At 38.0% G+C, this 114,767-nt stretch carries 90 protein-coding genes and 2 tRNA genes; 42 read left to right on the forward strand and 50 right to left on the reverse strand.

Annotated elements, in window-relative coordinates; all coding sequences use genetic code 11:
- The 4 genes from ACLU24_RS01405 to ACLU24_RS01420 form a co-directional block, all read right to left on the reverse strand.
- Positions 1-564 (reverse strand): zinc-ribbon domain-containing protein (locus tag ACLU24_RS01405; protein ID WP_412609784.1); only part of this gene is annotated, 564 nt, incomplete at its 3' end.
- A 111-nt stretch (positions 565-675) separates the two neighbouring features.
- The gene (locus ACLU24_RS01410; RefSeq protein ID WP_412609786.1) at positions 676-1,512 is read right to left on the reverse strand and encodes a hypothetical protein; all 837 of its coding nucleotides are present in this window, start codon (positions 1,510-1,512) and stop codon (positions 676-678) included.
- A gap of 18 nt (positions 1,513-1,530) precedes the next feature.
- Entirely contained in the window at positions 1,531-2,226 is a 696-nt protein-coding gene (locus tag ACLU24_RS01415) for an ABC transporter ATP-binding protein (RefSeq protein ID WP_412609788.1), read from the reverse strand.
- Positions 2,226-2,591, reverse strand: coding sequence for a GntR family transcriptional regulator (locus ACLU24_RS01420; RefSeq protein WP_412609790.1), 366 nt, complete (start codon positions 2,589-2,591; stop codon positions 2,226-2,228). The genes ACLU24_RS01415 and ACLU24_RS01420 overlap by 1 nt, the downstream gene beginning before the upstream one ends.
- Before the next feature lie 401 nt (positions 2,592-2,992).
- Here ACLU24_RS01420 and ACLU24_RS01425 point away from each other — a divergent pair, with 401 nt between their 5' ends.
- From ACLU24_RS01425 to ACLU24_RS01435, 3 genes are all read left to right on the forward strand, one after another.
- The gene (locus tag ACLU24_RS01425) at positions 2,993-5,380 is read left to right on the forward strand and encodes an ATP-dependent helicase (RefSeq protein WP_412609792.1); all 2,388 of its coding nucleotides are present in this window, start codon (positions 2,993-2,995) and stop codon (positions 5,378-5,380) included.
- A 245-nt stretch (positions 5,381-5,625) separates the two neighbouring features.
- Positions 5,626-6,519 (forward strand): zinc dependent phospholipase C family protein, encoded by an 894-nt coding sequence (locus ACLU24_RS01430; RefSeq protein WP_412609794.1) that lies wholly within the window; start codon positions 5,626-5,628, stop codon positions 6,517-6,519.
- Positions 6,520-6,935: 416 nt separating this feature from the next.
- Entirely contained in the window at positions 6,936-7,781 is an 846-nt protein-coding gene (locus ACLU24_RS01435) for a DNA-3-methyladenine glycosylase family protein (RefSeq protein WP_412609796.1), read from the forward strand.
- A gap of 338 nt (positions 7,782-8,119) precedes the next feature.
- Here ACLU24_RS01435 and ACLU24_RS01440 read toward each other — a convergent pair whose 3' ends face one another.
- From ACLU24_RS01440 to ACLU24_RS01485, 10 genes are all read right to left on the reverse strand, one after another.
- A complete protein-coding gene (locus tag ACLU24_RS01440) occupies positions 8,120-8,617 on the reverse strand; it encodes a GNAT family N-acetyltransferase (RefSeq protein ID WP_412609798.1) in 498 nt (165 codons plus the stop codon).
- A gap of 26 nt (positions 8,618-8,643) precedes the next feature.
- Positions 8,644-10,677, reverse strand: coding sequence for an ATP-dependent DNA helicase RecG (recG, locus tag ACLU24_RS01445; RefSeq protein ID WP_412609800.1), 2,034 nt, complete (start codon positions 10,675-10,677; stop codon positions 8,644-8,646).
- Positions 10,678-11,445: 768 nt separating this feature from the next.
- Positions 11,446-12,156, reverse strand: a complete 711-nt coding sequence (locus tag ACLU24_RS01450) for a DUF6320 domain-containing protein (RefSeq protein WP_412609802.1) — start codon at positions 12,154-12,156, stop codon at positions 11,446-11,448.
- A 17-nt stretch (positions 12,157-12,173) separates the two neighbouring features.
- Positions 12,174-13,463 carry a hypothetical protein gene (locus ACLU24_RS01455; RefSeq protein WP_412609804.1) on the reverse strand — a complete coding sequence of 430 codons (1,290 nt, stop codon included), beginning with the start codon at positions 13,461-13,463 and terminating at the stop codon, positions 12,174-12,176.
- A 3-nt stretch (positions 13,464-13,466) separates the two neighbouring features.
- A complete protein-coding gene (locus tag ACLU24_RS01460) occupies positions 13,467-14,345 on the reverse strand; it encodes an alpha/beta hydrolase (RefSeq protein ID WP_412609806.1) in 879 nt (292 codons plus the stop codon).
- A 162-nt stretch (positions 14,346-14,507) separates the two neighbouring features.
- A complete protein-coding gene (locus tag ACLU24_RS01465) occupies positions 14,508-16,166 on the reverse strand; it encodes a DUF7088 domain-containing protein (protein ID WP_412609808.1) in 1,659 nt (552 codons plus the stop codon).
- Between the two features lie 38 nt (positions 16,167-16,204).
- On the reverse strand, positions 16,205-16,909 hold the full coding sequence (locus tag ACLU24_RS01470) for an ABC transporter permease (protein ID WP_412609810.1): 705 nt from the start codon (positions 16,907-16,909) through the stop codon (positions 16,205-16,207).
- The gene (locus ACLU24_RS01475) at positions 16,909-17,850 is read right to left on the reverse strand and encodes an ABC transporter ATP-binding protein (RefSeq protein WP_412609812.1); all 942 of its coding nucleotides are present in this window, start codon (positions 17,848-17,850) and stop codon (positions 16,909-16,911) included. The genes ACLU24_RS01470 and ACLU24_RS01475 overlap by 1 nt, the downstream gene beginning before the upstream one ends.
- Before the next feature lie 222 nt (positions 17,851-18,072).
- A complete protein-coding gene (locus tag ACLU24_RS01480; RefSeq protein WP_412609814.1) occupies positions 18,073-18,912 on the reverse strand; it encodes a carbon-nitrogen hydrolase family protein in 840 nt (279 codons plus the stop codon).
- Positions 18,913-19,025: 113 nt separating this feature from the next.
- Positions 19,026-19,784 (reverse strand): exodeoxyribonuclease III, encoded by a 759-nt coding sequence (locus ACLU24_RS01485; RefSeq protein WP_412609816.1) that lies wholly within the window; start codon positions 19,782-19,784, stop codon positions 19,026-19,028.
- Between the two features lie 262 nt (positions 19,785-20,046).
- On the opposite strand from ACLU24_RS01485, the gene ACLU24_RS01490 reads away from it, so the two are divergent.
- Positions 20,047-21,642, forward strand: a complete 1,596-nt coding sequence (locus ACLU24_RS01490; RefSeq protein WP_412609818.1) for a leucine-rich repeat protein — start codon at positions 20,047-20,049, stop codon at positions 21,640-21,642.
- On the opposite strand, the gene ACLU24_RS01495 is transcribed toward ACLU24_RS01490, so the two are convergent.
- Positions 21,639-22,136, reverse strand: coding sequence for a DNA-deoxyinosine glycosylase (locus ACLU24_RS01495; protein ID WP_412609820.1), 498 nt, complete (start codon positions 22,134-22,136; stop codon positions 21,639-21,641). The genes ACLU24_RS01490 and ACLU24_RS01495 overlap by 4 nt on opposite strands.
- A gap of 116 nt (positions 22,137-22,252) precedes the next feature.
- Between ACLU24_RS01495 and ACLU24_RS01500 the strand changes: the two genes are divergently transcribed.
- From ACLU24_RS01500 to ACLU24_RS01555, 12 genes are all read left to right on the forward strand, one after another.
- Positions 22,253-23,281: an asparaginase domain-containing protein gene (locus tag ACLU24_RS01500; protein ID WP_412609822.1), complete on the forward strand. Its 1,029-nt coding sequence runs from the start codon at positions 22,253-22,255 to the stop codon at positions 23,279-23,281.
- A 323-nt stretch (positions 23,282-23,604) separates the two neighbouring features.
- Positions 23,605-23,681 (forward strand) — tRNA-Met (locus ACLU24_RS01505).
- A gap of 5 nt (positions 23,682-23,686) precedes the next feature.
- Positions 23,687-23,761 (forward strand) — tRNA-Glu (locus ACLU24_RS01510).
- 185 nt (positions 23,762-23,946) lie between these two features.
- Positions 23,947-24,453: a hypothetical protein gene (locus tag ACLU24_RS01515; protein WP_412609824.1), complete on the forward strand. Its 507-nt coding sequence runs from the start codon at positions 23,947-23,949 to the stop codon at positions 24,451-24,453.
- A 15-nt stretch (positions 24,454-24,468) separates the two neighbouring features.
- Entirely contained in the window at positions 24,469-27,450 is a 2,982-nt protein-coding gene (gene secA / locus ACLU24_RS01520; RefSeq protein WP_412609826.1) for a preprotein translocase subunit SecA, read from the forward strand.
- A 494-nt stretch (positions 27,451-27,944) separates the two neighbouring features.
- Positions 27,945-28,553 carry an aminoacyl-tRNA hydrolase gene (gene pth, locus ACLU24_RS01525; protein ID WP_412609828.1) on the forward strand — a complete coding sequence of 203 codons (609 nt, stop codon included), beginning with the start codon at positions 27,945-27,947 and terminating at the stop codon, positions 28,551-28,553.
- A 32-nt stretch (positions 28,554-28,585) separates the two neighbouring features.
- Positions 28,586-29,059 (forward strand): GIY-YIG nuclease family protein, encoded by a 474-nt coding sequence (locus ACLU24_RS01530; RefSeq protein WP_412609830.1) that lies wholly within the window; start codon positions 28,586-28,588, stop codon positions 29,057-29,059.
- On the forward strand, positions 29,056-32,517 hold the full coding sequence (gene mfd, locus ACLU24_RS01535; RefSeq protein ID WP_412609832.1) for a transcription-repair coupling factor: 3,462 nt from the start codon (positions 29,056-29,058) through the stop codon (positions 32,515-32,517). Before ACLU24_RS01530 ends, mfd begins: the two co-directional genes overlap by 4 nt.
- 49 nt (positions 32,518-32,566) lie before the next feature.
- Positions 32,567-33,028 carry a PH domain-containing protein gene (locus ACLU24_RS01540; protein WP_412609834.1) on the forward strand — a complete coding sequence of 154 codons (462 nt, stop codon included), beginning with the start codon at positions 32,567-32,569 and terminating at the stop codon, positions 33,026-33,028.
- Positions 33,009-34,448, forward strand: a complete 1,440-nt coding sequence (locus ACLU24_RS01545; protein WP_412609836.1) for a PH domain-containing protein — start codon at positions 33,009-33,011, stop codon at positions 34,446-34,448. Before ACLU24_RS01540 ends, ACLU24_RS01545 begins: the two co-directional genes overlap by 20 nt.
- Before the next feature lie 186 nt (positions 34,449-34,634).
- Positions 34,635-35,327 (forward strand): 5'-methylthioadenosine/adenosylhomocysteine nucleosidase, encoded by a 693-nt coding sequence (locus ACLU24_RS01550; RefSeq protein WP_412609838.1) that lies wholly within the window; start codon positions 34,635-34,637, stop codon positions 35,325-35,327.
- A 79-nt stretch (positions 35,328-35,406) separates the two neighbouring features.
- The gene (locus ACLU24_RS01555) at positions 35,407-35,964 is read left to right on the forward strand and encodes a hypothetical protein (RefSeq protein ID WP_412609840.1); all 558 of its coding nucleotides are present in this window, start codon (positions 35,407-35,409) and stop codon (positions 35,962-35,964) included.
- A 145-nt stretch (positions 35,965-36,109) separates the two neighbouring features.
- Here ACLU24_RS01555 and ACLU24_RS01560 read toward each other — a convergent pair whose 3' ends face one another.
- The 11 genes from ACLU24_RS01560 to ACLU24_RS01610 form a co-directional block, all read right to left on the reverse strand.
- Positions 36,110-36,328, reverse strand: coding sequence for a helix-turn-helix transcriptional regulator (locus tag ACLU24_RS01560; RefSeq protein WP_022265400.1), 219 nt, complete (start codon positions 36,326-36,328; stop codon positions 36,110-36,112).
- Positions 36,328-36,633 carry a DUF6442 family protein gene (locus ACLU24_RS01565; RefSeq protein WP_412609841.1) on the reverse strand — a complete coding sequence of 102 codons (306 nt, stop codon included), beginning with the start codon at positions 36,631-36,633 and terminating at the stop codon, positions 36,328-36,330. Before ACLU24_RS01565 ends, ACLU24_RS01560 begins: the two co-directional genes overlap by 1 nt.
- 714 nt (positions 36,634-37,347) lie before the next feature.
- A complete protein-coding gene (locus ACLU24_RS01570; RefSeq protein WP_412609843.1) occupies positions 37,348-38,721 on the reverse strand; it encodes a UDP-N-acetylmuramoyl-tripeptide--D-alanyl-D-alanine ligase in 1,374 nt (457 codons plus the stop codon).
- 14 nt (positions 38,722-38,735) lie between these two features.
- Positions 38,736-40,208: a UDP-N-acetylmuramoyl-L-alanyl-D-glutamate--2,6-diaminopimelate ligase gene (locus ACLU24_RS01575; protein ID WP_412609845.1), complete on the reverse strand. Its 1,473-nt coding sequence runs from the start codon at positions 40,206-40,208 to the stop codon at positions 38,736-38,738.
- Between the two features lie 168 nt (positions 40,209-40,376).
- A complete protein-coding gene (locus ACLU24_RS01580; RefSeq protein ID WP_412609847.1) occupies positions 40,377-41,618 on the reverse strand; it encodes a type II secretion system F family protein in 1,242 nt (413 codons plus the stop codon).
- 24 nt (positions 41,619-41,642) lie between these two features.
- Positions 41,643-42,692, reverse strand: coding sequence for a type IV pilus twitching motility protein PilT (locus ACLU24_RS01585; protein WP_412609849.1), 1,050 nt, complete (start codon positions 42,690-42,692; stop codon positions 41,643-41,645).
- A 75-nt stretch (positions 42,693-42,767) separates the two neighbouring features.
- The gene (locus ACLU24_RS01590; RefSeq protein ID WP_412609851.1) at positions 42,768-44,468 is read right to left on the reverse strand and encodes a GspE/PulE family protein; all 1,701 of its coding nucleotides are present in this window, start codon (positions 44,466-44,468) and stop codon (positions 42,768-42,770) included.
- Between the two features lie 36 nt (positions 44,469-44,504).
- Positions 44,505-45,389 (reverse strand): prepilin peptidase, encoded by an 885-nt coding sequence (locus ACLU24_RS01595; protein WP_412609853.1) that lies wholly within the window; start codon positions 45,387-45,389, stop codon positions 44,505-44,507.
- A 27-nt stretch (positions 45,390-45,416) separates the two neighbouring features.
- A complete protein-coding gene (locus ACLU24_RS01600; RefSeq protein ID WP_412609855.1) occupies positions 45,417-46,208 on the reverse strand; it encodes a hypothetical protein in 792 nt (263 codons plus the stop codon).
- A complete protein-coding gene (locus ACLU24_RS01605; RefSeq protein ID WP_412609857.1) occupies positions 46,208-47,995 on the reverse strand; it encodes a hypothetical protein in 1,788 nt (595 codons plus the stop codon). Before ACLU24_RS01605 ends, ACLU24_RS01600 begins: the two co-directional genes overlap by 1 nt.
- A gap of 464 nt (positions 47,996-48,459) precedes the next feature.
- Complete coding sequence (locus ACLU24_RS01610; RefSeq protein WP_412609859.1) at positions 48,460-48,966, reverse strand: hypothetical protein; 507 nt, start codon at positions 48,964-48,966, stop codon at positions 48,460-48,462.
- 227 nt (positions 48,967-49,193) lie between these two features.
- Between ACLU24_RS01610 and ACLU24_RS01615 the strand changes: the two genes are divergently transcribed.
- The 4 genes from ACLU24_RS01615 (at position 49,194) to ACLU24_RS01630 (ending at position 54,040) form a co-directional block, all read left to right on the forward strand.
- Positions 49,194-49,859 carry a CpXC domain-containing protein gene (locus tag ACLU24_RS01615; RefSeq protein WP_412609861.1) on the forward strand — a complete coding sequence of 222 codons (666 nt, stop codon included), beginning with the start codon at positions 49,194-49,196 and terminating at the stop codon, positions 49,857-49,859.
- Between the two features lie 275 nt (positions 49,860-50,134).
- On the forward strand, positions 50,135-51,094 hold the full coding sequence (locus ACLU24_RS01620) for a calcium/sodium antiporter (RefSeq protein ID WP_412609863.1): 960 nt from the start codon (positions 50,135-50,137) through the stop codon (positions 51,092-51,094).
- Between the two features lie 628 nt (positions 51,095-51,722).
- On the forward strand, positions 51,723-53,027 hold the full coding sequence (locus ACLU24_RS01625) for an MATE family efflux transporter (protein ID WP_412609865.1): 1,305 nt from the start codon (positions 51,723-51,725) through the stop codon (positions 53,025-53,027).
- A 251-nt stretch (positions 53,028-53,278) separates the two neighbouring features.
- Complete coding sequence (locus tag ACLU24_RS01630; RefSeq protein WP_412609867.1) at positions 53,279-54,040, forward strand: peptidoglycan DD-metalloendopeptidase family protein; 762 nt, start codon at positions 53,279-53,281, stop codon at positions 54,038-54,040.
- A 437-nt stretch (positions 54,041-54,477) separates the two neighbouring features.
- Here ACLU24_RS01630 and ACLU24_RS01635 read toward each other — a convergent pair whose 3' ends face one another.
- The 6 genes from ACLU24_RS01635 to ACLU24_RS01660 all read right to left on the reverse strand — a co-directional run bounded on the left by ACLU24_RS01635 (position 54,478) and on the right by ACLU24_RS01660 (position 63,857).
- Positions 54,478-60,393: a hypothetical protein gene (locus ACLU24_RS01635; protein WP_412609869.1), complete on the reverse strand. Its 5,916-nt coding sequence runs from the start codon at positions 60,391-60,393 to the stop codon at positions 54,478-54,480.
- Positions 60,394-60,437: 44 nt separating this feature from the next.
- Positions 60,438-61,073 carry a type II secretion system protein gene (locus ACLU24_RS01640; RefSeq protein ID WP_412609871.1) on the reverse strand — a complete coding sequence of 212 codons (636 nt, stop codon included), beginning with the start codon at positions 61,071-61,073 and terminating at the stop codon, positions 60,438-60,440.
- Positions 61,074-61,094: 21 nt separating this feature from the next.
- Positions 61,095-61,613 carry a type II secretion system protein gene (locus ACLU24_RS01645; RefSeq protein WP_412609873.1) on the reverse strand — a complete coding sequence of 173 codons (519 nt, stop codon included), beginning with the start codon at positions 61,611-61,613 and terminating at the stop codon, positions 61,095-61,097.
- Between the two features lie 308 nt (positions 61,614-61,921).
- Entirely contained in the window at positions 61,922-62,443 is a 522-nt protein-coding gene (locus ACLU24_RS01650) for a prepilin-type N-terminal cleavage/methylation domain-containing protein (protein ID WP_412609875.1), read from the reverse strand.
- A 191-nt stretch (positions 62,444-62,634) separates the two neighbouring features.
- A complete protein-coding gene (locus tag ACLU24_RS01655; RefSeq protein WP_412609877.1) occupies positions 62,635-63,162 on the reverse strand; it encodes a prepilin-type N-terminal cleavage/methylation domain-containing protein in 528 nt (175 codons plus the stop codon).
- A gap of 173 nt (positions 63,163-63,335) precedes the next feature.
- Entirely contained in the window at positions 63,336-63,857 is a 522-nt protein-coding gene (locus ACLU24_RS01660) for a prepilin-type N-terminal cleavage/methylation domain-containing protein (protein ID WP_412609879.1), read from the reverse strand.
- Between the two features lie 940 nt (positions 63,858-64,797).
- Between ACLU24_RS01660 and ACLU24_RS01665 the strand changes: the two genes are divergently transcribed.
- Both ACLU24_RS01665 and ACLU24_RS01670 read left to right on the forward strand, forming a co-directional pair.
- Positions 64,798-66,294, forward strand: coding sequence for a L,D-transpeptidase family protein (locus ACLU24_RS01665; RefSeq protein WP_412609881.1), 1,497 nt, complete (start codon positions 64,798-64,800; stop codon positions 66,292-66,294).
- 96 nt (positions 66,295-66,390) lie between these two features.
- Positions 66,391-67,491: a TraB/GumN family protein gene (locus ACLU24_RS01670; protein ID WP_412609883.1), complete on the forward strand. Its 1,101-nt coding sequence runs from the start codon at positions 66,391-66,393 to the stop codon at positions 67,489-67,491.
- Positions 67,492-68,022: 531 nt separating this feature from the next.
- On the opposite strand, the gene fabV is transcribed toward ACLU24_RS01670, so the two are convergent.
- The 3 genes from fabV to dusB form a co-directional block, all read right to left on the reverse strand.
- Complete coding sequence (fabV, locus tag ACLU24_RS01675) at positions 68,023-69,201, reverse strand: enoyl-ACP reductase FabV (protein WP_412609885.1); 1,179 nt, start codon at positions 69,199-69,201, stop codon at positions 68,023-68,025.
- Positions 69,202-69,229: 28 nt separating this feature from the next.
- Positions 69,230-70,036 carry a Cof-type HAD-IIB family hydrolase gene (locus ACLU24_RS01680; protein WP_412609887.1) on the reverse strand — a complete coding sequence of 269 codons (807 nt, stop codon included), beginning with the start codon at positions 70,034-70,036 and terminating at the stop codon, positions 69,230-69,232.
- Positions 70,037-70,515: 479 nt separating this feature from the next.
- A complete protein-coding gene (dusB, locus tag ACLU24_RS01685; protein WP_412609889.1) occupies positions 70,516-71,490 on the reverse strand; it encodes a tRNA dihydrouridine synthase DusB in 975 nt (324 codons plus the stop codon).
- Positions 71,491-71,955: 465 nt separating this feature from the next.
- Here dusB and ACLU24_RS01690 point away from each other — a divergent pair, with 465 nt between their 5' ends.
- From ACLU24_RS01690 to ACLU24_RS01700, 3 genes are all read left to right on the forward strand, one after another.
- Positions 71,956-73,152, forward strand: coding sequence for an aminotransferase-like domain-containing protein (locus tag ACLU24_RS01690; protein WP_412609891.1), 1,197 nt, complete (start codon positions 71,956-71,958; stop codon positions 73,150-73,152).
- Positions 73,153-73,431: 279 nt separating this feature from the next.
- Positions 73,432-74,457, forward strand: coding sequence for a tryptophan--tRNA ligase (gene trpS, locus ACLU24_RS01695; protein WP_412609893.1), 1,026 nt, complete (start codon positions 73,432-73,434; stop codon positions 74,455-74,457).
- A 25-nt stretch (positions 74,458-74,482) separates the two neighbouring features.
- Positions 74,483-75,394 (forward strand): diacylglycerol/lipid kinase family protein, encoded by a 912-nt coding sequence (locus tag ACLU24_RS01700; RefSeq protein ID WP_412609895.1) that lies wholly within the window; start codon positions 74,483-74,485, stop codon positions 75,392-75,394.
- A gap of 495 nt (positions 75,395-75,889) precedes the next feature.
- Here the strand turns inward: ACLU24_RS01700 and ACLU24_RS01705 are convergent, their stop codons facing one another.
- Entirely contained in the window at positions 75,890-77,656 is a 1,767-nt protein-coding gene (locus ACLU24_RS01705; RefSeq protein WP_412609897.1) for a phosphoenolpyruvate carboxykinase (GTP), read from the reverse strand.
- A gap of 208 nt (positions 77,657-77,864) precedes the next feature.
- On the reverse strand, positions 77,865-79,646 hold the full coding sequence (gene aspS, locus ACLU24_RS01710; RefSeq protein WP_412609899.1) for an aspartate--tRNA ligase: 1,782 nt from the start codon (positions 79,644-79,646) through the stop codon (positions 77,865-77,867).
- A 1,147-nt stretch (positions 79,647-80,793) separates the two neighbouring features.
- Here aspS and ACLU24_RS01715 point away from each other — a divergent pair.
- Together ACLU24_RS01715 and ACLU24_RS01720 are read left to right on the forward strand one after the other, a co-directional pair.
- Entirely contained in the window at positions 80,794-81,645 is an 852-nt protein-coding gene (locus ACLU24_RS01715) for a DegV family protein (RefSeq protein ID WP_412609901.1), read from the forward strand.
- 394 nt (positions 81,646-82,039) lie between these two features.
- The gene (locus ACLU24_RS01720) at positions 82,040-83,200 is read left to right on the forward strand and encodes a hypothetical protein (protein ID WP_412609903.1); all 1,161 of its coding nucleotides are present in this window, start codon (positions 82,040-82,042) and stop codon (positions 83,198-83,200) included.
- A 1,502-nt stretch (positions 83,201-84,702) separates the two neighbouring features.
- On the opposite strand, the gene gyrA is transcribed toward ACLU24_RS01720, so the two are convergent.
- From gyrA to gyrB, 6 genes are all read right to left on the reverse strand, one after another.
- Positions 84,703-87,177, reverse strand: coding sequence for a DNA gyrase subunit A (gyrA, locus tag ACLU24_RS01725; protein ID WP_412609905.1), 2,475 nt, complete (start codon positions 87,175-87,177; stop codon positions 84,703-84,705).
- A 105-nt stretch (positions 87,178-87,282) separates the two neighbouring features.
- Complete coding sequence (locus ACLU24_RS01730) at positions 87,283-87,840, reverse strand: YcxB family protein (protein ID WP_412609907.1); 558 nt, start codon at positions 87,838-87,840, stop codon at positions 87,283-87,285.
- A gap of 6 nt (positions 87,841-87,846) precedes the next feature.
- Positions 87,847-88,413, reverse strand: coding sequence for a YcxB family protein (locus tag ACLU24_RS01735; protein ID WP_412609909.1), 567 nt, complete (start codon positions 88,411-88,413; stop codon positions 87,847-87,849).
- A 423-nt stretch (positions 88,414-88,836) separates the two neighbouring features.
- A complete protein-coding gene (locus ACLU24_RS01740; RefSeq protein WP_412609911.1) occupies positions 88,837-89,250 on the reverse strand; it encodes an acyl-CoA thioesterase in 414 nt (137 codons plus the stop codon).
- Positions 89,251-89,312: 62 nt separating this feature from the next.
- Positions 89,313-90,017 (reverse strand): hypothetical protein, encoded by a 705-nt coding sequence (locus ACLU24_RS01745; protein ID WP_412609913.1) that lies wholly within the window; start codon positions 90,015-90,017, stop codon positions 89,313-89,315.
- 192 nt (positions 90,018-90,209) lie between these two features.
- Complete coding sequence (gyrB, locus tag ACLU24_RS01750; protein WP_412609915.1) at positions 90,210-92,147, reverse strand: DNA topoisomerase (ATP-hydrolyzing) subunit B; 1,938 nt, start codon at positions 92,145-92,147, stop codon at positions 90,210-90,212.
- A gap of 321 nt (positions 92,148-92,468) precedes the next feature.
- Between gyrB and ACLU24_RS01755 the strand changes: the two genes are divergently transcribed.
- Positions 92,469-92,696 carry a hypothetical protein gene (locus ACLU24_RS01755; protein WP_412609917.1) on the forward strand — a complete coding sequence of 76 codons (228 nt, stop codon included), beginning with the start codon at positions 92,469-92,471 and terminating at the stop codon, positions 92,694-92,696.
- Positions 92,697-92,818: 122 nt separating this feature from the next.
- Here the strand turns inward: ACLU24_RS01755 and ACLU24_RS01760 are convergent, their stop codons facing one another.
- From ACLU24_RS01760 to dnaA, 6 genes are all read right to left on the reverse strand, one after another.
- Entirely contained in the window at positions 92,819-93,436 is a 618-nt protein-coding gene (locus ACLU24_RS01760) for a TFIIB-type zinc ribbon-containing protein (protein ID WP_412609919.1), read from the reverse strand.
- Between the two features lie 66 nt (positions 93,437-93,502).
- Positions 93,503-93,766, reverse strand: a complete 264-nt coding sequence (gene remB, locus ACLU24_RS01765) for an extracellular matrix regulator RemB (protein ID WP_412609921.1) — start codon at positions 93,764-93,766, stop codon at positions 93,503-93,505.
- An 8-nt stretch (positions 93,767-93,774) separates the two neighbouring features.
- The gene (recF, locus tag ACLU24_RS01770; RefSeq protein WP_412609923.1) at positions 93,775-94,893 is read right to left on the reverse strand and encodes a DNA replication/repair protein RecF; all 1,119 of its coding nucleotides are present in this window, start codon (positions 94,891-94,893) and stop codon (positions 93,775-93,777) included.
- A 446-nt stretch (positions 94,894-95,339) separates the two neighbouring features.
- Positions 95,340-95,552 (reverse strand): RNA-binding S4 domain-containing protein, encoded by a 213-nt coding sequence (locus tag ACLU24_RS01775; RefSeq protein WP_412609925.1) that lies wholly within the window; start codon positions 95,550-95,552, stop codon positions 95,340-95,342.
- The gene (gene dnaN / locus ACLU24_RS01780; protein WP_412609927.1) at positions 95,542-96,648 is read right to left on the reverse strand and encodes a DNA polymerase III subunit beta; all 1,107 of its coding nucleotides are present in this window, start codon (positions 96,646-96,648) and stop codon (positions 95,542-95,544) included. The genes ACLU24_RS01775 and dnaN overlap by 11 nt, the downstream gene beginning before the upstream one ends.
- A 489-nt stretch (positions 96,649-97,137) precedes the next feature.
- Positions 97,138-98,451, reverse strand: a complete 1,314-nt coding sequence (dnaA, locus tag ACLU24_RS01785; RefSeq protein WP_412609929.1) for a chromosomal replication initiator protein DnaA — start codon at positions 98,449-98,451, stop codon at positions 97,138-97,140.
- A 1,080-nt stretch (positions 98,452-99,531) separates the two neighbouring features.
- Here dnaA and rpmH point away from each other — a divergent pair.
- The 14 genes from rpmH (at position 99,532) to guaB (ending at position 114,140) form a co-directional block, all read left to right on the forward strand.
- The gene (rpmH, locus tag ACLU24_RS01790) at positions 99,532-99,666 is read left to right on the forward strand and encodes a 50S ribosomal protein L34 (protein WP_022263888.1); all 135 of its coding nucleotides are present in this window, start codon (positions 99,532-99,534) and stop codon (positions 99,664-99,666) included.
- Between the two features lie 125 nt (positions 99,667-99,791).
- Positions 99,792-100,127, forward strand: a complete 336-nt coding sequence (gene rnpA / locus ACLU24_RS01795) for a ribonuclease P protein component (protein WP_412609931.1) — start codon at positions 99,792-99,794, stop codon at positions 100,125-100,127.
- Positions 100,124-100,402 carry a membrane protein insertion efficiency factor YidD gene (yidD, locus tag ACLU24_RS01800; RefSeq protein WP_412609933.1) on the forward strand — a complete coding sequence of 93 codons (279 nt, stop codon included), beginning with the start codon at positions 100,124-100,126 and terminating at the stop codon, positions 100,400-100,402. The genes rnpA and yidD overlap by 4 nt, the downstream gene beginning before the upstream one ends.
- 26 nt (positions 100,403-100,428) lie before the next feature.
- Complete coding sequence (locus tag ACLU24_RS01805; RefSeq protein ID WP_412609935.1) at positions 100,429-101,511, forward strand: YidC/Oxa1 family membrane protein insertase; 1,083 nt, start codon at positions 100,429-100,431, stop codon at positions 101,509-101,511.
- Between the two features lie 19 nt (positions 101,512-101,530).
- Positions 101,531-102,379: an RNA-binding cell elongation regulator Jag/EloR gene (gene jag / locus ACLU24_RS01810; RefSeq protein ID WP_412609937.1), complete on the forward strand. Its 849-nt coding sequence runs from the start codon at positions 101,531-101,533 to the stop codon at positions 102,377-102,379.
- A gap of 475 nt (positions 102,380-102,854) precedes the next feature.
- The gene (gene mnmE / locus ACLU24_RS01815) at positions 102,855-104,222 is read left to right on the forward strand and encodes a tRNA uridine-5-carboxymethylaminomethyl(34) synthesis GTPase MnmE (protein WP_412609939.1); all 1,368 of its coding nucleotides are present in this window, start codon (positions 102,855-102,857) and stop codon (positions 104,220-104,222) included.
- A 1-nt stretch (position 104,223) separates the two neighbouring features.
- Positions 104,224-104,754: a hypothetical protein gene (locus tag ACLU24_RS01820; RefSeq protein ID WP_412609941.1), complete on the forward strand. Its 531-nt coding sequence runs from the start codon at positions 104,224-104,226 to the stop codon at positions 104,752-104,754.
- Between the two features lie 21 nt (positions 104,755-104,775).
- Positions 104,776-106,668: a tRNA uridine-5-carboxymethylaminomethyl(34) synthesis enzyme MnmG gene (gene mnmG / locus ACLU24_RS01825; protein WP_412609943.1), complete on the forward strand. Its 1,893-nt coding sequence runs from the start codon at positions 104,776-104,778 to the stop codon at positions 106,666-106,668.
- Positions 106,665-107,381 (forward strand): 16S rRNA (guanine(527)-N(7))-methyltransferase RsmG, encoded by a 717-nt coding sequence (rsmG, locus tag ACLU24_RS01830; protein WP_412609945.1) that lies wholly within the window; start codon positions 106,665-106,667, stop codon positions 107,379-107,381. The genes mnmG and rsmG overlap by 4 nt, the downstream gene beginning before the upstream one ends.
- A gap of 397 nt (positions 107,382-107,778) precedes the next feature.
- Positions 107,779-108,654 (forward strand): ParB/RepB/Spo0J family partition protein, encoded by an 876-nt coding sequence (locus ACLU24_RS01835; protein WP_412609947.1) that lies wholly within the window; start codon positions 107,779-107,781, stop codon positions 108,652-108,654.
- 371 nt (positions 108,655-109,025) lie between these two features.
- Positions 109,026-109,790: a ParA family protein gene (locus ACLU24_RS01840; RefSeq protein ID WP_412609949.1), complete on the forward strand. Its 765-nt coding sequence runs from the start codon at positions 109,026-109,028 to the stop codon at positions 109,788-109,790.
- Positions 109,791-109,808: 18 nt separating this feature from the next.
- Positions 109,809-110,672, forward strand: coding sequence for a ParB/RepB/Spo0J family partition protein (locus ACLU24_RS01845; RefSeq protein ID WP_412609951.1), 864 nt, complete (start codon positions 109,809-109,811; stop codon positions 110,670-110,672).
- Positions 110,673-110,725: 53 nt separating this feature from the next.
- Positions 110,726-112,012 carry a serine--tRNA ligase gene (gene serS, locus ACLU24_RS01850; protein ID WP_412609953.1) on the forward strand — a complete coding sequence of 429 codons (1,287 nt, stop codon included), beginning with the start codon at positions 110,726-110,728 and terminating at the stop codon, positions 112,010-112,012.
- A gap of 649 nt (positions 112,013-112,661) precedes the next feature.
- Positions 112,662-114,140 (forward strand): IMP dehydrogenase, encoded by a 1,479-nt coding sequence (gene guaB / locus ACLU24_RS01855; protein WP_412609955.1) that lies wholly within the window; start codon positions 112,662-112,664, stop codon positions 114,138-114,140.
- Positions 114,141-114,313: 173 nt separating this feature from the next.
- Here the strand turns inward: guaB and ACLU24_RS01860 are convergent, their stop codons facing one another.
- On the reverse strand, positions 114,314-114,454 hold the full coding sequence (locus ACLU24_RS01860; protein ID WP_412609957.1) for a hypothetical protein: 141 nt from the start codon (positions 114,452-114,454) through the stop codon (positions 114,314-114,316).
- Positions 114,455-114,767: the final 313 nt, after the last annotated feature.

Raw genomic sequence — 114,767 nt, forward strand, 5'->3', positions numbered from 1 at the left:
ATACGGATTGGTTTGTTGAGTTGATTGTTGTGATTGTGCATACGGATTGGTTTGTTGAGTTGATTGTTGTGATTGTGCATACGGATTGGTTTGTCGAACTGGTTGTTGTGATTGTGCATACGGATTGGTTTGTTGAGTTGGCTGTTGTGGTCTTGCATATGGATTAGTCTGTTGAGTTGGCTGTTGTGATCTTGCATACGGATTGGTTTGTTGAGTTGGTTGTTGTGATTGTGCATACGGATTGGTTTGTTGAGCTGGTTGTTGTGGTTTTGCATATGGATTGGTTTGTTGAGTTGGTTGTTGTGATTGTACATATGGATTAGCCTGTTGAGCTGGTTGTTGTGGTCTCACATATGTATTGGTTTGTTGAGCTGGCTGTTGTGGTCTTGCATATGGATTAGTCTGTTGAGCTGGTTGTTGTGGTCTCACATATGGATTAGCCTGTTGAGCTGGTTGTTGTGGCTGGTCAAGTACAATTTTAGCACCACATTGGCTACAAAAGTTTTTGCCAGCAACTAACGGTGAACCACACTGCGGGCAAAAGCATGGATTATTATTTTCCATAAAAATTCCTCCTTTAAAGTAAGCAAATCTGTCATATTAAATTTAATCTTATAATATCATAACATTGCAGAAAATTCAATAATTCATATAAAATATCCTTATTAAAAACTATCAACAGATATTCAAATGTTTGCGTAAAATTTTTCTTACAATAAAATATTCAACAACAGTAATCGTTATAAGAAAAATTAAATCAATTATAACCTGTTCAGAAACTAAAGACGGTACTATTAAACTATTCCATGCTTCGGCAAATGTTGCAGTGTCATAAGTTTCAGATATTGTTTCCGTCTGCGGAATAAAGTTATGTGTTATAATCCTTATAACTAAAATATCAAGAGTATTTGTTATTATAACTAAGCCTATATAAAACAAAACAGAAAGCATAAGTCTATATTTCTTGAATAAAGACGCAAGAGAGATTGCGCAATATATAGCCATAATTTCTGCAAGAGTAGATATAGTCATATCTAAAAGCATAATAAATATCACTTTTCCTCCGTCAAAATTGAGGCTAGAAAAGAACTCTTTAAAATATGGAAAATTTATCGTAATGCCACCAACGTTGCTATTAAATATCATCAAAAATATTCCTATAACAACTACCACAGACATAACTATGCTCCAAAGAAATGCACATAGAAACTCGCTAATTATTATATAATCGGTTTTAACAGGCAAAGTAAAAAGTAAATACCCTTCATCACTTGAAGTATTTCGATAAAATCTCCATACTATTACAATAGCAGTAGCGACAAATATAGTCATAGCAGAAAGCATAAAAATAAGAAATCCTATATCTGAAATAAAATATAGAGGGGAATTTTTATCAACCTGAAGTTCTATAGATATTCTTGAAATTGCTGTAATTGCTATAAAAGCAATATATATTGGAACTAAAATCTTTGAAGTAGCCTTTATCTCATACTTAAAAAGCCTTCCCAACATTTGTATTCCTCCCAAAAACTAACATTTATAAGTTTCTCTGAAAATTTCATCAACAGATTTTTCCCGCTTTTCCCTTAAATCTTCAACGGCAGAATTAAGCTCTATTTTACCATTATTAAGGAAAATAACATCATCAAGGATTTTTTCAACATCAGCTATATGGTGGGTAGTAATAATTACACTACTATCTTCGCTATAATTTGAAATAATGGTTTTAAGTATGTAATCTCTTGCGGCCGGGTCAACTCCGCCAATAGGCTCATCAAGAAGATAAAGCTTTGCATCTCGGCTCATAACTAAAATAAGATTTAGCTTTTCTTTAGTTCCCTTTGACATAGTTTTAATTCTATCATTAACCCCTATATTAAGAAGTTCAAGCATTTCCATTGCTTTTTTCATATCAAAATCCCTGTAAAAATCAGAAAAAAACGCTAAAACATCGTGAACCTTCATCCAATTTGCAAAGTATGGTCTATCCGGTAAAAATGAAACTATCGCCTTGGTTTCTATACCTATTTTTTTACCATCGATAGATATATCTCCGCTTGTTGCTGTAAGTAAACCTGCAAGAAGCTTGATGAGCGTGGTTTTTCCACTACCGTTAGGGCCCAAAAGCCCAATTATTTTGCCCGAATCAACACTTATGCTTATATTATCTATTACATTTTTTGTATGATATTTTTTTATCAGGTTTTTTATTTCAAGAATAGGCATTATTTATCCTCCATAGCTTTTTTCAGAAGTTTGACTGCCTCGTCAAAGGAATATCCGAGGTTTTCTACATTTTCAAGATAAATTCTTGCATTTTCCCCTGCTATATCCTCTCGAATTTCCTGAATTAGTTTAGTATCATCTGTGACAAATCTGCCACTTGTTCCTTTAGCGTAAAGCAAACCCTTTTTCTCAAGCTCCACAAGGGCTTTTTGCATAGTATTGGGATTTACTCCAACCTGCGCGGCAAGCTCACGAACAGACGGGATATTTCCGCCCGGCTTGTAAACTCCGGAAACAACATCAAACTGAATTTTCTCCACAAGCTGTAAATATACAGGCCTATCAGATTTAATCTCCCAATCCATTCAACTCACCTCCAAATAATACCATTTTAATACAATTATAACATATATATCTATTTTTATCAAGCATAAATCCATATACATAACACTATCAGCACGGCAATACTAGGATAGATTTTGCATCGAGCTATAGTTTATACATATTGAAAAAAATCATTTGTTAATACTTGGGTAAACACAGCTTTTTCCTATATCATAATTGTCTTAAAGAAGTTTTTAGCTAATCGGTAGAACCTAATGAAATAGACCGTTCGGCTACGGTAGTTACTGCAACCGCGGCAACCAGCTACCGTCACAAATATCTGCAGATAGTCACCTAATGCAATTTTGCGTCTTCGCCGTGGGTCAGCACCCACACTTGAATAAATTTTTGAAATGAGGTATTATGTAAGGGTAGAATATTGATGAAATTAGAGGGAATGAATCAGATGTCTTTGAATAGTAATGAAATTATTGAACTTAGAAAAAGAATTATTGAAAATGAATTTGCTCATATGAACGATATGCAAAAAAAAGCTGTCCTTAGCGTTAGCGGTCAGCTTTTAATTCTCGCCGGCGCCGGAAGTGGAAAAACTACCGTTGTTGTAAACCGTATCGCTAATATTCTTCGCTTTGGTGAAGCATATGAAAGCGATAAACTCTATGACGATTATTCCGATGAGGAATGTTCAGAAATTATCTCCGCCGCAAGAGGCGAAACAACTATATCCGATGAACTTGCCGCAAAGCTTTCAGTCGACAGAGTTCAGCCTTGGAGAATACTCGCTATTACATTTACTAATAAAGCCGCTAATGAGCTTAAAGAGCGTATCTGTAATAAAGTTGGTGAGGTCGGCTCTGACATTTGGGCGTCAACCTTCCATTCTTGCTGTTCAAGAATACTCCGCAGATATGGCGACCTTATTGGCTACACTTCACATTTTACAGTTTATGATACAGAAGATACTAAAAAACTTATTAAAGACTGTATGAAGGCATTGGAAATTGATGATAAAACTTTGCCTGTAAGAAGTGTTCAATTCTATATTTCTCGTGCAAAGGATTCTGTTGAAACTTCTGACGACTTTAAACGCAAAGCCGGTGAGGACAGCAAGCTTATCTCTATTGCCGCTATCTACGAAATGTATCAGAAACGCCTTAAAGCCGCAAACGCAATGGATTTTGACGATATTATACTTAACACAGTCCAACTTTTTAAACAATACCCTGAGGTTCTTGAAAAATATCAGGAACAGTTTAAGTATATTATGGTTGACGAATATCAGGATACAAACAAGCTTCAATACAACCTTGTAAGACTTCTCACAGGTGAAAACGGCAATCTTTGTGTTTTCGGTGATGATGACCAGAGTATATATAAATTCAGAGGAGCTACTATTGAAAATATTCTCAATTTTGAGGATAATTATCCAAATGCAAAGGTTATCAGACTTGAACAAAATTACCGCTCTACAAAGACCATTCTTTCTGCAGCAAACGGCGTTATAGAAAATAACGAACAGCGCAAAGGTAAAACCCTTTGGACAGAAAATGACCAAGGTGAACCTGTTCATATATTCACTGCCTTTGATGAACAGGGCGAGGCATCATATATCGCAAGAACTATTACAGATAAGGTTTCTAAGGGAGCCAAATTCTCTGATTTTGCCATTCTCTACCGAATGAACTCTCAATCACAAAATATAGAAAGAGCCTTCACAAGAATGGCTGTTCCTTATAGAGTTATTGGTGGACACCGTTTCTTTGACCGCATGGAAATTCGTGATATGATAGCTTACCTCGCGGTAATCTGCAACCACAACGATAATGTTCGTTTAAAGCGTATTGTCAATGTTCCTAAGAGAGCTATTGGTGAAAGCAGTATTACTCGTGTTGAAAATATCGCAGGCAATCTTGGCGAAAGTATCTTTCACATAATGAATACAAGCGATGAATTTTCGATACTTTCAAGAGTTTCACCAAGCTTGCTTGAATTCTGTAATTTGATAAACAAACTTACAAAAAAACTTGATGATGGCGAATCCATAGCTAATGTGTATGATTGCCTTATCAATAGCATAGGATATAAGGAATACCTCAGAAAAACAAGTGACCACGCAGATTCAGCTATCGAAAATATCGAAGAACTTAAATCAAGCATTATGCAATATGAGGAAGAAAACGACGAAGATGCGAGCCTTCAGGGCTTTCTTGAAGAAGTTGCCTTGCTCACTGATATAGATAATTATAATTCTGAAGCCGATAGTGTAGTTATGATGACGCTCCATTCCGCAAAGGGCCTTGAATTTCCATATGTATTTATTCCCGGTATGGAAGACGGTATATTCCCAGGCTACCACGCAACACTCTCTGAGGAAGATTTACAGGAGGAACGCCGTCTTGCTTATGTCGGTATTACTCGTGCAAAGAAGGAAATCTATCTTGTAAATGCCGAATCAAGAATGGTATTTGGCAAGACCTCAAGAAACCGCCCTTCACGCTTTATCGCTGAAATTCCTACAGAATTTGTAAAATCTGAGCGCGTTGAGCATGCAAGAACTTCTATATCCGCCGCAAAGAAAAATCGTCCTAAGCCTACATATGATGTGGAACGCACTATCACACCGACAAGTGCTAAATCAAGCGGTGCAACATTCAAAGTTGGCGACAGAATCAACCACAAGATTTTTGGTCTCGGACTTATCGTTTCTGCAACAAAGACAGCCAATGATATGCTTTTAGAAGTTTCTTTTGAAAAAGTAGGCACAAAAAAACTAATGGCAAACTTCCTTGCAAACAGTTTAAAGAAATAATAAACAGGCAAGCACTGCACTTTTGATTTAAATGTTGATCAGCTCATCTGCAATTTATTAATAACAAACGGAATCAAGGAACGGATTTTGTCCGTCTCTTAGTAAGTAAAAGATGTTAAGGTCGTTGCCCTTAACACCATGAGGGACGAAGCCCCTCAACCCTGCGAGCCTTTGAAAAGGTTCGAGTGAAACTTTTATCTGTCTTAGGGAATTTTATTAGCTAATCTTACAGGGGGAGAAATTTAATGCCAGCTGTTGTTTCACATTATATTATGTCCGAAAAGCTGATTGATGATATACATGAATTTTATCCATCATTAAAACTTAACCGAACCGCTTTTATTTGGGGTGGAAATGGCCCTGATTTTTTCTTCTGTCACAGAATTATGCCTTGGCAAAAGGGAAAAAGCTATAACAAAATCGGTACGCTTATGCACAAAATGCCTGCTGAAAATATTCTCGGCTACCTTGTTGCATACGCAAAAAATCACGAAAGCGATACAGCCTTGAGCTATGCCCTCGGATTTATCTCTCATTATGCTTTCGATAGTACCGCCCACCCATATATACTATGTCGTGCATCAGAGCTTGCAAAATCTAAAACAGGTATGCACGAATCGACCTGTCACAATGATATAGAAGCAAATCTTGATGTTCTTCTATACGAACATTTCTATAATAAACCGCTGACCGCTATTAACCTAAAAACTCTTTCTCCACTGGATTCCAATGTTATGACAGTCATTGCAGATATGATGCATAGTTTAATGGTAATGTATTCCTTACCGACTATGACAAAGCGTGAAATCATAACTGCTCAACACGATTGGCATAATGGTCTTGCATTACTTAACGATAAAACGCATTTTAAAAGAAAGGCTCTTTCTATTGGTGAAAAAGCTGTGAAACTTCCACCGGTACTTTCATCTCTTGTAAGACCATCAAACAAAGAAATTGAGTATGATTACGCAAATTTATCTCATAAAGAATGGCGTTCGCCGTTTAATCCCGATGAAATAAGAACAGATAGCTTTTATGATTTATTCGACAAAGCACATCTACGCTCAATAGAGTTAATATCTACTGCTATGCGTGGAGAATCTCTCAGAGAGCTTGTACATGGAATTCCATTTGGATAAGAAATTTAATCGATAATTTACTATAAAACAGCTAAAAGTTTCGCTCAATCCTTTGCAAAGTGTTGGGCGAAACTTTTTATTTCTATCGAACTGATATTAATTTAATATCAATTATTAATTTTTATAAAAACATCATCAAGCGAAATAGGCTCATAACCTATCCTTTAAACATTAAAAATCCAGCATAAAATCAATTCCTTATCCATCTCACTCATATCTTCAAAAGGTCTGTTTTCATAATGGAGAATGTTTTTATTTCAAAAATGTGTATTGGCAATTAAGTCTTTGACATAAAATTGCCTCCAAAGTTTTCAACCATTTGTGCTCAACTTGTTGAAAACTTTCTGAAATAAAACTACTCAAAATTGAAAAAATATTATATAATTAAAAAAACAAAAAAAATAAGGAGAATAACTATGGAATATAAAATCACCAATCGCGGTGCAGAAATATATAATCTATCATCTCTCGACCTCGCAGAAACCTTTGATTGTGGACAGTGTTTCCGTTGGGAGACCTTACCTTGCGATGAAACAGACGGTATTCAAAAATTTTCTGCTGTTGTTCGTGGCAGATATACAACCGTATATAAAGATAATGATATATTTATTATAGAAAATTGTACCGAAGATGAACTTAAAAATATTTTTATTGATTATTTCGACCTCAATCTCGATTATGATGCTGTCAGAAACAATCTTGTCAAAAAACTTCCTATCTTAAAAGATGCCGCAAAAAATGCTCCGGGTATCCGTATCCTTGCACAAGAGCCATGGGAGGCTCTTTGCTCCTTTATAATCTCTCAAAATAACAACATTCCGAGAATAAAAGGCATTATCTCAAGGCTTTGCGAAACTTTCGGTAAAAAATGTGGTGAAAGCTACACCTTTCCATCAGCCGAAACTCTTGCTGTCCTTGAACCCGATGACCTCCAAGATCTCCGAGCAGGCTTTCGTTCAGGATATATAATTGATGGTGCAAGAAAAGTCGCAAGCGGGGAGGTTGACCTTGAAGCACTTAGAAATATGCCAATAGAAACAGCACGAGAGAAATTGATGACAATTCGTGGAGTAGGTCCAAAGGTTGCCGAGTGTACGCTTTTATACGGACTACACCGATTAGAGGCATTTCCGATAGATACTTGGATTAAAAAAGCTATGTCCACACTTTATGAAGGCTTAAAGCCAGAAGATTTCGGCGAATATGCGGGCATAGCACAGCAATATATTTTTGTTCAAATGCGTACGGCAAGCCACCGCTAAACTAAAGCACTTCCCCCAAGACAATTAAAAGTTTTGCTCAAGCTTTTTCAAAAGCTTGCAGTTTCCAAAGGCAGAGCCTTTGGTCGCTCTCCGCAGAGAGCGAAACACCTTTGGGCGAAGCCCAACATTCTTTACTCCTCAAGCGGTGGACTTCGTCCACCGCTTAATTTTCTCTTGTTAGCAACATTAGTCAAAAAGGGCGGACTCCGTCCGCCCTTAGAATGCAAAGAATGTTAAGGGCGTTGTCCTTAAAACCCACAAGGGACTCCGTCCCTTGACTCTGCAAGCCTTTAAAAAGGCTTGACCTAAACTTTGAGTGTCTTAGGGAAGTGTATTAACTAAATTTTTTCTGGTAATATCAATTCATAATTATCTATATCTTGAAACTTTCCTTTCTTATAGCCGACCTCGTGTATCGTTCCGCAAAAATCAAAGCCAAATTTCTTATGAAGCTTTTTACTTGCCTCATTTCCGCTTGTTATAACAGAAACTATCGTATGTATAGTATCGTCATTCTTTGCAATCTCAAGAATATTTTTCATAAGTTCTGTTGCAACTCCACGATTTCTATATTCGTGACCAACGTATACCGAAAATTCAACCGTTGAACTATAAGCCTCTTTTTCACGATATTCTGACAAAGAGGCATAACCCATAACTGCATCATCTTCAGCTACGATTATAGGGTGGTGGTTGGTGTGCTTATTAAACCACACCGTCCATTCTTCAAGAGTTTTTGGCTGTATATCTAAAGTTGCGACTCCATTTATAACCTCATAGTTATATATTTCAAGCATTTTTTCAACATCGTTTATATCAGCTTTTCTGATTTTCATATTATCACCTTTATAAAAAATAAATCTTAATTCAGCGTACCGCCAACGCTTGAAAACAATCTCTTAACCTCAAAAGCAAGCGGTCTGTGCTGTTTTTCGGAAAGCGTCGGATCATCTGCAATAATCATTTCAGCAGCTTCTTTCGCATCATTTATCGAAACCATACTCGAAAGCCCTGCTATTTTCAAATCAGGTAATCCATGCTGTCTTGAACCAAAGAAATCGCCCGGTCCACGCATACGCAAATCCTCGTCCGCAAGCTTAAAACCATCATTGGTTTTACACATAATCTTCAAGCGCTCAAGAGTTCCTTCGTTCTGTGCATCAGAAACAAGTATACAATGGCTTTTCACCGTTCCACGACCAACCCTGCCTCTAAGCTGATGTAACTGAGAAAGCCCGAATCTCTCAGCATTTTCAATCATCATAATAACAGCATTAGGCACATCGACGCCGACCTCGATTACTGTCGTTGATACAAGAACATCAATATTACCATTCTTGAAATCCGTCATAATCTCATCTTTTTTTGAGGCTTTCATTTTACCATGCAAAACGGCAATTCTGCAAGAACCTAAAGCGGTATCTTTCAGCCTTTCGGCATATTCCTCAACACTTGCCATATTAGTATCATTTTCCTCAACAAGCGGACAAACAATATAGCATTGATTGCCATTGTCGATATGCTTTTTCATAAAATTCAAGGCACGAGGTCTTATCGTTGAATCTATTAAATATGTAGAAATTTTCTGTCTGCCGGGCGGAAGTTCATCAAGAATGGATAAATCCAAATCGCCGAAAATCATAAGTGCAAGTGTCCTCGGAATAGGCGTTGCCGACATAACAAGCAAATGCGGACTTTCTCCTTTTTCGAGAAGTTCGGCTCTTTGTGCAACTCCAAAGCGATGCTGTTCGTCTGTTATAATAAGTCCAAGCCGATTAAATTCCACACCCTTTGAAAATAAAGCATGAGTTCCGACGGCTATATCAACTTCACCACTTTTCAACGCTGAATACACTGCTCTTTTTTTAGCTGCTGTGAGCGAGCCTGTAAGTAGTGCTATATTTATTCCGCTATTTTCAAAAAGCTGGCAAAGCGAATTATAATGCTGTGTTGCAAGAAGTTCTGTCGGAGCCATAAAAGCACATTGCAGTCCGTTTTTTACCGCTGTATAGCAACAAGCCGCACCGACAGCCGTTTTTCCTGAACCAACATCTCCCTGAACCAATCTGGTCATAGGTTTGTCAGTTTTCATATCGGATATACATTCCGAAATAGCTCTTTTTTGTGCTGATGTCGGCAAAAAACTCAATAGCTTATAAAAATCCTCCGTAAAATCCTGTGTAATTTTATGAGGGGTTTCTTTTTTTACGGAATTTTTTCTAAAAACCATTCCAAGCTGAAGTACAAGAAGTTCTTCAAATGTAAGTCGTTTTTTAGCGGTTTCGAGAGCCTTTATATCCGCCGGAAAATGTATATTTCTTATTGCAAAATCAAGCGAACAAAGCCCAAATTTCTCTCTTATATTTTCCGGAATAGGGTCGTTTGTTTTTTCGGGCAAACGCTTTAAGGCCTCACGCATAGCGACTTCTATTTTGCGTGAAGTCAGCGTACCGGTTTGTTTATATATCGGGTGAATTATCGCATCGCTTTCTGTCGATAAAACAATAGGCGAGGCCATCTCAAAATTATTTATATTTTTTTTAAATACGCCATAAAATAAGAATTCTCCACCGTACTTTAATTTATCATACATATACTGTTGATTAAAAAAAGTAATTGTCATCTGACTTTCGTTATCACTGGCAGTAATCTTATAAATAATCATACCGCCACGAACTCTTACAGGCGGATTGTTTCCTACAATACGAGCCTTTATACAGACAGTTTCGCCGGATTGAGCCTCAGAAATAGAAACGGGATTACTCAAATCCTCATATGTTCTCGGATACATTCTTATAAGGTCGCCTACAGAATGGACACCAAGCCTTTCATAAAGTGTGGCTGTTTTAGGTCCGATTTTTGGCAAATCTGTAATTTTCATACTAAAAAGTGACATATTTTCTACCCCCGTTTCCACACAAGACTCTAATGAAATAATCACCAATAAACTCCCACTTAGCTAACAAACTTCCCCAAGACACCTAAAAGTTTTGCTCAAGCTTTTTCAAAAGCTTGCAGGGTTGAGGGACGGAGTCCCTCATGGGTTTTAAGGGCAACGCCCTTAACATTCTTTGCTCCTAAAGCGGTGGACTTCGTCCACCGCTTAATTTCCTTCGTTATCAACATTAGTAATTAAAGTGCGAACAAAGTTCGCACTTAGAAAGAAAGACAGGTTAAGGGCTTCGCCCTTAAAACCCACCAAAGGCTCCGCCTTTGGAAACCGCAAGCCTTTAAAAAGGCTTGACCTAAACTTTAAGTGTCTAAGGATAGTTTGTTAGCTAAGCGGTAGTTTCTCCAACCGCGTCAACAAACTTACCTTGCGAGTGTCGAGCGAGGCTCGCCGAGCGATTCCGCGTCTTGAGAACGGAGGCACTCCGCCTAAACTTTAAGTATCTTAAGGCAGTGCATTAGCTAATTATTAATTTAGTTATATCACATTTTATATAGTCAGTGCAACCGAAAAAAGTCATAAAACAAAAAAGCCTGTGGTTTATACCATAGGCTTTTTGAAGGGGTGTATTTTAGCAGCATAATGCCGAAGTAATCTAACATTAAGAAACAAAAGTTTCTGCTTGAATTTTCATAAACCAAGAATAAAACTCTTTTATTCTTCTTAATGTCTAAGATTATATTATCCCAACCTTAATTTTAACTTAAATTTCCATTAAATATGCATCTTTTTTCTGATTATAGCTTTCAACTTAGCCAATCTTGAAACTACCAATAACAATATCGTTACCGCAGTACAAGCAATTACAACCGGCAAAGACCAATAAGCTGTAATCCCCTTACCTAAAAATAGATTTGTAAAAATATCAATCGCCACTGTAAATAACCCAAGCATAAAAATTGATAAAGCAATTATAGTTATAGGTCTTAGGTGAAAAACCTTGCACAATATCAATATAATCATAAGCATAATCATAAGTAAACATACTATCGGCAAAGAAAGAGCGTCGAACCAATCTGTCTTTGTCGGTGCAATTCTATTCACTAAGTATAGGAATAATAGTATTGAAAAAAAGTCCAGCCACGCACATTTTATTATTACATCATGACGCATAATTATAGGCGGAACTATCAATATCCAACCAAGCACTATCCCAAAAATCGCATAGAGCGACCACGAGATATTTCCAGTTACAAGGTAATCACATAGCGGACATACCAAAAGTGGAACTAATAACACCACAGAAATCAATAAAGCGGTTGTATGCTTAATTTTTCTTTCAACTATAAATTCACTTTTCGGCGGATATGGTGGCAAATCTATTTTTTTGTTGTCGATATTCGGATTTATCACAGGCGTTGAGCAGAGCGGACAACGCTTTTCATTTGAATTAAGCTCTACTCCGCAGTTTACGCAATAAGACATTCAAAAGCTCCCTTTCCTCAATTATTTATAGGATAAAAATTGCTCTCAATCTTAACATGAACACCCATTTTTACCAATTCCGTAAAAAATCTGCGTTCAACATCTTTTTCTACAATTCCACTGCTCCACGAAATGCAAAGCTTATCTCCAAAGCTTGCCGCAGCAACACTCGGCATATCACGCTTAAAGCGACCAAAAACAAAATCAAAACGGTCTATATATTTTCCCATTTCATCAGGAACCTTTACCATACCAAGATTTGAAAAAGTAGAAGAAACCAGATTTTCGCCATACATATTAAAAGCAATTCTCATAACAACATTTTTTATACAAAGAGGAACAATTCTTGTTATAGGGTTCATTTCATCGCTAAGATTTTTACACATAATCGCATTGAGATACTTTTCTTTGTTATTTACTCTCATAAAATGGTGAACATCTTCAATAATTTCCTCAAGAGTAAATTCTCCATATCTTGGCTCTATTCCGGGATTTATATATAATGCAAAATTTCTTAAAGTTTTGCTCGGATAAATTTTTCTGAGATTTATCGGAACGCTAATTTTCACAGGCTTTTCAATATGACATTTACTTTCGCTTTGACACTGCATAAATGAATAAATCATAAGTGCCGTTATAAATTCAGTCACAGTAACCTTATAAGATTTAGAAATAGAGTGTATATGGCTTGCAGACATAACCCCGGTAACAATATTTATATCATGCGGTTTTAGCTTAGTTCCCTTAAAATGATAGCCTTTTAGTTCCTGACGGCTTTTAACCGCCTTAAATCTCGCATAACGCTTAAATGCGTCCTCCATTTCCTCCTTATCAGGCTTAGAAGTAATATCAATAATGCCATTCTCTGCAGGAATCTTTTCGCCATATTTAAGCGTAATATATCGTGCAGTAAGCGTTTTGAGGATATTCATAGCACCTGTACCGTCCGCAAGTACATGAAAAATCTCAAGTGCAATTCTATTTTCATAAACACGGATACGGCAGGGCTTTTCTCGATTGCGTTTTCCGCCGAATCTCGCACAAGGATTTCGCACATCTTCGGTTGCTTTTACACTCTCACCGCTATCCTCTAAGTAATACCAAAAGAATCCCCTGTGTAAGTTCAATCTAAGGCTAACAAGTCTTTCCGCCGTATCAGCAAGAGCCTTTTCAAGAATTTTCATATCAACTTTTTCTTTTAAGGTTACAGAAACTCTGAAATTTCCGGACCATTTCTGAGTTCTTACAGCAGGATATATTTTGGCGGCGTTATCCAAGCGATACCACGCTTTTCTTGTGTCAGCCATAAGCTACACCTTTCTTTTAATAAATTCGTCAATCGCAGTAATTGCCTTATCTGATTCATCAATCTGCCAGATATGAAAGACGTGCCACATCTTCGGATAAATCTCTATATCAACATCAACTCCGCCATCTTTCATAGCATTATAAAGAAGCTTTGAGTCATCAAGCAAAACCTCGTCGCTGCCGGCCTGAATAAGTGTTGGCGGAAATTTATCATCATAGCTTGCAAAGGCAGGGGATATATAGGGATTAAGCGGCGAATCATCTCCGACATATGAATCCGCAAGCCTTTTCAAATATTTCCCACGCAATAATGGGTCTTTATCTTCATTGAGGAAATATGTCTGACCGGTTGCAGTCAGGTCGCTCCAAGGTGAAATAGTCACAAGGCACTTAGGGGTTTCCTTTCCCTCCGCAATAAGCCTAAGAATATTAGAAACCGCTAAGCCTCCGCCTGCCGATTCCCCAAAGGCAATAATATTTCCTGGGGAATATCCTTGCCCGAGAACATATTCATAAGCTTCCTTTGCGTCGTCAAATGCGGCAGGGAAAGGATATTCCGGAGCAAGACGATATTCAAACGAAAAAACTCGTATTCCCGTCTTTTTTGCGATTGGTGCAACCAATGCCCTTGATGAAACCAAATCTCCCATACCATAGCCACCGCCGTGCGTATAGAAAATCACCTTTTCAGGGTCTTCTTCAGGCGGTATTACCCATTCCGCTTTATATGGGAAATCCTCTATCTCATCATATATTACATCAGAAGGCAGTGATTTTAGCGTGAAAAATGTCGTTTGATACGACCTTTGATTCATCAATGGTATTCGATTAACTATCGGTTGAGCTGTTTTCAAAAAATTTTTTATAAAATCGCTTTTCATTAGCAATTTCTCCCATATATTAAAATCTGCTTTTAAACAATATTATAAATCCACTTGCCTTATTTTGTCTATATTTCTTTTTTATATTTTTATGCAATTCTGTAATAAATTTACAAATAATATAAAATTACCCGATCCATATCGGTTCGGGTAATCGAAAGTTTATTTATTTCTTCTCTTTACAAATACTATCAAACCTGCGCATATAACCGCTATCGGCAAACCAACATAGCAAACCAAACCAATAACCGATGCCAAACTATTATCTATCTGAACATCATATTGTGTAAGCTCTTTTGCCTCAACCGCTATCTCTTGATCTACTCTGCCACAAGCCTCGCCCAACATAGTAAGTATATATTTCTGGTCGCTATATGTTGAAGCAAGAATTGTCTTTTCAAACATTGTTGATGAACCAAATACAAAGATTGTTGAAAGCTTATCACTACTCTTTTTGTCATCGGCAAAAACTCCGTTTATACCATAACCGGCAGTAACTATATTTCCCTTTGCATTACCTGTAAAGTCATAGGAATCATCTGCGTCACTTGGACAAACTCCCGATTTTGAAGAATATTGAAGCAAGGATTGTGTTTCCATATCAGCATCAAGCACAACAGGTCTTGCATATGAAGAAATAACAGGTGCGGAATTATCGTCAAATTTTGAAGTAAATGCATTGCTTCCCATATAGCAAAGTATTCCGTCATACATATTTTTACCATATACCGAACTGCTCTCAAGCTCATATGCAAGTCCGTCACCAACTGTAATTCCCCAATCTGAAAGAACCTCATCAAGATTTGGCGTTTTATAAGTCTTTGAGCTTGGAATATATAGCATATTCTTGCCATATTCTTTGCTATTCTCAAGGTATGTGCGGATTTTCTTTGCAGCTGTCTTTGAGAAATCCTTTTCAGGTGTAAGAACTATAAGCATCTTAGCGTCTTTCGGGATATCCTCTTGTTCAAGCTTTACGCTGACAAGCTCATAGTTATTCTGCTCAAGAACATTCTTAAAGTATGTGAAATCCTCTGTTGAATTATCTTCAACAATCGCAAGCTTTGTGCTTTCTGTACTTGTTACAGCAAGAATAGCGCCGTCAAAAGCCTCCTCAGCCTTTGATGAGGCAATGTAGCTGTATGTACTGTAATAGCTCTTAACATTAAAAATATCGTACTGGTCGAGTACACGATACTTATCTCCACAAGAAATAACAATATTATCTGCACTAAGAGTTTCTTGTGGATACTTATTTTCAAGATTCGGATTATCTACGATGCTGACATATTCCGCAGAAATCTTACTGTTATATTTGCCATATTCCTCAGCAATAGCCATAACCTGTGCATAATATGTATTCGAGCTTGCCTTTGAGCGATAAGATTGCTTATCGTCAAGGAAAGTAATCTTCAAATCTTTCTTGACATTCTGTGCAAGCTTTATTGAAGTTTCCGAAAGCTCAAATGCACCTGTGCTTGTAAGGTCTATACTCATTCCCGGCAACTTATCCGACATAAGCGAAACAACAACATTCAGCAAAATAGTCACAACAAGTACAACTGCGGTTATCACCAATGCACCAATAGTATGATTAAATCTCGCCTTAGACATCTTTTGTCTTGGTGCTTTCGGGGATTTAATCTTTTTATCCTTTGAAGATTTTTTCTTCTTTGGCTTTTTTTCATCACTATCTGCCTTATCGGTCGTAGCCTTCTCGTTAAACTCGCTATTTATTTCAATTTCTTCTGTTTCAGAATTTTCTGCCTCGATAACTTCTTCTTCGGCAGAAAGTTCTTTTTTATTTTCATCATTGTTCATAAATATTCATCACCTTTCTGAGTTTTGTACGGATTCAATCAGCTCCAACGGCGTTTGTCAATGACTCTTATTGTCAGGAACAGGAATAATGCCGTAACGCTCAGATAGAATATCACATCTGCAAAATTGATAAGACCAAGTGCAAAATTGTTATATCTTGTTCGGAATGAGAACGCAAGAAGTAGATTTTTGAGGAAATCGTTTGAAACTGTTGAAGCAAAGGAATCTAGAATATTTATGACAAACTCAATCGCAAAGGTAACAAGCGCCGCAACAGCTTGGCTTTCTGTGAGAGATGAAACAAATATACCGATTGATATAAGTGAACTTCCGAGAAGAAGAAGTCCGAGAATATTTCCGAATATAACTCCTACCGAAGGCGTTGCTATAAAAGCAAGAATTATCTCAAAAACAATAAATATCAATAAGCATATTGCAAACATTGCTATTGCAGAAAGATATTTGCCTATAACTATTCTTGTTATGCTTATCGGCGAAGTAAGCAAGGCTTGGTCGGTTTTCTGCTTTCTTTCCTCACTGAAAAGCTTCATTGTGAAAAGCGGTATAACAAACATTATAACCAAAAACATAGATTGAAAAACATAATACATATCAGATGTCTTTGTATATAAGCAAGTCGTATAGAAATATAATCCGCTGAAAAAGAAAAATACAGCCATAGTTATGTAGCCTATTGCGGAATTAAAATACGAGGTAAAATCCCTTTTGAATATTGCTCCCATTATTTATCTCCTCCCTCGCCCTGCGTAAGCTTGATAAATATATCTTCCAGTGAATACTCGTCTCTATGAAGCATAAGGATCGGCATCGATTGTGTTGCCATAGTTTTAAATAATGCTCTGCGAATGTCTACTCCCTCTTTACATTCTATCATATATTCTCCACAGCCACGCTCTGGCTCACCGGTTTTTCTGACATTCAATACGCCCGAAACATTGCGTATGGCAGAAATAACCCCCTGTTCTCTGCCTTCAATAACGGCTACAATCTTGTTATCAGCCGCTCTCGAGGTCATAGAGTCTTTCATATCGTCAGCAACTATCTTGCCTTTGTTAATAACGACAATTCTATCGCAGGTTGCCTGAACCTCCGATAAAACATGAGATGACAAAATAATTGTATGCTTTTTGCCAAGCTTGCGAATAAGGTTTCTCATTTCGATAATCTGATTCGGGTCAAGACCAACAGTCGGTTCATCAAGTATCAGCACAGGTGGATTTCCCAATAAAGCCTGAGCAAAACCAACACGCTGACGATAACCTTTAGAAAGATGCTTAATAAGTCTGTCGCTAACCTTATCAACGCCAACAAGCTTAGAAACCTCTAAGATATGTTCTTTCTTTGGCAAGGTTAATTTTTTTATATCGAACATAAATTTAAGATAGCTTTCAACCGTCATATCGCCATAAACAGGCGGAATCTCCGGCAAATATCCAATCTTAGATTTAGCCTTCTGCGGTTCTTCAAGAATATCAATACCATCAATAAGAACTGTTCCGTCTGTTGCGGATATGTAGCCTGTAATTATATTCATAGTAGTAGATTTTCCTGCGCCGTTCGGTCCGAGAAAGCCTAAAATTTCGCCGTCCTTAACCGAGAAAGTAACTCCGTCAAGAGCCGTCTGCCTCCCATAATTTTTAACCAGATTTTTTACTTCAATCATATATAATACGCTCCTTAGCTTTATCAGCAAAATGCCCTGCGCCTTAACCAAAGAAATTTTTAAAAAGTCCCTTTAAAAGCCTAAAAATTTTTTGTTGTTATATCCTATAGGTATCATCCGGAAAAGACATGAGAATGCATTTTTCTGCATTATATCAAACAAATATTAAAATTAAAAAAACTATTTTAAAAAACTCATTAATTAATATAAAACAATCGCTTATTATCTTATGAAAGGTTCTGAAATATCCGTATCCAACAGTTTTCCATATGCCTTAACTTTTCTGAATGTATTTCCAAGCATTTCTCGGTTTCGGTATTCTCTTAGCTTTTCAATATCAAAATCCGCAAAATACAAACTGCTTGTTTTATCATCTGCCAAAAGTATTGTGTTGTCAACGCACATTCCATTTTCGTCCCAACATATCGGAGAATACGCGCACGAATTTCCGCAATTATCCCCGGGCGGATTTGACATTACAATTCCTACCATATTTTCATATGCTCTTGTATAAAGTGCTTTAAGGCGAGGAAGCATTGAAGCGCAGTCATTTGGAACAAGTATCAGTTCTGCTCCTTTTAGCATTAAAATCCTTGCACTTTCAGGATATTCTCTGTCATAACATATCATAATGCCTATTTTAACCCCGTCAAATTCGCATACATTAAATTCTTCCCCGCTTTCAAGACATCTTTCGTCTGCAAAATCGCAGGTATGAACCTTATCATATCTCATAATGATTTTTCCCTGTTTGTCAATAACAAGGGCTGTATTTCGCGCTTTTTCATTTCCCTTAAAAAATGCCGTTGCAACTACTCCGATTTTAAGCTCCATTGCTTTGTCACGTATTCTTTTTATATGTATACTATCTTCGTCAATGACTTCTGAATTTAATATAGGCATAGAATAACCCGTAATAAAGCACTCCGGCAACAATAATATATCTGCTTGATTGTCCTTTGCCTGCTCCATTTCTTGAATGATTCTCGTTGTATTTTTCTCAAAATCTCCTACAGCAGCACATTCCTGTAATATTGCAACTCTGAATATAGATTTAGACATATGCCCTCCGTTTCAACTATTTCTGCTTTTCTAAATATTCAATAGGTACTTCTTTTGTCAGCCAAATTCCGTTTTTCGACAAATAAAAATCATATCGCCTTTCCGGCATTCCGTTAAATATCAATTTCCAAAGTAACGGGGCAGTGGTCGCTTCCAAGAACTTCTGTCAGAATATTTGCAGAAGTGATATTCTGCTTAATTCGGTCTGATACTATGAAATAATCGATACGCCAACCTACATTATTCTGTCTTGCCCTCGCTCTGTATGACCACCAACTGTATATACCCGTTTCATCGGGGTGTAAGTATCTGAAAGTATCTATAAAGCCCGCACCAAGAAGCTCACCGATTTTTTCTCGTTCTTCATCAGAAAAACCGGCATTTCCACGATTTGTCTTAGGATTTTTAAGGTCTATTTCGTTATGTGCGACATTCATATCACCACAGAGAATGACAGGCTTTTTCTTATCAAGTTCAATAAGATACTTACGCAAATCGTCTTCCCAACGCATACGGTAATCAATTCGTTTCAAGCCGTCTTGTGAATTTGGCACATATGCATTTATAAGGTAAAAATTTTCATATTCAAGGGTTATCATTCTACCCTCGTGGGAATGTTCCTCTATATCCATACCGTTATATGTTACAGAAAGAGGCTTATGTTTCGCAAATATTGCTGTTCCCGAATAGCCTTTTTTCTCAGCACTGCACCAAAATTGCTCATAGCCATCAAGCTCAATAGTAGCCTGTCCTAACTGCATTTTAGTTTCCTGTATACATATAAAATCTGGATTCTCAGCAAGAACCGAATCAATAAAACCCTTGCCAAGACAAGCCCTTATACCATTTACATTCCATGATAAAAATTTCATATTTTGCTCCCATCGTTTGATAGTTTCACTTAGAAAAATATATAAAATTCTTCTAACGAGATAAGTGTTTTTAATTATTTTCGATTATTATTTCATTTTACCATACACTCACACACAATATCAAGTAAAATATAGACCATTTACATAACATTCAAAAGTCCTTACCTATATAATCTAAAATTTTATAATATATCAGTTGTATAGCTTTATTTAGTATGATATAATTAAAATTAATTAAAATATGTGAAAGTAGTGTTTTTATATGAAACAAACTCCCAATAATAATTTTATGACTTCAGAAATGCTTGAATTTGAGGATATATATAACAAAACTAATAACGCTATTTTCTTTTTAGCTAATCTTATATGCCCAAACTCTGAATTAGCTAATAAGCTATACTTTTCAATTTACAATAAAATCTATATGTCAATTCCATTGCCAAAAGACGATGAACAAACAAATGAGCTTTTAGATAGGATAATCATTAAACAAAGTGTGATTATTCTTACATCATATAGTGATGCACCTATATTTGACAATAAAGAAGATTTAGCAAATAAATTTGATGAACAAATGGAAAACTATGATAAAATTCCACTCGATGTTGTCAGTGAATATGCTAAACCTGAATTTACTTCTAAAATCATTGGCATTTTTAAGCGATTACCAGATAGTGCAAGATTATGTTTAACATTATCATACTATAGAGATGTGCCATTAGAACGTATGGCAAAGTATATGGGTATCCCCTTAGCTTGTATTAAACACATAATCTGCCAGGCAAATAGCGATATAGAGCTACAAATGGAAAAAGAAACAGGTGAAAAAAGTTATCCTACACCTTCATTTTTGCCTATGATTTTCCGGCGTGCCGAGCAGCTAAGCCATAAGAAAAATCCCCCACCAAGTCTTGTCGAAACTTGCACAAACGCCTTAAATCTCAAAGAGCATAGAATTGAAAAAGAAAATATAGAAGAATTTTATACTGATAAACATACTCTTGATATTTTAAAAAAGAAACCTGTCGAATTAGATATTGAAACCACTAAAAAGGCTGGTATCGTAGCGGCAATCATTGTTGGAATTATAATAATCATCGTACTGATTTTTTCATTTGTACCAAACATAATTGGCAATATTTCATCCGATAGTTCTTCTCCACAAGTATACGAATCAGGAAAGGAAAGGGTTCTGCACGATAGATACCAAGACCCTGCCACAGGTGAATATACAGAATTTTCATTAAAATTTCTATGGGGTGGAGATTATGAATATAGCGTCACAAAAGACGGCTACGAATTGGTTCTTTTGGAAGGTCCTAGTATGATTGAAAATAGTGCCTTTTGTAATTGTAAAGATTTGGCAAGTATTAAATTGCCCAAAAGCATAAAAAGCATCGGAGAAGATGCTTTTGAAAGCTGCGATAACTTAAAAAACATAGATATTCCAAGTAGTGTAACAGAAATCGGTGACACTGCCTTTGGAAGTTGCGAGAATTTACAATCTATAAATCTTCCCGATGGTCTTTTAACAATAGGAGAGGGAGCATTTGAATATTGCCAAAGTCTAACACAAATCACTATTCCAAAATATGTACAAAGTATAAAATCAAATACTTTTCGTGAGTGTTGGAGTCTTACGCATTTTACACTTTTATCAAGCTTCAAAACCTTTGATTTTAACATTTTGGGGAATCATACACCTATCAAACGAATAGACCTACCAGATACTATATGTTCTTTAGGGTCTTACGATTCATTCATAAACGATGTCGATTTTTATTGCCGACAAGGCTCAAAAACAGAAGAAACCCTAAGATTCCATAAAACTCCAAATATATATTATATTACAGATTAACCCAAGAAATCCTTAATAACACTATATTCTTCAACAAGTCTTTCAAGTGTAAACCGACAATTAGCCGGACTTGTTGATGGCAAAGAGATAGCTGAAATTTTAGTTTTCGGCTCACATAACTTCTGATAAATCGAAAAAGCTTTTTTTCCTGTTGTGAAAATAGCCTTTATATTACAGTTTTCGAGAATAGACGATAAATCATTTGGTACAGGATTCTTAATTGAGCTATCCTCTGCACCTTTGATTTCGCAAGACGCCAAAACATCCCAAAGAGCGATTCTGTGCTTTAATAAAAGTTCAGTTCGCTCTTTATTATTTTCAGGAAGTTTTTCACCAAAAATAGCTGATAAAACTTGCCAAAATCTATTCTGTGGATGTCCGTAATAAAAATTATTTTCTCTTGATTTCGGCGAAGGCATTGTGCCAAGAATCAAAACAGCCGAATTTTCATCAAAAATCGGTTTTAAAGGGTGTGTAATAATCTTATTTTCCATAACTTTACCTGCTTTATAATTGATGTTTTTTCTTTCGGGTGGTATACTATTATAAATAAATTAACTAATAAATTTTTATTAAGGCATATTATATATATCGACAGGAGGGCAGTGAAATGGCTAAAATTCTGATAGTTCTTACCGGCGGCACGATTGGCAGTATAAGTGACGGAAAAATCATTGATGTTGATGAAAAAGCTTCTTTGTTACTTATAGATAAATACTGCAAAAAATATGGAAAAGAGGACGATTTCACCCTCGTTCAGCCCTTAAATATCGCAAGTGAAAACCTTGAACTTACGCATTGGGAAACTATGATAAATTTCATTCTCGAATATAATATTAACGGTTTCGATGGAATTATCATAACCCACGGAAGCGATACTCTTTCATATTCCTCTGCAATACTTTCAATGTGCCTTTGCCATTTGCCCATTCCTATAGTACTCACTGCCTCTAATTATACCGTTCTTGACGAAAGAAGCAATGCTTTAAATAATTTTCATTCAGCAGTTTCTATGATTAAATGCTTTTCAAGGGGCGTTTTTACTGCTTTCGGCGATAAAATCGGCAAAAGTCGAGTATTTCTGCCAACAAGAATATTAGAGGCTGACGGCTTAACAGATACTTTTCAAAGCTTTGGTGGTAAAGAACTTGGCTTTATGAACGATGAGAAATTCGAATTCACAAAGCTTTCAATAAATCCCACTAAAACCGAAATAGAAGAACCTCGCAAACCTATTTTAAATGGAAAATTAAGCCTTAATAAAAAAATTATTTTTATCAGACCTTACCCCGGACTTAATTTCAGCAATATTGTAATAAGCGAAGATACGGGAGCGGTTTTGCTTATGACATATCATTCAAGTACGGCTCGTACTGCGGGAAATGGAAGTGTGCTAACACTGATTGAAAATTGCCGTAAGTGTGGTATTGATGTATATTGCACACCATGTAAAAATAAAAACGAGCATTATAAATCGAGTACTGAACTTATAAAAGCCGGTTGTATGCCAATTTATAGTACATCTCCCGAAAGCTCATATGCAAAACTTCTTTTGGCTTGTAATACTGATGTCAGCTTGCTTAATCGCAATATTTATTTTGAGGTAGTGTGCAGCCGCACAGAACAATACGCGAAATAGCTCGATAAGTCTCGCTCTAACCTTTTCTACACCAGCTTTGCTGGTGAAAGCTGCTCGCAGTTTCCAAAGGCAGAATCTTTGGTCACCGTCCGCAGACAGCGAAACACTTTATGCTTCTTAAAGCGCAAAAATGTTTTTCGTAGGGAACCCTCGCAGGAGGCTCTGTAGATGCAACTCATAGTGAAGATGCGGAGGCACGCCGCCTCAATTTCTATAATACTCCTTATTTCAAAAAAATTATTCAATTTTTTTGAAATAATACTTGACAAACTCTTTCTGCCGTTGTATAATGAACAAGCTGATTATTCAACAGCAGTAAATATGGCGGTATAGCTCAGTTGGCTAGAGCATTCGGTTCATACCCGAAGTGTCGTAGGTTCAAGTCCCACTACCGCTACCAGATATGGCCCGGTGGTCAAGCGGTTAAGACACCGCCCTTTCACGGCGGTAACACGGGTTCGATTCCCGTCCGGGTCACCACACCTCAAAGTGAACAATTAGATTTAATCTAATTGTTCACTTTTTATTTTGTAAATCACAAAATTTTCTTGCACTATTTATTCAAATAAGATATAATTATTTGTGGTATGCAAAAATACTATAAATCCGTAAACTTTTTAAAATTAAGTCAACGGATTTAAACACACTAAATTCGGAGGATTAACATGAAAAAGATATTACCAATTATTCTCTGTGCCGCAATCGTATTTTCAGTTTCAGGCTGTGTAAGCAGAGGCACTCAGCTTACTGCTCTTCCAACTGATAATATTCCTAAGGCGGATTCTGTCAAGGTAAAGGACTACGACGATAATCTTGACGGACTTGAGAAATATCTCAAGAAAAGAGCTTTCCTGCCAGATATGGACGGAACAGAAATGTCATATGATATGATTGGTGCAAAAGCCGGTCATAGATACATTTTCACTTTTAATAACTCTCAGGTAACAGCAGAATTTTATGAATACGACCTTAAAAATCTCAATGATGAAGCTAAGAAAACAATCGAAAGCGTAAAGAAAGACGGTAAATTTGAACTTCTCGGAATGACCACAGAAGCTACTCTTTCCGATAACGGAAAATACCTCATGGTTTATACCGATAATTCGGGCGAAGATCTTAACAAAACAAGAAAATCAGATGTTCTCAAGGCTTTCAAAGAGTATAAGAAATAATTATGAGGTGATATAATGAGCTTTCTAAAATCTTTTTTCGGAAATTACAGTAAGCGTGAGCTTAAAAGAATTAACCCTATCGTTGATAAAATCCTTTCTTTAGAGGATACATATAAAAAGATGACTGATGCAGAACTTCGTGAGCAGTCAGAAAAATTCAGAGAAAGACTTAAAAACGGCGAAACTACCGACGATATTCTTCCTGAGGCATTCGCTGTCTGTCGTGAAGCTGGCGACCGTGTTCTCGGTATGCGTCACTTCCCTGTACAGCTTATCGGTGGTATCGTTCTTCATCAGGGAAGAATCAGTGAAATGAAAACCGGTGAAGGTAAAACTCTTGTTGCTACACTTCCTGCATACCTCAACGGTCTTACAGGCGAAGGCGTTCATATCGTTACAGTTAACGACTACCTCGCAAGGCGTGACTCTGAGTGGATGGGTAAGCTTTATCGTTTCCTCGGACTCACAGTCGGTCTTATCACACACGATGCTTCTAATGATGAACGCCGCAAAGCTTATGCCGCTGATATTACATACGGCACAAATAACGAACTTGGTTTCGACTATCTTCGTGATAATATGGTTGTCTATAAAAACCAGAAGGTTCAGCGTGGCCACGCTTTCGCTATCGTCGATGAAGTTGACTCCATTCTTATAGATGAAGCAAGAACTCCTCTTATCATTTCAGGTCCTGGCGATAAGTCAACAGATATGTATGAGAGAGCCGATAAGCTTGCTAAAAAGCTCACAAGCAAGAAGTTCGTTGAAATCGACAACAAAGAAGATAATGATGAACTCTATAAAGAAGAGGGCATAGACTATATCGTTGACGAAAAAGCTAAAACTGCTACTCTTACACCACTCGGCGTTAAAAAAGCTGAGGAATATTTTGGTATCGAAAACCTCACCGACCCTGAAAATGTTGTATATCAGCACCATATAAATCAGGCTATCAAAGCTCATGGTATTATGCGTAAGGATATTGACTATGTTGTCAAGGACGGAGAAGTTATCATCGTTGATGAAAGCACAGGCCGTCTTATGTATGGCAGACGATACAACGAAGGCTTGCATCAGGCTATCGAGGCTAAAGAAGGCGTTAAGGTTGAGCGTGAAAGCAAGACTCTTGCTACAGTTACATTCCAGAACTACTTCCGTATGTATAAAAAGCTCTCCGGTATGACCGGTACTGCTATGACAGAAGAAACAGAATTTCAGGAAATCTACAAGCTTGATGTTGTAGAAATTCCTACAAACAAGCCCGTTCAGAGAATCGACCTCCCTGACGCTATCTTCAAGACAGAACAGGGCAAATTTGAAACTCTCATAAATGATATTATGGAAGCTCATGAAAACGGTCAGCCTGTTCTTGTGGGTACAATTTCTATCGAAAAATCTGAGGTTCTTAGTGCATTGCTCAAGAAAAAGGGTATCAAGCACAATGTCCTCAACGCTAAATATCACGAAAAAGAAGCTGAAATCATCGCACAGGCCGGTAAACTTGGCGCCGTTACAATCGCAACAAATATGGCTGGTCGTGGTACTGATATTATCCTTGGCGGTAACGCCGAATACCTCGCAAAATCTGAAATGCGTAAGATGAAGATTCCTGAGGAACTTATTGTCGAAGCAACAGGTTTTGCAGAAACTGATAATGAAGATATCAACAAAGCTCGTGAAACATTCAGAACCCTTGAAGCTAAATACAAAAAAGAAACAGACGCCGAGGCTGAAAAAGTCAGAGAGGCCGGCGGTCTGTTCATTATGGGTACAGCTCGTCACGAATCACGCCGTATTGATAACCAGCTCCGTGGTCGTGCAGGTCGTCAGGGCGATAAGGGTGCAAGCCGTTTCTATCTCTCAGCCGATGACGAACTTCTCCGTATCTTTGCAGGCGACAGACTCACAAAGATTATGGAAACTATGAAAGTACCTGATAACGAACCTATCGAGAATAAACTCCTCACAAATGCTATTCAGAGCGCTCAGGAAAAGGTCGAATCCAGAAACTTTGCTATCCGTAAAAATGTTCTCCAGTTTGACGATGTTATGAACCGTCAGCGTGAGATTATCTACGGTCAGCGTGACCAAGTTCTCGACGGCGAAAATCTTCGTGAAACTATTCTTAAAATGGTTACTGATGTTATCACAGACGCTGTCAACCTTTATCTCTCAGGCGATGATAAAGAACATTGGAACCTTGACGGTCTTAGAGAGCATTTAAGAGGTTGGTTCCTCGATGAAGATAAAGAAAAAGAATTCCTTGAGTTTAATGATGAAGAATTTGAATCTCTCGAGAAAGAATACCTCAGAAATAAGCTTGTAGAATACGGTCAAACACTTTATGAAGAAAACGAAACCCTCATTCCGGAGGAAACCATGCGTGAGATTGAGCGTGTTTACCTCCTCAAGAATGTTGACCGCTACTGGATGGACCACATCGACGCTATGGAAGAACTCAAGCGCGGTATCCGCCTTAGAGCATATGGACAGCATGACCCTGTTGTTGAATATAGAATCGAAGGTTTCGATATGTTCGACGCTATGATTGCATCTATCCGTGAAGATACTGTCAAGATGCTTCTTGTTATCCCAAGAAAAATTCACGAAAAAACAGAAGAGCAGAAAAGACTTCGCGAACTCGCTCTCAAGCGTGCAGCAGAGGGTCGTGCAAGAGCTGCGGCATCTGCACAAGCTGCGGCAATGGCTGCAAAAGCTGAATCCGATGAGCTTTCTGCCGTGAATGAAGACGACAGCGAACCAATGTCCGCTGACCTTGCGGTTGAGGTTGAAACTACTGAAAAAGATGTTCAAAATATCGCTGAAAAGTATACACATCGCGAGCAGGTTGCAGAGCCTACTATGACTAATGCTGATGATTCTGACGGTCGTTCAAAGACTGTTGTCAAGAGTGCAAAGCAGAGAATCGGCAGAAATGACCCATGCCCATGCGGAAGCGGTAAGAAATATAAGAAATGCTGCGGTAAAGACGAATAAGCGGCGAGCCGCGAGCCGCCTCTCCCAAGACACCTAAAAGTTTCGCTCGAGCCTTTTCAAAGGCTCGCGGATTCCAAAGGCAGAGCCTTTGGTGGGTTTTAAGGGCGAAGCCCTTAACCTGTCTTGCCTTCTAAGGGCGGACAAAGTCCGCCCTTAATGACTAATGTTGCTAACAAAAAAATCCAATCGGTGGACTATGTCCACCGATTAGGGAGTAAAGAATGTTAAGTGCGTTGCCCTTAAAACCCACGAGGGACTCCGTCCCTCGACCCTGCAAGCCTTTAAAAAGGCTTGAGCGAAATTTTTGTCTTTCTAAGATAAGTGCAAAATCAGTATAAATAAGCTGAATTTCAGCCAAAATACTTAATATGAAACATATACTTAATTCTTGAATAATTTCCACCGAACCAACCTGATTAAAAAATCGGGTTGGTTTTGGTGCTTATAAAGATAATGTTAAGGATACTAACCTTAGCTTTAGGAGTTGTATTATTATGTTATTCTCAAAGAAAAATTCTACTGAAAATACAGGCAGCATAGAATATATTATCGTCGGACTTGGAAACCCTGGTTCTCAATATGAAAATACTCGTCATAATGCTGGTTTTATCACCCTCGATACAATAGCAAAGAAAAACGATATCAAGGTGGACAGACTAAAATTCAAATCACTTTGCGGAACAGGCACAATCGGCGGAAAGCGTGTTCTCCTTATGAAACCGTCAACCTTTATGAATCTTAGCGGTCAAGCCGTCACAGAGGCTATGGCTTTTTATAAAATTCCGCCTGAGCATACTATTGTTATATTTGACGATATTTCCCTTGAACCGGGTAAACTCCGTATCCGCAGAAAAGGCAGTGACGGCGGTCATAATGGCATTAAAAATATAATCTATCTTTCAGGAAGCGACAAATTTCCGAGAATTAAAGTCGGCGTAGGTGCAAAGCCAAATCCACACTGGGAATTAGCCGACTGGGTACTTTCAAAATTCACTGAAAGTGAAATGAAATCCCTGACCGAGGCTGCCGAAAATGCCGCACAAAGCGTTGAATATATGGTAAATGAACAGATTGACAAGGCAATGAATCTCTTTAATTCATAAAATAAAATTAATATAAAGGACGAGCAATAAATATGACAAATAAAAATCACTCTTTAAAATTGATACAGCAAAATATGAAAACAAAAATTTTTGTTGATGAAAAAATTAAAGATCCAAGAAATCCTATTAGAGGTGTTTATGGGATTTTTATACAGGACGATAATAAAAATAGTGAATGTGCATATATAGGTCGCTCAGATAATATATATGGCAGAATATTCGATTCAAATGGTCATATATCTATGCTTAAAAACCAAAATCACTATGCCTCAAAATTAAATGATTCAATGGACTATGATAATAAAACAATCTACATTAAAATTTTACAAGAAGTTCCATTTATATTTGATAATTACTATAAAGATGTACATCGTTTAGCTTTTGCTGAATACTATTGGATTTCTTTTTATCAAGGAATTAACCAATGTTTAGAACAATTACCCGAAGGAAAAAATATATCGGAAGATGACTGGATCAAAAAACATAACCAAAGGGTACAAAAATGAAATTTTTAGATAATGTATTTTATAAAATTCCAGAATACAGAGAGCTTTCAAGAGCTGTCGATTTATCCCGTCTGCCTGCTTGCGTGACGGGACTTTCGACTGTCCATAAATCACACCTTATATACTCTCTTTGTCGTGAAAAGCAGACTCCCGCTCTTGTAATTGCCGCTGATGAACAAGAGGCTCAAAGCTTTTGTGCAGATATTTCCGCTATAGGACTTAAAGCACTCTATTATCCAGCAAGAGATTTCATTTTCTATGATATGGCTGGACGCTCGCACGAATACGAACATCAACGCATACACGCTCTTTTTGCCTTGCAAAATAAACTGTGTGATGTAATAGTTGCTTGTATTGACGGTTTATTGCAATATACCATTCCAAGTAAAAGTCTTAAGGCTGCGACTATATCCGCACATATCGGCGATGAAATTCCGCTCGATAAAATTGTGCTTTCACTTGTAAACGCAGGCTATGAACGCACCGAACAGGTCGAAGGAACAGGACAATTTGCCGTCAGAGGCGGTATTCTTGATTTCTTTCTTACAACAGAAACAAGACCTATGCGTGTAGAATTCTGGGGAGATGAAATCGACAACATTTCCTATTTCGACCCCGAAACCCAAAGAAGAACCACAGAAACCTGCGATTCATTCATAATCACCCCATCAACGGAAATCCTTATCAACGATAAAGAAAAGCTCATAGAAGCAATTACCAAAAAAGCCTCCTCACTTCGTGGTAAAACTTCCGCAATAGCAAAGGAAAAGCTTTTAAACGAATGTGATATTCTCAGAGATACAGGCAATCTTCCTTGCATTGACAAGTTCTATTCGCTGATTTATCCTAAGAGTGAAACACTATTTGATTATATCGACAATGATATGCTTGTTTTTGTTTCAGAACAAGTCAATCTTCGTGAACGAATGAAATCCGTTATGTGGCAGTGGCACGAGGATATTAAAGACTACTTTTCGGACGGAACTCTCTGCAAAGGGCTCGATACATTCTCGCTTGATTATCAAGATTACCTCGATAATATTCAACACCGCAATACTATCCTTTTAGACAATTTTGCAAGGGGAACTTCCGACTTAACACTTCGAGAACTTTTCAATATGAGCGTCAAGCGTCTTTCCATATGGAGTGGTTCTGTTTCAATACTTTGTGACGATTTAGACGCTATGCTTGCTCAAGGCTATACAGTTGTCGTACTATGCGGAACAGAAAAAGCCGCAAAAAACCTTTGCGATGATTTAAAATCTCACGATAAAAATGCCGTTTTTATAGCAAATGATTCTACTCTCGGAGAAAATAAGCTCTATGTTGCGGCTGGTAGTCTTTCGGCTGGCTTTGAATATCCTGCGGCTAAATTTGCCCTGATAACACATGGTCAAGTCAGCATAGCAACAAAGAAACGCCGCAAAAAGCATACAAACGGTCAAAGAATTTCAAGTATTACCGACCTTTCAATCGGTGACTATGTAGTTCATTCCATACATGGAATAGGCATTTTTGACGGCATACACAAGATAGAAACCCAAGGTGTAACCAAAGATTACATCAAGATAAAATACGCAAAACAAGATGTTCTATATGTTCCCGTAACACAGCTTGACCTTGTCGCAAAATATATCGGTCCTCGTGAGGATAGCACCGTAAAACTCCATAAGCTCGGCGGCACAGAGTGGCAAAAGACTAAAACAAAAGTACGTACAGCCGTTAAGGATATTGCACACGAGCTTATAAAGCTTTATAGTGAGCGTATGAAAGCACAAGGTCACGCATTTCCAAAGGATACCGAGTGGCAAAAGGATTTTGAGGCTCGTTTTGAATACGAAGAAACCCCAGACCAGCTCCGCTGTATTGAAGAAATCAAAGAAGATATGGAAAGAACCGTTCCTATGGAAAGACTTCTCTGCGGAGATGTCGGTTTCGGCAAAACGGAAGTCGCACTTCGTGCCGCCTTTAAATGCGTAACGGATTCAAAGCAGTGTGCCTTGCTTGTCCCTACGACAATTCTTGCTTGGCAGCACTACCAAACAATTCTCCGCAGATTTGAAGGTTTTCCTGTAAATATCGAATTACTCTCAAGATTCCGAACCGCCAAAGAGCAGAAAGAAATCATTAAAAAGCTCAAAAACGGTGATATTGATATAATTGTCGGAACGCACCGACTTCTTGGCAAGGATGTTGAGTTTCGAGATTTAGGCTTAGTCATAATTGATGAGGAACAGCGTTTCGGCGTCGCCCAAAAAGAAAAATTTAAGGAAATGCGTAAGAATATTGATGTTCTCACACTTTCCGCTACACCTATTCCAAGAACACTTAATATGGCTATGTCGGGTATTCGTGATATGTCCGTTTTAGAGGAAGCCCCGCAAGACAGACACCCTGTTCAGACCTATGTCCTCGAACAAGATAACGGTGTTATAAACGAGGCAATTCGCCGAGAATTACGCCGAGGCGGTCAGGTATTTGTACTTCATAATTCCGTTGAAACTATATCTCAAAGAGCCGCCAAGATTCAGCTTGATATTCCCGAAGCAAAGGTCGGTTTCGGACACGGCAAAATGAACGAAAACGAGCTTTCCGAAATCTGGCGAAAAATGCTCGAAGGCGAAATAAATGTCCTTGTCTGCACAACGATTATCGAAACAGGCGTTGACCTGCCTAACGCCAATACTCTCATAATTGAAAATGCTGATAGAATGGGACTTTCCCAGCTACACCAGATTCGTGGACGAGTCGGCAGAAGCTCCCGCCGTGCATATGCCTACCTCACCTTTACAAGAAACAAAGTCCTAAGCGAAATCGCCCAAAAGCGACTTTCAGCTATTCGTGAATTTACAGAATTTGGCTCAGGCTTCAAGATTGCTATGCGTGACCTCGAACTCCGAGGAGCAGGAAATATCCTCGGTGCTCAACAGCACGGTCATATGGAAGATGTCGGATACGATATGTATTTAAGATTGCTCGGTGATGCCGTCAGCGAAGAAAAGGGTGAAGAAAATCCCGATAGAGATATAGACTGCCTTGTTGATATACACATCGAGGCACATATTCCGGAAGATTATATCGAAAATCTCAGCCATAGACTTGAGATTTATCGCAGAATTTCCGAAATCCGCACAGAAGAAGATTTAAGCGATGTCACAGACGAATTGATAGACCGTTTCGGCGACCCGCCTAAATCCGTACTCGGACTTCTCACGATTGCGCTTGTCAGAAGTAAAGCAGAAAGTTCAGGAATTTATGAGATTAAACAGCGTGACGGCTATGCTATGATGTTTGTAAGAAATATAAAGACGCCTGCGGTTGCAGATATTATAAGCAGAATGAAGAGCAGAGCAACGCTAAGTGCGACAAATAAACCGTATATAGCTATTAAAATGCAACCAAATGAAAAGATTCTGGATTTATTATGTACTACCTTAGATATTAAAGGAATAGGATAAAAATTTTACTATCCACACTATTAAGCATAGATTTTTTAAGGTGATTATTATGGAAAAACAAAAACCTTCTAAAAATTCAATCCTCGTTTGGCGTATACGAGCCACTCTTATTTTATTCGGCACCGCGTTTATTCTCGGCGCTTTATTCGTGTTTTTCCCAATAATATCATCTATTATCGCTACTCTTATAATAATAGCATATATCCTGGCTATAACTATTTATTGCCCAAAGCTCTATAAGCATACAAATTTTTATTTAGTCGGAAAAAACCTTACCATAGAGCAAGGTTTTTTTATCAAGCGTAAATGTACGCTTAGTCCCGAGCGTATTCAATATATTATAACTTTGAGCGGACCCATTCAGCGAAGCTTGGGCGTCTGTTCGCTGTCATTTATGACGGCAGGTTCTGCTCAGACCCTGCAAAATATCACCCCCGAGGACGCGCTAAAAATCAAATCAGCTCTCGACCCTTCAAAAAAGGAGGTGCGTGGTGAAAGAAAGAAGCCTTAAAAAACAACATCCTTTCGCTATGCTGTCAAAATTGACAGGCTCGGCACTACTCCTTTTGTTACCTGTTATACAGCAGCTATTATACAGACCGCAGAACGCAATCGAAATAATCGGTTCTATGGGTATTTCTGCACTTTATGCCATAGGCGTTATAACCGGTGCATTTATTTTCTATAATACCTGTCGATATAAAAGAGTGGCAAACGGTATATATCTTGAGCGTGGAGTTTTGATAAAGCGAAAGTTTACCGTTCCGTTTGAAAATGTTTCAACCATAACTGTCGATAGAAATATTTTTGCAAATATTTTTAATGCGGCGAGAATAAGTATAGATACACCCGCAGGTTTCAGCAAAAAGCGAGATATTTCCCTTTATATGCGTAGAAGTAAAGCTCGTTTTATAATAATTAAAATGCTCGATGGCTTAAAAACAAGCTATGTATATCTCGCAGGAAATTTTCGTATGGTGCTTATGTCAGCCCTTTGGTCAAACCCAATGACGGGCTTACTTTTGCTTGCACCGCTTATCCAAAAGACAGGTAATATTCTCGGCAAAGAATTTAATAGTATAGTAATTAAATCTGTCGATTTCCGAACAAATCTTGTTTCAGTCGGCATTACTCCGGCGGCGGCAACTATCGCAAATATTCTTGTGCTTGGCTGGGCAGTTGCTATGCTTTTCCAATTTTTCAGATACGCAAGATTTTCCTCAAAGCGTATCGGCGATTATATTGCCATAACAAGAGGAATCGGAGTTAAAAACGAACGCTATACAAAAATTCACGAGATTTCGGCTCTTACTATAAGTAGTACACTTTCTATGGCGATGCTCAAGCTGAGAAGTGCGGGAATTTTCGCCGTAGGCTCCGGCAAAGATAAGGGCGATAAAAGCCTTATTGCAATAGCCGCTAACGACCGAGAACTTGCTTCCGCAATTAAGGGCATAGTCGGCTTTGACACTCGCTATAAAAGACGCCTACGCCCCGAAAAAAGTCGGCTTTTCTCATATATTATGGTTCCGCTTATTGCTATGGCAACAGTTTTTGCAGCTGTAAGTCTGCTTATATTTGTACCGTTGCTTGACGATTTGTATTTTACCGCACTATTAATATCTCTCGCTCCGCTTGCGTGGTGGATAGCTTTTAGAGTTTATGCGTTTTATAATTCCTCAATCGGCTATAATAAAACCTGTGCAATGTTCTGTGGATATAGAAAGCTTTCACTCGTTGAATATGTAATCCCATATCAGCACATACAGTTCGTTGAAATCAGGCAAAATCTTTTTCAACAACATTCAGGCTTTTGCAATGTCAGAGTCTATCTCTATTATGAAGAAAAAGCGATTCATACAGTTAAACACTTGAGATTAGCCGATGCCGAAGAAATCGTCAAACAAATCGAAAAAAGAATCAGTAGCTAACAAACTCCCCCTAGACTGCCAAAAGCTTTGCGGCGAGACGCCGCAGCCAAGACGCGTAATCGCTTGGCTTTGCCTCGCTCGTAGCAAATATAGGAAGTTTTGTCCACGCGGAGGGCTAAACTACCGATTAGTTAATGCACTTCTTTATGGCAGTTAAAAAATGTTTTTAAGAAAGGAAGTCTAAAAATGATAGGAATAATAGGTGCTATGGATATTGAAGTAGAGGGACTCATCTCTGCTATGAGCGATAAAGAAGAAAAAAAAATCAGTGGAATAGTCTTTCATTCAGGAAAAATCGGTAACAAAGAATGTGTCGTTGCTAAGTGTGGTATAGGCAAGGTCAATGCCGCTGTCTGCACTCAAACAATGATTCTTGAATATCAGCCTGAATGTATCATAAATACAGGTATCGGCGGTGCTACATCTCTCGAAACCAAAATCGGCGATGTCGTAATCGCCACAGAAGTAGTTCAGCACGATATGGATACAACCGCCCTCGGCGATGCTCCGGCAACGCTTTTTCTCCACAACGGTGAATACGATAAAATCCCTTGTAATAAAGCCCTTTCAGAAAAAATTATTTCCGCTTGTGAAAGCTGTGGCATAGAGCCAAAGCTCGGCATTACCGCAACAGGTGATAGATTCATCGCAGGAAACAACGAACGCATTAAGCTTAATAAAAACTTTGGTGCAATCGTTTGTGAGATGGAAGGCGGAAGTATCGGACAGGTTTGCTTTATAAACGATATCCCATTCACCATTTTGCGTTCAATTTCAGACAGTATGAGTAACGAAGACGATAGCGTTGAATATATGACCTTCTGTAAAAGCTCGGCTCAAAAATCTGTCGCCGTACTCAAAAAATTCCTTACAGAGTAATAAATTTCCAATTTTATATTTACATATCAAAAATCTATGTTAAAATAAGATAAATAATATATTGGGGAGTTGCTCATAAATGAAGAAAATGCCTGTACTTGTTCTATTGGCGCTTATAATAATTCTTTTCCCGTTTATTATGCTTATCATACAAATGGGTAATAATAGCGAGCTTATGAATAGCAAAAATAATATTATAGAAAACTACTCCAAATATGAAGAAAAACTGAAAGAGAATGGCTATAAAACGAAATTAGTTACTGAAAATGGGGAAAAATATCTTATTGTTTATGAAGACCATGTTACCTATAAATTTAATAAATTAAATTCCTGTACTGCCGAATTCAGCAATAAAGATGTTGCCTCACAAAAATACACTTGCAAAATGTATGTAAAAAATATAGGTGAAAGTACGGTAAATGTCACTCTAAATGAAACATATCAAAACACAGAAATTGATTTTTCCTGTAACTATTCATCAAATGGCTTTGATACTATAATCGCCGATACACCAAACTATGATAGAAATGATAGAGAGATTAAAGAGATGATTGAGGGAGATTATAAATTATCGGCTGTTTATGCTCAAATGAAAAATATAAATACCGACCTTAAAAATATATCAAAAGAAAAATAATCCAAATAACCTGTCCAATAAAATCTATAGGGCAGGTTATTTTATGTTAATCAGAATAAAAAAGAAACAAAAATCCGACTGCTCATAATGAACAGCCGGATTTTTGTTTTAGGAGAAAATTATGATTAAGTTAGGAGTAAGCAAATTATTCATCAAGATTAAAGAAAAAAAGTTCTTCAAATCTTTTGTCAAGTGCGATACAAAGAAGTAAAGCAAGCTTTGCACTCGGGCAAAACTGATTGTTTTCTATTGAGCTTATAGTTTGTCGAGAAACACCGACCATATCTGCAAGCTCACCTTGAGATATTTTTTTTTCTGCACGGGCAACTCTAAGTTTGTTTTGAAGTTCCAACGGTTTACTCATTACTCAAACACCACAAACGCAATAATACAAGCCACCGCAATAACCAAAGTTGCAAATGCGGCAATCAGATATTTCGTTTTCCTTAAATCCTTATATTGATAAAAGAAAGTAGTTGAGAGGTATGCAGTCATAATCGCACCAAACTCAAAAAATTTTTCGCCATGAAAGGCTTTGTAAACGCTAAATACCAAGCAAAGAACAGCCACAACAACCGCACCGAATCCGAATGAACGGCTATAAACGGTTTGTTCTCGTTCATCGAGACCATCTTTTTTGTTTTTAGCAAGTATTTCTTGTTTATTCATACTCAAGAACCGCCTTAAACAACTTTATTCAGCCCATCTCTCTTGGCTGACTATATATTACCACAGCTCTGGCAATTTGTCAAGTACCCTTGGCAAAATTTCTTCCAAACTTGTCAGTGGCGAGCCGCCACAGCCAAGACACGGAATCGCTCGGTATGAGTATGGGAAATTTGTTGACGCGGATAAAGTAACTACCGTAGCCGAACGGGCTATGCCGTTCGGCTCTACCAACTAGCTAACAGACTTTCCCAAGATAATTAAAAGTTTTGCTCAAGGCGGATCCTTTGGTGAGTTTTAAGGGTGAAACCCTTAACTTCTCTCGTAAATGTCGAGGTTTTGCAACGCAAAACCGATTCCGCGTCTTGACAGCGGCGGCACGCCCTTTCGGTAGTACATCGGTAGTTTCCTCGACAGCATAAATAATCTTATCTCGCAAATACCAAACCATTCCACATTTTATCGTTTAACCAAAAAAGCCAAGCTTATGCACACAATAAGTGTATATAAACTTGACTTAACTAAATAATCTTGCTATAATTAAATCATAGATACACAGTTCGTGATGATTCGTGGTTTAATTCTTAACTACATTTGCAGTGATTAAGTTCCTAAAAGTGTGAAAGGCATAAGTTAGCGTTGCCAGTTAAGATTTTATCACAAACAAGGTTTTGAGGTGATAATTTCTACTTCCACTATGACAAAATTTAATATAGCTTATTTTGACTTATCAGTAATAACCGCCTTAGAAATTTCTTCGGTGTGCATAGAACGAGAACCCTTAACAAGAATAGCACAACCATCAACAATTTGTGTTTTCAAGTAAGATAGGGCAGAGGCATTATCCGTAAAACACCTTGCAATAACATTCTTATTCTTGCTCAAAGCACCTTTGGCTATGTTTTCTGCAAGATTTCCTATACAGATTACGCAATCAATGCCAATTTCGCCAAGATGTTCACCAACAGAAAAATGCTCGCTTTCGGCATAGTCACCCAGTTCAAGCATATTCGCAAGAACGGCAATTCTCTTAGTTGCATCAATGGATTTCAAAACATCAAGCGATACCTTCATAGCGTCAGGACTTGCATTATAGCTATCATCAATCAATGTACAGCCATCAAGCTTATGAATCTGCTGACGCATAGGAGCATTTTTATAGGTAAGAAGTCCAGCTTTAATAAGCTCGGTAGAAAGTCCGCAAGCCTTAGCTACTGCAAAAGCGGCAAGAGCATTTTTAACATTATGCTCACCAAGGGTAGGTATTTCTATTTCTTCGGTTTCATTCTTACTTACAAGAGTAAATATGGTATTCATACCATTAACACGAATATTTTCAGCACGATAATCGCAATTCTTGTCAAAACCGAATGTAACTGTCTTAAAATCCTGTTTTCCATAAAGAGTAATAAGAAGCTTATCATCACCATTCAAGAAAAGTACGCTATCCTTAGTGAAATTACCTGTTATCTTAAATTTTTCGGACATAATATTTTCTCTTGAACCGAGATTTTCAATATGAGCTGTGCCTATATTAGTCATAACTGCCATAGAAGGCTTAGCGATTGCACAGAGTCTTTCCATCTCGCCAAATTCGCTCATACCCATTTCGATAACAGCAGTTTCATTTTCAGGCATAATATCGAGCATAGTAAGCGGAAGACCTATCTGGCTATTTCTGTTGCCCTTAGTCTTAAAAACATTTGAGCCTTGAGAAAGTGCAGCAGCAATCATTTCCTTTGTACTTGTCTTACCGACACTGCCTGTAACTCCGATAATTTTTATATTAAACTTTGAACGATAATATGCACCAAGAGCCTGAAGTGCAGTAAGAGTATTTTTGACCTTAATGTAAGGCTTTTCGGCTTTTTCTGGAGCATCATATTCTGTAAAAGTCGCCGAACAGATTTTCAGGCAATCGTCTATAAACTTATGTGCATCGACCTTTTCGCCACGAATCGGCACAAAAAGTGTTCCGTTTTTAACTTCTCTGCTATCGCAAGCAACACTTGTGATTTCTGTATCAGGATTTCCACAAAGCAGAGTTCCACCGACTGCTTTGGCAATTTCTGAAACTTTTAACGGTATCATAATTTATCCTCCAATTATTTCTCAGCCAATATAGAAGCGATAACTTCACGCTCATCATAGTGCGTTTTCTTACCGTTCTTATCCTGATAATTTTCGTGGCCCTTACCTGCAAGAACTATAATATCTCCGTCCTGAGCATTTTCGATACAATAACGGATAGCGTCTGTTCTATCAGGAATGACGACATATTTGCCTTCTGTTTTATTGATACCAACCTTTATATCCTCGATGATATCCATAACATTTTCAAAACGGGAATTATCTTCGGTTATGACGGATAAATCTGAAAGTCTGCCCGAAATTTCGCCCATTTCGTAACGGCGGTCACGAGGTCTGTTTCCGCCCGCACCGAAAAGTGTAATCAAGCGGTTCGGGTGATATTCACGCAAGATAGTTAATAGACTTTCCATACTGAGAGCATTATGAGCATAGTCTATAAGCAAGGTATAGTGTCCCGGAACAGGCACAGGCTCAACCCTGCCCTTAACCTTAACAGTATTCAAACCCTCCTTGATAGCATCAAGGGAAACAAGATGACGACAAACAGATATTGCCGCAAGGGCATTATAAGCCATAAATTTGCCCGGAATATCGACATCAAGCTCAGTATTCAATACCCCACTAATAGTGAAATGCACTCCAAGATAGCCAGCCTTTGAGATAAGTCTATCATCAGAACCGATAAGCTCCGCATTCTTCGAGAAACCAAAGGTTTCAATCTTGCAAGATGAATGTTCTATTATGTACTGAGCCTTTGCATCATCTATATTTATCATACCAACCTTGCATTGCTTGAATAAGAGTGCCTTGCAATCGAGGTATTCCTGCATATCTTTATGCTCAGCACCGCCAATATGGTCGTGTGAAAAATTAGTAAAGATTGCATAGTCAAAGATAAAACCGTCTGTTCTGTGCCATTTCAAGCCAAGTGAACTTGCCTCCATAACAACGCACTTACAGCCCGCATTAATCATCTTACGCATTGCTCGTTGAATCTCATAGGATTCAGGCGTTGTATTGGCTGTTTCTTCAACCTTTCCGTCAATAACGATTCCAAGAGTACCTATAATGCCTGTTTTCAAGCCACCTGCTGTGAGAATATTTGCAACCATAGATGCAGTAGTAGTCTTGCCCTTAGTACCGGTAATGCCGATTGTAGTAAGTTCATTGGCTGGATTACCGAAATATACCGCTGAAACCAAAGCAAGAGCTTCTCTTGTATCCTTAACTCTGATTACAAGTGCATTTTTAACCTCTACATCTTCGCAAACAAGCACCGCAATAGCACCACCATCAACGGCAGCCTGTGCGAATTTATGCCCGTCAAAAGATGAACCACTGAGGCAGACAAAGAGGCAATCTTTTTGCACCTTACGAGAATCATATATTACATCTGAAATATCGGTATCAAGAATTTTTTCGTTGTCTATATCTGTGTTTTCTGAAAGAGTATAATTTAAATCCTTTATAAGCTCTTTTAATTTCATAAAATCAACCCCTTATAATTCTTATTAAAAGAATAGTAGAATATTCCTTTCTCATTTTACCACAACCTTAAAGCAAGTTCTACTATTTTATATAAATTTAATTAAACACAAAAAGACGGCCACCTTCGTGACCGTCTTTAATAGGACTAATTATAAGATTTAAGCCGTTTAGCTTTGTGATGTACCAATAACATCGTACATACCAAACATTGGAAGAATAATAGAAACAACAAGGAAACCAACAATAACACCTATGACAACTGTCATAATCGGCGTCATCATATCTGTAAGTCTTTGTGTAGATTCTTCTGTTTGTGATTCAAAAAGTTCTGCCATCTTATAGAGAGAATCACCAAGCATACCTGATTCTTCACCAACTCGAATCATAGAAACGAGAATTGCATCGAATACCGGGTGCTTTTTCATAGCCTCATTGATTGGCACACCTATCTGAACATCATTGATAACATCTGTTATTCTTGCTCTGACAAAGAGGTTAGAAACAGTATCTCTTGAAAGAGCCATGGCTCTATGAATAGGAATACCTGCATCTGTAAGGGTCGACATAAGTCGGCAGAAACGAGCAAGAGAAGATTGTCTGATGATAGGACCGATAAGCGGTATCTTCATCTGGAACTGTGCAAACTTCATTGCAAATTCCGCACTGTTCTTCTTCAGCAGGATAAATGCTACCGTAATAGCAAGAACGATAAGGAGGAGCAGCCACCAATATCCGATAAGGAAGTCTGAGAAACCCATAACAACCTTTGTAAGACCAGGTAGGTCGGCACCAAAGCTATCGTAAACACCTGTAAATGTTGGCAAAACAAAACAGCAAAGAACGATAACAACTACAATTATAAGCACAATAAGGAAGATAGGGTACATAAATGCACTTTTGAGTTTACCTTTAAGTGCTATATCCTTCTTTGTGATAAGCGCACACTGTTCAAAAGCTGTATCAAGACGACCGTTTGCCTCACCAGCCTCTACGATACTTACTATGATTGATGGGAAAGATTTAAACTTTCTCATAGACTGTGACATGGTAATACCGTTATAGAGATCCTGGTTCATTTCGGTCATAATTTTCTTCATGGTCTTATCTTTTTCGGTGGTAATCATAATCTCCATAGCAAGAGAAAGGTTGATACCAGCCTTCATCATAAGAGCCATCTGGTTAAGGAACATCAGGAGTTTCTTTGGCTTAATCTTTTGCTTATGATAATCGCCGCCGATTTCCATCTGCATAATACTTGTAGGTGCATCGGAGTTAGGAGCTTCTACGAGTTCCTGAACAACGAGTCCCTTATTTCTTAAAGAATTAAGAGCCTCATTTTCTGTTGGTGCATCTAAAAATCCTGTTTTCTTTTGATTTTTCTGATTTATCGCCGTATATTTATATTTCAATTTAATTCACCGCCCCTTAGGAAATCAGGTTATAAGTTGGTCAGTTTCGCCGATGTCGAAGCTCCAAGCCTTAGCTGTCTGGGCAGTGATAATACCTTGGTTGAGAAGTCCTTCGATACTCTTCTTCATGGTAATCATACCAGTTTGTGTACCAAGCTGAATAGCCTGGTCGATATTGGCTGTCTTATTCTCACGAATAAGGTTACTGATAGCCTTTGTAACGAACATCATCTCGAATGCGGCAACACGACCTCCTGTTGCTCGAGGAAGAAGTCTCTGAGAAATAACAGCTTTAAGAGATGTTGAAAGCTGAACTCTAATCTGCTGCTGTTGGTCGGCAGGGAAGATATCTATAAGTCTATCTATTGTCTTAGCAGCGCCCTCTGTATGAACTGTTGAGAAAACCAAGTGTCCTGTTTCAACGGCTGTCATAGCTGTTGACATTGTTTCTCTATCACGAAGCTCTCCGAGGAGGATAATATCAGGGTCTTCACGCATCGCAGCTCTAAGAGCATTTGCATAAGATTGGCAATCGAGTCCGATTTCTCTCTGGTTGATGATGCAATGCTTAGGAGTATGTATAAATTCAACCGGGTCTTCGATTGTGATAATATGACGGCTCTTGTTCTTATTTATTTCGTTAAGCAAAGCCGCAAGAGTAGTAGATTTACCGGAACCGGTAGGTCCGCAAAGGAGAACCAAACCAGCGTTAAGTTCGAGTGTTTTTCTGATAGCCTTTGGCATATGGAAAGTACTCAATTCAGGAACAACACTATTGATAACACGAAGAACAATAGATGTTCCGCATCTCTGGTGGAAAGCATTTGCTCTGAAACGACCGCAATCGCCGATTTCAACGGCGGCGTCGGCTTCACCGACTGTCATAAAGGTATTGAACTTATCCGCCATAAGCAAAGCTTTGATAACTGCAGTAACCTCGCCCTCTGTAAGAGCAGGGTCGTCTGTAAAGATTACATTACCATGAAGTCTGTATGCCGGGTGGTTACCGGAGGCAAGGTGAATATCAGAAGCACCCTTCTCAACGGCCATTTTAACGAGATTATAAAAATCCATCTTTAAATATCGCCCCTATCGTTATTATTTATTTGCGCTTTAAGCATTTTATGAAAATGCAAAAATCTTTTAATATTAGTCATTAGAGATAGTAACATCTATAAATACTTCATAAGAGGTTACTCCCTGAAGCACGAGTCGGCGTACATTCTCTGTCATAGGAATCATACCGTCCTCTATAGCTACATCTCTAAGTTCATCTGAGCTTATGTTCTTAGTAACCGCACGCTTAACAACATGAGTAAAGAGCATAATCTCATGAACAGCAATTCTTCCTTTATAGCCTTTTTTATTACATTTTTCACAGCCGCAGGGCTTATAAAGTGTAATATCCTCATCAAGCGGAAGATTGAGCGACAAACGCTCCTCATGGCTCGGTGAATACGGCTGCTTACAATCTTTGCAAAGCCTTAAAACAAGCTTTTGAGCTATAATGCCAAGTACCGCAGATGAAACCATATACGGTTCTATTCCCATATCTACAAGACGGGCAACCGAGCTTGGTGCGTCGTATGTATGAAGTGTAGAGAGAACCAAGTGACCTGTAATAGCCGCAGAAACCGCAATATTGGCAGTTTCACCATCACGAATCTCACCGATCATAATAACATCAGGGTCCTGACGAAGAATAGATCTAAGAGCTGCCGCAAAGGTTAGACCTGCTTTTTCATTGATATTAACCTGTGTAATACCCGGAACAATCATTTCAACCGGATTTTCAACGGTAATAATATTGATTTCATCTCTCATAATTGCACGGAGTCCGGTATAAAGCGTGGTTGATTTACCGGAACCAGTAGCACCTGTAACAAGGATAATACCTCTATGGCTTGAAATAAGGTGATCAAATTTTTTAAGGTTCTCTGGCAGGAAGCCTATATTTTCTTTTTTAAGCTCCATACCGAGAGAAGTGGTAATACGCATAACTATCTTTTCGCCAAACATAGACGGAAGAACTGAAATACGGAGGTCAATTTCCATACCGCCGATTTTATAGTTAATACGACCATCCTGTGGAATACGCTTTTCGGCGATATTCATATTACCTATAAATTTTATACGGCTCGTAACTGAAGGTATAAGCTCAGGAGCTGTTTCCATATAAATTTGGCAGTTACCATCTATACGGAAGCGTATTCTCATACATTTTTCCATAGGCTCAATATGAATATCACTGGCCTTTTGATAAACAGCTTCTTCCATCATATTATTAACAAAACGAATAATAGGCTGGTCGTTTCCTGTAGCTTCTGCCTTTGCAGCTTCTTCTGCCTCTTCTTTGGTTTTATCGCTCATCTGCTGAGAAGCAACGAACTCCTTAGCATCATCATAAGCCTTTTGCGAGGCATAAACCTCACGGAATTTGTTTGTAATTTTAGTTGGTTCGGCAATAACAGGCTTAATCTTTAGCTTTGTATAAATTGCAATATCATTAAATGCCTTATAGTTAAGCGGGTCTGCGACTGCAATAGTCAGAAATCTTCCCTCAAGTGAAATCGGCAAAACCATATATTGCTGAGCAAGGTTTTCTGGAATAAGGTTTGCCATTTGTTCCGGATCAATCTGTACTGTATCAAGGTCAAGATACGGTATAAGCAACTGCTTTTCGAGAGCCTTACAAACTTGCTGCTCTGTAACTATACCATCCTCTACGAGAATATCTGCTATACGCTTTTTAGAGGTTTTTTGTTTCTCAAGAACTGCTTCGAGCTGTTCTTCAGTTATTGCACCTGAATTTATAAGGATTTGACCTATTTTTAGATTGCTTGCCCTCATCAATTACACTCCTTAAAAGTTGAGAAAAGTAGCTTTTTACTTAAACAAGGCTAAGTACATACTTACGGCATTATTTATCAAATCGAAGAAACAAATATAAATAATAGTTCCAATAGCAATATACGGACCAAAGGCAAGGTAAGAACCTTTTGTATCTTGCTCTGATATTTCAGAGGTTTCTGATGTATCAGCTTCTGAAAGTTCTATATCATCGTCATCTTCTTCATCATCAGAAATTTCTTCTGAACTTTCATCAGACTCAGAATTCAATCTTTGTATAATAAGAGTAACAATAAAACCGATGCTTGCGATTATAAGCGAAATAAATATAGTGTATATTGTACCTGGAAAACCTGTAAGGATTCCGATTGCGGCAAAAAGCTTTACATCACCAAAGCCCACACCTTCTCTTTTATAAATCAGCACGCCAAGGGCATTTATCAGAAGCATTGCTCCGCCTCCGATTGCTGCTCCTGCAAGCGGTTGCCACCATTCTGAGCTGAATATATTATAGCCTCGTATTCTGTCATATATTATCACTGCAAGAAATACAACAGCCAAAGCTACTGTGAACTGGTCCGGAATTATCGTATATTTAAAATCGGAAATTGTAATCATAAGTAATATGACTATAGAAAATCCCAAAGCAGCAAACAGTATATCGTAGCCCTTATTAAACTGCAATCGACAAAGCATAAGGCAAATTGCAGCAATTATTGAAAGTATAATTCCCGAACCCTTAAACGATACTCGCCTTCCAAGTAATTCCTCAGACGGTTCTTCATCATAGTCACAATACCATTTGGCAGGAAATTTATTAAAAAGAAAATACGCTATAAATATCAGTAAAAAACCTATTGGCAAGCAGGCGGCAAGCCATATAAGTCCGCCTGTTGTACCAAGGTAAGCCAAAGATTCCATAATTTTTTAATCCCTTTTGCCTATAAATTATGCAGCTGATGATGCTGATGATGCATCTGATGTTGTTGCTACAACTTTTCCTTCTGCTGCATTAGAAGCTTCTTCAACCGCTTTTCTAATTGCATCAGGTGTTTGATCTGTTGGGAGGAAGTAATAGAGCATCAATGTAATGGAAACCTGATATTTGCCTGAGAAATAGAGAGTATTAAGGTCACCATTTACTTTATCGTTGCTTTCGCTGCTTTCATCCTTATTTGATTTAGAATCTTCTGAATTATCAACATCCTCTGCTGCGGTAGGCTTATCTTCCTTTGCTAAAGCTGAGAGACTTACATTTCCAATATAGTATGCGCCCTCAGACTGTGCCTCAAAATAATCGAGAACCGTTCCTATCTGAGTTTCATCGAGTGAATTAAATACGATAGAAATATTTGTTGAATAAAGAGGCTCACCACTTGATGACTGTCTGCCCTTACTATCAATTGTCTGTTCTGAAACGCTATATGTAGTAGGCATAACCTTTGATGCGTTAATCATATCCATAATATCTTGCGGAGATTTTGTTGCATTAATAAAAAGGTCTTTACTATCCTTTTCATATTGTGCCTTCATACTGCTTACTCTGGCCGCAAGATTTTCTCTATCTGCATAAGCATCTTGATAAATCTTAAGTTGAGAAGCATCTGCCTGGTGTTGCTTTTCAAGTTCAGGTTGCTTACTCATAAAAGGAAGCTGAACCAAAAAGAAAAATATCAATGCTACTACGACTATAAGTGCAATAACAATAATATATTTTGGGAAAGAATTTTTAGATTCCATTATTTGCTCGCCTCCTCAGTTGTGCTGGTAACTTGTGTTTTATCTGTTGTATCTGTTTTATCGGTTTTATCCGTTGTTGGATTTTCCGAAACTGTTTCTTTATTATTTTCTTCTTTATCTTTCTCTTCCTTTGCCTTTTTGATAGTATCGGCAGAAACAGATATACTCAAAGTATTAGTAACATTGCCACTTTCAGCACGAGTAGATGTCATATTAGCGCTAAGGTCGAAGTAATTTTGCTGGTCTTTGATATAATCTCTTAGCTTAACATACTGCTCAAAATCATTTGTAATAATACTAGCACTGATTGAATTGCTTGAATTACTTACATTCACATTCTGCAAAGCGCCAAGCTTCTGATGGGAAAAATCAAAGACATGGTCAAGTATATCTCCAACATGTACTACTGTTGTAGGAAGAAGATCTTTATCTGTCTGAAGATTACTCAGCTTTTGCTGATAATCGCTTTCATCTTTAAGAAGGTTCTTTGTTTCTGTAAGAATAGGGTCGTTCAAAGCATTCTGGTCATTGTTGTATCTTATATTAAGGAACATCCACCAGCCGCCGACAACAAGCATCCAAAGACCTACTGCTATTGCAGCACCTGCTGCAATCTTGCCACCAAGAGTTGAATTTTTCTGGAGGTGTGCCATTCCTGATTCACCGCCGAGGAAATTGCCCTCACCGGTTCTCATATCAAGGATAGCATTGAGCGTTACATAGCAACAAGCGCTATAACCTTTATCATTAGCAACCTCCGTTACCTGAGGCGGTACTATACCCTGTGTATAGATTGTTGAAACATTTTCAATAGGAGCTGTAAGACCGATAGAACGGCAATAATTAGAAAGATTTGAAAGCTTTGAAAGGCTGTCACAAATAACAATTTGGTCGATATCAACCTTTTGGGTAGAGATAACCATTCTGAGAGTTCTGAGAACCTCTCCGGCAGCATTATCGAGCATACCCATAGTTTGCTTTCTTGTATTTGGGTCATTGCAACGGTCACATACGCCAAGACCGTTTTCACGAATAAGGTCGATAGCTCCGAGAGGGCTTATACCAAACTCAAGAGAAATCATTTCAGCGATATCTTCAAGCACGCTTGAGAAAGACTGCTGGAAGATAGGAGCGCCGTTATGTAGAATTACAAGACGAGTTGCAACAAAATCAATACTGATGAGAGCTACTGTCTTTGTTGCGGAGTTCATTTGTTCCTTACCTGCATGAATAAGAGCTGTGATAGGAGGAATAATCTTGACTACATGAATTCCTTCCTTTTCAAACTCTACCTTAATATCTGCTATAGTTTTGGAACTCATAGCAAAGAGAGCTGCCTGAAGATCTTCTGATTTCTTTGCCCTGCCAAACTGATAACCATACTCTGAATGAATAATGGTATACTGGGCAATATCTCCGTGAAGAATCTTCTCAGCCTCTACACGAGCATATGCCGGAAGCATTTTTTCTTTAGCGGCAGGGTGAGTATACTCTGTGCTGACAACATTATCCTCGTCCTCTATACAAACGAAAACATCGCCAAGGTTAAGACCTATACTCTGCGCACATCTCTTTACGAATTGTGCGAGCTCGTCCGATTTTTGCATCGGATGATCCTTTAATGAATCCTTAAGTTCAAAGATTTGCGGAGCACCAAAGATTGTAGGAGTTGGCACATTGTTTTTCTTAGCCGAAATCTGAATTGTAGATTCAGGCTTGTCATATTCCGCAGGAGTAAGAATAAGAAGGCTTCTTGACACCTGCATGACAGTTGCAGTTGTTTTCATAAATACACCACGCTTTTCGTTATTTGGTTTTTATGTTTAAGGGGTTTTCCCGTTAGGGCATAATAATACAAAAACGCCAATGGTTCTAATGGGTTTTACCTATTAGAGTGGTGTTTTTGTTTCGTTTTGAACTATTTTGTGCATAATATATTAAAAAGCACAAAAATTATTCTCTATCTAAAAAATAGTTTATATAAACAGTATATATTTTCCTATTAAAAATGTCAAGCACGAACGCATAGCAAATTACACAAAATTTCATATTATAGATAAGTTATTTTATTATAGAGAAATATCTATGAATTTACCGGAAGTCATTACTTAACGGAAATATATTTTTCACAACAAAAGGCCTTTTTCTCAAGTTGAAAATTGGCCGAAAAATGGGAATGCCAATAAGCATTCCCAAAACCAATATAAAATTGCATAAATTAAAGATAAATTTTTAAATCGAATAAGAATAATTATTCATCGACATCATCTGTTTTAACATTCAAATCATCTGCATCAGATTTTTCTGATTCTGCCTTGACATCTTCTGCAGTTTCTTTGATTTCAAGAGGAGAACTTATATCTTCTGCGTTATCTGCACAGCATATAGTAATATCGCCCTCGTCCTCTTCTGAAGAATCAACAATAACCGGTTCTTCTTCGGCGGCAGGCTCTTCTGTTTTATTTGTTTCAGGAATACCATACATAATTACATATTCAAGTCTATCCTGAGCTTTTTTAAGCCTTTCCTGAGCTACATCAATAACCTTACAAAGTCTTTGAACCTCGGCACTCTCCGGGTCTCCCTTTAGGTCTTTATAAAAATGTTTTCCTAAAGCACTATATGCACGATTTAGGGTTTCTGTTTCGCTCTTGATGACAAACTTTAAACGATTTGTATACGCAATATATCTGTTTTTCTCTACAACAGTATCTATCGCCTGGGTGATTCCTGAACCAATAGTATTTAAAAAATTCATATCTATACCTCCAATTTAAATTCATATGGGTTTATTAAAATAATTATACTATAAATTTTCCAAAATTAACAGTATTATTTGCATATTTTAAAAAAAATTTATAATTTTAGGTGATTTTTCGTAATTTAAGCATTTATAAATATCAAATTTTTTTAAAAATAAGTGCAAATCGTGTTTTTATATGTTATACTGTGAAAAGAATAATTTTAATTTGGGAGTGACTTTTGATGTCAGAGAAGGTTAAACGCAACATAACTTGCCCTAAATGCGGTAATGTTAAAGAAACTACTCTTCTTTGCAGTGTGAACGCATCATCTTTTAATGAGGCTCACAAGCAAATTTTTGACGATACATTCTTTGAATGGACTTGCGAGAAATGTGGCGAAACTCGTCAGCTTCTTCACCCTTTACTTTATAATGATATTAAAAACCGCACGATGATTTATTACATTCCGAATGTTGACCGCCGTCAGCTTGTTGACGACAGGCTCGAAACGGAATTTCCTGAGCTTGCTGATGTTAAAAAACGCGTCGTGCCAACTGTTAATGCTCTAAAGGAAAAACTCTATATCTTTGACCTCGGACTTAACGATATGGCAGTTGAACTTACTAAACTCGCTGTTGCGGAACTTGTTACAAAAAGTCAGAAACTTAATGTATCTGAAGGATATCTTTCATCTTATGACGAGGAGGCAAACTCTATCGGGTTTGAATTCTTTGTAGGAGAGGCAGGCAAGCCATTTCTACAAAGCACAAGAATAGAAGTTTATAAGCGTTCGCTCGAAATTGTTGAAACATATTTTGCAGATGAGGATAACAGGCAGGGTTTCTTGGCTATTGACAGACGATGGGCAAAAGAGGCTCTCGGACAATATCGCAAGCTTAAAAAATAATTATAAATTTGGTTAATATATTTAGCAATACTACAAATTATATAAACTATATAAAAAAGTTGAACATAGTCGAAAAATGTGATATAATCAATATGTCAAGAGGGAGTAATCAATACTGCTAAGTATAGTATTTATCGTCAGTACGGCACATAGCGTTGCCCGGTAATACTTTAAATGATGAGACTCAGGGACGGTTTATTTGCCGATCCCTGAGTCTTTTAATTTTGCTATTATTTAAGCTCTCTTAAAATGTAATCAGAAGGGATTTGGGAAAAATGAATTGGAACATGGTTTGGCAGATTGTTCTGCTGATAATCGGCTTTGCGATGCTGATTAAGGGCGCTGACTGGTTTGTTGACGGTGCGGCAGGAATTGCCGACAAACTGCATATTCCACAGCTTATCATCGGACTTACAATCGTTGCTATGGGCACGAGTGCTCCTGAAGCGGCTATAAGTATTTCGGCATCTGTGCAGGGAAGTGCGGATATTGCTGTCGGAAATATTATTGGAAGTAATATACTCAATGTACTTATAATCCTTGGAATAACATCTATTATTACTCCGCTCGCTGTACAAAAATCTACTGTGAAATATGAAATTCCATTCGTTATAATCATAAGTATTATATTTGGTCTGATTGGTCTTTTTGATAATACTATTGGATTTATTGACGGTATCTTGCTTTGGGTACTCTTTATCGCTTATATTGCTTATCTATTTATTATGACAAAAAAGGGAAAAATTCAAGCTGATGAATCAGACGATGAAAATAATGACAAAAAGCCTAAAAAGGTATGGCAGCTTATTCTTTTTGGAATAATAGGTATTATCTTAGTAGTTTTGGGAAGCAACATTACTGTTAATGCCGCAACAGAAATTGCAACTATGTTTGGCATGAGCGAGAGATTTATCGGTCTTACTATCGTTGCCCTTGGTACTTCCTTACCTGAGCTTGTTACAAGTGTTACTGCGGCTCTCAAGAAAAATGCTGATATTGCTATCGGAAACATTGTAGGAAGTAATATTTTTAACATTCTTTTCGTTATAGGTACTTCTGCTCTGATTACACCTGTTGCTTATCAAAATCAATTTCTTGTAGACAGCATATTCTGCGTTGCAACTGCTATGCTTCTTTTACTCTTAGTTCTGAATAAGGATAAAAAGTTAAAGCGTTGGGGCGGAATAATTATGTTAATCTGCTATGCTGGATATTTTGTATACCTTATAAGATAAGTCTTGACCTTATATTTTAAATTTGATATAATCTAAGCAAACAAAACTAAATAATTGCTTACCGCCGGGTAAGCTGAAATAACGCTGTGCCATATATCGTTAGGCCTATGAAGATATATGTGGTGTCGGCGTTTTATTTTGTTTTAAAGCGGCTTGACAGCAAGCTGCCGCCTCCAAGACACGAAATATTTCGGCTTTGCCTCGTTCGTGGATTTGGGAAGTTTGTTGACGCGGTTAAAGAAAATGCCGATTAGTTGGCAGATTTTTTCAAGATACTTAAAACCCACCAAAGGCAGAGCCTTTGGTGGGTTTTAAGGGCAACGCCCTTAACATCTCTTGCCCCTTGATTTTCTTTGGCTATCACCAGTAGTTAAACAGGGAAACCCCTGTAAGGGTTACCTACGAAAAACATTCCAGTGGAATGTTTTTCTACCCTCCTGCGCTTTGTGGAGCATAAAGTGTTTCGCTCTCTGCGGAGAGCGACAAGGGCGTCGCCCTTGACCTATAAGCCTTTGAAAAGGCTCAAGCGGAACTTTTGGCTGTCTGGGGGAAGTTTGTTAGCTAACATCCGGGCGAACAAAATTCGCACCTACATTTAATTTATTTTAGGGAAATAAGGAATTTGATTATGGTTAAGACAAATTTGGGAGAATTTTTTAAATATACCTCGCTGAATATTTTAGGTATGATAGGTCTTTCGTGCTATATTCTTGCAGATACTTTCTTCGTTGCAAACGGCATAGGAAGTGACGGACTCGCAGCTCTTAATATTGCAATTCCTGTTTTTAGCCTTATTCAAGGCACCGGTCTTATGCTTGGAATAGGCGGTGCTACGAAATATTCAATAGCAAAAAATCAGGGCTTAAAGGAAGAAAGCAACAAGGCTTTTACACATTCTTTATGTCTTGGGGCAATATTTGCGATTACTTATATGCTTATGGGTATTTTCCTTTCTGCACCTATTGCTACACTTTTAGGGGCAAACAATGATACCTTTGAAATGTGCAAAATCTACTTACAGGTTCTTATGCTATTTTCGCCTGCATTTATCGCTAATAACATAATCTTAGCCTTTGTGAGAAATGATGGCGCTCCTCAGCTTTCTATGGCGGCTATGATTTCCGGAAGTATCTTCAACATTATATTTGATTATGTATTCATTTATCCTATGGGAATGGGTATCTTTGGTGCGGCTCTTGCAACAGGCTTTTCACCTGCGGTAAGTCTGCTTATACTCTCCGGATTTTTCATTAAAAAGCGTAACAACTTCAAGCCTATTAAATGCAAATTTTCGCTTAAATTTGGTTTGAAGATAATGTCTGTTGGCGTACCATCGCTTGTAACAGAGATTTCATCGGGAATAGTAATTTTTGTGTTTAACATCATTATGCTTCAGCTACTTGGAAATATAGGAGTGGCTGCATACGGAATTATCGCTAACATTTCGATTGTCGTAATTTCTATTTTTACGGGTATATCTCAGGGTATTCAGCCACTTATAAGCAAATATTATGGTCTTAATGACAAGAAAACTACAAATATTACTTTGAGATATGCTCTTATTACTTCTATAATTATTTCTATTGTAGTTTATGGCTGTCTATTTTTATTTTCAAATCCGATTGTATCAGCTTTTAACAGCGAAAATAATTCTTATTTGCAAGCTGCTGCAATAAATGGTTTGGAAATTTACTTTACAGGTATACTTTTTGCGGGACTTAACATAATTCTTGCGACATATTTCGCTGCAACGGACAATGCCCGACCGGCAGGTACTATTTCTATTTTGCGTGGATTTATTGTTATATTGCCGCTTGCTATCATTTTAGCAAATATTTTTGGCATAAACGGTCTTTGGATTTCATTTCCGCTTGCCGAATTGATAGTTAGCATAGTATCGTTTATCATTCTTTCTATACAACGAAAGAAATAATGCTTTTAAAAATTTTATTATGAAAGATATTCTCTGGAATATTTAAGAGAAGCTTGTTGATACAGTTTGCTCATACACTTAGTCTGTCAGCTGATTGGTAGTTACTCCGACCGCGGCAATATAAGTTAATTTAGAATATCGAGTGAGGCTTACTGAACGATTCCGCCTTGAGCGAAACTTTTGGATGTCTTAGGGGAAGTTTGTATATTCTTCGATTTTATGTCAAAACTAAAATCGGAGGTGCAATTAAGATGAAATTTAATGCTAAAGAAAAAAATAATAATCCAAAGAAAAACGCTGGCTTTTATATCGCTCTTGCCCTTTGTATAACTGCAATCGGAGGTGCGGCATGGACAACATACAGCAGCGTTTTAGATTATCAGACTCCTAAAGAAGAAAGTTCCATTCAAACTGAAAGTTCAAAACCTCAGGATAAACCTACTGACAAAACTGTAAGCGGTTTGGAATACTCAAAGCCTGAATCTAAGACTGAAAGCTCTGAAAAAACAGCTAATGCCATTCTTGAAAGTAGCATTGAAAGCTCGGAATCATCCATTGAAGAAAGTTCAAATGAATCTTCTGAGGTGAGTCCTAAAGAACAAAATGAGTTTGTAAAACCAATAGAAGGAAAGGTTATTAAAGGATATAGTCCTGAAAATCCTGTCTACTCGAAAACGATGGGGGATTGGCGTGTTCATGAGGGAATAGACATTGCTGCTGATGACGGCGAAAAGGTTCGTGCATATTCTGATGGCATTGTTAAAAAGGTGTATAATGATGAACTTTTAGGTTATAGCGTGGAAATTGAGCATAAAAACGGTATAACTATGATATATAGCGGCCTTAGTCCAACTGTACTTGTTAAAGAAGGGGAAAATGTTTCTTGTGGCGATTATATAGGAGCTGTCTTTACTATTCCAAGTGAAATTATGGACGAAGTTCATCTTCATCTTACTACTAAAAAGGACGGAAAACTTATAGATGCACAATCTATTTTAGAGCAGAATCATTGAGCACATTAAAACTAAAGTGTACAGTTTATAGAAATAAGCCTAAATTATCCATTATAACTACTATAATATCTTGCATAAAATTTTCGCAAAGCCAACAAAATTATTTGTAAGCCGCCAAAAATGTTTTTAATTTGTTCATAATTAGTCGATAATTTATTTATACTTTCTATGATTTTATGTGATATTATATTAATAAAGGGGAGAGTTGGTTACTCAGAACCAACTCATTTAGAGTAGTTTAGAACATTTGAGTATACCTCGTTTGAAGCAAAGAGCATAACAAATTCGGTTTAATTTGCCGTATTTGTTATGCTCTTTGTTATTGGTTTATTCCAATATAAAAATTGACTTATACATTATAAAAAACAAAAAAATTCCTGAACCCATTACGAGTTCAGGAATTTTTTGTTTCTGAATATTCAGAATAAATGAGCTAATTAGTTAATTCTATAAACCGGATTAGTAAGATACTTACTGTCACCACCGGTGCCAATTGAACCACTATCAACGCTCTTGAAATTTTTAGACCAATTTGAATCGAAAAGATTGTATTCTTCTGCCTTTACAGATTCATATGTACCCTGAGAAATAACAAAGCTTACCTTAGCGCCTGTGCTATCCTTATATACAACATTAACATCAGTAAGGAAAGTAATTTTTACCTTGCCCGGTATTCCGGTTGTATTATTCTTTAGAATAAACTTAGGTGATATTGTGTTACCACCGTAAACTGTAGCCGTGGAAGCAAATACGTATTCACTTGCATTCATAGATGTATTATTCTCTACATTAAGTGTACTTGTGCTTAACCAACGGAATACAAGCTTATCCATTGCTTTATAATTTCCATTAAGAGTTCCTGATGATGCTGCAAAGTTAATACTTGAGGTCGCAGTATATATTACGCCAGGATGTTGATTTATTTTTCCGTTTGTCGTCCAACCAGCGGTATCTGAATAAGGTGCATTTTTAACATAACCCTGATTTGCTTCATCTTCAAAATAAGCTTTTGCAACATCAGAATAAAGGTTTACCTTTTGAGAATTAGCTTTACTAATATCACTATCATATGTTTGATACTTTTTCATATCTATGAGATATGCACCCGGAAGAATCTTATAGTTTTTCTCTGCGCCACCATTTTTATATGTTACAGTTGTTTCATAAGTAAAGTAAACTATAAAACTGGAGGCTGTCGCTTTATCACCTATCAAAGCTTTATATTTAGGATCGGAAGGAGCAACATTTGGTTGCTTATAATTTTTAATTGAGTAAACAAAGTAGTTTTCTGGGGTATTTGCAACCCAAGCCTTCGAACCTGATTCGCTATTATCGCAAACCCATACCGAGCCACTCTTTATAGTATCTTTAGTAGCACTTCTTTCTCCGGTTGTTCCAAAATAGAAGACAACATCTTTGATTTCATTACCGTTTGGTACATTTACATATATCATCAAGTAACCGTCTCTATTTCTTGATGTAACAGGAACATTACGCTCTATGCCTAAATTATCCTTATAATTTAACCAGACATTGCTATTCCAGCCCTTTGTATCATCAAGGATAAGTATTGCACTATCATCTGTATTAGGTGTAAGCTGATCCTCTAAGGTTTCAAGTTCCTCTGCAAGGGTGATAAGCCTTGACAACGACGCACTACCGCTTCCATATTCATTTACTGCCTCAACCATCTTACTATAGAGAGCATTGAGGCTGTCTTGCGCATAGCTTACGCCTGTTGTGTTGCTTGCCTGCTCAGGGAACCAAATGCTATGTCCGCTGGAATCCTTGGTTATATACATTCTTGCATTAGAAACTGCATTATAAAGATTCTTATATGCTGTTGTCCATTGTGCAAGTGTATTAGCATCATTTTGCTGAGAAGTAGGATTTGCTGATTCTGAAGGTGAATAGTTACCAAGCATACTGAGAAGTTTATTTGGCTTATATGAATTTGTTACCTCATGAGATGATGAATTGTAATCATATATAAACCAACCATTAGCAACCGATGATGCACTTGTAATTTCTCTCTGAAGTGCTTTATATGCCGGAACATATGTAATCCAAGCCGGTGTGCCGCCCTTACCTGCGGAATAATCATAGAGGATTGCATCTCCGCCCTGAAGCTTAGTCATAGGGAGAATCTGTGTATTATCGCCTGATGTAAATTGTAAGAATGGCATATTATTAGGAACATCTATATAATATCTGCCATCATACTTCTGTGAAAGAGTTGCAACTTTCTTTTCAGTTCCCCACATAGTAACTTTCATACCACCGTGGGAAGAAGTCCATGATGAATTTTCTGTTACATAAATTCTTGTGGTTTTAGTTGTAACATTATCATCAGGGTTTGTTGTAGCAATGGAAACATTCTTAAACTTACCGCTATCCATATCTCCATTATCAAGAGAAACCCATACATCGCCCCATACCTGATGAACTTGCTTTGTCCAAACATTCTTCTGACTATTTGTATTCATAAGGCCCTTAATCTGGAATGTATAGAGGTCTGAACTACCTGCAGGAATCTTATATTCATACCAGTCGTAGTAGATTGAATAGTCTGTCTTACCTACACGACCATTACCATAGTCATTACCATTGAATACACCACCAAATGGTCTTGAACTTGAAAGCGGATTATTATATGCGTCTGTTCTACCACTACGTGTATCAGGAACATTAGTAAAGAATCTCTTTTTGCCACCAACAAAAGCCATTGCTTTATTACTGCATGAAGAATCAAAGCTAACATCTGCTGTACTAATGCTTACAGCAGAAGCAGTATAAGATGACATAACCCAGCTTGAACCGGAAGCATTAATTTGCTGTGCTGTAAAATATTTATTCTTTGATGGGTCAACTGCAAGTCTTACAATAGATGTCTTAGTTGAGTTGGCATCATAAACCTCAATTGCATTAGTATTTCTTGTATCTATGGTGATATAATAATTATCTCCATCGTCAGTCATAAGGATACGGTTTGTCTGTTTATTAAGTTCTTTATTGGAAGCATCATACTGATAGAGGTTTGCATAAAGCTCATTGAGCCAACTGGAAGCAGGTTTTTTGAAATAAACCGTAATTATAGGATTAGATGGAATATAACTATCTACATACACGCCACCTGTAATGTTACTAAGATTTTTGATAGACATATTCTGTATATCAAAAGAACTATTCATGCTTATATTTTGGATATCTGTATGAGGAGCAAGCCTTTCAAGATCTGAAAGAGATTTTGAATCGATACTTGTAAGTGGATTTGACTTATTCATAAATCTTATAACATGAGGTTCTTTTGTAATATTTATAGGCTGTGTTATGCTTTGACCATTACTGATATGGAATGTAGAACCTGAATCAAAACCAATTCTCTTGACATAATAATGTGCGGTAGCGTCTTTTGTCAACATTGGGTCTGAAGTTGCAGAAGCTGTATTAAGGCTTGAGTTTCTTGAACCCTTAACATAAGCATACTGATTTCCAGTACCACCCAATGCTGTTGATGTAACATCAGTGGAAGAATATATTGTAGTGATTTTTGCAGCTGACGCTTTATATGCTCTCAAATCTATCGAGCTATCTCTAACCTCATAATTTGAACCAATCAGGAACAGATTATTATCTAACTGGTCACCTACTGAAATATCAACAGTCTGATCAGCCTGATTTCCTATACCGCATATAATAATAACACTTGTATACTTTTGCTCGAGGTCATAATAATAATATTTTGAAATAGGGTCTTTTTTGAGTTTAAATGCTGACTTGGCATGCTCGTCTGTACTTCTAAGTGTATCGAAGCTAATATTCTGATGATTATTACCGCCGGCACCTTCCCAAGCATAGATATAATAATTACTACCATTAGAGCCAAGGCCGTTTTGGTTTATATCAAACCATACTCTCTTTTTACCTGATTCAACTTCAGGGATAGTAGTATCACTTGGTATATAAGCGAGTTCGTTAATTGCACTATTGAGATTTGCTAAATATTCATCAATCTCCGACTGATTCAATATTGTAGTATCAAGTTTATCATTAATAACTGTGATAACATTTTGGAGATTGCTTAATGTTCCCGAAACGAGGATATTTCTATCTCTTGCAATTATTTCATTAGCTTCTTGCAGTCTGTTATCAAGTGCTGTAGTATCACCTACATTTTGCACTCTTATTGCTATTTTATTAAGGTCTTGTGTAGCCTTTTGAATAGCAGTCTTATTTCTTGAATTGCTATTATATAGATTTTCTGCAGTTTGAATAGCTTGCTTAAGCTGTTCTATAAGCTTAGAACCAGGATTATTATCTCTGACAGTTCTACCATTTACAATAGCATTATTAAGATTAGTTCTATAACCTTCTATTTTCTCAAGATCATTGATTTTATTATCAATGTCTGTTGCTTTGCTATCAAGAATTTCTTGACGGACAGATGTTTTATCTCTATTAAATGCCTCTATAAAGGTTCTAGCCTGTGACATAACTATCTTAAGGGCTTCAAAACTTTCTTCTGTGTATTCATTTTCTTGATAGGTGTTAGCTCTATCATATGCCTGCTGAAGTTTAGTTATATCTGCCTCTTTTAACTTAAGATTATTCTTAGCATCAGCAATCTTAGTTACTTCATCATTATATACATTATTAGATTGAAGTGTTGTTCTATTATATACTTTCTTTGCATCATTAACAACTTGTATAAAAGAACCCCAGCTTGTAGCATCATAATCAAGCTGATATAATTGGTCTGCATCTGCAATAGCGTTTTTAAGTGCAATTTTTGCTGCCGAACTATTATGAGTTTCTACCTTATAAGATATTGATGGATTACCTGCTTGTTTTCTGTTATTAACCTTAGCATAAACGGTAATATAATCCTGATCGCCCATATGTATAGCGGCTGCCTCTTCTGTCATAAAGGTATTACCTGTATACTGATTTTGAATAATATGTCCACCTGAATCAACTGCTGGCTCCAAAACAATATAAGCTGAGTTGCCCATAATGGAATTTGAACTACCACTATTGACAGAAGCAATATTAACACTATTTTTCATCTTAGGAGAGGTAATCTGAACGGAAGCGTTATGACTACTTGATATTGTTTCACATCTTACACTCCACCAACCATAGCCGCTGTATTTTGCAGCATAAGAATTACCATCTACTTTAACTGTTGGATTTAAGCTTTCATCATTTATAGTGCTATTTTCATCTCGCATCTTAAAATAATAAACTGTTTGAGGAGCATTTGCATAGGCGACTATTCTACTTTCAAGATTTACTTTACCATCCCAATTTTGGTCATTATAATATGCAAATGTATCAAGTATTTCTACATATATATTTCTATCATTTTCATCAAAATACCAAATATTTAAAAGCTCCGGTGTCTGTGTACCATCCAGTTTTTTACCTATATCTTTACCCTGTCTTGAGATAATCATATTGAACCATGGTACCATACCCTTAGTACCACCGGCTTTGCTTGGAGAAAATGTATGTGAGAACCAATCGTTACCCTCAGAATCCATCTTAGTAGCAGGACCATCAAAGCCAGCACCAGGCGGACTCCAAAGACCTGCCGGACGAAGTTCATTACTATCTGATTTATCTCCAAGATTTTTACCGGAATGTTCAACCTTATTAGCTTGTTGAGGTGTAAGGTCTGTTACACTCTTAATCTTGCTCCAATCTGTAACACCTATATCGTTTCTTTTATAATATGACCAAGTATAGATAGCCGGAACAAAGTAATCAGTTGCATTTGGATTTTGCTTAACATGGATAGTGACATCATCACTATAGAATCTATTAGTCGTATTGGCAGGGGCAGTTGAAATTTTACGACCCATATTGCCGCCTCGTGAACCTATATCATATGTAACAGAAAGTGTGGTTGACTCTTCGTGGCCACCAAGCATATCTGCAGACTTTGCATAAGCTGTCATTGTAAGCTTTGCATCTTGATTATCATAGATAACATGAACATAGGTTTTATAGCTATTGATGTTTTGGGCATTATTCGGTGAAATAACCTTTGCACCTGATTCTGTTGTACCTCCAACATCATTCATAGCTATGTATTCTTCAAATTTATTGGTTTTGCCTGAAATAGCAGTTGTAGGGAAATCTCCCTCTTCATAGTATTTTGCTGAATAATCAAGTGCAGATTTTGCATTCAGATAAGCCTGTCTTAAATCTACATCGCCAGATGTTTTTTGTGTACTTGACACTGCAATACTTAAAATCGCAGTTGCGATAATTATTATAAAGCAAGACACAACTACGGCAACAGGAAGTGCAAAACCACGCTTATTGTTTCCGTGCATTCGGTTTGACATTAAATTATCTCCTCTCTTTATTAAAAGCTTTTATTAAGTATTTATTATGCCATTCTAAATGAAATGCAAATTGGATTTGTTGTAGCAGAACTTGAGGTGGTATTTGACAAATCATAACTCTTTGTGAAATCTGCTCCGCTATAATTATTTAAAACAACCGAACCGGTATATACATATTCCTGAGCCTCGCCATAATCATTTTTCATTGTTATGGTATATTGAGAATATTTTTTCTTTTCTGTACCGACCGAACTACTTGAAGTACTTGAACTGGAACTATCAAGCAAAACTACTTTATGTTCAAATTTTTCAATATATTTGCAATAAATTATGCTTGCAGATTTATTTTCCGGAAGACCTATTAAAAAATCAACTGTTTTTTTATTGGGGTCTATTACCATATAATAATAATTCTCTTGATAGTTAAAATTTTTCGGATTATAGGAGGCTTCTTCTTTAATTTCAGAAGCCGTACTAACAATTCTTGAATACTGCTTATCTATATTTGTTGCTTCTTGCTTACATATATCCATATCGCTGCTTGCTGTATATCTTCCGAGAGATGTTGCAATAACACTAACTAACATAGTTGAACAAATACCAAGTATTGCAATAACGACTACAAGCTCTACAAGGGTAAACCCACGCTTGCTATATCTCATTTTTCTTATGCGCTGCATAGTTTGCCTTCCTTTCTGTTTTTATTTATACATTGATGTAGCAGTTACGGTTATAAAGCTATTTTTTTCACTGCTACCTGAACAAGCAGTAGCTACATAAACTTTATATCCATTAAATTGCTTATTTAAAGCACCGTCTTTAGCTACTTCAACATTTGACATCTTTGTTACTGCAACCTGTATATCATTTGTTCCATTAGTTGCCTGGGGAAAATTGTTATCAATCTGATTGAGTACTCCATTTTTATAAAATGAAACTGATGGGCTTTGTTTTTGTACCATACTTTTTATCTCAGCGTCTTTATCGGTTATATTATCATTATTTAATATATCGTTTATACCCGAAACTATTTTATCAGCTACACCTTTTGCCTGCATAGAAGCTTGCTCTACATTCTTATTTTTGACTACTGACATATAGCCATGAACGATACCGCTCATTGCAGAGGCGAAAACTATGGAGATAAGTGTAATTGCCACAACAAGCTCAACAAGTGTCATACCTTTCTTAGTTTTTCGTAACCGTTTAAATTTTTTCATTATTGAATACACACCTTTCGGAGCTTTTTAAATTTACATAGAGTAACTCATTTTTATAGAATTATACTTATTACTATTATACTACAACTTCAAGGCGAATCAAGAATAATTCGCTACAATCTTTAACAAAAATTATCGTCTTTCTTTGTAAAAAATTACCACTATACCCAAACAACACACTCCATTTTTATTTATGTATATATATTTAAAAACAATAATAGTAATTTAGTATAGTAAAAATTATAGTTTTTTACAAATAAAAAGCTCTATTGAAACTACAATAGAGCTTTTTTATTTAATTAAAGTATTTAATAAAGATAGCCTAAGGTTAGAGTATCAGTAGTTTTTACAAATTTACAGCCAGCGGAATCAGGAAAATTACCATCTTCAGAATAATATATAGTTCCTACACTATATTTAGTTGAATCTGAAGTATGATTGCAATAATAAAAATTATCGCAGTTTATAGATTTCAAACCATTATATAATTTAACATTTGCTATTGTAACATTATCCGCAGCAGCAATTCTATCATTAAGGCTGGCACTTTTAGGTTCTGCATAAGTTACATCTGAACCATCAGCATTTTTAGAATCAGTATTATTTATTGTTCCAAGCCTAACTTCTGAATACATAATTTTACATTTTTCATTTAACATTCTTGCTTGCTCATCACCGGAAGCATCTGTTGCTGACGCCATAATCCCCATAAACAATGGCACTGCAATAGCCGCAACAATTGCAAGGATTGCAATAACAACAACCAACTCAACAAGTGTAAAAGCCTTCTTAGAATTTTTTACAGTATATTTCTTCAATGTGTTCACCATTTTCTCCTTAAAATAATATAAATTCTGTAGATATAAATAATTTTAAATATATTTTTCAAATATAGTATAGTATATAAATTATTGAATTGTCAATTAGTAATATTTATAAATTATATGTATTTTTATAGTGTAGTTTATACACAAATTTTGAAATACGAAATTTTAATATAAACTGAGCTTTAGAAAATATATTAATAGGAAAGAATTGCATTAATTTTTTCTGTTCCAGTTGTTAAAACATTAATGGCTGAACCATTCGCCGTAGCAGTAATGGTATGACCCTCGCCATCAACCGCAGCTACAACCGAACCACCGGCATAACCAAAATCTTTACCTATAATGCTTGAGCTAAGTCTATCCCAGATTCCTGCATATTGCATAGCCTGTTGAACAGTAGCATGTCTATTGGCATAAGCCGCTCTTTCACCATTGCTTGAATTTTCTGATGGAAAAGAAGCGCCTGCAACTGACGCTACATTTGAAGGGAGATTGCTTTGATAAATTGTGCCATTAACAATACCTGAATGGAAAGTTTTAACTGCACTATCAATACTTGCTGCATCTGTTTCCACCTTAGATTCAGTAGCACTATTGGTAATACCTATAACTGCCGGAATAGCAATAGCCGCAATTACAGCAAGTATTGCTATAACGACTACAAGTTCTACAAGTGTAAATGCTTTTTTAGAATTTCGCACAAATCTTGCGGTTAATTTCATAGTTAACACCTCCATCCATAAAGACAGTATATATTTAAGTATAGATTAAAGGCAATAACTTGTCAATCGGTGTATTAGTAGAAATATATAATATTTTTTATTTAAATATTACAAATAAAAATTTGGACAAAACAAAAGCCCAGCCGAAGCTGAGCTTTTGAGTTAATTTTTAATTAGTGATGAACAATTGTGCCAAGTGTTATTGTACCACTATTAATTCTTGTGATTGTAGAACCACCAGCTGTTGAACTAAGTACAGAACCGTTACCATCAACTGCTGCTACAACTGAACCATCAGCATAACCGAAGTCGCCGCCTGTAACCTTGCTGCTAAGTCTATCCCAAATGCCATCCCATCTCATAGCTTCTTCAAGTTTAGCTGTATTATTAGCATAAGCTGTTCTTGCACCATTTGCTGCATTTGCTGCAGGAACAGAATAAGAAGCGATTGAAGAAGGTTTATTAGAAGCATTTACAGTACCAGCTGTGATAGCTGCCTGATAGTTCTTAACTGCTTGGTCGATGCTTGCTGCATCTGTCTGAGTTGAAGACTGGGAAGCACTATTGATGATACCAATAACTGCCGGAATTGCGATAGCTGCGAGAACTGCGAGAATTGCGATAACAACAACGAGTTCAACGAGTGTGAAACCTTTCTTAGACTTCTTTGCGAGTAGTTTCTGTTGGAGTGTCATTTTACATTACCTCTTTCTTAAAATAAAATTTTTCTTATGAGACGAGGTTCTTGAAGGGGGTGAACCGTTCATCTCTGTTGTGTCTATATATTAACTCATTATGAACGGAATGTCAACACTTTTTCTAAAGTTTTTTTTGATTTATTCGTAAAACAAGTTGGCAATTTTTTGTGCAGTTTTCACAATCAAAGTGTATTGCTCAATTTTCACAGGGATTTTTGCTAAATAAACTTTTAAGATATGAATTTTAACTTGTGCAACTTTGCCTATAAAATTGTCATAAATTTGATTGATAATAAGTGTGTTTTTATTCTTTGTAGGAATTTCATTTGACAAATATGCGAATTTGTAAACAAGTTCACAATTTATTCATAAATTTTTATTCTATATAGTACGATTATAGGTTACTATTTTTCTGTTTATATTATAAGTGGAACATAAGTATTGTTGAAAACTGAATTTTATTATTTTTATCAATTCTAAAATTTTATTTTATTCTCTTTTTGTTTAAAAAGAGAACAGCTACAAAAATGTTTAACATAAACTTACTTTTGCTGTATAATATAGGTATAGAGTATAGCTAATCCTTTAATTAGAATCATATTAAATAACCGTCCTGTGATAAGCAGGGCGGTTATTTCCTTTTATTATGTAAATCAACTATCTAAACATAGCAGAAAACTTTATTATGAATTTCTTTCTCCTTGTTTCATATATAATATATGTAAAGCATTAGTTACACTAATAACAATATTCTTCATTTTTGAAATAACTATTAAAAAATAATAACGACAACTTAAACAAATCAAATCGACATAAATTAAAAAATCAAAAGTAAATTGCTGAAATCTATAACTTTTGCAAATATATAACAAAAATCCCTTGCATAAAAAAATCTTACGATATAAAATATGCTTACATTCTCAAAGGAGGAATGAAAATGAACTTTTCAAATAAATCTATAGCAAAAAAAATTCTTGGAATATTACTCTCGTCTACTGTTATATGCTCTGCTATGTACGGTTGTTCGGGCGGAAGCTCGAACGATGAATCTTCGGCTAAAGAAACCGTTGCATCAGCAGTAAGCAAACCAAATACTTCTTCTAAATTAGAATCTTCTAAACCAACCCAAAGTAAACCACAGTCTTCTGCTGAGGAATCTTCTGAAGCTTCTAAAACAGAAACAAGTGTTGGAGACATTGAAACAGTTGGAGATTTTAAAGCTGAAGCAACCGGAACTAATTCTATAAATCTCAGTTGGTCACAGATTTCCGGCATAAACGGCTACGAAATTTATCGCAAAGATGATTCTGCAGGAGCAGACTATGATAAAATTATGATTATAAAGGATTCTTCAACGAATTTTTATAATGATAATCAGATTGTTGCGGGTACTCGCTACTATTATCAGATAAGACCATACATCTATGCAAACGATAAATATTACTATGGCGAATTTTCGGCAACAAACACCTTTACTCATATTGACGATGTTTCGGAAATAACTGTTACTGCAAGAACTTCAAGCAGTATAGCAATTTCCTGGGAAAGAATCACAAATGCCACAGCCTACACAATCTATCGCAAGGACAACAATGACGGTAACTATACTTCTATTGCAACTATTACTGACTGGGAAAACTCAGCTTATACAGACACAGGTCTTACGGTTGGCAAAACCTACTATTATAAAGTAGAAGCATTTGTAAGTTTTGGCGGCGAAAGCTATTATAGCAATCCTTCCGAAATAAGCACATATACACCACCTGAAAAACCATCTTTCACTGCGTCTTATGATGAAAAAACAGAAAAAATCAAGGTAAGTTGGAAGGCTATTAATGGGGCAGAGGGGTATAGTGTTCAAATCTCTGATGATGAAGATGGAGATTATGATAGCTATGATGTTTCTGACAAGCTTGAATTTGAGCTTAAGGTTAAGAAAAACAAAATGTACTATATTAAGGTATATGCTTATTGTATCATTGACGGCGAAAAGAAATTCAGTAGCTACGAGATGAAATCTCTTGAATGTGGTGAGGTTCCTAAAGTCCACGGATATGATGTGGGAGATACATATATTGAAATAAGCCTCGATAAACAGCATATGTGGTATTATAAAAACGGTGAGCTTATAGTTTCAACTGATGTTGTAACAGGCTATAAAAACGCTCACGATACACCGACCGGTCTTTACTATATTATAAACAAGGCTTCGCCTGCCGAACTCGTTGGAGAAACTTGGGATGTTTGGGTTAATTTCTGGCTTGGCGTAACTTATGACGGCGTTGGTATTCACGATTCCACATGGAGAACCGGCGGTTACGGCGGAAACATCTATACATATGACGGCTCTCACGGTTGTATCAACACTCCGTACGATGCAGTTAAGAAAATCTATGATAATTGCAAAGAAAATACTCCTGTTGTAATTTATTAATATATTATAAATAATATTCTTTTTTACTTGACAACCAGCGGCGATTGTACTAAACTTATAGTACAATCGCCGCTTTTAATATTGGAGGTATAAAGTATGAAAATTAAAAAACTCGCATCAGCAGTTTTATCCGCTATCTTAGGAACGATTATTGTATTTTCGGGCTGCTCTAATGGCGGCTCTGTAAATGATAATTCGAGCAAAACAGAAAGTTCAGCACCAACTTCTGTTGCTGAATCTAAAACGGAATCAAGCCAAACTTCTAAGGCGGAATCAAGCACTGTATCTAAAACAGAATCTCAAAGTTCTAAAAATGAATCTTCTAAAAATACTGAACCTGACGCAGATTATACGCCAGCTATGTGGAAGGTTACTAAAGGCGACAAGGAAATGTATCTCTTTGGTTCAATCCACGCTACACAGGACGGTGCAGAAAATCTGCCGGACTATGTACAGAAAGCCTTTGATGAATGTGACTATCTAGCTATGGAGCTTGACACAGACAGTATGATGAATGACTTAGGACAAGCTTTACAACTTACACAAAAGCTTATGTATACTGATGGCACAACTATTAAAGACCATATTTCTGAGGAAACTTATAACGCTGCTGTAAAATATCTTACTGAAAAGGGCTTATATATGTCATATTATGATAACTTTAAGCCTATGATGTGGATTTCATTACTTGAAAATGCAATGTATAATGGCTCAGGTATTGATATTACAAAATCTATGGAAAGTATTATGACCTCAAAAGCTAAAAAGGCTAACAAAGAAATCTTAGAGGTTGAAAATATGGATATTCAGCTTGGCGTATTTGATAATCTCTCAGATAAACTTGTAGATGTTATGATTTTGAGCTATACACAAGCAGATCCAACCGAACAGGCAAAGTCAAGCAATAAATTATATGAGCAGTGGAAACACGGGGAAGCCATCAAAGATACAGATGAAGATGAAATTCCTGATGAATACAAAGAAGACTATGAAAAATACAGCAAAGCTATGCTCACAGACAGAAACAAGGGTATGGCTGACAAAGCTGAGGAATATATGAATGACGGCAAAAAAGTATTCTTTATGGTTGGCGCAGCTCATATGTATGGTGATAACGGAATTGTTCAGCTTTTGACAGATAGGGGATATACAGTAGAGAGAGTATCTAAGACGGAGAATCTTAGTAAGGCTGCATAATTTCTCAGAAGTTTAGTTTAGAATTACAAATTTCGTCGTTCGGCAGTTCATTGGTAATTTCTTAATCCGCGGCAGTTAACTTGCCTTATCAATGTCGAAGTTTTGCAACGCAAAACTGATTTCGCGACTTGGGAGCGGCGACTCGCCGCAAAGTTTTGCTCAAACTTTTTCAAAAGCTTGCAGGGTCGAGAGACGGAGTCCCTCGTAGGTTTTAAGGGTGAAACCCTCAACATTTCATTCTTCTCAAGCGGTGGACTATGTCCACCGCTTAATTTTTTGTTATCAATAAACTTATTAATGGTCGAACACAGTTCGCCCATTAATTTGTACTTAAAAACTTTAACATCTCTTGCTTACTTATGTTGCTCACGAAAGAAAAAAGCGGCGGATAAAATCCGCCGCTCAAAGAGCAAAGAATGTTAAGGGCTTTGCCCTTAAAACCCACCAAAGGCTCCGCCTTTGGAATCCGCAAGCCTTTAAAAAGGCTTGACCTAAACTTTAAGTGTCTTAGTGGAGGTTTATTAGCTAATATTAGTCTATGCTATCAATCTTTACCTCTACATCTGTTTCGGCATCATAATCTACACCTGATACCTTAAAGCCGAACAGCTTATAAAATTCTTCCCAATAACCGTCAATATCTGCACATTCAGCGATTTTCTCGGTAGAAATATCACTCCAAAGCTTTGTGACTTCCTCTTGAATATCGTCTTGAAGTTCTAAATCGTCAAGACGGATTCTGCCCTCAGCATCAAGAACCGGCTTTTCGCCGAAAAGCTTTTGATTGAAAAGTCTATACATTTGCTCAATACAGCCTTCGTGGCAACCCTTAGCCTTCATTACCTTATAAAGAATAGAGATATAAAGCGGTACTATCGGAATAGCTGCACTTGACTGTGTTACAAGAGCCTTATTTACAGAAAGATATGCATGAATACCGTTAAATTCCTCTGTAATCTCTTTTGCTGTCTTGAAAAGGTGGTCCTTAGCCTTACCAATAGAACCGTCACGATACATTGGGTGTGTAATAACCGGTCCAATGTAGGAATACGCTACTGTTATAGCATCTGGCTCGATAGCATCGGCATTCTTTAATGCAGTAATCCAATCTTTCCAATCTTCACCGCCCATAACCTTTACTGTATTGAAAACTTCTTCATCAGTTGCCGGCTCTACTGTAATATCGTGAACTTCATTTGTGCGGAGGTCGATAGTTTTATTTGTATAAGGCTCGCCGACTGTCTTTAATACAGAACTATATAATGTGCCGTCTTTGTCCTTGCGTCTTGGTGCAGCAAGACTATATATAACCATATCAACCTTGCCTAAATCTTTTTTGATAAGTGCGATTGTTTCGTCTTTGATTTCCTGAGAATAAGCATCTCCGTTAATTGTCTTTGCGTAAAGTCCGTCAGCGTGTGCAAACTCCTCGAAAGCAGCTGTATTATACCAGCCTGAAGAACCTGTTCTATTGCCTGAACCCGGCTTATCAAATATAATTCCGATTGTAGACGCTCCGCAAGAATATGCCGCAGAAATACGGGAAGCAAGTCCATATCCCATAGACGCACCGATGACAAGAACTTTCTTAGGGCCGTTTGTCTTTGGCTGTAATTTTACATATTCGATTTGTTGTCTGACATTTTCCTTACAGCCTGTTGGATGAGATGTTGTGCAGATAAATCCTCTTACCTTTGGTTTTACTATCATTTTGACTACTCCTTTTATATTTATATAATTACTTCGTGAATTTCTCGACTACATAGGCTATGCCGTCTTCATCATTAGACTTTGTGATAAAATTCGCAACAGCCTTAAGCTTATCATTTGCATTAGCCATACCAACGCCAAGTCCGGCATATTCTACCATTGTGATATCATTAAAGCCGTCACCGCAAGCAATACATTCTTCGGTTTTTATGCCGAGCGTTTTTATGAGATTGTCGATTGAACGAGCTTTATCAATTCCTTTTGGCACGACCTCAAGGAAAAACGGCTCTGAACGGAAAACCCCGAGCTTATCACCAACTCGCTTACTGAGTACCTTTTCAAGCTTTACAACCTCATCCGGATTGCCTGAAAGCAAGCATTTATTGATGTCGAAATTTACATAAGAAACGAAATCGTCTACTTCTTTAACTTTAAGACCAATTATATTTGATTCTACCATTGTATATTCATTTACGCCGTTTCCTGCAATAAGGCAATCACCCTCATAGGTATTTATACCTATATTCGTTTTATAAACCTCATCACAGATTTCCGGAAGAAATTCAAGTGGAAGATTTGCAGAAAATACGGTTTCTCCGCTCTGGCAGTTGATAATCTTACCGCCATTAAATGACATAACGAAACCGCCATATTTCTTAAGGTCAAGCTGTTCAGCGTAGGGGAAGACACCCTTTGTCGGTCTGCCTGAAGCTATTGCAATCTTTCCTCCACGCTCCTGATAATCTATCAGTGCATCGTGTGTTTTGGGTGTGATTTTCTTTTCTGAATTGGTTAATGTTCCATCTATATCAAGAACCATAATCTTATATTTCATAATTTTCATATCCTCCACTATTGAACTATGCGGCGAGCCGCCGCTCCCAAGACGCTGAATCGCTCGACATTGACAAGAGATGTTTATTGACACAGTCAAGGAAACTACCGATGAGCTAATGCACTTTTTTAGACAAATAAAAGTTTTGCTCAAGCTTTTTCAAAAGCTTGCAGGGTCGAGGGACAGAGTCCCTCGTGGGTTTTAAGGGCGAAGCCCTTAACATTCTTTGCTTCCTAATGGACGGACTTTGTCCGTCCATTGATTTCTTATGTCAGCAACATTAGTTAAACAGGGAACCCCCTGCGAGGGTTCCCTACGAAAAACATTCCACTGGAATGTTTTTCTACCCTCCTGCGCTTTGAGGAGCATAAAGTATTTCGCAGTCTGCGGACGGCGACCAAAGGCTCTGCCTTTGGAATCTGTGAGCCTTTAAAAAGGCTCAAGCGAAACTTTTAAGTGTCTATTGGGAAGTTGGTTAACTATTCGCTTTGCGACATACACTCATAAGCTTTTTTGGTAAGTTCTATAAGTTCATCATAAGTCTTTAAATAACCCGCCTCTCGGCGAAGTTCAGCAGCATTCTTGAAGTCTTTCATATACCATCCAACATGCTTTCTTGCCTCACGCATAGCAATTTCTTCGCCTTTATAATCACACATTGCTTGAATGTGTCTTAAAATCACTGTAACCTTTTCCGCCGGTGACGGCGGAAACATCGGTCTTAAATCATTGAGCCAAGCGTTTATCTCTCTAAATATCCACGGATTACCTAATGCACCTCTACCTATCATAACCATATCGCAGTTAGTTTTTTCGAGCATTTGTGCGGCATCATTGGCATTGGTAATATCTCCGTTGCCTATTACCGGAATATTTACGGCTTTTTTTACCTCAGCAATAATATCAAGGTCAGCCTTTCCTGAATAAAACTGTTCACGAGTTCTGCCATGAACGGTTATTGCGGCTGCACCTGCCTGTTCACATATCTTTGCAACCTCAACGGCATTTACGGACTTATCGTCCCAACCTTTACGGATTTTTACGGTTATAGGAACATCAACAGCTTTACATACTGCTTCTACAATTTCTCCGCATAAATCGGGATTTTTCATCAAGGCACTTCCTGCACCATTTCCGCTTATCTTAGGGGCAGGACAACCCATATTTATATCTATAATATCCGGTTTATATTCCATGGCGGTTACGGCTGCTGCGGCAACTGTCTGCGGTTCACTGCCAAAAAGCTGTACAGCTGCAGGACGTTCATTCTCTGAAAGAATCATAAGCTCTTTGGAGCGTTCGCTATTGAACGAAATTCCCTTTGCACTTACCATCTCTCCGACAACATATGACGCACCAAAATCTACGCAAAGTTCTCGGAAAGCTCTGTCTGTAACTCCTGCCATAGGTGCAAGAGCAGCCATTCCCTTTATTTCTACATTTCCTATTTTCATTAATCAGCCTCCTAAAAGTCCAATTATTGATATTATATCATATTTTGTACTCAATGACAACATTTACTCTTTGTGTGGCAACTTAATAAACTATTAAATCAACAAACTGGCGAACACAGTTCGCATCTGCACTTTCTTTATATAAGACAATTAAAGGTTTCGCATGAGCCTTTAAAAGGCTCACGGTTTCCAAAGGTAGTCACCTACGGCAAAGCCTTTGGTCGCTCTCCGCAGAGAGAAACATTTATACTCCACAAAACGCAGAGGGAGCACTGAGGGTAAGCCACGATGTCAAAATACACAATCAGTTTTGGAAGAGAAATTTATTGATTTGGATTAAGTAATTACTAATGAGCTGTCTCAACTGGTGAACATAGTTATATATTGAATAATTTGTGGTTATATGATAGAATTAAATGTACGATGTAAATAATTGTTTCAAAATTTAATATATGGAGGATTATTATGGATTACTTTCTTTCTGATAGAGTTCAGACTCTTAAACCGTCTGCCATAAGAGAAATCTTTAAGTATGCCGCAGACCCTGAGGTTATATCTCTTTCTGCCGGCAATCCTGACCCTGAGGCTTTTCCTGTTAAGGAAATTGCGGAAATTTCTAACGATGTACTTACAAATCGTCCTATTGATGCACTTCAATACAGCATTACCGAGGGATATGTACCGCTCCGCAATGCTCTCAAGGACTATATGAAAAATAAATTCAATATCGGCAGAGATTTTGATGAACTGGTTGTTACTTCAGGCGCTCAACAGGTTATGGACCTCGCTACAAAATCCCTTGTAAATGAGGGAGATACTGTTATTTGTGAAGCCCCAAGCTTTATAGGCTCTCTTAATTCTTTCCGTGCTTATAAAGCAAGGCTTTGCGGTATTCCTCTCGAAAGCGACGGTATGAACCTTGAAGCCCTCGAAAAGGCTCTTAAAACTGAAAAAAATGTACGCTTTATCTATACTATTCCTAATTTTCAGAATCCATCGGGTGTTACTACAAGCCTTGAAAAGCGTCACGCAATATATGAACTAGCTAAGAAATATGGTGTTCTTATTCTTGAGGATAACCCTTATGGCGAACTTAGAGTAAGTGGAAAAGATGTTCCTGCGATAAAATCCTTTGATGAGGACGGTATTGTTATTTATGCCGGCTCATTCTCTAAGGTACTTTCTCCCGGTATGAGAATAGGCTGGTTTGTTGCGCCAAAGGAAGTTGCTGCAAAAATGATAGTTTGCAAGCAGGGTTCTGATGTTCATACAACCGCTTGGTCACAGATTGTTGCAAGCGAATTTATGACAAAATACGACTTTGAGGCTCATTTGGAGCGTTTGCGTGAAATCTACAGAAAGAAAATCAATTTCACTCAAGAGCTACTTGATAAATACCTTGCACCAATTATTACATATAATAAGATTGATGGTGGTCTTTTTATATGGTGTAAGCTTCCTGATGAGATTGATATGACTAAATTCTGCAAAGAGGCTGTTCTCAGAAAGGTATGCGTTGTTCCGGGAAATGCGTTCTTAACTGATGAAAACGAGCAGTGCCACAGTTTCAGAATCAATTTCTCGACACCAACTAATGAACAGTTGGAAAAGGGAATTAAGATATTGGGCGAATTAGCAAAAGAAATGCTGAATAAGCAATAATCTTAAATAAATCCATAATTAATCATAAGTTTAACAATAGATATAATATAAAGTTTTTGCGAAATCTATTTTTTGTCTATAAAGCGTGGTTTGTTCAGGGAACCTCCTGCGAGGATTCCTGTGGGTCGGTACCCACAGCGAAGATGCGGAATCGCTCGGCTTTGCCTCGCTCGTGGTGAATAAGAGAAATTAGTTGACGCAGTCTATGTAATTACCAGTAAACTACCGAAAAGGACGAATTTTTTAATTTAAATATTGGAAATTGAAAGGAAAATAAATATGAGTGAAGAAGTTTTAAAACAAGAAAAAAAGCCTATAATATTCAGTGCAATACAGCCAAGCGGTACTATTACACTTGGTAACTACATCGGTGCATTGAAAAACTGGGTTACTCTCCAAGATGACTATGATTGCATTTTTGCGGTCGCTGACCTACACGCAATCACTGTAAGACAAGAACCTGCTACATTCCGCAGACACATATTGGAAGCTTACGCTCTCTTACTTGCTTGCGGCATTGATACCGAGAAAAGCCCTTTCTTTATTCAGAGCCATGTTCATACTCACGCTGAACTCGCTTGGGTTCTTAACTGCTATACACAGTTCGGCGAGCTTTCTCGTATGACACAATTTAAAGATAAATCTCAGAAACACGCTGATAATGTTAATGTTGGTCTTTTCGCATATCCAAGCCTTATGGCTGCTGATATTCTTCTCTATCAGGCTGACCTCGTTCCTGTTGGCGCTGACCAAAAGCAACATCTTGAGCTTGCAAGAAATATTGCGGAACGCTTTAACGGTATCTACGGCAATACATTTAAAATTCCTGACGGATATATTCCTCCTGTTGGTGCGAGAATTATGTCGCTTCAGGACCCAACAAAAAAGATGTCTAAATCTGACGAAAATGTAAATGCTTGGGTTGCTGTTCTCGATAAGCCTGAGGATATTATGAGAAAATTCAAGCGTGCTGTTACTGACTCTGAGGCTGTTGTAAAATATGGCGAAAATAAAGCCGGTGTAAACAATCTTATGGGTATTTACAGTGCTGTTACAGGCAAGACAAACGATGAAATAGAAAAGGAATTTGAGGGCAAGGGTTACGGCGACTTCAAAACTACTGTTGCTGAGGCTGTTATCGAGGAACTTCGTCCTATCCGCGAACGCTATGAGAAATTTATAGCTGACAAGGCATATCTTGAGGAACAGTATACTAAGGGTGCTGAATTTGCATTGAGAATGTCATCTCGTACACTCGACAAGGCAATGAAGAAAGTCGGCTTTATTAAAAAGCCGAGATTCTGATTTTCAGAATTAGGAGGTTAGTCTTATGAAAAAACACAAGGTTCAGCCAAAAAAGCTTATGCTTATAGTGAACCCTATTGCAGGAAAATCTCGTGCAAAATATAATCTTGCAAGCCTTGCGTCAATTTTTTATAAGAATAACTACGAACCTGCTATTTACTTTACTTCTCCAGACTGTGGGGCAGAAGAGCTTATCGAAAAACACGCAAAGGATTTTGATGTTGTAGCGTGTTGTGGCGGTGACGGCACTGTCAGTGAGGCTATCGAGGGTATGATGAAGCTTGAGGATTGTCCTCCGCTTGGATATATTCCTTGCGGAACGACAAACGACCTTGCAACAAGTCTTGATTTGCCTAAAAATATGAAAAGAGCCGCTAATACTATCGCTAATGAAGAACCTCTTCCGCTTGATATAGGTAGTTTTGGTGATGAATGTCATTTTGCCTATATTGCATCATTCGGTGCATTTACGGAGGTTTCTTACGAAACTCCGCAAAAAGCAAAGAATATATTCGGTCATCTGGCTTATGTTTTTGCGGCTTTTAAGTCTATGAATAAAATCAAGCCTTATCATATCAAAATTGAAAGCGAAGAAAAGACTTTTGAGGATGATGTTATTTTCTGCTCGGTTACAAACTCAACCTCCGTTGCGGGAATCTTTAAATTTGATAAAAGTCTTGTTGATTTTAACGACGGTCTATATGAGGTACTTCTGATAAAACAGCCTAAGCGTTTGAGAACTGTTTTGGCGATATTTCTATCTATGCTCAATACAACATACAAGCACGACCACATAACGCTTTTTCAGACTTCAAAGTTAAAACTTACCGCAGATGAAAACATAGATTGGGCGATTGACGGCGAACACCGTTCAAGCAGCAACACAATAGAAATAACAAACAATCACAATGCTATTTCACTTATTCGCAAGCATTGAACGGTGCGTGACCGCACAGGACAAGACGCGGAATCGCTCGACAAGTCTCGCTCGATGTTGATAAATGAAGATTATTGACGCGGTCGAAGAAATTAGCAATGAACTACCGATTAGCTAATAGACTTTCCTAAGACAAATAAAAGTTTAGGTCAAGCCTTTTTAAAGGCTTGCGGTTTCCAAAGGTAGTCACCTACGGCAGAGCCTTTGGTAACTCATTGGTAATTACTTTATTTGCAGCAATAAACTTCCCTTGCAGATGTCGAGTGAGGCTTGCCGAACGATTATGCGTCTTGGGGGCGGCGGCTCGCCGCTTAAGGGCTAAGCCCTTAACATCTCTTTTTCTCTAAGCGGTGGACTTTGTCCACCGCTATAATTATTTTAACATACAAAAACCGCAACTTATTTAAGCTGCGGTTTTACTATATAAAATTAAAAATAAACACCACCGACTATGAGTTATCCATAATCGGTGGTGTCTTTATATATTAAGCTTTATTATTTAGCAAGTCTTTCCTTAAGACCCTCGAGCTCAGCTCTGAGTTCAGCAGGAAGCTTATCGCCAAATATCTTGTAATACTCTTCGATTTCCTTTGTTTCAGCTGTCCACTTCTCGTTATCAACTGTAAGAATCTTCTTGAGTGTTTCCATATCCATGTCAAGACCCTCAAGGTTGATGTCTTCTGGTCTTGGGAGATAACCGATAGGTGTTTCAACAGCGTCAGCCTTGCCTTCGCAACGCTTGATAATCCACTCGAGAACACGGAAGTTGTCGCCGAAACCAGGCCACATAAACTTGCCGTCTTCGTCTACTCTGAACCAGTTAACATTGAATATCTTTGGAGCCTTGTCGCCAAGAATCTTACCCATTTCAATCCAGTGGCCGAAGTAGTCACCCATATGATAACCACAGAATGGCTTCATAGCCATTGGGTCATGACGGAGAACACCGACAGCACCTGTTGCAGCTGCTGTTGTTTCAGAAGCCATGATAGAACCTACGAATACACCGTTGTTCCAATCTCTTGACTGGTAAACGAGTGGAGTTGTAGTTGCACGACGGCCGCCGAAGATGATAGCAGAAACAGGAACACCTGATGTTGAGTTAAATTCTGAGCTGATGCATGGGCAGTTCTTTGCAGGAGCTGTGAAACGGCTGTTTGGATGAGCACCCTTTTCTGTGCTTTCCTTACCATTCCAAGGATTGCCCTTCCAGTCGATAGCGTGCTCCGGTGGATTCTTGTCGAGGCCTTCCCACCAAACTGTGTTGTCATCAAGGTTGAGAGCAACATTTGTGAAGATTGTGCCCTTCTTTGTAGAAGCAAGAGCATTAGGATTAGACTTCTCGTTTGTGCCAGGAGCAACGCCGAAGAAGCCATTCTCTGGGTTGATAGCCCAAAGTCTGCCGTCAGGACCCTTACGCATCCAAGCGATATCGTCACCGACACACCATACCTTGTAGCCTTTCTTTCTATAACCCTCCGGAGGAATAAGCATAGCCAAGTTTGTTTTACCGCAAGCTGATGGGAATGCAGCTGTTACATACTTGATTTCGCCCTGTGGATTCTCGATACCGAGGATAAGCATATGCTCAGCCATCCAGTTCTCGCACTTACCGAGGTAGGAAGCAATTCTAAGAGCAAAGCACTTCTTACCAAGAAGAACATTTCCGCCGTAAGCAGAGTTTACGGAGATGATGTAATTATCTTCTGGGAAGTGGCAGATATATCTCTTCTCAGGGTCAACATCGCACATTGCGTGAAGTCCCTTAATCCAGTCTTCACTATCGCCAAGAACTTCTTCAACTGCTGTGCCTACACGAGTCATAATGCTCATATTAAGAACAACATAGATAGAATCTGTTACTTCGTAACCAATCTTTGCGAGAGGTGAGCCAACAGGACCCATTGAATAAGGGATAACATACATTGTACGGCCCTTATATGAACCACGAGCAATATCAAAAAGCATTTGATATGTTTCTTTTGGGTCTTTCCAATTATTTGTAGGACCAGCGTCCTTTTCATCTCTGCAGCAGATGAATGTACGGTCTTCAACACGAGCAACGTCGTTTTCTCTTGTTCTATGGAGGTAGCAACCAGGGAGCTTTTCTTCGTTAAGCTTAATCATTTCGCCTGTTTCGCAAGCTTCCTTGCGGAGAGCCTCGAGCTGTTCCTCAGAACCATCAATCCAAACGACCTTATCAGGATTGAGAAGATTTTTCATTTCTTCAATCCATGCCAATACTGACTTATTTGTTGTCATTTTATTATTCCCCTTTCTGCCTAAAGGCATTTACAGATTTATTATAATGCAATTTGCAAGAAATATCAATAAATAATTCATAAATTTTTGAAGTATTTTTCAAATACTGTATTTTGTATAGCATTTCTAAGAATTTGTTAATAAACTATGAACCAACAAAAGCTAAAAAATTCATACTTATAAGTAATAAGTGTGTGAATATGATTTTTTATTCCGCATCAGATACACTTATTCCGAGTTCTTCAAGCTGTGCATCGTCTACCGGACTTGGAGCGTTACTCATAAGCTCACTTGCATTCTGAATCTTAGGGAAAGCAACTACATCTCTGAGTGTAGGTGCATTAATCATCTGCATAACAAGTCTATCAAGTCCTATGCCCATACCTCCGTGTGGTGGAGCTCCATACTTGAATGCACCTGTCAAGAAACCGAACTTCTTTTGTGCCTCTTCATCAGAAAGTCCGAGCATCTCGAACATTCTTTTTTGAAGCGCTGGATTTGTTATACGGATAGAACCTGATGAAAGCTCGATACCATTAAGAACCATATCGTAAGCCTTTGCGTAAACATTGCCTTTATCGCCTTCAAGTTTATCTAAACACTCGTCTGTTGGAGATGTGAATGGGTGGTGCATTGCTACCCACTCGCCGCTCTCTTTATCAAACTCAAAGAATGGAAATTCTACTACCCAAAGGAAGTTATAGCCGTCTTTGATTATATCAAGACGCTTTGCGACCTCTACTCTCAATGCTCCGAGTGTAGGGAGTACAACGCTATCATCTGTATCACCGACAATAAGAACTACATCGCCCTTTTCAGCACCAGCCTTTTCGAGAATAGCTGTCATTTCAGCCTCGGTCATAAACTTTGCAAAGCTTGATGCTATGCCGTCATCGGTCATTCTTATCCATGCAAGTCCCTTTGCACCGATACCCTTTACATATTCTGTAAGCTTGTCTATCTCCTTACGGCTATATGTCTTTACGGCATTTTTCGCTGTAATTCCACGAACAGAGCCTCCGCCTGCGATTGCATTCTTGAATACGCCAAACTCGCTATCCTTAACTGTTTCTGTGAGGTCGAAAATTTCCATACCAAAACGAGTATCCGGTTTATCTGAACCGAATCTTGCCATAACCTCATTATAGGTATATCTTGGGAATGGGGTAGGAATATCTATATCAAGAACAGTCTTGAAAAGATACTTTATATAATTTTCGCCGAGATTGAGGACGTCTTCCATATCTACAAAAGACATTTCAAGGTCTATCTGAGTAAATTCAGGCTGTCTGTCGGCTCTCAAGTCCTCATCTCTGAAGCATCTTGCAATCTGCATATACTTATCAAAGCCGGCAACCATACAAAGCTGTTTATAGATTTGTGGGGACTGAGGAAGTGCATAAAATTCGCCCTTATGGATTCTTGATGGCACAAGGAAATCTCTTGCACCCTCTGGAGTGGATTTTATAAGCATAGGAGTTTCTATCTCAATAAAGCCCTCGTTATCGAAGAAATCTCGAGTAGCCTTGGCAATCTTATGACGAAGAATGATATTATTTTGAAGTGTAGGACGGCGGAGGTCGAGATAACGATATTTAAGACGAGTTGTTTCGCCTGCTGTACAGTTATCGGTAATTTCGAAAGGAGGTGTTTCTGATTCGGAAAGAACACGAAGTTCTTTAACCTCGATTTCAATATCTCCTGTTGGAATTTCTGCGTTTTTAGCACTTCTTTCACGAACAGTTCCCACAACTGCGAGAACATATTCTGAACGAACGGAAGCGGCTTTCTTAAAGATTTCTCTATCTGTATCATCATCGAGAGTGATTTGAACTATGCCTGTTCTATCACGAAGGTCTATAAATATGAGGTGACCTTTATCACGCTGTCTCTGAACCCAGCCAAAGACAGTAACATTTTTGCCGATATCATCGGCACGAAGCGTTCCGCAATAGTCTGTACGCTTCAGCCCTGTCATAAATTCTGCCATTTTAAATCTTCCTTTACAAATAAATTGTGTACTTATTTTTAATTATATCATTCCAAAAATATAAAATCAAGTGTGGGGCGGCGGAGTGCCTCCGCCGTCAAGACGCGGAATCGCTCGACAAGTCTCGCTCGTAGTAGATTAGGGAAGATAGTTGACGCGGTCGAAGAAATTAACAATGAACTACCGATTGGTTAGTAGGCTTTCCTAAGACAGATAAAAGTTTTGCGGCGAGCTGCCGCTCCCAAGACGCGGAATCGCTCGACAAGTCTCGCTCGTGGTGGATTAGGGAAGATTGTTGACGCGGTTGAAGAAATTAGCAATGAACTACCGATTGGTTAGTAAACTTTCCTAAGACAGATAAAAGTTTTGCGGCGAACCGCCGCTCCCAAGACGCGGAATCGCTCGACAAGTCTCGCTCGTGGTGGATTAGGGAAGATTGTTGACGCGGTTGAAGAAATTAGCAATGAACTACCGATTGGTTAGTAAACTTTCCTAAGACAGATAAAAGTTTTGCGGCGAACCGCCGCTCCCAAGACGCGGAATCGCTCGACAAGTCTCGCTCGTGGTGGATTAGGGAAGATTGTTGACGCGGTCGAAGAAATTAGCAATGGGATACCGATTAGTTAATAAACTTTCCTAAGACAGATAAAAGTTTTGCTCAAGCTTTTTCAAAAGCTTGCAGGGTCGAGGGACGGAGTCCCTCGTGGGTTTTAAGGGCAACGCCCTTAACTTTTCTTGCTCCCTTAGGGGCGAACTTCGTTCGCCCCTAAATATCTTTTGGTAGCAACATTAGTTAATAAAAAGACGGACAAAGTCCGCCTTTAGAGAGAAAGAGATGTTAAGGGCTTTGCCCTTAACACCCACCAAAGGCTCAGCCTTTGGAAACCGCAAGCCTTTAAAAAGGCTTGACCTAAACTTTGAGTGTCTTTAGGAAAGTTTGTCAGTTTATTGGTAGTTTCTTCGACCAAGTCAATAATCTTCATAAATCAACACCGAGCGAGACTTGTCAAGCGATTCCGTGTCTTGGGATTGGCGGCTCTTCTCCCTTAACAAAATTTTACAGTTACTGTTTTTAAGGTAAAGCATTGTAAATTTTGAAATAATATGATATAATATACAAAATATTTCTAAAAAAGGTGAGGTTATTATGAAAAATAAAGTCATTATCGCCGCAGATAGCACCTGCGACCTTTCTCCTGAACTTATTGAAAAATATAATATAGAGATTATTCCTCTCCCTGTAAATCTTGGTGACAAACCTTGCCTTGACGGCGTTGATGTTACTGTTGATGATGTTTTCAATTACTTCGAAACAAACGGAGAACTCGCTACTACATCAGCTCCTACTGTAGAATATTACGAGGATTTTTATAAAAAATGGACTGATGAGGGATATACCGTAGTTCATACAAGCATTAGCCTTAAATTTACTGTGACTCATAATATCGCACAACGAGCTGCTGCTAAATTCCCTGGTGTTTATCCGATTGACTCCCATAGCATTTCAAGCGGAATGGGACTTCTTGCTATTCACGGTGCTATACTTCGTGAACAAGGTTTAGAAGGGTGGCAAATTGCTGAACAGCTCCGCAATGAGGCTGATAATATTCGCGTAAGCTTTGTTCTTGATACTCTCAAATATATGAGAAAGGGTGGAAGATGTAGCGGTATTGCGGCTTTCGGCGCTAATATGCTTAATCTCAAGCCTTGTCTTGAAACAAAAGACGCCGCCCTTGTAGTTAAAAAAAAATATAGGGGAAAGATTGAAAATGTCTTTATTCAATACGCTGAGGAAATGCTTACCTCCGGTGATAATATAGACAAATCTATTTTGCTTATTACACACTCAGGCGTTGATAAAAAGACTTTAAAAGCTGTTAAAAAGCGTTGTTCTGAACTTGTAGACTTTGATGCAATATATGAATGTAACACCGGTTGTTCTGTGGCTGTACACTGTGGCCCTAACACCCTCGGACTAATCTATGCTATAAAAGATTGATTTTATTTATAGGGTTTGCGCAAGAGCTATCATTGCGATATTTGCCAATATTATACTTGCTATTTCGATTACTTTTATAATAATTCTATTTCTCATACTTCAACCGTCCTTATCTATAATTTTTAAGTGTCTTTATTTATGTTTATGAGGTATGAAAAGAAATATTACTACTATTTTTTAGCGGATAAATTTTCAACTTTTTTCTATCAAGCAGTTGAAAACTTATCCGTTTTTCTTATATGTTGTAACAATTTTATGCTTATTTTAAAAAATATTTAATTTTTCTTAATTTATCCTTGATTTTTATATTCATTTAGTGTAGAATAGTGTAAATCGTTAGGGTTATTATCGTATTAACCCTTTTGAAAATCTATATTTAAAAGGAGCTGTTTTTATGAATCCGAATTACAACAATCAAATTTCAGGTTCCGAATTAATCAGGCGATTCTTTACAAGAACTTCTATGCTCACTGTTACAGTAGCCTCTGCAATACTCTCGGCACTGATAATATTCCAAACGATTATCTATAGTTTTTCCGGAGATAAAATCAGTATCATTTCTTCGCTATACTACCTCTTTGATAATCAGAATATCGAAATCATAAATGCTGTTTTTGGCTCTATAATCTCTTTGGTATCTATTCTATTTTTTATTTCGTTCCTTTCAATATATCTGAAATCAAAAACTAATGATTCTATTACATCAGGTCTTTCTATGCTTACTGTAAGTTCAGTAATATATATTATTGTCACTTGCATTACATTAACTCTTGCATTTGCTTCAATATCTGTTCAGAGATATGAAAGTTATAAAATTAACAGTGTATTTGACAGCAGAGAATTTTCTGATATACCTAAAACTTATACTGCAACACAGGCAAATTACGACTTCTTGGTTTATATTTTATTTGGTGCGGCTGCCCTTCTTCTTGGAATCGGTGCTGTTCGTATTTCTCTTGCTATGAAAAAGGCTTCTTCTGATATGGAAATTCCTTCAAATCGTGGCGGTGCATTATTCCTTTCTGGTTCTATATCTGCTATTGTACTTACAACTATTGCATTCTTTACATCACTTAGCTCACTCGTTATTCCTGATACCACCACAAATCTAAAACCTATCACACTTCTAAGTTCTATTATTAATGTACTTATTTTTGCTGCTGCAGTTGCATTATTCTATGGACTTGCATTCCTTTCATCTAATTATACTACACTTATAAATAAAACATATCCTTCAAATGCTAAGCTCAGTTCGTATTATGCAGGATACGCTACAAATGCTTATCCTACAAACGCAAACCGCCCACCTGTTCCCCCAGTAACACCATATATTCAGACAAGAAATCAGCTTTATGCGGCTCAACAAGCTGCTCAACAAAATCCTCAATATACACAGCCATATCAACCACAGTATACACAGGTTCAACAGCCACAAAAGGTTGAAACACCAGTTCAGAACGACACTACAGCAGATGTTGAACCACCTATCCAACCAGAGGATACAAAAACTGAAGCTCAACCTGTAACAGCAGGTTCTATCGAAAATGAGGAATAAAGCTAAAACTTAAAAGTTTTGCTCAAGGCGGCGAGCCATAGTTTCTAAGACATTTAAAGTTTAGGTCAAGCCTTTTTAAAGGCTTGCGGTTTCCAAAGGCGGAGCCTTTGGTGGGTTTTAAGGGCAAAGCCCTTAGCGGCGAGCCGCCGCCGTCAAGACGCGGAATCGCTCGACAAGTCTCGCTCGTGATAGATTAGGGAAGATAGTTGACGCGGTCGAAGAATTTATCAATTAACTACCAATTAGTTAATCAAACTTTCCCAAGACAATTAAAGTTTAGGTCAAGCCTTTTTAAAGGCTTGCGGTTTTCAAAGGCGGAGCCTTTGGTGGGTTTTAAGGGCAAAGCCCTTAGCGGCGAGCCGCCGCCGTCAAGACGCGGAATCGCTCGACAAGTCTCGCTCGTGATAGATTAGGGAAGATAGTTGACGCGGTCGAAGAATTTATCAATTAACTACCAATTAGTTAATCAAACTTTCCCAAGACAATTAAAGTTTAGGTCAAGCCTTTTTAAAGGCTTGCGGTTTCCAAAGGCAGAGCCTTTGGTGGGTTTTAAGGGCGAAGCCCTTAGCGGCGAGCCGCCGTCAAGACGCGGAATCGCTCGACAAGTCTCGCTCGTGATAGATTAGGGAAGATAGTTGACGCGGTCGAAGAATTTATCAATTAACTACCAATTAGTTAATCAAACTTTCCCAAGACAATTAAAGTTTAGGTCAAGCCTTTTTAAAGGCTTGCGGTTTCCAAAGGCGGAGCCTTTGGTGGGTTTTAAGGGCAAAGCCCTTAGCGGCGAGCCGCCGCCGTCAAGACGCGGAATCGCTCGACAAGTCTCGCTCGTGATAGATTAGGGAAGATAGTTGACGCGGTCGAAGAATTTATCAATTAACTACCAATTAGTTAATCAAACTTTCCCAAGACAATTAAAGTTTAGGTCAAGCCTTTTTAAAGGCTTGCGGTTTTCAAAGGCGGAGCCTTTGGTGGGTTTTAAGGGCAAAGCCCTTAACATCTCTTTCTTCTCGAGCGGTGGACTATGTCCACCGCTTAATTTTTATTAGCAACAAACTAATAAAGAGCAAACACAAGCGACAGTTCGCCCCTACATTTTTTAATAGTAAATGCAATTATAATAAAAACAGATATTTTAAAGATAAACAGGCATTAAAAAATAAATAGAATATGAAAAACGCTCAGGTCTTATAAAACCTGAGCGTTTTTGTATTCTTTATGGGAGAAAAAAAGTGGCGAACTTCGTTCGCCACTTAGGGGCAAGAGATGTTAAGGGCTTCGCCCTTAAAACCCACGAGGGAATCCGTCCCTCGACCCTGCGAGCTTTTGAAAAGGTTCGAGCGAAACTTTTAAGCATCTTGGGAAAGACAAAATCATCTTAACGGTAGTTAATTGATAATTACTTTCTCCGCGGCAACTAACTACTCAAATTCACTACGAGCGAGACTTGTCGAGCGATTCCGCGTCTTGGAAGCGGCGGCTCGCCGCCTCGAGCGAAACTTTTAATTTTCTTCTGGGGTAGTTTCCTCGGTAACTTCTTCGGTAGTTTCTTCCTCATGTGGGGCTCTGGAAAGTGTTACAACCTTACTTTCATCAGATACCTTCATTACTCGGACGCCCTTTGAAGGTCTTGCACAAATTCTTATTGAACTTGCCTCAATTCTAATAATAATACCGTCATTAGAAATCAAGATAATATCATCATCAAGGTCTACGGACTTTATTGCGGCAACCTTGCCATACTTATCTGTATGATAGTTTATTACACCATGACCGCCTCTTGACTGCATACGGTAATCATCAACATTTGAAAGTCTGCCATAGCCTGTTTCTGAAACTGTAAGAATATATGCACCATCACGAAGCATTGACATTCCGATAACCGTATCATCACCCTTGAGAGTAATTGCTTTAACGCCTCTTGCAGCTCTACCCATAGCTCGGACATCTGTTTCGTGGAAGCGTATAGCCATACCGTTTCTGGTAGCAACCATAAGTTCCTTATTGCCGTCTGTAAGGCGTACCCATGCAAGTTCGTCACCCTCGTTGAGGTCTATCGCTATAAGTCCATTCTTTCTTGCATTGCTGAATGCACTTAGTTCTGTACGCTTGATTATACCGTTTCTGGTAACCATAACAAGATACTGTTCGCTTTCAATATCTGGTACTTTAATCATTGAAGTTACATTCTCATCTGCGGAGAGAGGGAGGAGGTTATTTATATTCATACCCTTTGAAGTTCTTGAACCCTCTGGGATTTCATAGCATTTAAGCTTATAAACTCTGCCAAGATTTGTAAAGAACAGAACATGGTCGTGGCTATTTGCAACAAACATTTCTTTAGCAACATCTTCTTCTCGGCGACTCATACCCGAAACACCTCTGCCGCCACGCCTTTGGAGCTTATATGTGTCTGATTTCTGACGCTTGATATAACCAAACTCTGTAAGCGTAAGAACACAATCTTCTTCCGGAATAAGGTCTTCTATATCAACTTCACCGCTGACAGCAACAATCTCTGTACGGCGTTCATCATTATATTTTTTCTTGATAGCAAGAGCCTCTTCTTTGATAATAGAGAGAAGTCTTTCGCCATTTTGAAGAATATCTTTTAAGTCTGCTATCTTGATATTAAGTTGACCAAGCTCGTCCTCAATCTTTGTACGCTCTAAGCCTGAAAGCTGTCCAAGACGCATAGAAACTATAGCTTGTGTCTGAATTTCATCAAGGTCGAAGCGTTCGCCAAGTCTTTGCTTAGCTGTTGGCTGGTCCTTAGATGAACGGATAATTGAGATAACTTCATCTATAAAGTCAATAGCCTTCTTCAAGCCCTCAAGAACATGAGCTCTTTCTTCGGCTTTTTTTAGATCGAATATGGTTCTTCTTGTGATAACATCAACCTGAAAATCTACATAATCCTTGAGAATTTCTTTTAGTGAAAGGGTTTTCGGCTCGCCGTTTACAATGGCAATCATAATCGCACTAAAAGTAATTTGCATCTGTGTGTAGGAATAAAGCTGATTTAGGACTATTTGAGGAGACGCCTCTCTCTTTATGTCTATAACAATGTGCATACCATTTCTATCGGAATGGTCATCTATGTTTGAAATGCCCTCTATACGCTTTTCCTTAACCATATTTGCGATAGTTTCGACAAGTCTTGCTTTATTAACCTGATATGGAAGCTCTGTAACAATAATCTTGAAACGATTCTTTTCTTCGACAATTTCTGCCCTTGCTCTGACAGTAATTCTTCCTCTACCTGTTGCATAAGCGGCCCTTATTCCGCTTTGTCCCATAATAATACCGGCAGTAGGAAAATCAGGACCTTTGATATGCTGCATAAGGTCATCAAGACTTGCATCAGGATTGTCGATGAGACAACACATAGCATCTATTACTTCACCGAGGTTATGAGGCGGGATATTTGTTGCCATACCAACTGCGATACCTGTTGAACCGTTTACAAGAAGATTCGGGAAACGAGATGGAAGAACCTCCGGTTCTTTTCTGGAATCGTCATAGTTTGGCAGAAAATTTACGGTATCTTTTTCTATATCGGTCAGCATTTCTGTGCTTATTTTGCTCATTCTTGCTTCTGTATAACGATAAGCAGCAGGCGGGTCACCGTCAACAGAACCAAAGTTGCCGTGGCCATCAACGAGCATATATCTCATAGAGAAATCCTGTGCAAGACGAACGAGTGCGTCATAAACAGAAGCATCACCATGTGGATGGTAACGTCCGAGAACATTACCTACTGTTGTCGCACACTTTTTGTATGGTCTATCCGGAGTAAGATTATCCTCAAACTGAGAGTAGAGGATTCTCCTGTGAACCGGCTTTAAGCCATCTCTTACATCTGGCAAAGCTCTTGAAACGATAACTGACATAGAATATTCAAGGAAGGATTTTTTCATTTCCTTGTCTATATCTACATCAATAATCTTTTGCTGAATGTTGCTGTAATCTTCCATATTCAAACCCTCTTTTATCTATAAAAATTTGACTTTGGACTTCTTTAATTTTGATTTAGCTATAAACCGCTAAAGTTTTGAGCTAAATCATACTTTAAAAACAATCTATTTTCGTTGGTTGATACACACATATTTTTTTCCAAGTAGGAATTTTATTTTTTCAAGTGCGTCATTATCTTTATCAGTAAATAATCTCTTTGGAATGGATATATAGTCGTTTTCATCAAGGTAGAAGATAATTACCTTTTTATCGTCTAATACCTGAAAAAAATATCTATATGGAATATTTCCTATATATCTATCTGAAACGATTTTTACTTCGTCTTCATAAAAAGCTATATTTCTTGAGCCAATCTTTTCTTTATTGGCATTATACTCATTTCTTGCTTGAATCCGCACCAATGACGGGCCTATAATTTCATAGAATGATACTGAAAAAAGCCCCATTGCTATAAGCAAAATCCAACATATAATTTTTATAATTCCATCGCCGGAAAATATAAGCATATAAAGCCCTATAAAAATAGCAAGTATACCAAGTATATTCATTATTAGCCTATCACTTTTAGAAGTTTTAAATCTACGCTGTGCAAGGCTTGTATGAATATAATCGTGTTCCGTTATAATATAGTCAGCAGTAAGAATAGGTGTTTTTTCGCTCAAACTGAATCACTTCTTTGTCTTTCTATATTTTGCAGGCATAGTTTTTTTCAAAAACTCGGCAAGCTTCTCGTTTTGTTCGTCGTCAAGGCATTTCTTTGAGATTATGATAAGCCTTTTGCTATATTCGCTTATCATAAGGTAGTAACTGTTTGTTTCGATACAATCAAGAATATCTGTCCAATAACCAATAATAGTTTCACATTTATTTTCTATGGTATAACCATCTCTTGTAATCTTAACTTTTTCGGTTTTATTAAGCATATGAGAGCTTTTATAAATATGCTCGCCTTTTAGCTTCATTCTGTTTGGCAAAATAAACAGATAATAGGTCATCATATACAAACAAATAATACTTATGCCTGTCGGTACGGGATTGGAAATTAAATCATAGTGCTTTAATGCCATATAAAGCATACAGCCACACCATATTGCAAAGAAAATTGATGCTTTCCATTCCTTGCCTTTAAGTCTGCCTCTACGCATATGAGCAATCATATAAGCATTGCCATACATCATAAGCGGTATTTCGTTATCTTCTATTGTCATTATACATTTGTTGTATTTTTCTGACATATACAATCAAAACCTTCCGTTATTTAACACGAGTTTGATGATAAAAGGCTCAAGCAAAAATTTATTGTAGGGGCGAACTGTGTTCGACCGAACGGTAGTTCATTGGTAATTACTTCGACCGCGGCAACTTATCTTCCTACGCTCACCGCGAGCGAGGCTTGCCGAGCGATTCCGCGTCTTGTCCTGTGCGGTCACGCACCGCGTCTTCGCCGTGGGTCGGCACCCACAAGGAACCCCCTGCGAGGGTTCCCTAAGAAAAACATTCCGCTGGAATGTTTTTCTACCCTCCTGCGCTTTGTGAAGTATAAAGGATGTCGCTCTCTGCGGAGAGCGACAAGGGCATTGCCCTTGTCCTATGAGCCTTTGAAAAGGCTCAAGCGAAACTTTTGAGTGTCTTAGAAAAGTCTGCTAACTAATTACCACTTATTTAGCCACAGCGGCACAGAACTTTTCGTAGAGTGATGGATTTATCTTTTTTATGTTTATTGGACGGAATGTCTTGCTATCTACAAAAGCGTGAACTGTTCCACCCTCTGAACAAACTTGATTTCCTCTTAGAACACGATAATGAAATTCTATCTTAGCCGCCTTAACACTAACTATGGTAGTTTCAATAATAACTTCATCTTCGTATTTAATCGGAAGTATATATTTACACTCAAGAGACGCGAGCGGAAGCATTACTCCGCTCTTCTCAAGCTCTGTATAGCTCATACCTGTAAGCTTGATAAAATCTGTTCTGCCAACCTCGAACCAAATAGGGTAGACTGAATGATGAACTATTCCCATCTGGTCGGTTTCTGCATATCTTGCAACAATTTTTGACTCACATTTCATAGCTGAATTACCTCTAATCAAAGCTGAAAATTTATTTTCAAATCTAAATCACGAATTGATAATCAATCTTCTTCGTAGGTCGGAGTTGTACCTGCAAGCAAAATTCCCTTTATCTCCGGTAGGAAATCCGGGTCTATCGCTCTTTCAGGAATTGCAAAACTCCTATTATGGTCAGCAAAAATCATAATTATGTTATCAAATTCCTGTATTCTGCTTGTGCCGTCAAGCTCTATCTTCCAAGCACCGTCATCTCTGCCAATCTCTACGCTGTCAGGATAAATTTCAGCTTCGATTAGCTTTCCGTCTGCCATAGTTTTTGCCATACTTCTCATATGTAAGTTTGGCACAACAAGAAGAACTGCAATAAATATCAGGCTGATACACCCAAATACTATATTCGACACACCGCCCGTCATAAAGAATACAACAAAGAATATTACTGCAAGTATTCCAAGGACAACAGCCTCTATAAGTCCTCTTGTTCCTTGAGATTTATAAATTCCGCTGTGTTTAAGACATTTGAAATACTCCTCCTCGGTAAGAACATAGGATACTCTTATTCCTGCCATTGGGATTTCATATTCCTCTGCGTCATCGTCTTCAACAAGCTCTGCTTCGGAGCCGTCCCAGCCACGACCTTCTTCTTCGTCCTCTTCTTCTTGGATTCTTTTCAGCTCTTCGGCAATTCTCATTACCTCGGCTGTATCCTCATCTTCTTGAAACGGTATGTTATCGTCAGTATTGTTTGCCGTATCATAGTCTTTCATAGCTCTGTTTTTCTACCTCCAAAGATGCGTTTCTGTCTTATACAGAAAACGAAATTCATATAGTCTTATTTATCTACAATCTGTAATATATTTTAGAATTTATTACAGTGTGTATATATTTTAAAAATTCTCTCGTTTATTTTCAACATTCACTTGATTTTCGGTTGAAAACTAACGGGTATGAATATCAAATTATATATCCAAATTTTGAACATATTTTGCATTCTTTTCTATAAATTCTCTTCTTGGCTCAACCTTATCACCCATAAGTATTGTGAAGGTTTCGTCAGCAAGAGCTGCATCCTCCATATCTACTCTGAGCATTATTCTTGTTTCTGGATTCATAGTGGTTTCCCAGAGCTGTTCGGAATCCATCTCACCAAGACCTTTATATCTCTGTATATCAGCCTTGCCGAGCTCTGCCATTATCTTATCCCTTTCAGGGTCGGAATAGGCATAGTGATGCTCTTTATTCTTGGTAAGTCTGTAAAGCGGTGGCTGTGCAAGATATATATGTCCTTCTTCAATGAGTGGACGCATAAATCTAAAGAAGAATGTCAGTAACAAAGTTCTGATATGTGAGCCGTCAACATCAGCATCGGCCATAATTATAACCTTGCCATAGCGGAGCTTTGTTATATCGAAATCATCGCCAATGCCACAGCCAAGTGCTGTAATAACAGGCATAAGTTTATCGTTGCCGTAAACCCTATCAAGACGAGCCTTTTCGACATTCAGCATCTTGCCCCAAAGTGGGAGAATTGCCTGAAAGCGTCTATCTCGACCGCCCTTTGCAGAACCGCCCGCAGAATCTCCCTCGACGATATAGATTTCAGTTTCTTCTGAGTTTCTGGATTGACAGTCGGCAAGCTTACCTGGTAGGCCTGCACCCTCCATAGCTGTTTTTCTTCTTGCAAGGTCACGAGCTTTTCTTGCGGCATCTCTTGCACGAGCTGCCATAAGTGCCTTATCAAAGATTGCCTTTGCTGTTGCAGGATTTTCCTCAAGGTATACTGAAAGCTTCTCTGTAACAAGCTTATCTACTAAACCTCTTACAAAGGTACTGCCAAGCTTTGCCTTAGTTTGTCCCTCAAATTGTGCTTCTTTAAGCTTGACACTGATAATTGCTGTCAGACCTTCTCGGACATCTTCGCCGGAAAGGTTTTTATCATTCTCTTTGAGAATATTAAACTTTCTTGCGTAATCATTCATAACCTTGGTTAATGCGCGCTTGAAGCCCTCTTCGTGAGTACCACCATCGGTTGTATGGATATTATTTGCAAATGAAAGTATAAGTTCATTATAGCTGTCGTTATACTGCATTGCAATCTCTACCGATGCGGAATCATCGTCCATCTTGCCCTCAAAATGAATAACATCCGGGTGAATTACATCGAGTGAACGCTTTTTATGAATGTACTCGACAAAGTTCGATACACCGCCCTCATAGAGGAAGTTATTTTGCAGGATATTCTCTGGGTCACGCTCATCACGAAGCTCGATATGTATACCTGCATTAAGAAAGCTCTGCTCACGAAGTCTTGTTTCGAGAACCTCATATTCGTATACATCTGTTTCTGTGAAGATGAGAGGGTCAGCCTTAAAGGTGATTTCAGTACCTTTTGTAGTGCCTTTGCCGATAATCTCAAGGTCTGATGCAATATTTCCTCTTTCATAACGCTGTCTGTAAATATTTTCGCCATCGCATACTTTTACCTCTAACCATTCGGAGAGAGCATTAACAACAGATGCACCAACACCATGCAAACCGCCTGAAACTTTATATCCGCCACCGCCGAACTTACCGCCTGCATGAAGCACTGTAAATACGACAGTTACTGCAGGAATACCCATCTTTGGCTGTATGCCGACCGGAATACCTCTACCATTATCCTTTACTCTAATAACATTTCCCGGAAGAATTGCAACATCAATCTTATCGCAATATCCTGCAAGAGCCTCATCAATGGAGTTATCTACTATTTCATAGACAAGGTGGTGCAAGCCCCTCGGACCTGTTGAGCCAATATACATACCCGGACGCTTTCTTACTGCCTCAAGTCCCTCAAGAACCTGAATCTCACTTGCTCCATATTCCTGATTTGTTTTAGTAATGTCATTATTGTCCATTTTCTTCCTCCTTTTTGGCAGCGATAAACCGCCACTGTTAAGGGCGTTGCCCTTAAAACCCACGAGGGACGCTGTCCCTCGACCCTGCAAGCTTTTGAAAAAGCTTGAGCAAAACTTTTAATTGTCTTGGGAAAGACAAATCTATTTGAATGGTAGTTAATTACTTTCTACGCGGCAATATAAGCCGATTGAGAATGTCGAGCGAGACTTATCGATCGATTCCGCGTCTTGTCCTGTGCGGTCACGCACCGCGTCTTGACTGCGGCGGCTCGCCGCAAAAAGCTTGAGCAAAACTTTTAAGTGTCTTTGGGAAGTTTTTTATTGGCTTCTTCTAAGCTTAGTTTTTGGAGCTTTCTCGGCAATTCTTCATATCTTACCGTAAACGGAAACAAGAATACCGCAACCAATACTACTACTGCATCTCCTATCGCAAGAAACGGAATCGTAACCCCTGATGTTTGCTTTAAGAGAAATATATTTATTACTATCAGTGCAATACTTACTATCGAGATTAGAATTATTCTTCCCTTTAGATATGAAACTCGATAATTTTTATTGCAATGGTGACATTTTATAATTTTATTATGTGTTGTCTTTTTGACATCGCTATATCTTGTTACAGCGTGACAATACGGACATACCGGAAGTCTGAAAATTTCGACCACCGCCTTTTATTCTGCATTTGAGGAATCGTCAAAACTTCTTCCTGATTTCTTTGCAGACCTGAATTTTTCTTGGAAATCGGCTCCTATCTCAGAGCTTGCATCATATGGCTCAAAGATTTTTGTGCCGTCAGAATCTGCCTCAAGGTCTATCGAACCTGAAGAATATATATCCTTTGGTTCTTCGGTAGTTGTTTCTTCCTCAAATCTTGATTTTTTATGAGAATTTTGCGATTGTACCTGTTTCTGAGCCTCAATAAAAATTGACTGTGTATTCGTCATTTTCTTATCCATAACCTTTTTAGCCTGAGATTTATCCGCAGTAGGGACAAGGATTAAGAACATTGGTACAATAGCGTAATATGCTGCAAAAGGAATTATTACCAAAAGCAAGCTCCAGAGATTGGTTAAATCTCCGAAAAACAGATAAAGCACAACAAGCAAAAGTACAAAAACACATAATACGCTTGTTATTGCATAGATATTTCTGTTAAGTCCAACATTGGCAATACAGCCACAGCGTTTGCAGGTATACTCACCCTTATTTTTCATAAAAAACGAATCAAGGTATGAAACACTTCGTCCACAATATGGGCATTTTGCAAGTCTTTTATTCTTTTTCGCCATAGCATAACTTCCTTTCATATCAGGCTCTTAGGAAAAATTTTTACTGAATATCTGCTTAATCAAGCACTACAAAAATGAATCTATTCTTCCTCTTACTGTTTCTGAGGAAAGTCGGCTTATATATACAACTGTCGAATCACCCTCCTGACAAAGAATGTATGATTTCGGCAAGTCGTATGAAACATAGCGAACTCGACCTTCTCGTTCAGCTTGATTTAAATATTCTCTTGTTTTTTTTGATACAGTTGTTTTATCCATATCAAAAATTCCTATGATATTTTTCTTGAGTATTACAGAATCTTGCTCAAGATGCAGATATAGACTTTCCATAAGTTGAATCACTCTATCTCGGTAGGTGTAACCCTGCCTGAATTTATATAAAAAAGGGCTTTGTTTCCCTCTTTTAACTTGGTCATAATCTCGGATTCGCAACAGGTTATAAATACTTGCTTATCCGAAAGCTTGTTGAGAAGATAATCTTGTCGTTTATAATCAAGTTCACTGAGAACATCGTCAAGTAAAATAACCGGCTGTTCTCCGCTCTCGGTTTTCAGAACTGACGCTTCTGCAAGTTTCATAGCAAGAACCGCTGAACGCTGTTGTCCCTGTGAACCAAAATTTCTTGCATTCTTGCCGTCAATGTTGACAACAAGGTCATCTCTGTGTGGGCCATAACCTGTATACCCCTGATATATATCGCTCTGTTGAGCTTTTATCAATTTATCGCTAAGCATTGCTTTTAGTTTTGAGGCGTCTTCTGTAACCTCATCGCCAAAAGAAAGCTTATAGGAAATTTCTATTTTTTCGCTTCCCTTAGATATTCCCGTATAAAACTCTGAGCAATATTTCGAGAAGTTTTTTATATATGCGATACGCTCTCTTGCAACTAAAGCTCCTTGAACCGCAAGCTTTTCGTCCCATATATCAAGCATATCCATAAGCTCGCTGTGTTCTTTTATGTCTTTCAGCAGAGCATTTCGGGAATTGATGATAGTTTTGTAATCGGAAAGTATCGAAGAATATGACGGCTTAATCTGACAAATTGCAGCGTCAATAAAGCGTCGCCTTTCATCAGGGCCATTCTTTATAAGCGTAAGATGATTAGGAGAGAATACCACACAGCAAAAGCTGCCTATAATTTCAGAAATATAGCGTTTACTTACGCCATTAAGCTCAATAAAGCGATTGCCGCCTTTAATCATAAGTTTGATTTCCTGCTCACGCTCTCTTGATTCAAATTTTAAATGAATTTTCGAGAAAGCATTGTCGAATTTAATCAGCTCGTTTTCTTTTGCTCCTCTGAAAGACCTATTTCCAGTAAAGAGCCACAGACATTCAAGAATATTAGTCTTACCTTGAGCATTGTCGCCATAGATAACATTTATGCCGTCTGACGGAAAAACTGTATTATTTTCGAGATTTCTAAAATTTTCAAATGACAACTCTTTTACTATCAATCCAACTCTCCTATATGTTAAGGGCTTTGCCCTTAGCGGCGAGTCGCCGCAGCCAAGACGCAGAATCTGTTTTGCAACGCAAAACTTCGACATATTCAAGGGCATTTAATTGCCGCGAATAACAAAACTACCGAACGAAACCTGTCAAACTATTTTGTGTCTTGACCTGTGCGGTTGCACACCTAGCCTTGACAGCATACATATTCGGGTGAACACATTTCGTCCCTACATTTTTTAGGAAAACTGCTTAATTTAAACAGTAGTTCATTGGTAATTTTTCGACCTCGGCAACAAAACTACAAAAATAAAAGTTTATAACAAACATCTTTGTTATATCAAAATTTTCTTAGAACTCAAAATTTTGATCAAGCCTTTTTAAAGGCTTGCGGTTTTCAAAGGCAGTCACCTACGGCAGAGCCTTTGTTTGGAGTGTAAGCTACCAAATATCAGCAAACTTTGAAAATGGTGTCGAGGTATTCGGCTGAATCGCCGGAACGCATTTTTTTGCCACGCATAGTGCAGATTTCGCCGTTTACTTTGACTTTTCCGCCCTGAATGGCGACTTTTGCCATTCCGCCTGTGCCACCACCCATTTTTAGTAGGGAATCAAGACGAATAAAATCTTCACCTTCACGAAGCTTGACTTCTTCAATTTTCATTTTTTAACCTCACAGGAAGAACGAGGAACAGGAAGCTGTCACCATCGCTCGGTAATATGACCATTGGACTTGTAGGACCGCTAAGACAAATTTTTACTTCGTCTGTGTCGGTATTTCTGAGGGCATCAAGCATATATCTGACATTGAAACCAATCTCTACGCTATCTCCACTCATTTCTATATCAAATTCATCATAAGCCTGACCAAGAACTGTTGAACAGGAAAGCTTTACAACGCCATTTTCAATATTGCATCTAACAGGTGTTTTTATTCTCTCTGAAAGCAATAAGGACATTCTATCGAGAGAACTGATAAACTTTCTTGTATTAACCTTAATCTCTGTTTTATGTGAACTCGGTATTGCTGCGGCATAATTCATAAATTCGCCTTCAATCAGACGAGAAATGACTGAATAGTTATCTATTTTGAAAATAATATGCTTATCACCGACAACTATTTCGACATCTTTTTCACCGTCTTTTATGAGTTTGACTACTTCTGCAAGACTTTTGCCGGGAATGATAAAGCTTTTCTTTTCTCCAAAAATGAGATTTTCGGTTCTCATTGCAAGGCGATAACCGTCTACTGAAATTATTTTGATAATATTATTTTCAATTTCAAAGAGAGAACCTTTCTGAACAGGCTTAATATCGCTATCTGCAATAGCAAAAAGTGTTTGACTTATCATTGATGAAAGGATTTCACCCTTGATTATGATATTTGAATCTCCCTTTACTGAAGGAATATCAGGGTATTCATCGGCTGATATTCCTATAATTTTGAAATCAACAGCTCCGCTTATAATTGTAGTCATAAGTTTTTCATTTGTGTCTATTGTTACATTTTCAGCCGGAAGCCTTCTGACAATATCTGAAATAAGCTTTGCGCTTAGGACAACTGAACCTTCTGAGCGAACTTCTGCCGGCAGAGTGGTTGTTATGCCAAGCTCAAGGTCATATCCACATAAGGTAAGTGAATTTGCACCGGCTTTAAAAAGTATTCCTTCGAGAGCCGGATTATTGGATTTTGTGGACACTGCTCTCTGAACGTTTGTTATCGCTTCTGTAAGACTTTGGCAATTACATACAATCTTCATACATAAATCAGTCCTTTTGAAAAATATCTAAAAAAGAGAAAATGCTAAAAAGCAAGGCGTGGTAGAATAGATATATTTTAGTAATAGTAGTAGGGGCAGTTTATAAGTTGAAAAGTGGCTTAAGACTTTTAAACATCTGGCGTTGAAGAGTTGGAGCATTGTTGAATTTTTGTGATGTTTTGTTTGAAAAATCTTGAAAACTTTTTTGTTTTAACATTGTGGTTGAAAGATGTTGGTGAATTGTTGAGGAAAAGTTGAAAAGTCAGAACGACAATATTCAAAAAATATGCATAAATTTGCATAGAAAATGAATAAACCAAAGGTATTCATTTTCATAGCTTTGAATTGAAAATGAATTTTCCTGCAAAATTATATAATTATTTCCCAATACCGTACACTTTATGTGTAGCTACGCGGATAATAGGGTAAAATAAAATTTATTGTAGGAAAATATCTAAAAAGCCGGAAAAAACTATTGTTTTTCAGCTTTTATCTATCCCTTATATTCTTAATTATATCCTCTACCATAGATTTTACTTTTGTATCTTTGCTCATATCTTTTTCGACCTGTTTTACGGCATATACTATTGTAGAATGGTCACGACCACCAAATTCATCACCGATGAGGTTCATTGAAAGCTGGGTGATTTCTCTTACAACATATATGGCAATCTGTCTTGCTTTAGAAATATTGGAATTACGCTTAGATGAACGAATATCTTCAGAAGTTACTCCGAATGTTCTTGCAACTTCTTCGATAATCTTTTCTACTGTTAATGGCGGTGGCTGGTCGTTATTCAGAATATCTGAAATAATTTTCTGAGCCGAATTGATTGAGATTTTTTCGCCATAGAGCAGACTTTTTGCCTTCATTTTTTTGACAACACCTTCAAGCTGACGGATATTAGCCTTCAGCTTGGTTGCAATGTATTCGCAGACATCATCCGGAACATCAATTTCGAGAAGTTCTGCTTTTCTTTTTATAATGGCACTTCTGGTTTCAAAATCCGGTGGCTGGATATCAGCAATAAGACCTGATTCAAAACGGTTTCTAAGTCTGTCAACGAGTGATTGAATTTCCTTAGGAGGACGGTCTGAGGTCAAGACTATTTGCTTTTTAGCTTCGTACAAAGCATTAAAGGTATGGAAAAATTCCTCCTGAGTAGACTCTTTACCACCGATAAACTGAACGTCATCGACGAGCAAAACGTCAGAATTTCTATATTTTTGTCTGAATTCGCTTGTTTTTGCGAGGTGAATTGATTCGATAAGTTCATTGGTGAAGTCGTCACCCTTAACATATATAATCTCTTTTTCAGGGCTGTTTGCTTTGATTTCACTTCTGATAGCGTTAAGCAGGTGGGTTTTTCCAAGTCCGGAATTACCGTAGATGAAAAGAGGGTTATAGGCATAACCTGGGTTTGCTGCAACCGCAAGCGACGCGGCATGAGCAAATTTATTCGATGAACCGACTATAAATGTATCAAATGTAAATTCGTAGTCAGCATCAAGAATACTTTCGTTAAGCTTTTCCTCTTTTTGATTGATTTCCTCAGGAATAGTAAAGCAGATGTCAATACCCGAGCCAAAGACGCTTTCAAAGGCATCATTAAGCAAGGACATATAGCATCTTGTCAGGGTTTGGCGATGAAAATCACCAGGAACCATAAGGATAGCTTTGCCCTGTGAAAAATCCAGATTTACGGGTTCAATTTTACTAATCCAAGTTTTGTAGGCAACATCTGTGATTCTCTGCCTGCAATAATCACAGATAATGTCCCAAGCCTCGTTAAAGGAATCCATAAAGTTTTCATTCCTCCCAATAAATTTTTCAAGAATTTAACCTAATCATAATAAAAATATTATAAAATTGTTATACGGAAGTAAATCCGATAATCTCTCAATCTTAAGTATAGCACAGTTCTTTTGTAAAAGCAAATAAAAGTACGAAAAATAAGTCGAAAATTCGCTCTAAGGCGAGGAATTTGTAAAAGTGATTTTGAAGGGTTTTAGGGTAATAAGGGCTTAGAGGGCGTTTAAAGAGAAAATAAGGGGATTGATAGAAAAGATATGCTATTACCCTAACTATATATTATAGCATAATCGAGAAAAATTTGCAAAGCTAAAATCGAAAGTTTGTTCAGCTAATTAATTTCCAAAAGACACTTGAAAGTTTTGCTCAAGCTTTGCGGCGAGCCGCCGCAGCCAAGACGCGGAATCGCTCAAAAAGTCTCGCTCGTAGTGAGTATAAGGAGTTAGTTGCCGCGGAGAAAGTAATTACCAATTAGCTACCGTTTATATAATTTTTTCTTCCCTGAGATACTTAAAAGTTTTGCTCAAGCTTTTGAAAAAGCTTGCAGTTTCCAAAGGTAGTCATCTACGGAAGAGCCTTTGGTCGTTCTCCACAGAGAGCGAAATACTTTTGGGCTTTGCCCAACATTTATTTTTTCTTAAAATCGGCGGATAAAATCCGCCGATTAATTTTCTTTTGTTAGCAAGATTAGTAACTAAGGGCGGACAAAGTCCGCCCTTTAAAGGCAAGAGATGTTAAGGGCTTCGCCCTTAAAACCCACGAGAGACTCCGTCCCTCGACCCTGCGAGCCTTTGAAAAGGCTCGAGCGAAACTTTTAAGTGTCTTTGGGAAATCTGTTAGCTAATCGGTATAGCAGAACAGTGTAGTTTGTTTACGATAGTTACTTCATCATATATAATGTAGCTATCGATAAAAAGTAAGATACTATAAGTTTGAAAAAATACTTGACATTTCTACCTTTTATAAGTTATAATGCTAATTTGTAAGGCTTTATCTTTTGTATTCCCACTATCTGGGAAATTCTATCGGTTCCGCCTTCTATTTTGAGATTTTGAAGGGAGGGTTTTGTAATGCTGAGAACTTATCAGCCTAAAAAGCTTCACAGAAAAAAGGAGCATGGCTTCAGAAAGAGAATGTCTACAAGTAACGGCCGCAAGGTTCTTGCCCGTAGAAGAGCTAAGGGCAGAAAAAGATTGACTTACTAATTTTTCGTATTTTTAAGATGAAAGCTTTGTCTTTCTGAGATTTGCCCGAAACTTTTTTCGGGCATTTTCAAAATTTATTTAAAACGGTGTTTTTAGTATTGCGCTTTGGGTGTAGGGTGGTTGCTTTGAACGAGTATGTTGCTTTAAAAAAAAATAACGAGTTCAGAAGACTTTACTCCAAGGGCAGATTTTACCAAAGTCCGCTCATAGTTACTTATGTTATTAAGACAAGACGGAATTGTGTAAGAGTGGGCATTACTACAAGTAAAAAAATCGGTAATGCCGTTTTAAGAAACAGGTCACGCAGAATTATTCGTGAATCGTATCGCTCGCTTTTGCCTGAGCTTAAAACAGGATATGATATTGTTTTTGTTGCAAGGGGTAAAACACCTTTTGTTAAAAGCACAGATGTTTTGCGTGTAATGAAAAAACAGCTGAAGGAAGCGGGGATTCTTAAATGAAGAACCCGCTTATTTGGCTTATTTGTTTTTATAGAAAAAATATTTCTCCGTTAAAGAAAGCACCATGCTGTAAGTTTATTCCTACTTGTTCGACATATGCTCTTGAGGCAGTTAAGGTTCATGGTGCGTTGAAGGGAACGATTCTCTCTGTTTTAAGAATTTTGAGATGTAATCCCTTCTCAAGGGGTGGATATGACCCTGTTCCAGAAAAGAAAATTAAGAAGATTGAATTTAGTGCGGAAAGAAAATTTTTAGGCAAAAGATCCGCAAAATAAAAGGGCGAAGGGAATTGTTCTAAATTATGATGGAATTTTTTAATTTTATAGGAGGAATCTTTGGCTATATCCTCTGGGGTGCATTCTTTCTTGTAAAGAATTTTGGTATAGCTATTATGATTTTTACAATCGTAATTAAGCTGATTATGTTTCCGCTTTCAGTTAAGCAACAAAAATCTATGGCGGCGAACGCGAGATTTCAGGCTAAACAGCAGGAAATAATGAAAAAATATGCAAATAACAGGCAAAAAGCTAACGAGGAAAGTGCTTTACTTATGCAGAAAGAGGGAGCGTCACCTTATTCGGGTTGTCTTACCTCGATACTTCCACTCTTACTTATGATGTGCATTTATTATGCAGTTGTTAATCCGCTGACAAATACTTTCCATATTGCTGCGGATAAAGTTAGTGCTGCTCTTAATACTTTAAGTACACTTCCTGGTATAGGCTCAAGCTTTAATTCCTATTATGGTCAGATTGACCTTGTAAAGTATTTTCCACAGCTTAATCCATATCTCAATAATGCAGATGGTTCTGCAATCTTTAATGCAAATGATGTTAATACTATCAATGACTTCCACAATGGTTTTAACTTCTTAGGTCTTGACCTTCTTGCAACTCCATCAACAGTAGGCTGGAGTTCTATGCTTTGGATTATTCCGGTTCTTTGTTTTGTTACATCAGTTGCAAGTACTTTCCTTATGCAGAAAATGAATGGTACTAATATGAGCGGTCAGGGCGCTGGTTGTATGAAGATTATGTTCCTTGTTATGCCACTCTTTAGTGCATATATCGCTTATACAGTTCCTGCAGCTGTTGGTTTTTATTGGATTGCGTCTACGGTATTCGGTTTCTTACAGTCGATAGTTCTTTATAAGTTCTATAATATGAATATTATGGAAGCTAAGGCAGAAGCTCAGAGAGTTATTCTTCGTGAGCAAGAAGAGGCATCAGCGGAATTTATTAATGCAACTGCAAAGGTAGTTACTGTAGATTCAGAAAAGAGTTCATCTACAACAGAAAAGAAAAATAATAACTCATCTAAAAAGAAGAAAAATTCGTCTAAGAATAAAAACTCAGGTAGTGGATATATGGGAAAGAAAAAATAAATTTCCGAGGTGAAATATAATGATTAAAGAAGCTATTAAAGAGGCTGAAACTATTGAGGAAGCTAAAGCACTTGCTTTGGAGGAATTAGGTATAAGCGAAGATAAAGCACAGTTTGAGGTTCTTATTCAGCCTGAAAAGAAAAAGTTTGGTTTGTTTGGCGGTTCACTTGCAAAGGTAAAAGTATTTTATGAAGAAACTCCGACAGATATTGCTAAAGCATATCTTACGGATGTTCTTACGAAGCTTGGTGTTACTAATGTAATTATTGAAGCAAATGAAACCGAAGATGGTGCGGAATTTGATGTGAATGGTGACGATATAGGTTTTATTATCGGACATAGAGGAGAAACTCTTGATGCGCTTCAATATCTTACAGGTTTAGTTGTAAACCATATAAATGATGAATATTTCCGAGTAATAATCAATATCGGAAATTATCGTGAGAAGAGAGAAAAGACTCTTGAAATTCTTGGCAGAAAGCTTGCTTTTAAGGCTTGCAAGACAGGCGAAAAGGTTTCACTTGAGCCTATGAATCCATACGAGAGAAGAATCATACACACAGCCGTACAAAAGGTTCGTGGAGCAACTTCATGGTCTGAGGGCGAGAATCTTCAAAGGCATGTTGTTATCGGTCCTGACCGCAAAAAGCAGTCTTATGGAAATAAAAACGGAAGATATAACAGCGGTTATGGCAATAGAAATAGTAATCAGCCACGCAGACGCTCAGGCGACTATCAGCGTCGTGAATATACAGATGAACAGCAAAGACATCCGGACGACAGCGTTTTCTCTACATTTGAGAGCGAGCATCTTGAAGAAGCACCAACAACATCGCTTTACGGCAAAATTGAAATAAACAAAGACTAATTTTTCAAAAGAGCATCGCTGTATTTTCGGCGATGCTCTTTTTGTGGGTGCCGACCCACGGCGAAGACGCGGAATCGCTCGACAAGTCTCGCTCGTGGTGTGGTGGGGGAAGTTGGTTGACGCGGATGAAGTAGCTACCGTAGCCGAACAAGCGGTGCTGTTCGGCTCTACCGATTAGCTAACAGACTTTCGAAAGACAATTAAAAGTTTTGCTCAAGGCGGCGAGCCGCCGCAGCCAAGACGCGGAATCGCTCGACAAGTCTCGCTTGTGGTGTGGTGAAGGAAGTTAATTGACGCGGATGAAGTAGCTACCGTAGCCGAAAGGGCGGTGCCGTTCGGCTCTACCGATTAGCTAACAAATTTTCCAAAGACACTTAAAAGTTTTGCTCAAGCTTTTTTAAAAGCTTGCAGGGTCGAGGGACAGCGTCCCTCGTAGGTTTTAAGGGCAACGCCCTTAACATAAAGGAGATTATGTATGAATGAAAAAACTATTGCTGCAATAGCGACTGCACAAGGGGCAGGCGGTATCGGAATTATAAGAATTTCAGGGTGTGATGCTCTTGAAATTTCTCAAAAGGTATTTAAATCAATAACTGGCAGAAACATTTCGGAAATGAAAGGCTATACTGCGGCTTATGGACATATCTATGATGGCGATGAGCTTATAGATAGTGGCGTTCTGCTTGTGTATCTTGCTCCGCATAGCTATACCGGAGAAAATGTTGCTGAAATTTCTTGTCACGGCGGTTTGTATGTTACGAAAAGAGTGCTTAGAGCTGTACTCAATGCCGGTGCAAGTATGGCTGAGGCTGGTGAATTTACGAAAAGAGCCTTTCTTAACGGCAAAATCGGCTTAACTGAAGCTGAGGGAGTTATGGATATAATCTCCGCAAGAGGTGAGCAATCCAGCCGTGCGGCACTTGGTGCTATGGATGGTGCTTTGAGAAAAAAGATTGATTCTGTTAAGGAAAATCTTATAACAAGTGCGGCTCATCTTTCGGCTTGGGCAGATTATCCTGAAGATGATATTCCCGCAGTTTCTACAGAAAATCTTACAGGAGAGCTTAATTCAAGCATAGATATTCTCGATAAGCTTCTTGCAACATATGACGCAGGAAAGGCTATTCGTGAGGGAATAGATACAGTTATCGCAGGAAAGCCAAATGTCGGCAAAAGTACGCTTATGAACTTGCTTTCAGGCTATGAACGCTCGATTGTTACGGATATTCCCGGAACTACTCGTGATGTTATCGAAGATACTGTTATGCTTGGAGATATACCGCTTTGTTTATCTGATACAGCCGGAATAAGGGCAACTGATGACCCAGTTGAAAGTATCGGTGTAGAAAAGGCTCGAAAAAGGGTAAAAAGTGCAGGCTTGGTGCTTGCTGTTTTTGATTCATCAAAGGAACTTTGTGACGATGACAGAGAGCTTATTGGGCTTATAAAGGATTGTCCGAGTGTGGCTGTTATAAATAAGAGTGACCTCGAAACTGCGATTGATATGGATTATATCAGGAAAAATGTCAAGAATGTGGTGTTTATATCGGCTAAATCTGGGTCGGGTGCATCTGAACTTGAAAAAGTTGTTTCGGATATAATCGGTACTTCACAGCTTGACCCTTCGGCGGCAATTATTGCGAATGAACGACAGAGAGATTGTGCAAAGAGGGCGAGAGATTTTCTGAATGAGGCAATAAATGCCCTTGAAATGGGGATAACTCTTGATGCTGTTACAGTAATAATAGAGGACGCAATTTCTGCGTTACTTGAGCTTACCGGAGAAAGAGCCTCCGAAGCGGTTGTGGATTCGGTATTCTCACACTTCTGTGTAGGTAAGTAATATGAGCTATAGTGAGTATACAGAAGGAATTTTTGATGGAGATAAATTAGAATATTCTGATGAAATAGGTGGAAATATAGGGATTTTTGAAGAATCAGATTATAACTATTTTTTCAGTTCAAATTCTATATGTTCTTATCTGTGCGATTATGAAACGGCTAAGAATACAGACTTATTAAAGTATAAGGGCGCTCAGGTTGTTGTATGCTATAAAAGATATTCAGTTATTGAGAACGGAAAAATTACTTTTATAAATCAGAATTTTGATAATGACCTCAAAGAGGTAAATAAAGGCTTTTATGTTTTTACCGAAAAAATGAGAGTAAGACACGATGTCTGTGTGACAGAATATTCTGACGGCAGAGAAGAAAAAAAGGATAGATATATTAAATATAATATTATTTCTGATAAATGCAATGATGTTATGAAAACATTGGATATTGCAAAAAAATATTCATTGGAACATAATACAAGATGTGTTGTTGCTATGGCTGTGTTTGGCTATGACAGATATATGGATTCTTATATATAAAATTTTATTGTAGGTGATATTATGGTTGATGTTGCAGGAAAATATGATGTTGCGGTTATAGGTGCAGGACACGCCGGAATTGAGGCGGCTCTTGCTTCTGCAAGGCTTGGTTGTAAAACGGCAGTATTTACGATAAATATGGACGCTGTCGGAAACTGCCCTTGTAATCCGTCTATCGGCGGTACTGCAAAGGGACATCTTGTAAGAGAGCTTGACGCTTTAGGCGGTGAAATGGGCAAGGCTGCCGATGAGACATTTTTGCAGATGCGTATGCTTAACAGGGGAAAAGGTCCTGCGGTTCATTCACTAAGAGCCCAAATTGACAGAAGAGCATATGCGGAGAGAATGAAGCATTGTCTTGAATTACAGAAAAACCTTGAACTAAGGCAAGCCGAAATTACAAACCTTGTAAAGAATGATGATGGAGAATGGGAACTTACAACAAGGCTAAAAACTAAGTATCTTGCAAAGGCTGTTGTTATTGCTACGGGTACATATCTTGGCGGTGTTGTATTTGTCGGTGATGTTTCATACGAGAGTGGTCCGGACGGTATTTTTCCGTCAAAATTCTTGCCTGACGCCCTTAAAAATATGGGTATGAGCATAAGAAGATTTAAGACCGGTACTCCTGCGAGAGTACTTAAATCGAGCATAGATTTTACAGACCTTGAGGAACAAGCTGGTGATGAACCTGTTACACCGTTCTCATATGATACCCTCGAACCTGGTAAAAATAAGGTTCTTTGCCACATAAGCTGGACAAATGAAAAGACTAAAAAGATTATTCTCGATAATCTTCACAGGTCGCCGCTTTACAGTGGAAAAATTGAGGGTATAGGTCCGAGATATTGCCCGAGTATTGAAGATAAGATTGTTCGTTTCTCAGAAAAGGAAAGACATCAGTTATTCATCGAGCCTTGTGGCTTGAATACAGAGGAAATGTATTTACAGGGTATGAGTTCATCACTTCCAGAAGATGTTCAGACGGCATTCTATCATTCGATTAAAGGCCTTGAAAATGCTGTTATTATGCGTCCTGCATATGCTATTGAATATTATTGCTGCGACCCTTTACAGCTTAGAAGAACACTTGAATTTATCGACTTTGAAAATCTCTATGGTGCAGGACAGTTTAACGGTAGTTCGGGTTATGAGGAGGCTGCTGTTCAGGGCTTTGTTGCAGGCGTAAATGCTGCGTTGAAGATTCTCGGCAGAGAGCCGATGATTCTTGACAGAGCAAGCTCATATATAGGAACGCTTATTGATGACCTCGTAACAAAGGGCTGTCAGGACCCTTACAGAATGATGACTTCCCGTTCTGAATATCGTCTTGTACTTCGTCAGGATAATGCGGATTCAAGACTTACACCAATCGGCAGAAAGATTGGTTTGATAAATGATGAGAGATGGGAACGCTTTAACAAAAAACAAGAACTTATCAAAGAGGAGCTTAAACGAGTTAAATCGACAGTTATTGCACCTTCTGAAAAGGTAAACAAGATACTTGTTTCACGTGAAACATCTGCGATAAACACAGGTGTAAGACTTATAGATTTAATTAAGCGACCACAGCTTGGTTATGACGCATTGTCGGAAATTGATGAAAATCGTCCGAATATAGACCGCAATATTTTTGAACAGGTTGAAACGGAGATTAAGTATGAGGGATATATAAAGCGTCAGCTTATCGTTATAGACCAAGTACGCAGACTTGAAGACAAGATTTTGCCTGAAAATATAGACTATAACGCTATTGACGGATTAAGACTTGAAGCAAGAGAAAAGCTTACAAAGGTTCGTCCTGAGAATATCGGTCAAGCAAGTAGAATTTCGGGAGTAAGTCCAGCGGATATTTCTGTTTTGGTTATCTACCTTGCATCGCTTAGAAATAAGAATAATGGAGGTGCAAAATGAGCATAATTTCTGAAACTATGAAAAAGTGGGCTGATGAAAACGAAATCACTCTTAATGAGGTTCAACTTGAAAAGTTTGAAAACTATGCAAAAATACTTGTTGAATGGAACGAGAAAATCAATCTTACAGCAATAACAGAACCAAAAGAAATTGCTGTTAAACATTTTATAGACAGCTTAACTGTTTTGAAAGCTTTTAATATAAAGAAAAATGCGGCTATGATTGATGTAGGTACGGGTGCGGGTTTTCCGTCTGTTCCGCTGAAAATTGTCAGAGATGATATACAGCTTACATTGCTTGATAGCCTTAACAAGAGAATAAATTTTCTTAATCAGCTTTGTGACGGAATTGATATTAAGGCGGAAACGATTCATTCTCGTGCAGAGGACGCCGGTAGAAACAAATCGTATCGTGAAAGCTTTGATATAGCTGTTTCACGAGCAGTTGCAAATCTTCCATCACTGTGCGAATACTGTATTCCGTTTGTGAAAAAAGGCGGTTCGTTTATAGCTATGAAAGGCAAGGACGGCCTTGCAGAGCTTGAATCTGCTAAAAATGCAATTAGTATTCTTGGCGGAATATGCAAAGAGGATAATGATTATATTACCTTACCAGACGGCGAAAAGAGAATTATCTTTATAATAGAAAAGATTCAATTTACGCCTGAGAAATATCCACGCAGAGGTGTTAAGATAAATAAGCTTCCGTTGTAAGATTGAGGCAGCTACAATTTTGAATTGTGGCTGTTTTTTTATTTTGTTAGCAACTAAAGGCGGACAAGGTCCGCTTTTAGAGAAAAAAGAAAAGTTAAGGGCTTTGTCCTTAAAACCCACAATGGACTCCGTCCCTTGAACCTGTAAACCTTTGAAAAGGTTTGAGCGAAACTGTTAATTTTCTTAGAAAAGTTGATTAAATAATCGGTAGTTTCTTTATCCGTGATAACATAAATAAAGCGAGGCTTGCAAAATGATTCCATATCTTGAAGGTGGCGATTTGTTGCCTTAACTTGGAGTTTTTTCAAAGTTTTATGATTGTTTTGTCATAACTTATATTGCGACGAATTTCTATATTTCCTTATGTTACGATTATTTCCACAAGGAGATGATTTAAATGGTTATCAACACCAAAGGAGAAAAAAAAGTTATAGAAATCCCAATTATATCAATTCGCCCATGCAAAAACCAAGCAAGAGTTTATTTTAAGCGTGATGAGATGCAAGAGCTTGCAATAAGTATCAGAGAAAATGGTATTCTTCAACCATTGACTGTTCGCAGAGTTAGCAAGAATGAATACGAGCTTATTGCAGGTGAACGCAGACTTCGTGCAGCATCAATGTGTGGAATGAAATCTGTACCTTGCATAATTGTTAGCTGCGATGAAGGACAAGCTACAGTATTTAGCTTACTGGAAAATCTTCAGCGTGAAAATTTGAATATCTTTGAGGAGGCTGAGGGTATACGCAAACTTATTATTACCTGTGGACTTACTCAAATGGAGGCTGCAAGAAAGCTTGGAAAAAGGCAATCTACGGTTGCAAATAAGTTAAGACTTTTGCGTTTAACAAGAGAAGAGAGGGATTACATAATCCGTTCGGACCTTTCTGAACGCCATGCAAGAGCCCTGATTAAAATTGATGACGAAACTACTCGAAAACTGGCGCTTAGTGAGGTTATTTCAAGCGGTCTTAATGTTAAACAAACGGAAAAGCTTGTAGAAAAGTTACTGAGTAATGTTCCGGCAAAGAAAGCTAAACAAACTACGAAAATTATATATAAAGATATACGGATTTTCGTAAATACGATTTCTAAAGCTATTGATACTATGAAAAGTTCTGGAATAGACGCAATTTCAGAAAAAAATGAAACTGATGATTATATCGAATACTGTGTAAGGATTCCTAAGACAGCAATTCCACAGACAACAACAGAAGCCGATACATCAAATGTGGAAGAAGGTGAGATTATTCCAATTTTGCAAAACGCATAATTACTTAATATCTTTAAGAGAGGTGAGAACCTCTCTTTTTTTATTTATCACTGTTTCATGTGAAACAGTGGAGAATGTTAATTAGAAAAATGTTCCACGTGAAACAATAGGGAGTATTAATCAAGAAATGTTTCATGTGAAACATCTTAGAGGGTGATTTTATGATTAATAGTGGTTATAATGTAGAAAAAGCAATTTATAAGGATAAAATTTGATATTTCCCTTTAATTTTGATTGCGGTTGTGATATAATATTTTTGTTGCGAAAAATGACTGATTTACAGCTTTTTGCAGTGTGATTTATCAAAAATAACTTTCTTATGAGGAAATTTTGATTTGTATAACAATAAAAAGATTGGGCAGTGATATAGATTGGCAAAAATTATAGCAGTTACTAACCAAAAAGGCGGAGTCGGTAAGACTACGACAGCTGTCAACCTTTCGGCTGGTGTTGGACTCCTTGGTAAAAAGGTTCTTTTAGTAGATATAGATCCACAGGGCAATGCAACAAGCGGCGTCGGCATTGATAAAAGAAGCATAAGAAATTCATCTTATGATATTCTTGTAAGTGGAATAAATTCTAAACAGGCGATTATACATACAGAATTCAAGGAACTTGATATTATTCCTGCAAGTATGAATCTTGCTGCGGCAGAGCTTGAGCTTTCAGAGCTTGAGCATAGAGAGGCAAGACTTAAAAATGCTCTTGCACAGCTAAGAGCAGAATATGATTTTATTTTCATAGATTGTCCTCCGTCTCTTGGTCTTGTTACAGCGAATGCACTTTGTGCGGCGGATAGTTTGCTTGTTCCGATTCAACCTGAATATTACGCTCTTGAGGGACTTTCACAGCTTATGAATACAGTTCGCAGAATAAAGCGTTCGTATAATGAAAGACTTGAAATTGAGGGCGTTTTGCTGACAATGTATGACGGCAGACTTAATCTTACTCAACAGGTTGTAGCAGAGGTTAAACGCTATTTTCCGAAAAAGGTTTTCACAAGCGTTATTCCTCGTGGAGTAAGACTTTCAGAGGCACCGAGTTTCGGAAAGCCGATTATGTACTTTGATAAATCTTGCAAAGGCTCGGTAATGTATAATGCCTTGGCAGAGGAAATTATAAGAAACAATTCTTGAGAAAGGAGCTTAGCTTAGATGGCAGGAAAATTAGGCGGTCTTGGAAAAGGACTTGACGCAATATTCATTGAGAACGATACAAATGATAGCAATAGTAATGTTTTTCTTAAAATTTCGGATATAGAGCCAAACAGGGACCAACCTCGGAAGGAATTTAACGAAGAGGCTCTTCGAGAGCTTGCAGACTCTATCGCAACACATGGTGTTCTTCAACCACTTCTTGTCAGACCACTTGCCGGCGGCGGTTATCAGCTCGTTGCAGGTGAACGCCGTTGGAGAGCAAGTCGAATGGCAGGACTTTCAGAAGTACCTGTTGTTATTCGAGAGATGACCGACAGCGAAATGACACAGATTGCACTTATTGAGAATCTTCAGCGTGAAGACTTGAATTCAGTCGAAGAGGCACTCGGTTATAAATCGCTTATGGACACTTATAATCTTACACAGGACGAGGTTGCAAAGGCTGTCGGAAAATCAAGACCGGCTGTTGCAAATGTAATGCGACTTCTGAATCTTCCGGAAGAAATTCAGGATATGCTCAAGGACGGCGAGATCAGCGCAGGTCACGCAAGAGCCTTACTTGGAATCGCTGACAAAGAAACTATGATTAAAATAGCGAAATCTATCGTACCACAGGATTTAACCGTAAGAGATGTAGAGCGTTTGGCGAAGAAACAAAATACAGATAAAAAACCAAAATCTGAAAAGCAATATCTAAAGCGTGCTCCAATATATGATGAGGTTGAGCTTTCACTTAATGAACATCTCAGCCGTAGGGTTAAGGTTATGAATGATAAGGAAAATAACGGCACGCTTGAGATAGAATTTTATAGTGAGGACGATTTGATTCAGCTCGCAAAGCTTCTCGGTGGAGAAGAATAAATATACCTGAAATTTATTTTATATAAATCTATTTAAATCTAAGGAGAATAACAATGATTGATATTAAACTTATCAGAGAAAAAGCAGACGAAGTAAAGGCAAAAATTAAAAAGCGTAATATGGACCTTGATTCCGTAGTTGATAACATTATTGAAATTGATGCTAAACGCAGAGAGGTTATCGGTAAGGTTGAGGCTATGAAGGCTGAACAGAATGCAGCTTCTAAGGAAATTCCTCAAATCAAGAAGGCTGGCGGTGACGCTTCCGAAATTATGGCTAAGATGAAAGAGCTTGTAGCACAAATTAAGGAAGAGGACGCAAAGCTTCAGGAACTCGACCAAAAGCAAAAAGAACTTCTTCTTGGCTTGCCAAACCTTCCTGATGACGATGTTGTTGCAGGTGACAAGGAACAGAATGTACCTGTAAGATATTTCGGCGAAAAGCCAAAGTTTGACTTTGAGGCAAAGAACCATGTTGACCTTTGCGAAAGCCTCGGTATGATTGACTATCAGCGTGGTGCAAAGATTGCTGGTTCAGGCAGCTGGCTCTATCGTGGTTGGGGTTCAAGACTTGAATGGGCATTGCTTAATTTCTTCGTTAATGAGCATATTGCAGATGGTTATGAGTTCATTCTCCCACCACACATGCTCAACTATGAATGTGGCTATGTTGCAGGTCAGTTCCCTAAGTTTACAGATGAGGTTTACTGGATTCAGAACCCAACAAGCAACGATAAGAAGTTTATGCTTCCAACAGCAGAAACCGCTCTCGTAAATCTTCACAGAGATGAGATTATTCCAACAGAGGAACTTCCTAAGAAGTATATCGCTTATACACCTTGCTATCGTAGAGAGGCTGGAAGTTACCGTAGCGAAGAGCGTGGTATGATTCGTGGTCACCAGTTCAACAAGGTTGAAATGGTTCAGTATACAGAGGACGATAAGTCAGATATCGCTTTCGAGGAGCTTGTTGGAAAGGCAGAAAGAATTGTTCAGGAACTTGGTCTTCATTACAGACTCAGCAAGCTTGCTGCCGGTGACTGCTCATTCTCTATGGCAAGAACATACGATATTGAAGTATGGATTCCAAGTATGGAAATTTATAAAGAAGTCAGCTCAGCATCTAATGCAAGAGATTATCAGGCTCGTAGAGGAAATATCAGATATAGAGGTGCAGACAAGAAGGTTCACTTTGCACATACTCTTAACGCATCAGGTCTTGCAACAAGCCGTGTTATCCCTGCAATCGTAGAGCAATATCAGAACGCAGACGGTTCTGTCACAGTTCCAAAAGTTCTCCGTCCTTATATGGGAATAGATGTTATAAAGAAGCCTTGCTAAGTTAATGGCTTTGACCTTAAAAACCACCAAAGGCTCCGCCTTTGGAAACTGCAAGCTTTTGAAAAAGCTTGATTAAGTATCTTTCGGTAGTTTTTTCTACCGCAGCAACAATTTTCCCTAATCAACTACGAGTAAGGCTTGCCGAGCGATTCTGTGTCTTGTCATGTGCGGTCACGCACCGCGTCTTGGGAGCGGCGGCTCGCCGCTTTGAGCAAAACTTTTAACTATTTTACGGGAAAAAGTGTATGTGCGAACACAGTTCGCCCGTATGGTGTAAAATTTTAACGGTTTTGCTTTTGATAGTAGTTTATAATAAAATTTTGAATCCACAACTCTCTATTTGAGTTGTGGATTTTAGTTTATCGACCACAAATGAAAGCCCATTCGGTAGTTTCTTCAATCGCATCAATAAACTTATTATGTGAATGTCGGGGGTTTGCTTGCAAGACCGATTTTGCATCTTGACAGCTGCGGCTCGCCGCCGAACTGCGTTCGCCCGCAAGTTAGTTTTATTGACGATTTTTGCTTCTACAAAAAATGAAGAAGTATGAATTATAATTCCTATAAGGCATAAAAAATAATTCTCGTTGTGATATAATAAATAAATTAACAACCGTTTATATTTACAGATTACTGAGGAGGAATTGTGATGATCGATAAGAGTTTTCAAGAGAAATTTATCAAAGAGGGTCTTACCTTCGATGATGTTTTGCTTATCCCGGGAGAATCAAATGTTGAGCCAAAGGATGTTGACATCAGTACTCACCTCACCAAAAAGGTTAAGCTGAACACACCTATTATTACAGCTGCGATGGATACCGTTACAGAAGCAAGAATGGCGATAGCTATTGCTCGTGAGGGCGGTATCGGCGTTATCCATAAGAATATGCCTATCGAAACACAGGCTGACCAAGTTGACAGAGTTAAAAGGTCAGAAAACGGAGTTATAGTAAATCCGTTCTTCCTTACTCCTGACCACTATGTTTCTGATGCAAACCAGCTTATGGCTAAGTATAAAATTTCAGGTGTACCTATCTGTCGTGATGGTAAGCTTGTCGGCATTATAACTAACCGTGATATGAGATTTATGTCCGACAGCGACTATAATCAGAGAATAGCTGATGTTATGACTCACGAACAGCTTGTAACAGCTCCGGTTGGTACAACGCTTCCGGAAGCACAGGAAATTCTTAGAAAACATAAAATCGAAAAACTCCCTCTCGTTGATGAAAATGGTGCGTTAAAGGGACTCATTACAATTAAAGATATTGAAAAGAGCGTACAGTATCCTAATTCTGCTCGTGACGAGAGCGGTCGTTTGCTTTGTGCAGCGGCTATTGGCGGTACTCCTGATGTTCTTGAGAGAGTTGCAGAGCTTGTTAAGGCTCAGGTTGATGTTCTTGTGCTTGATTCTGCACACGGACACAATAGCAATATCGTTAAATCCGTAGCTAAGGTTAAAAAAGCATTCCCTAATGTTCAGCTTGTTGCCGGTAATATCGCAACTGCTGAGGCTGCAAAGGCTCTTATTGATGCCGGTGCAGACTGCGTTAAGGTTGGTATCGGTCCTGGTTCTATCTGCACAACAAGAGTTGTTGCAGGTATCGGCGTTCCACAGATTACAGCTATCTTTGATGCAGCTAACGAGGCTTCTAAGCAAGGTATTCCTGTTATCGCAGATGGCGGTGTAAAATATTCGGGTGATATTGTTAAGGCTCTTGCTGCTGGTGGCAGCGTTGTTATGATTGGTTCACTCGTTGCAGGTTGTGAAGAATCTCCAGGAGAGAGCGAAATCTACCAAGGCAGACAGTTCAAGGTATATCGTGGAATGGGCAGTCTTGGAGCAATGGGCAGAGGCAGCTCGGACAGATACTTCCAGGCAAGCAATAAGAAATTCGTTCCGGAGGGCGTTGAAGGTCGTGTTCCTTATAAGGGAATGTTGGCAGATACTATTTATCAGCTTATGGGCGGTCTCAGAGCTGGTATGGGATATACAGGCTGTGCTACAATCCAAGAGCTTCACGATAAGGCTAAGTTTGTTAAGATTACAGGTGCAGGTCTTAAAGAAAGCCACCCACACGATATTCAGATTACAAAGGAAGCACCAAACTATTCCTTCCATCAATAATATTATAAACATAGAGGACAAGCCAAATTTATGGCTTGTCCTTTTTGATTAAAGGAAAATATCTAAAAGATACTTAAAAGTTTTGCACAAGGCGGCGAGTCACCGCCCCAAAGACGCGGAATTGCTCGACACTTATAGGAGAAACTTATTGACACGGTCGAAAAAACTACCGCTTAGCTTAAAAACTTACCTAAGACACTTAAAAGTTTTGCACAAGCTTTTTCAAAAGCTTGTGGGTCAAGGGCAACGCCCTTGTCGCTCTCCGCAGAGAGCGACACACCTTTGGGCGAAGCCCAACATTTCTTTTTTTCCAATCGGCGGATTTTATCCGCCGATAAATTCTTCTTGTTTGCAACATTAGTCTCTAAGGGCGGACAAAGTCCGCCCTTTAAAGGCAAGAGATGTTAAGGGCTTTGCCCTTAAAACCCACGAGGGACGCTGTCCCTCGACCCTGCGAGCCTTTGAAAAGGCTCGAGCGAAACTTTTAGTTGTCTTGGGGAAGTTTATTAGTTAATCGGTGGTTTCTTCGACCGCGGCAATAAACTTACCTTGTAAGTGTCGAGTGAGGCTTGCCGAGCGATTCCGCGTCTTGGCAGCGGCGGCACGCCGCCTCGAGCGAAACTTTTA

Origin of the sequence: Pseudoruminococcus sp., assembly GCF_047012705.1 — a bacterium.
Taxonomy (GTDB): domain Bacteria; phylum Bacillota; class Clostridia; order Oscillospirales; family Acutalibacteraceae; genus Pseudoruminococcus.

Excerpts from the sequence above, each read along its gene's own strand:
- ACLU24_RS01645 (WP_412609873.1), bottom strand. The coding sequence starts at position 61,613 with ATGAAAAAATTTAAACGGTTACGAAAAACTAAGAAAGGTATGACACTT.
- dusB (WP_412609889.1), bottom strand. The coding sequence starts at position 71,490 with ATGAAAATAGGAAATGTAGAAATAAAGGGAATGGCTGCTCTTGCACCT.
- ACLU24_RS01655 (WP_412609877.1), bottom strand. The coding sequence starts at position 63,162 with ATGAAATTAACCGCAAGATTTGTGCGAAATTCTAAAAAAGCATTTACA.
- recG (WP_412609800.1), bottom strand. The coding sequence starts at position 10,677 with ATGTCACTTTTTAGTATGAAAATTACAGATTTGCCAAAAATCGGACCT.
- ACLU24_RS01585 (WP_412609849.1), bottom strand. The coding sequence starts at position 42,692 with ATGGATTTTTATAATCTCGTTAAAATGGCCGTTGAGAAGGGTGCTTCT.
- ACLU24_RS01515 (WP_412609824.1), top strand. The coding sequence starts at position 23,947 with ATGAAAAAGATATTACCAATTATTCTCTGTGCCGCAATCGTATTTTCA.
- ACLU24_RS01555 (WP_412609840.1), top strand. The coding sequence starts at position 35,407 with ATGAAGAAAATGCCTGTACTTGTTCTATTGGCGCTTATAATAATTCTT.
- guaB (WP_412609955.1), top strand. The coding sequence starts at position 112,662 with ATGATCGATAAGAGTTTTCAAGAGAAATTTATCAAAGAGGGTCTTACC.
- remB (WP_412609921.1), bottom strand. The coding sequence starts at position 93,766 with ATGGAAAGTCTATATCTGCATCTTGAGCAAGATTCTGTAATACTCAAG.
- rsmG (WP_412609945.1), top strand. The coding sequence starts at position 106,665 with ATGAGCATAATTTCTGAAACTATGAAAAAGTGGGCTGATGAAAACGAA.
- ACLU24_RS01630 (WP_412609867.1), top strand. The coding sequence starts at position 53,279 with ATGAAATTTAATGCTAAAGAAAAAAATAATAATCCAAAGAAAAACGCT.
- ACLU24_RS01845 (WP_412609951.1), top strand. The coding sequence starts at position 109,809 with ATGGCAGGAAAATTAGGCGGTCTTGGAAAAGGACTTGACGCAATATTC.
- ACLU24_RS01470 (WP_412609810.1), bottom strand. The coding sequence starts at position 16,909 with ATGGGAGCAATATTCAAAAGGGATTTTACCTCGTATTTTAATTCCGCA.
- ACLU24_RS01615 (WP_412609861.1), top strand. The coding sequence starts at position 49,194 with ATGTCAGAGAAGGTTAAACGCAACATAACTTGCCCTAAATGCGGTAAT.
- ACLU24_RS01425 (WP_412609792.1), top strand. The coding sequence starts at position 2,993 with ATGAAATTAGAGGGAATGAATCAGATGTCTTTGAATAGTAATGAAATT.
- ACLU24_RS01480 (WP_412609814.1), bottom strand. The coding sequence starts at position 18,912 with ATGTCTAAATCTATATTCAGAGTTGCAATATTACAGGAATGTGCTGCT.
- ACLU24_RS01620 (WP_412609863.1), top strand. The coding sequence starts at position 50,135 with ATGAATTGGAACATGGTTTGGCAGATTGTTCTGCTGATAATCGGCTTT.
- ACLU24_RS01560 (WP_022265400.1), bottom strand. The coding sequence starts at position 36,328 with ATGAGTAAACCGTTGGAACTTCAAAACAAACTTAGAGTTGCCCGTGCA.
- pth (WP_412609828.1), top strand. The coding sequence starts at position 27,945 with ATGTTATTCTCAAAGAAAAATTCTACTGAAAATACAGGCAGCATAGAA.
- ACLU24_RS01565 (WP_412609841.1), bottom strand. The coding sequence starts at position 36,633 with ATGAATAAACAAGAAATACTTGCTAAAAACAAAAAAGATGGTCTCGAT.
- serS (WP_412609953.1), top strand. The coding sequence starts at position 110,726 with ATGATTGATATTAAACTTATCAGAGAAAAAGCAGACGAAGTAAAGGCA.
- ACLU24_RS01605 (WP_412609857.1), bottom strand. The coding sequence starts at position 47,995 with ATGAAAACAACTGCAACTGTCATGCAGGTGTCAAGAAGCCTTCTTATT.
- ACLU24_RS01720 (WP_412609903.1), top strand. The coding sequence starts at position 82,040 with ATGAATCCGAATTACAACAATCAAATTTCAGGTTCCGAATTAATCAGG.
- ACLU24_RS01835 (WP_412609947.1), top strand. The coding sequence starts at position 107,779 with ATGGTTATCAACACCAAAGGAGAAAAAAAAGTTATAGAAATCCCAATT.
- ACLU24_RS01660 (WP_412609879.1), bottom strand. The coding sequence starts at position 63,857 with ATGACACTCCAACAGAAACTACTCGCAAAGAAGTCTAAGAAAGGTTTC.
- ACLU24_RS01735 (WP_412609909.1), bottom strand. The coding sequence starts at position 88,413 with ATGTCAGAAAAATACAACAAATGTATAATGACAATAGAAGATAACGAA.
- ACLU24_RS01435 (WP_412609796.1), top strand. The coding sequence starts at position 6,936 with ATGGAATATAAAATCACCAATCGCGGTGCAGAAATATATAATCTATCA.
- ACLU24_RS01570 (WP_412609843.1), bottom strand. The coding sequence starts at position 38,721 with ATGATACCGTTAAAAGTTTCAGAAATTGCCAAAGCAGTCGGTGGAACT.
- ACLU24_RS01690 (WP_412609891.1), top strand. The coding sequence starts at position 71,956 with ATGGATTACTTTCTTTCTGATAGAGTTCAGACTCTTAAACCGTCTGCC.
- ACLU24_RS01640 (WP_412609871.1), bottom strand. The coding sequence starts at position 61,073 with ATGCAGCGCATAAGAAAAATGAGATATAGCAAGCGTGGGTTTACCCTT.
- gyrA (WP_412609905.1), bottom strand. The coding sequence starts at position 87,177 with ATGGAAGATTACAGCAACATTCAGCAAAAGATTATTGATGTAGATATA.
- ACLU24_RS01485 (WP_412609816.1), bottom strand. The coding sequence starts at position 19,784 with ATGAAATTTTTATCATGGAATGTAAATGGTATAAGGGCTTGTCTTGGC.
- ACLU24_RS01715 (WP_412609901.1), top strand. The coding sequence starts at position 80,794 with ATGAAAAATAAAGTCATTATCGCCGCAGATAGCACCTGCGACCTTTCT.
- ACLU24_RS01430 (WP_412609794.1), top strand. The coding sequence starts at position 5,626 with ATGCCAGCTGTTGTTTCACATTATATTATGTCCGAAAAGCTGATTGAT.
- ACLU24_RS01680 (WP_412609887.1), bottom strand. The coding sequence starts at position 70,036 with ATGAAATATAAGATTATGGTTCTTGATATAGATGGAACATTAACCAAT.
- ACLU24_RS01700 (WP_412609895.1), top strand. The coding sequence starts at position 74,483 with ATGAAAAAACACAAGGTTCAGCCAAAAAAGCTTATGCTTATAGTGAAC.
- ACLU24_RS01540 (WP_412609834.1), top strand. The coding sequence starts at position 32,567 with ATGGAAAAACAAAAACCTTCTAAAAATTCAATCCTCGTTTGGCGTATA.
- ACLU24_RS01670 (WP_412609883.1), top strand. The coding sequence starts at position 66,391 with ATGAAAATTAAAAAACTCGCATCAGCAGTTTTATCCGCTATCTTAGGA.
- ACLU24_RS01490 (WP_412609818.1), top strand. The coding sequence starts at position 20,047 with ATGAAACAAACTCCCAATAATAATTTTATGACTTCAGAAATGCTTGAA.
- aspS (WP_412609899.1), bottom strand. The coding sequence starts at position 79,646 with ATGGCAGAATTTATGACAGGGCTGAAGCGTACAGACTATTGCGGAACG.
- ACLU24_RS01665 (WP_412609881.1), top strand. The coding sequence starts at position 64,798 with ATGAACTTTTCAAATAAATCTATAGCAAAAAAAATTCTTGGAATATTA.
- ACLU24_RS01495 (WP_412609820.1), bottom strand. The coding sequence starts at position 22,136 with ATGGAAAATAAGATTATTACACACCCTTTAAAACCGATTTTTGATGAA.
- ACLU24_RS01460 (WP_412609806.1), bottom strand. The coding sequence starts at position 14,345 with ATGAAAAGCGATTTTATAAAAAATTTTTTGAAAACAGCTCAACCGATA.
- ACLU24_RS01595 (WP_412609853.1), bottom strand. The coding sequence starts at position 45,389 with ATGGAATCTTTGGCTTACCTTGGTACAACAGGCGGACTTATATGGCTT.
- ACLU24_RS01760 (WP_412609919.1), bottom strand. The coding sequence starts at position 93,436 with ATGGCGAAAAAGAATAAAAGACTTGCAAAATGCCCATATTGTGGACGA.
- ACLU24_RS01575 (WP_412609845.1), bottom strand. The coding sequence starts at position 40,208 with ATGAAATTAAAAGAGCTTATAAAGGATTTAAATTATACTCTTTCAGAA.
- trpS (WP_412609893.1), top strand. The coding sequence starts at position 73,432 with ATGAGTGAAGAAGTTTTAAAACAAGAAAAAAAGCCTATAATATTCAGT.
- dnaA (WP_412609929.1), bottom strand. The coding sequence starts at position 98,451 with ATGGATTCCTTTAACGAGGCTTGGGACATTATCTGTGATTATTGCAGG.
- ACLU24_RS01465 (WP_412609808.1), bottom strand. The coding sequence starts at position 16,166 with ATGAACAATGATGAAAATAAAAAAGAACTTTCTGCCGAAGAAGAAGTT.
- mnmG (WP_412609943.1), top strand. The coding sequence starts at position 104,776 with ATGGTTGATGTTGCAGGAAAATATGATGTTGCGGTTATAGGTGCAGGA.
- secA (WP_412609826.1), top strand. The coding sequence starts at position 24,469 with ATGAGCTTTCTAAAATCTTTTTTCGGAAATTACAGTAAGCGTGAGCTT.
- jag (WP_412609937.1), top strand. The coding sequence starts at position 101,531 with ATGATTAAAGAAGCTATTAAAGAGGCTGAAACTATTGAGGAAGCTAAA.
- ACLU24_RS01455 (WP_412609804.1), bottom strand. The coding sequence starts at position 13,463 with ATGGCTGACACAAGAAAAGCGTGGTATCGCTTGGATAACGCCGCCAAA.
- ACLU24_RS01410 (WP_412609786.1), bottom strand. The coding sequence starts at position 1,512 with ATGTTGGGAAGGCTTTTTAAGTATGAGATAAAGGCTACTTCAAAGATT.
- mnmE (WP_412609939.1), top strand. The coding sequence starts at position 102,855 with ATGAATGAAAAAACTATTGCTGCAATAGCGACTGCACAAGGGGCAGGC.
- ACLU24_RS01650 (WP_412609875.1), bottom strand. The coding sequence starts at position 62,443 with ATGGTGAACACATTGAAGAAATATACTGTAAAAAATTCTAAGAAGGCT.
- ACLU24_RS01420 (WP_412609790.1), bottom strand. The coding sequence starts at position 2,591 with ATGGATTGGGAGATTAAATCTGATAGGCCTGTATATTTACAGCTTGTG.
- ACLU24_RS01625 (WP_412609865.1), top strand. The coding sequence starts at position 51,723 with ATGGTTAAGACAAATTTGGGAGAATTTTTTAAATATACCTCGCTGAAT.
- ACLU24_RS01590 (WP_412609851.1), bottom strand. The coding sequence starts at position 44,468 with ATGAGGGCAAGCAATCTAAAAATAGGTCAAATCCTTATAAATTCAGGT.
- ACLU24_RS01415 (WP_412609788.1), bottom strand. The coding sequence starts at position 2,226 with ATGCCTATTCTTGAAATAAAAAACCTGATAAAAAAATATCATACAAAA.
- fabV (WP_412609885.1), bottom strand. The coding sequence starts at position 69,201 with ATGATAGTAAAACCAAAGGTAAGAGGATTTATCTGCACAACATCTCAT.
- ACLU24_RS01805 (WP_412609935.1), top strand. The coding sequence starts at position 100,429 with ATGATGGAATTTTTTAATTTTATAGGAGGAATCTTTGGCTATATCCTC.
- ACLU24_RS01600 (WP_412609855.1), bottom strand. The coding sequence starts at position 46,208 with ATGGAATCTAAAAATTCTTTCCCAAAATATATTATTGTTATTGCACTT.
- dnaN (WP_412609927.1), bottom strand. The coding sequence starts at position 96,648 with ATGAAGATTGTATGTAATTGCCAAAGTCTTACAGAAGCGATAACAAAC.
- rpmH (WP_022263888.1), top strand. The coding sequence starts at position 99,532 with ATGCTGAGAACTTATCAGCCTAAAAAGCTTCACAGAAAAAAGGAGCAT.
- ACLU24_RS01775 (WP_412609925.1), bottom strand. The coding sequence starts at position 95,552 with ATGAAAATTGAAGAAGTCAAGCTTCGTGAAGGTGAAGATTTTATTCGT.
- yidD (WP_412609933.1), top strand. The coding sequence starts at position 100,124 with ATGAAGAACCCGCTTATTTGGCTTATTTGTTTTTATAGAAAAAATATT.
- ACLU24_RS01475 (WP_412609812.1), bottom strand. The coding sequence starts at position 17,850 with ATGATTGAAGTAAAAAATCTGGTTAAAAATTATGGGAGGCAGACGGCT.
- ACLU24_RS01610 (WP_412609859.1), bottom strand. The coding sequence starts at position 48,966 with ATGAATTTTTTAAATACTATTGGTTCAGGAATCACCCAGGCGATAGAT.
- ACLU24_RS01500 (WP_412609822.1), top strand. The coding sequence starts at position 22,253 with ATGGCTAAAATTCTGATAGTTCTTACCGGCGGCACGATTGGCAGTATA.
- ACLU24_RS01440 (WP_412609798.1), bottom strand. The coding sequence starts at position 8,617 with ATGAAAATCAGAAAAGCTGATATAAACGATGTTGAAAAAATGCTTGAA.
- ACLU24_RS01450 (WP_412609802.1), bottom strand. The coding sequence starts at position 12,156 with ATGTCTTATTGCGTAAACTGCGGAGTAGAGCTTAATTCAAATGAAAAG.
- ACLU24_RS01820 (WP_412609941.1), top strand. The coding sequence starts at position 104,224 with ATGAGCTATAGTGAGTATACAGAAGGAATTTTTGATGGAGATAAATTA.
- ACLU24_RS01550 (WP_412609838.1), top strand. The coding sequence starts at position 34,635 with ATGATAGGAATAATAGGTGCTATGGATATTGAAGTAGAGGGACTCATC.
- ACLU24_RS01635 (WP_412609869.1), bottom strand. The coding sequence starts at position 60,393 with ATGTCAAACCGAATGCACGGAAACAATAAGCGTGGTTTTGCACTTCCT.
- mfd (WP_412609832.1), top strand. The coding sequence starts at position 29,056 with ATGAAATTTTTAGATAATGTATTTTATAAAATTCCAGAATACAGAGAG.
- gyrB (WP_412609915.1), bottom strand. The coding sequence starts at position 92,147 with ATGGACAATAATGACATTACTAAAACAAATCAGGAATATGGAGCAAGT.
- ACLU24_RS01530 (WP_412609830.1), top strand. The coding sequence starts at position 28,586 with ATGACAAATAAAAATCACTCTTTAAAATTGATACAGCAAAATATGAAA.
- ACLU24_RS01705 (WP_412609897.1), bottom strand. The coding sequence starts at position 77,656 with ATGACAACAAATAAGTCAGTATTGGCATGGATTGAAGAAATGAAAAAT.
- ACLU24_RS01745 (WP_412609913.1), bottom strand. The coding sequence starts at position 90,017 with ATGAAAGACTATGATACGGCAAACAATACTGACGATAACATACCGTTT.
- ACLU24_RS01740 (WP_412609911.1), bottom strand. The coding sequence starts at position 89,250 with ATGAAATGTGAGTCAAAAATTGTTGCAAGATATGCAGAAACCGACCAG.